The organism is Enterobacter sp. BIDMC93, assembly GCF_001037805.1.
GTDB lineage: Bacteria > Pseudomonadota > Gammaproteobacteria > Enterobacterales > Enterobacteriaceae > Enterobacter > Enterobacter hormaechei_C.
The window spans coordinates 1,988,420-2,103,762 of the sequence record NZ_KQ089962.1; the positions used below are offsets into that span (position 1 = coordinate 1,988,420).

Annotated in this window: 98 protein-coding genes, 1 tRNA gene and 1 riboswitch (2 of these 100 running past the window's edge); of the genes, 51 read left to right on the forward strand and 48 right to left on the reverse strand. The window is 55.7% G+C overall.

Annotated features, from left to right (window positions below):
* Together glpT and glpQ are read left to right on the forward strand one after the other, a co-directional pair.
* Positions 1-592, forward strand: partial view of a glycerol-3-phosphate transporter gene (glpT, locus tag SK58_RS09460; protein WP_003859423.1) — the 3' end only. Its footprint begins 761 nt before the window's first position; 592 of the gene's 1,353 nt are visible here — the last part of the coding sequence; its start codon lies beyond the left edge, outside the window; the stop codon is at positions 590-592.
* An 11-nt stretch (positions 593-603) separates the two neighbouring features.
* The gene (glpQ, locus tag SK58_RS09465) at positions 604-1,665 is read left to right on the forward strand and encodes a glycerophosphodiester phosphodiesterase (protein ID WP_047719282.1); all 1,062 of its coding nucleotides are present in this window, start codon (positions 604-606) and stop codon (positions 1,663-1,665) included.
* Between the two features lie 83 nt (positions 1,666-1,748).
* On the opposite strand, the gene yfaE is transcribed toward glpQ, so the two are convergent.
* From yfaE to ubiG, 4 genes are all read right to left on the reverse strand, one after another.
* Entirely contained in the window at positions 1,749-2,003 is a 255-nt protein-coding gene (gene yfaE / locus SK58_RS09470) for a class I ribonucleotide reductase maintenance protein YfaE (RefSeq protein ID WP_003859419.1), read from the reverse strand.
* Entirely contained in the window at positions 2,003-3,133 is a 1,131-nt protein-coding gene (gene nrdB, locus SK58_RS09475) for a class Ia ribonucleoside-diphosphate reductase subunit beta (RefSeq protein WP_048219745.1), read from the reverse strand. The genes yfaE and nrdB overlap by 1 nt, the downstream gene beginning before the upstream one ends.
* 49 nt (positions 3,134-3,182) lie before the next feature.
* Positions 3,183-5,468 (reverse strand): class 1a ribonucleoside-diphosphate reductase subunit alpha, encoded by a 2,286-nt coding sequence (nrdA, locus tag SK58_RS09480; protein WP_045341046.1) that lies wholly within the window; start codon positions 5,466-5,468, stop codon positions 3,183-3,185.
* Between the two features lie 349 nt (positions 5,469-5,817).
* Entirely contained in the window at positions 5,818-6,546 is a 729-nt protein-coding gene (gene ubiG / locus SK58_RS09485) for a bifunctional 2-polyprenyl-6-hydroxyphenol methylase/3-demethylubiquinol 3-O-methyltransferase UbiG (RefSeq protein ID WP_006811346.1), read from the reverse strand.
* A gap of 146 nt (positions 6,547-6,692) precedes the next feature.
* On the opposite strand from ubiG, the gene gyrA reads away from it, so the two are divergent.
* Positions 6,693-9,329: a DNA topoisomerase (ATP-hydrolyzing) subunit A gene (gene gyrA, locus SK58_RS09490; RefSeq protein WP_017693022.1), complete on the forward strand. Its 2,637-nt coding sequence runs from the start codon at positions 6,693-6,695 to the stop codon at positions 9,327-9,329.
* 135 nt (positions 9,330-9,464) lie between these two features.
* Positions 9,465-12,311, forward strand: coding sequence for a two-component system sensor histidine kinase RcsC (gene rcsC, locus SK58_RS09495; RefSeq protein WP_017693023.1), 2,847 nt, complete (start codon positions 9,465-9,467; stop codon positions 12,309-12,311).
* 84 nt (positions 12,312-12,395) lie between these two features.
* Here the strand turns inward: rcsC and rcsB are convergent, their stop codons facing one another.
* Both rcsB and rcsD read right to left on the reverse strand, forming a co-directional pair.
* Positions 12,396-13,046, reverse strand: coding sequence for a response regulator transcription factor RcsB (gene rcsB, locus SK58_RS09500; protein ID WP_003859405.1), 651 nt, complete (start codon positions 13,044-13,046; stop codon positions 12,396-12,398).
* Between the two features lie 16 nt (positions 13,047-13,062).
* On the reverse strand, positions 13,063-15,735 hold the full coding sequence (rcsD, locus tag SK58_RS09505) for a phosphotransferase RcsD (RefSeq protein ID WP_017383411.1): 2,673 nt from the start codon (positions 15,733-15,735) through the stop codon (positions 13,063-13,065).
* Between the two features lie 744 nt (positions 15,736-16,479).
* On the opposite strand from rcsD, the gene SK58_RS09510 reads away from it, so the two are divergent.
* From SK58_RS09510 to mgtE, 6 genes are all read left to right on the forward strand, one after another.
* Positions 16,480-17,571, forward strand: a complete 1,092-nt coding sequence (locus SK58_RS09510) for a porin OmpC (protein ID WP_017693024.1) — start codon at positions 16,480-16,482, stop codon at positions 17,569-17,571.
* A 114-nt stretch (positions 17,572-17,685) separates the two neighbouring features.
* Positions 17,686-18,741 carry an FAD:protein FMN transferase ApbE gene (gene apbE / locus SK58_RS09515; RefSeq protein WP_048219747.1) on the forward strand — a complete coding sequence of 352 codons (1,056 nt, stop codon included), beginning with the start codon at positions 17,686-17,688 and terminating at the stop codon, positions 18,739-18,741.
* A 72-nt stretch (positions 18,742-18,813) separates the two neighbouring features.
* Positions 18,814-19,872 (forward strand): bifunctional DNA-binding transcriptional regulator/O6-methylguanine-DNA methyltransferase Ada, encoded by a 1,059-nt coding sequence (gene ada, locus SK58_RS09520; protein ID WP_048219749.1) that lies wholly within the window; start codon positions 18,814-18,816, stop codon positions 19,870-19,872.
* The gene (gene alkB, locus SK58_RS09525) at positions 19,872-20,522 is read left to right on the forward strand and encodes a DNA oxidative demethylase AlkB (RefSeq protein ID WP_032104978.1); all 651 of its coding nucleotides are present in this window, start codon (positions 19,872-19,874) and stop codon (positions 20,520-20,522) included. Before ada ends, alkB begins: the two co-directional genes overlap by 1 nt.
* A 76-nt stretch (positions 20,523-20,598) precedes the next feature.
* Positions 20,599-22,242, forward strand: a complete 1,644-nt coding sequence (locus SK58_RS09530) for a multidrug ABC transporter permease/ATP-binding protein (RefSeq protein ID WP_017693026.1) — start codon at positions 20,599-20,601, stop codon at positions 22,240-22,242.
* 140 nt (positions 22,243-22,382) lie between these two features.
* The gene (gene mgtE / locus SK58_RS09535) at positions 22,383-23,819 is read left to right on the forward strand and encodes a magnesium transporter (protein WP_017693027.1); all 1,437 of its coding nucleotides are present in this window, start codon (positions 22,383-22,385) and stop codon (positions 23,817-23,819) included.
* On the opposite strand, the gene SK58_RS09540 is transcribed toward mgtE, so the two are convergent.
* Positions 23,782-25,077, reverse strand: a complete 1,296-nt coding sequence (locus tag SK58_RS09540) for a SulP family inorganic anion transporter (protein WP_026094285.1) — start codon at positions 25,075-25,077, stop codon at positions 23,782-23,784. The genes mgtE and SK58_RS09540 overlap by 38 nt on opposite strands.
* A gap of 187 nt (positions 25,078-25,264) precedes the next feature.
* On the opposite strand from SK58_RS09540, the gene mqo reads away from it, so the two are divergent.
* Complete coding sequence (gene mqo, locus SK58_RS09545) at positions 25,265-26,914, forward strand: malate dehydrogenase (quinone) (protein WP_017383406.1); 1,650 nt, start codon at positions 25,265-25,267, stop codon at positions 26,912-26,914.
* Between the two features lie 134 nt (positions 26,915-27,048).
* On the opposite strand, the gene eco is transcribed toward mqo, so the two are convergent.
* The gene (eco, locus tag SK58_RS09550) at positions 27,049-27,558 is read right to left on the reverse strand and encodes a serine protease inhibitor ecotin (protein WP_032609713.1); all 510 of its coding nucleotides are present in this window, start codon (positions 27,556-27,558) and stop codon (positions 27,049-27,051) included.
* A 202-nt stretch (positions 27,559-27,760) separates the two neighbouring features.
* Between eco and SK58_RS09555 the strand changes: the two genes are divergently transcribed.
* Positions 27,761-28,021 (forward strand): DUF2534 family protein, encoded by a 261-nt coding sequence (locus SK58_RS09555; protein WP_006811332.1) that lies wholly within the window; start codon positions 27,761-27,763, stop codon positions 28,019-28,021.
* Between the two features lie 66 nt (positions 28,022-28,087).
* Here SK58_RS09555 and SK58_RS09560 read toward each other — a convergent pair.
* The 3 genes from SK58_RS09560 to SK58_RS09570 form a co-directional block, all read right to left on the reverse strand.
* Positions 28,088-28,164: transfer RNA gene (locus tag SK58_RS09560), tRNA-Pro, on the reverse strand.
* A 73-nt stretch (positions 28,165-28,237) separates the two neighbouring features.
* On the reverse strand, positions 28,238-29,998 hold the full coding sequence (gene yejM, locus SK58_RS09565; protein WP_047717195.1) for an LPS biosynthesis-modulating metalloenzyme YejM: 1,761 nt from the start codon (positions 29,996-29,998) through the stop codon (positions 28,238-28,240).
* A 19-nt stretch (positions 29,999-30,017) separates the two neighbouring features.
* Positions 30,018-30,245, reverse strand: a complete 228-nt coding sequence (locus tag SK58_RS09570; protein WP_001135586.1) for a YejL family protein — start codon at positions 30,243-30,245, stop codon at positions 30,018-30,020.
* Positions 30,246-30,379: 134 nt separating this feature from the next.
* On the opposite strand from SK58_RS09570, the gene yejK reads away from it, so the two are divergent.
* Entirely contained in the window at positions 30,380-31,387 is a 1,008-nt protein-coding gene (gene yejK / locus SK58_RS09575) for a nucleoid-associated protein YejK (protein WP_017693031.1), read from the forward strand.
* 51 nt (positions 31,388-31,438) lie between these two features.
* On the opposite strand, the gene rplY is transcribed toward yejK, so the two are convergent.
* Together rplY and SK58_RS09585 are read right to left on the reverse strand one after the other, a co-directional pair.
* Positions 31,439-31,723 (reverse strand): 50S ribosomal protein L25, encoded by a 285-nt coding sequence (rplY, locus tag SK58_RS09580; protein ID WP_015572298.1) that lies wholly within the window; start codon positions 31,721-31,723, stop codon positions 31,439-31,441.
* Positions 31,724-31,848: 125 nt separating this feature from the next.
* The gene (locus SK58_RS09585) at positions 31,849-33,609 is read right to left on the reverse strand and encodes a DEAD/DEAH box helicase (RefSeq protein WP_015572299.1); all 1,761 of its coding nucleotides are present in this window, start codon (positions 33,607-33,609) and stop codon (positions 31,849-31,851) included.
* Between the two features lie 151 nt (positions 33,610-33,760).
* On the opposite strand from SK58_RS09585, the gene rsuA reads away from it, so the two are divergent.
* From rsuA to SK58_RS09600, 3 genes are all read left to right on the forward strand, one after another.
* Entirely contained in the window at positions 33,761-34,468 is a 708-nt protein-coding gene (rsuA, locus tag SK58_RS09590; protein WP_017383401.1) for a 16S rRNA pseudouridine(516) synthase RsuA, read from the forward strand.
* A gap of 15 nt (positions 34,469-34,483) precedes the next feature.
* On the forward strand, positions 34,484-35,683 hold the full coding sequence (locus SK58_RS09595; protein ID WP_003859373.1) for a Bcr/CflA family multidrug efflux MFS transporter: 1,200 nt from the start codon (positions 34,484-34,486) through the stop codon (positions 35,681-35,683).
* A gap of 276 nt (positions 35,684-35,959) precedes the next feature.
* Positions 35,960-36,304 carry a YejG family protein gene (locus SK58_RS09600; protein WP_003859372.1) on the forward strand — a complete coding sequence of 115 codons (345 nt, stop codon included), beginning with the start codon at positions 35,960-35,962 and terminating at the stop codon, positions 36,302-36,304.
* A 3-nt stretch (positions 36,305-36,307) separates the two neighbouring features.
* Here the strand turns inward: SK58_RS09600 and yejF are convergent, their stop codons facing one another.
* From yejF to SK58_RS09645, 9 genes are all read right to left on the reverse strand, one after another.
* Positions 36,308-37,897, reverse strand: coding sequence for a microcin C ABC transporter ATP-binding protein YejF (yejF, locus tag SK58_RS09605; RefSeq protein ID WP_048219752.1), 1,590 nt, complete (start codon positions 37,895-37,897; stop codon positions 36,308-36,310).
* Position 37,898: 1 nt separating this feature from the next.
* Positions 37,899-38,924, reverse strand: a complete 1,026-nt coding sequence (locus SK58_RS09610; protein ID WP_015572302.1) for a microcin C ABC transporter permease — start codon at positions 38,922-38,924, stop codon at positions 37,899-37,901.
* A complete protein-coding gene (locus tag SK58_RS09615; RefSeq protein ID WP_017383397.1) occupies positions 38,924-40,018 on the reverse strand; it encodes a microcin C ABC transporter permease YejB in 1,095 nt (364 codons plus the stop codon). The genes SK58_RS09610 and SK58_RS09615 overlap by 1 nt, the downstream gene beginning before the upstream one ends.
* A gap of 9 nt (positions 40,019-40,027) precedes the next feature.
* A complete protein-coding gene (locus SK58_RS09620) occupies positions 40,028-41,833 on the reverse strand; it encodes an extracellular solute-binding protein (protein ID WP_048219755.1) in 1,806 nt (601 codons plus the stop codon).
* A 75-nt stretch (positions 41,834-41,908) separates the two neighbouring features.
* Entirely contained in the window at positions 41,909-43,462 is a 1,554-nt protein-coding gene (locus SK58_RS09625; protein ID WP_048219757.1) for a cyclic di-GMP phosphodiesterase, read from the reverse strand.
* A gap of 127 nt (positions 43,463-43,589) precedes the next feature.
* Positions 43,590-44,159: a bifunctional murein DD-endopeptidase/murein LD-carboxypeptidase gene (mepS, locus tag SK58_RS09630; RefSeq protein WP_003859364.1), complete on the reverse strand. Its 570-nt coding sequence runs from the start codon at positions 44,157-44,159 to the stop codon at positions 43,590-43,592.
* A 415-nt stretch (positions 44,160-44,574) separates the two neighbouring features.
* The gene (locus tag SK58_RS09635; protein ID WP_017693036.1) at positions 44,575-45,288 is read right to left on the reverse strand and encodes a phosphatase PAP2 family protein; all 714 of its coding nucleotides are present in this window, start codon (positions 45,286-45,288) and stop codon (positions 44,575-44,577) included.
* A 33-nt stretch (positions 45,289-45,321) separates the two neighbouring features.
* Positions 45,322-46,308, reverse strand: a complete 987-nt coding sequence (locus SK58_RS09640) for a CobW family GTP-binding protein (protein WP_017383393.1) — start codon at positions 46,306-46,308, stop codon at positions 45,322-45,324.
* A gap of 123 nt (positions 46,309-46,431) precedes the next feature.
* A complete protein-coding gene (locus SK58_RS09645) occupies positions 46,432-47,898 on the reverse strand; it encodes a mannitol dehydrogenase family protein (RefSeq protein WP_048219759.1) in 1,467 nt (488 codons plus the stop codon).
* Positions 47,899-48,103: 205 nt separating this feature from the next.
* Between SK58_RS09645 and uxuA the strand changes: the two genes are divergently transcribed.
* Complete coding sequence (gene uxuA, locus SK58_RS09650) at positions 48,104-49,294, forward strand: mannonate dehydratase (RefSeq protein WP_017383391.1); 1,191 nt, start codon at positions 48,104-48,106, stop codon at positions 49,292-49,294.
* Positions 49,295-49,410: 116 nt separating this feature from the next.
* Here uxuA and yeiP read toward each other — a convergent pair whose 3' ends face one another.
* Complete coding sequence (gene yeiP / locus SK58_RS09655) at positions 49,411-49,983, reverse strand: elongation factor P-like protein YeiP (protein ID WP_003859355.1); 573 nt, start codon at positions 49,981-49,983, stop codon at positions 49,411-49,413.
* Positions 49,984-50,147: 164 nt separating this feature from the next.
* On the opposite strand from yeiP, the gene SK58_RS09660 reads away from it, so the two are divergent.
* Positions 50,148-50,402, forward strand: a complete 255-nt coding sequence (locus SK58_RS09660) for a YkgJ family cysteine cluster protein (RefSeq protein ID WP_003859353.1) — start codon at positions 50,148-50,150, stop codon at positions 50,400-50,402.
* Here the strand turns inward: SK58_RS09660 and setB are convergent.
* Positions 50,399-51,580 carry a sugar efflux transporter SetB gene (gene setB / locus SK58_RS09665; protein ID WP_015572310.1) on the reverse strand — a complete coding sequence of 394 codons (1,182 nt, stop codon included), beginning with the start codon at positions 51,578-51,580 and terminating at the stop codon, positions 50,399-50,401. The two genes, SK58_RS09660 and setB, sit on opposite strands and share 4 nt — an antisense overlap.
* Positions 51,581-51,938: 358 nt before the next feature.
* On the opposite strand from setB, the gene fruB reads away from it, so the two are divergent.
* The 3 genes from fruB to fruA are packed head-to-tail and all read left to right on the forward strand — an operon-like array spanning position 51,939 to position 55,709.
* A complete protein-coding gene (fruB, locus tag SK58_RS09670; protein ID WP_017693041.1) occupies positions 51,939-53,069 on the forward strand; it encodes a fused PTS fructose transporter subunit IIA/HPr protein in 1,131 nt (376 codons plus the stop codon).
* Entirely contained in the window at positions 53,069-54,007 is a 939-nt protein-coding gene (fruK, locus tag SK58_RS09675; RefSeq protein WP_006811313.1) for a 1-phosphofructokinase, read from the forward strand. The genes fruB and fruK overlap by 1 nt, the downstream gene beginning before the upstream one ends.
* A gap of 16 nt (positions 54,008-54,023) precedes the next feature.
* Positions 54,024-55,709 carry a PTS fructose transporter subunit IIBC gene (fruA, locus tag SK58_RS09680; RefSeq protein ID WP_015572312.1) on the forward strand — a complete coding sequence of 562 codons (1,686 nt, stop codon included), beginning with the start codon at positions 54,024-54,026 and terminating at the stop codon, positions 55,707-55,709.
* Positions 55,710-55,783: 74 nt separating this feature from the next.
* Here the strand turns inward: fruA and nfo are convergent, their stop codons facing one another.
* Both nfo and SK58_RS09690 read right to left on the reverse strand, forming a co-directional pair.
* Entirely contained in the window at positions 55,784-56,641 is an 858-nt protein-coding gene (gene nfo, locus SK58_RS09685; RefSeq protein WP_017693043.1) for a deoxyribonuclease IV, read from the reverse strand.
* Between the two features lie 64 nt (positions 56,642-56,705).
* A complete protein-coding gene (locus SK58_RS09690; RefSeq protein ID WP_033487350.1) occupies positions 56,706-57,752 on the reverse strand; it encodes a YeiH family protein in 1,047 nt (348 codons plus the stop codon).
* Between the two features lie 97 nt (positions 57,753-57,849).
* Between SK58_RS09690 and yieE the strand changes: the two genes are divergently transcribed.
* Both yieE and SK58_RS09700 read left to right on the forward strand, forming a co-directional pair.
* Positions 57,850-58,716, forward strand: a complete 867-nt coding sequence (gene yieE / locus SK58_RS09695) for a DNA-binding transcriptional regulator YeiE (RefSeq protein ID WP_017383387.1) — start codon at positions 57,850-57,852, stop codon at positions 58,714-58,716.
* A gap of 180 nt (positions 58,717-58,896) precedes the next feature.
* The gene (locus SK58_RS09700) at positions 58,897-60,366 is read left to right on the forward strand and encodes an amino acid permease (RefSeq protein ID WP_006811308.1); all 1,470 of its coding nucleotides are present in this window, start codon (positions 58,897-58,899) and stop codon (positions 60,364-60,366) included.
* A 54-nt stretch (positions 60,367-60,420) separates the two neighbouring features.
* Here the strand turns inward: SK58_RS09700 and SK58_RS09705 are convergent, their stop codons facing one another.
* Both SK58_RS09705 and fghA read right to left on the reverse strand, forming a co-directional pair.
* Positions 60,421-62,406 (reverse strand): ligand-gated channel protein, encoded by a 1,986-nt coding sequence (locus SK58_RS09705; RefSeq protein WP_047729311.1) that lies wholly within the window; start codon positions 62,404-62,406, stop codon positions 60,421-60,423.
* 267 nt (positions 62,407-62,673) lie between these two features.
* The gene (gene fghA, locus SK58_RS09710; protein ID WP_017383386.1) at positions 62,674-63,501 is read right to left on the reverse strand and encodes an S-formylglutathione hydrolase; all 828 of its coding nucleotides are present in this window, start codon (positions 63,499-63,501) and stop codon (positions 62,674-62,676) included.
* Between the two features lie 137 nt (positions 63,502-63,638).
* Here fghA and SK58_RS09715 point away from each other — a divergent pair, with 137 nt between their 5' ends.
* The 7 genes from SK58_RS09715 to mglC all read left to right on the forward strand — a co-directional run bounded on the left by SK58_RS09715 (position 63,639) and on the right by mglC (position 71,832).
* Positions 63,639-64,787, forward strand: a complete 1,149-nt coding sequence (locus tag SK58_RS09715) for a YbfB/YjiJ family MFS transporter (RefSeq protein ID WP_017383385.1) — start codon at positions 63,639-63,641, stop codon at positions 64,785-64,787.
* A 102-nt stretch (positions 64,788-64,889) separates the two neighbouring features.
* Entirely contained in the window at positions 64,890-65,558 is a 669-nt protein-coding gene (folE, locus tag SK58_RS09720; protein WP_015572317.1) for a GTP cyclohydrolase I FolE, read from the forward strand.
* An 18-nt stretch (positions 65,559-65,576) separates the two neighbouring features.
* Entirely contained in the window at positions 65,577-66,734 is a 1,158-nt protein-coding gene (gene yeiB / locus SK58_RS09725) for a DUF418 domain-containing protein YeiB (protein WP_015572318.1), read from the forward strand.
* 155 nt (positions 66,735-66,889) lie between these two features.
* Entirely contained in the window at positions 66,890-67,912 is a 1,023-nt protein-coding gene (gene galS, locus SK58_RS09730) for an HTH-type transcriptional regulator GalS (RefSeq protein WP_003859324.1), read from the forward strand.
* A gap of 295 nt (positions 67,913-68,207) precedes the next feature.
* The gene (gene mglB / locus SK58_RS09735; RefSeq protein WP_017383382.1) at positions 68,208-69,206 is read left to right on the forward strand and encodes a galactose/glucose ABC transporter substrate-binding protein MglB; all 999 of its coding nucleotides are present in this window, start codon (positions 68,208-68,210) and stop codon (positions 69,204-69,206) included.
* A 79-nt stretch (positions 69,207-69,285) separates the two neighbouring features.
* Positions 69,286-70,806 (forward strand): galactose/methyl galactoside ABC transporter ATP-binding protein MglA, encoded by a 1,521-nt coding sequence (gene mglA, locus SK58_RS09740; protein ID WP_003859320.1) that lies wholly within the window; start codon positions 69,286-69,288, stop codon positions 70,804-70,806.
* A 15-nt stretch (positions 70,807-70,821) separates the two neighbouring features.
* Positions 70,822-71,832 (forward strand): galactose/methyl galactoside ABC transporter permease MglC, encoded by a 1,011-nt coding sequence (mglC, locus tag SK58_RS09745; protein ID WP_003859318.1) that lies wholly within the window; start codon positions 70,822-70,824, stop codon positions 71,830-71,832.
* 127 nt (positions 71,833-71,959) lie between these two features.
* On the opposite strand, the gene sanA is transcribed toward mglC, so the two are convergent.
* The 4 genes from sanA to SK58_RS09765 form a co-directional block, all read right to left on the reverse strand.
* Positions 71,960-72,670 carry an outer membrane permeability protein SanA gene (gene sanA, locus SK58_RS09750; RefSeq protein WP_003859314.1) on the reverse strand — a complete coding sequence of 237 codons (711 nt, stop codon included), beginning with the start codon at positions 72,668-72,670 and terminating at the stop codon, positions 71,960-71,962.
* Between the two features lie 127 nt (positions 72,671-72,797).
* Complete coding sequence (cdd, locus tag SK58_RS09755; protein WP_032103253.1) at positions 72,798-73,682, reverse strand: cytidine deaminase; 885 nt, start codon at positions 73,680-73,682, stop codon at positions 72,798-72,800.
* 128 nt (positions 73,683-73,810) lie between these two features.
* Positions 73,811-74,506: a CidB/LrgB family autolysis modulator gene (locus SK58_RS09760; protein ID WP_032648907.1), complete on the reverse strand. Its 696-nt coding sequence runs from the start codon at positions 74,504-74,506 to the stop codon at positions 73,811-73,813.
* Positions 74,503-74,898, reverse strand: a complete 396-nt coding sequence (locus tag SK58_RS09765; RefSeq protein ID WP_003859308.1) for a CidA/LrgA family protein — start codon at positions 74,896-74,898, stop codon at positions 74,503-74,505. Before SK58_RS09765 ends, SK58_RS09760 begins: the two co-directional genes overlap by 4 nt.
* Before the next feature lie 168 nt (positions 74,899-75,066).
* Here SK58_RS09765 and dusC point away from each other — a divergent pair, with 168 nt between their 5' ends.
* From dusC to SK58_RS09780, 3 genes are all read left to right on the forward strand, one after another.
* The gene (gene dusC, locus SK58_RS09770; RefSeq protein ID WP_003859306.1) at positions 75,067-76,002 is read left to right on the forward strand and encodes a tRNA dihydrouridine(16) synthase DusC; all 936 of its coding nucleotides are present in this window, start codon (positions 75,067-75,069) and stop codon (positions 76,000-76,002) included.
* A 331-nt stretch (positions 76,003-76,333) separates the two neighbouring features.
* Entirely contained in the window at positions 76,334-77,752 is a 1,419-nt protein-coding gene (gene mdtQ / locus SK58_RS09775; protein WP_048219762.1) for a multidrug resistance outer membrane protein MdtQ, read from the forward strand.
* 50 nt (positions 77,753-77,802) lie between these two features.
* Entirely contained in the window at positions 77,803-78,567 is a 765-nt protein-coding gene (locus SK58_RS09780) for an SDR family oxidoreductase (protein WP_063142567.1), read from the forward strand.
* Between the two features lie 77 nt (positions 78,568-78,644).
* On the opposite strand, the gene SK58_RS09785 is transcribed toward SK58_RS09780, so the two are convergent.
* Positions 78,645-79,217, reverse strand: coding sequence for a DedA family protein (locus tag SK58_RS09785; RefSeq protein WP_015572327.1), 573 nt, complete (start codon positions 79,215-79,217; stop codon positions 78,645-78,647).
* 157 nt (positions 79,218-79,374) lie between these two features.
* Between SK58_RS09785 and SK58_RS09790 the strand changes: the two genes are divergently transcribed.
* Positions 79,375-79,962 carry a Yip1 family protein gene (locus tag SK58_RS09790; RefSeq protein ID WP_003859296.1) on the forward strand — a complete coding sequence of 196 codons (588 nt, stop codon included), beginning with the start codon at positions 79,375-79,377 and terminating at the stop codon, positions 79,960-79,962.
* Between the two features lie 167 nt (positions 79,963-80,129).
* Entirely contained in the window at positions 80,130-81,053 is a 924-nt protein-coding gene (pbpG, locus tag SK58_RS09795; protein ID WP_015572329.1) for a D-alanyl-D-alanine endopeptidase, read from the forward strand.
* A gap of 105 nt (positions 81,054-81,158) precedes the next feature.
* Here the strand turns inward: pbpG and SK58_RS09800 are convergent, their stop codons facing one another.
* Together SK58_RS09800 and dld are read right to left on the reverse strand one after the other, a co-directional pair.
* Positions 81,159-81,713 (reverse strand): GNAT family N-acetyltransferase, encoded by a 555-nt coding sequence (locus SK58_RS09800; RefSeq protein ID WP_017693051.1) that lies wholly within the window; start codon positions 81,711-81,713, stop codon positions 81,159-81,161.
* Between the two features lie 102 nt (positions 81,714-81,815).
* A complete protein-coding gene (gene dld / locus SK58_RS09805) occupies positions 81,816-83,573 on the reverse strand; it encodes a D-lactate dehydrogenase (RefSeq protein WP_015572331.1) in 1,758 nt (585 codons plus the stop codon).
* 189 nt (positions 83,574-83,762) lie between these two features.
* Here dld and bglX point away from each other — a divergent pair, with 189 nt between their 5' ends.
* The 5 genes from bglX to SK58_RS09830 all read left to right on the forward strand — a co-directional run bounded on the left by bglX (position 83,763) and on the right by SK58_RS09830 (position 89,948).
* Positions 83,763-86,060 carry a beta-glucosidase BglX gene (bglX, locus tag SK58_RS09810; RefSeq protein ID WP_048219764.1) on the forward strand — a complete coding sequence of 766 codons (2,298 nt, stop codon included), beginning with the start codon at positions 83,763-83,765 and terminating at the stop codon, positions 86,058-86,060.
* Positions 86,061-86,196: 136 nt separating this feature from the next.
* Positions 86,197-87,114, forward strand: a complete 918-nt coding sequence (locus tag SK58_RS09815) for a glycine betaine ABC transporter substrate-binding protein OsmF (RefSeq protein ID WP_015572333.1) — start codon at positions 86,197-86,199, stop codon at positions 87,112-87,114.
* Between the two features lie 12 nt (positions 87,115-87,126).
* Positions 87,127-88,284 (forward strand): ABC transporter permease, encoded by a 1,158-nt coding sequence (locus SK58_RS09820; RefSeq protein ID WP_017383374.1) that lies wholly within the window; start codon positions 87,127-87,129, stop codon positions 88,282-88,284.
* A complete protein-coding gene (locus SK58_RS09825; protein WP_015572334.1) occupies positions 88,277-89,227 on the forward strand; it encodes an ABC transporter ATP-binding protein in 951 nt (316 codons plus the stop codon). The genes SK58_RS09820 and SK58_RS09825 overlap by 8 nt, the downstream gene beginning before the upstream one ends.
* On the forward strand, positions 89,211-89,948 hold the full coding sequence (locus tag SK58_RS09830; RefSeq protein ID WP_017383373.1) for an ABC transporter permease: 738 nt from the start codon (positions 89,211-89,213) through the stop codon (positions 89,946-89,948). Before SK58_RS09825 ends, SK58_RS09830 begins: the two co-directional genes overlap by 17 nt.
* Here the strand turns inward: SK58_RS09830 and SK58_RS22280 are convergent.
* Together SK58_RS22280 and mlrA are read right to left on the reverse strand one after the other, a co-directional pair.
* Complete coding sequence (locus SK58_RS22280) at positions 89,923-90,036, reverse strand: protein YohO (RefSeq protein ID WP_017383372.1); 114 nt, start codon at positions 90,034-90,036, stop codon at positions 89,923-89,925. The two genes, SK58_RS09830 and SK58_RS22280, sit on opposite strands and share 26 nt — an antisense overlap.
* 69 nt (positions 90,037-90,105) lie before the next feature.
* Positions 90,106-90,846: an HTH-type transcriptional regulator MlrA gene (gene mlrA, locus SK58_RS09835; protein ID WP_075262142.1), complete on the reverse strand. Its 741-nt coding sequence runs from the start codon at positions 90,844-90,846 to the stop codon at positions 90,106-90,108.
* A gap of 218 nt (positions 90,847-91,064) precedes the next feature.
* Here mlrA and SK58_RS09840 point away from each other — a divergent pair, with 218 nt between their 5' ends.
* The 3 genes from SK58_RS09840 to SK58_RS09850 are packed head-to-tail and all read left to right on the forward strand — an operon-like array spanning position 91,065 to position 93,980.
* Positions 91,065-92,750: a sensor histidine kinase gene (locus SK58_RS09840; RefSeq protein ID WP_032648895.1), complete on the forward strand. Its 1,686-nt coding sequence runs from the start codon at positions 91,065-91,067 to the stop codon at positions 92,748-92,750.
* Positions 92,744-93,463: a two-component system response regulator BtsR gene (gene btsR, locus SK58_RS09845; RefSeq protein ID WP_015572336.1), complete on the forward strand. Its 720-nt coding sequence runs from the start codon at positions 92,744-92,746 to the stop codon at positions 93,461-93,463. The genes SK58_RS09840 and btsR overlap by 7 nt, the downstream gene beginning before the upstream one ends.
* 46 nt (positions 93,464-93,509) lie before the next feature.
* Positions 93,510-93,980 carry a YehS family protein gene (locus tag SK58_RS09850; protein ID WP_015572337.1) on the forward strand — a complete coding sequence of 157 codons (471 nt, stop codon included), beginning with the start codon at positions 93,510-93,512 and terminating at the stop codon, positions 93,978-93,980.
* A gap of 108 nt (positions 93,981-94,088) precedes the next feature.
* Here the strand turns inward: SK58_RS09850 and metG are convergent, their stop codons facing one another.
* On the reverse strand, positions 94,089-96,122 hold the full coding sequence (metG, locus tag SK58_RS09855; protein WP_015572338.1) for a methionine--tRNA ligase: 2,034 nt from the start codon (positions 96,120-96,122) through the stop codon (positions 94,089-94,091).
* Between the two features lie 137 nt (positions 96,123-96,259).
* Here metG and apbC point away from each other — a divergent pair, with 137 nt between their 5' ends.
* Positions 96,260-97,369, forward strand: a complete 1,110-nt coding sequence (apbC, locus tag SK58_RS09860; RefSeq protein WP_017383367.1) for an iron-sulfur cluster carrier protein ApbC — start codon at positions 96,260-96,262, stop codon at positions 97,367-97,369.
* 89 nt (positions 97,370-97,458) lie between these two features.
* Here apbC and SK58_RS09865 read toward each other — a convergent pair whose 3' ends face one another.
* Positions 97,459-97,938, reverse strand: coding sequence for a GNAT family N-acetyltransferase (locus SK58_RS09865; protein WP_048219769.1), 480 nt, complete (start codon positions 97,936-97,938; stop codon positions 97,459-97,461).
* Complete coding sequence (locus SK58_RS09870) at positions 97,889-98,221, reverse strand: RcnB family protein (protein WP_017383366.1); 333 nt, start codon at positions 98,219-98,221, stop codon at positions 97,889-97,891. Before SK58_RS09870 ends, SK58_RS09865 begins: the two co-directional genes overlap by 50 nt.
* A gap of 482 nt (positions 98,222-98,703) precedes the next feature.
* Here SK58_RS09870 and SK58_RS09875 point away from each other — a divergent pair, with 482 nt between their 5' ends.
* Genes SK58_RS09875 through SK58_RS09885 form a run of 3 tightly spaced genes read left to right on the forward strand, consistent with a single transcriptional unit; the run spans position 98,704 to position 102,490 of the window.
* Positions 98,704-99,843, forward strand: a complete 1,140-nt coding sequence (locus tag SK58_RS09875) for a polysaccharide export protein (protein ID WP_047733545.1) — start codon at positions 98,704-98,706, stop codon at positions 99,841-99,843.
* On the forward strand, positions 99,843-100,292 hold the full coding sequence (locus tag SK58_RS09880) for an arsenate reductase/protein-tyrosine-phosphatase family protein (RefSeq protein WP_048219771.1): 450 nt from the start codon (positions 99,843-99,845) through the stop codon (positions 100,290-100,292). The genes SK58_RS09875 and SK58_RS09880 overlap by 1 nt, the downstream gene beginning before the upstream one ends.
* Positions 100,292-102,490: a polysaccharide biosynthesis tyrosine autokinase gene (locus SK58_RS09885; protein ID WP_048219772.1), complete on the forward strand. Its 2,199-nt coding sequence runs from the start codon at positions 100,292-100,294 to the stop codon at positions 102,488-102,490. Before SK58_RS09880 ends, SK58_RS09885 begins: the two co-directional genes overlap by 1 nt.
* Positions 102,491-102,534: 44 nt before the next feature.
* On the opposite strand, the gene SK58_RS09890 is transcribed toward SK58_RS09885, so the two are convergent.
* From SK58_RS09890 to SK58_RS23245, 4 genes are all read right to left on the reverse strand, one after another.
* The gene (locus SK58_RS09890; RefSeq protein WP_023304100.1) at positions 102,535-104,001 is read right to left on the reverse strand and encodes a pyridoxal phosphate-dependent decarboxylase family protein; all 1,467 of its coding nucleotides are present in this window, start codon (positions 103,999-104,001) and stop codon (positions 102,535-102,537) included.
* Between the two features lie 18 nt (positions 104,002-104,019).
* Complete coding sequence (locus SK58_RS09895; protein ID WP_015572345.1) at positions 104,020-105,396, reverse strand: diaminobutyrate--2-oxoglutarate transaminase; 1,377 nt, start codon at positions 105,394-105,396, stop codon at positions 104,020-104,022.
* A gap of 311 nt (positions 105,397-105,707) precedes the next feature.
* Entirely contained in the window at positions 105,708-106,151 is a 444-nt protein-coding gene (locus tag SK58_RS09900) for a hypothetical protein (protein WP_048219774.1), read from the reverse strand.
* A gap of 185 nt (positions 106,152-106,336) precedes the next feature.
* Complete coding sequence (locus SK58_RS23245; protein ID WP_075262143.1) at positions 106,337-107,455, reverse strand: YadA-like family protein; 1,119 nt, start codon at positions 107,453-107,455, stop codon at positions 106,337-106,339.
* 616 nt (positions 107,456-108,071) lie between these two features.
* A riboswitch (TPP riboswitch) is annotated at positions 108,072-108,168 on the forward strand.
* 35 nt (positions 108,169-108,203) lie between these two features.
* On the opposite strand from SK58_RS23245, the gene thiM reads away from it, so the two are divergent.
* The 3 genes from thiM to SK58_RS09925 are packed head-to-tail and all read left to right on the forward strand — an operon-like array spanning position 108,204 to position 110,560.
* Positions 108,204-108,974 carry a hydroxyethylthiazole kinase gene (thiM, locus tag SK58_RS09915; RefSeq protein WP_017693063.1) on the forward strand — a complete coding sequence of 257 codons (771 nt, stop codon included), beginning with the start codon at positions 108,204-108,206 and terminating at the stop codon, positions 108,972-108,974.
* Complete coding sequence (gene thiD / locus SK58_RS09920; RefSeq protein ID WP_048219776.1) at positions 108,971-109,771, forward strand: bifunctional hydroxymethylpyrimidine kinase/phosphomethylpyrimidine kinase; 801 nt, start codon at positions 108,971-108,973, stop codon at positions 109,769-109,771. The genes thiM and thiD overlap by 4 nt, the downstream gene beginning before the upstream one ends.
* Positions 109,772-109,813: 42 nt before the next feature.
* Positions 109,814-110,560 carry a GntR family transcriptional regulator gene (locus tag SK58_RS09925; protein ID WP_003859242.1) on the forward strand — a complete coding sequence of 249 codons (747 nt, stop codon included), beginning with the start codon at positions 109,814-109,816 and terminating at the stop codon, positions 110,558-110,560.
* Here SK58_RS09925 and SK58_RS09930 read toward each other — a convergent pair.
* From SK58_RS09930 to SK58_RS09940, 3 genes are read right to left on the reverse strand one after another with little or no spacing between them, the layout of a single operon-like run.
* Complete coding sequence (locus SK58_RS09930; protein ID WP_045347825.1) at positions 110,534-111,487, reverse strand: PfkB family carbohydrate kinase; 954 nt, start codon at positions 111,485-111,487, stop codon at positions 110,534-110,536. The genes SK58_RS09925 and SK58_RS09930 overlap by 27 nt on opposite strands.
* The gene (locus tag SK58_RS09935) at positions 111,484-112,488 is read right to left on the reverse strand and encodes an ADP-ribosylglycohydrolase family protein (RefSeq protein ID WP_015572351.1); all 1,005 of its coding nucleotides are present in this window, start codon (positions 112,486-112,488) and stop codon (positions 111,484-111,486) included. Before SK58_RS09935 ends, SK58_RS09930 begins: the two co-directional genes overlap by 4 nt.
* Positions 112,485-113,762 carry a nucleoside permease gene (locus SK58_RS09940; RefSeq protein WP_003859236.1) on the reverse strand — a complete coding sequence of 426 codons (1,278 nt, stop codon included), beginning with the start codon at positions 113,760-113,762 and terminating at the stop codon, positions 112,485-112,487. Before SK58_RS09940 ends, SK58_RS09935 begins: the two co-directional genes overlap by 4 nt.
* Before the next feature lie 248 nt (positions 113,763-114,010).
* Between SK58_RS09940 and fbaB the strand changes: the two genes are divergently transcribed.
* Positions 114,011-115,063, forward strand: coding sequence for a class I fructose-bisphosphate aldolase (gene fbaB, locus SK58_RS09945; protein ID WP_015572352.1), 1,053 nt, complete (start codon positions 114,011-114,013; stop codon positions 115,061-115,063).
* Positions 115,064-115,117: 54 nt separating this feature from the next.
* On the opposite strand, the gene SK58_RS09950 is transcribed toward fbaB, so the two are convergent.
* Positions 115,118-115,343, reverse strand: the final stretch of a protein-coding gene (locus SK58_RS09950; protein WP_023304097.1) for an RbtT/DalT/CsbX family MFS transporter. The gene runs 1,082 nt beyond the window's last position; the window shows 226 of its 1,308 coding nt (coding positions 1,083-1,308); the start codon falls outside the window, past its right edge — the gene reads right to left on this strand; the stop codon is at positions 115,118-115,120.

The window sequence follows — 115,343 nt, forward strand, 5'->3', positions numbered from 1 at the left end:
GCTGTGGTACATCGCGGTGGCAAACGTATTTGTCTACCTGCTGCGCTACGGCATCCTCGACTGGTCGCCAACCTACCTGAAAGAGGTGAAGCACTTCGCGCTGGATAAATCCTCCTGGGCCTATTTCCTGTATGAATACGCGGGCATTCCCGGCACGCTGATCTGCGGCTGGATGTCGGACAAAGTGTTTAAGGGCAACCGTGGGGCGACGGGCGTGTTCTTTATGACGCTGGTCACCATCGCGACGGTCGTTTACTGGCTTAACCCGCCGGGGAATCCGGGTGTGGATATGGCCTGTATGATCGTCATCGGCTTCCTGATTTATGGTCCGGTTATGCTGATTGGTCTGCATGCCCTGGAGCTGGCGCCGAAGAAAGCGGCAGGCACGGCGGCAGGCTTTACCGGTCTGTTTGGCTACCTCGGCGGTTCAGTGGCGGCAAGTGCCATCGTCGGTTACACCGTCGACTTCTTCGGCTGGGACGGCGGCTTTATGGTGATGATTGGCGGCAGCGTGCTGGCTGTTCTGCTGTTGGTTGTTGTGATGATTGGTGAAAAACGTCACCACGCCGAAGTGCTGGCGCGTCGTCAATAAGGAGCATTGCGATGAAATTAACTCAGTTAGCGACAGGTCTGCTGCTGGCGGGCCTGATGACAAGCTCCGCGCTGGCGGCGGATAAGATCGTGATCGCCCACCGTGGCGCCAGCGGTTATCTGCCGGAGCATACGCTGCCGGCAAAAGCGATGGCCTATGCCCAGGGCGCGGATTATCTGGAGCAGGATCTGGTGATGACGAAGGACGACCAGCTGGTCGTTCTGCATGACCACTATCTTGACCGCGTGACGGACGTGGCGGAACGTTTCCCGGATCGCGCCCGTAAAGATGGTCGCTACTACGCCATCGACTTCACGCTGGCGGAGATCCGCTCGCTGAAGTTTACCGAGGGCTTCGAGATTGAAAACGGTAAGAAGGTACAGGTCTATCCGGGACGTTTCCCGATGGGCAAGTCTGACTTCCGTATTCACACCTTCGAAGAGGAGATCGAGTTTGTTCAGGGGCTGAACCACTCGACAGGAAAAAATATCGGTATCTACCCGGAAATCAAAGCGCCGTGGTTCCACCATCAGGAAGGGAAGGACATTGCCGCGAAGACGCTGGAGGTACTGAAAAAGTATGGCTACACCAGCAAGCAGGATAAGGTTTTCCTGCAATGTTTCGACGCCGCGGAACTGAAGCGCATCAAAACCGAGCTGGAGCCGAAAATGGGGATGGATCTCAATCTGGTGCAGCTGATTGCGTATACCGACTGGAATGAAACCCAGGAAAAACAGCCGGACGGGAAGTGGGTGAACTACAGCTACGACTGGATGTTTAAGCCGGGCGCGATGAAGCAGATTGCGCAGTACGCCGACGGCATCGGGCCGGATTACCACATGCTGGTGGCGGAAGGCTCAACGCCGGGTCACGTGAAGCTGACGGCGATGGTGAAAGAGGCGCATGCGAGCAAGATGCAGGTGCATCCGTATACCGTACGCGCAGACCAGCTGCCGGAGTATGCGACGGACGTGAATCAGCTTTACGACGTGCTGTATAACCAGGCGGATGTGGACGGGTTGTTTACGGATTTCCCGGATAAAGCGGTGAGCTTTTTGAAGGATAAACGCTGAAATTGCCGGGTGGCGGCTGCGCCTTACCCGGCCTACGAACTGCGGTTTTGTAGGTCGGGTCAGCGAAGCGCCACCCGACATAATTACATCTCGATCTCAATATCGCCTTTTGCCCGGCAGCAGCAGGGCAAAATCTCCCCTTCACTGATAAAGGCCAGCGGTTCGGTCAGCCAGTCTACCTGGCCTGCGACCAGACGGCAGCGGCAGGAGCCGCAGTAGCCTTCACGACACTGGTACTCTACTTCTACCTGATGCGCTTCAAGCGCCACCAGCAGAGAAGGGTGCTCTTCCTGGCACAACACCTCTGTACCAGAAAGGCTCAGCGTTACGCGGCTCATCAGAGCTGGAAATCGCTCAGGTCGTCGGTGTTGACTTCAGAATCAATCTGACCGACCAGATAAGAACTCACTTCCACTTCCTGCGGCGCAACCTGCACGTTATCGGACACCAGCCAGGTGTTGATCCACGGAATCGGGTTAGAGCGCGTCTGGAATGGCAGATCGAGACCCACAGCCTGCATGCGGATGTTAGTGATGTACTCCACGTACTGGCACAGAATGTCTTTGTTCAGGCCAATCATGGAGCCGTCGCGGAACAGGTAGTCTGCCCACTCTTTCTCCTGCTGGGCGGCCAGCACGAACAGATCGTAGCATTCCTGCTTGCACTCTTCGGCAATCGCAGCCATTTCCGGGTCGTCCGCGCCGCTGCGCAGCAGGTTCAGCATGTGCTGAGTCCCGGTCAGATGCAGGGCTTCGTCACGGGCGATCAGGCGGATGATTTTGGCGTTGCCTTCCATCAGCTTGCGCTCGGCAAAGGCGAAGGAGCAGGCGAAGCTCACGTAGAAGCGGATCGCTTCCAGCGCGTTAACGCTCATCAGGCACAGGTACAGCTGCTTTTTCAGGGCCCGCAGGTTTACGGTAATGGTTTTGCCGTTCACGTTATGCGTGCCTTCGCCCAGCAGATGCCAGTAGCTGGTCATCTCGATCAGCTCGTCGTAGTAGTGCGCAATGCCTTCCGCGCGCTTCTGGATCTGCTCGTTGGTGACAATATCGTCAAACACCACCGCCGGATCGTTCACGATGTTGCGGATGATGTGGGTGTAAGAGCGGGAGTGGATCGTCTCGGAGAACGCCCAGGTTTCTACCCAGGTTTCCAGCTCAGGAATCGAGATCAGCGGCAGCAGCGCCACGTTCGGGCTACGGCCCTGAATGGAGTCCAGCAGCGTCTGGTACTTCAGATTGCTGATGAAGATATGTTTTTCGTGTTCCGGCAGCGACTGGTAATCAATACGGTCGCGGGAGACGTCCACTTCTTCCGGACGCCAGAAGAAGGAGAGTTGCTTTTCAATCAGCTTTTCGAAGATGTCATATTTTTGCTGATCGTAGCGTGCCACGTTGACCGGCTGGCCGAAGAACATCGGCTCTTTGAGCTGGTCGTTTTTCGTCTGTGAAAAGGTGGTATATGCCATGAGTGTGTCCTGTCTTACGAAATAAAGGCGGGGATATCCCCGCCCTTCATTAGATCTTACATGCGCCGCTTTCGCAGCCATCGTCCTGAATTGACGGTACCAGGTCGTCCTGCGCGTCTTCCGCACCATCACGGGTGTTGTGATAGTACAGCGTTTTCACGCCAAATTTATAGGCGGTCAGCAGGTCTTTCAACAGCTGCTGCATCGGCACCTTGCCAGACGGGAAGCGCGTCGGGTCGTAGTTGGTGTTGGCAGAGATCGACTGGTCGATAAACTTCTGCATGATGCCCACCAGCTGCAGGTAGCCGTCGTTGTTTGGCATTTCCCACAGCAGCTCGTAGTTGTTACCCAGCGTTTCGTAATCCGGCACCACCTGACGCAGCACGCCGTCTTTCGACGCTTTGATGCTGACGTGACCGCGCGGTGGCTCAATACCGTTGGTGGCGTTGGAGATCTGCGAAGAGGTCTCGGACGGCATCAGGGCAGAGAGCGTGGAGTTACGCAGGCCGTGCGTCTTGATGGACTCGCGCAGGCCTTCCCAGTCGAGATGCAGCGGCTCGCTGACGATCGCATCCAGGTCTTTCTTGTAGGTGTCGATCGGCAGAATGCCTTTTGCGTAGGTGGTTTCGTTGAACCACGGGCACGCGCCTTGCTCTTTCGCCAGCTCGTTAGAGGCTTTCATCAGATAGTACTGAATCGCTTCGAACGTCTGGTGCGTCAGGTTGTTCGCGCTGCCGTCGGAGTAACGCTTGCCGTTTTTCGCCAGCCAGTAGGCGAAGTTGATCACGCCGATACCCAGGGTACGACGACCCATCGCCCCGCGTTTAGCGGCCGGGATTGGGTAATCCTGGTAGTCCAGCAGGGCATCCAGCGCGCGAACCGCCAGCACGGCCAGTTCTTCCAGCTCGTCCAGGCTCTTAATCGCACCCAGGTTGAACGCGGACAGGGTACACAGCGCAATTTCACCGTTTTCGTCGTTCACGTCTTCCAGCGGTTTGGTCGGCAGGGCGATCTCCAGGCACAGGTTAGACTGGCGCACTGGCGCAACCACCGGATCAAACGGGCTGTGGGTGTTGCAGTGGTCAACGTTCTGAATGTAGATACGGCCAGTAGAGGCACGTTCCTGCATCATCAGGGAGAACAGATCGACCGCTTTCACGCGCTGCTTGCGGATGCTGTCGTCTTTTTCATATTTGGTGTACAGACGCTCGAACTCGTCCTGATCGGCGAAGAACGCGTCGTACAGACCCGGGACGTCGGACGGGCTGAACAGGGTGATGTCTTCCCCTTTCAGCAGACGGGTGTACATCAGCTTGTTGATCTGCACGCCGTAGTCCATGTGACGCACGCGGTTGCCTTCCACGCCGCGGTTGTTTTTCAGAACCAGCAGGCTTTCCACTTCCAGGTGCCACATCGGGTAGAACAGGGTCGCTGCACCACCACGCACGCCGCCCTGAGAGCAGGATTTTACTGCCGTCTGGAAGTGCTTGTAGAACGGAATACAGCCGGTGTGGAACGCTTCACCGCCGCGGATCGGGCTGCCCAGCGCACGGATACGGCCGGCGTTGATGCCGATACCGGCACGCTGGGAGACGTATTTCACGATGGCGCTGGAGGTCGCGTTGATAGAATCCAGGCTGTCACCACACTCGATCAGTACGCAGGAGCTGAACTGACGGGTAGGGGTACGCACGCCAGACATGATTGGCGTAGGCAGAGAAATCTTGAACGTAGAGACCGCATCGTAGAAACGCTTCACGTAGTCCAGACGGGTTTCACGCGGGTAATTAGAGAACAGGCAGGCGGCCACCAGAATATAGAGGAACTGGGCGCTCTCGTAGATTTCGCCCGTCACACGGTTCTGAACCAGGTATTTGCCTTCGAGCTGCTTCACCGCCGCGTAGGAGAAGTTCATGTCGCGCCAGTGATCGATAAACCCGTTCATCTGCTCGAACTCTTCTTCCGTATAGTCTTCCAGCAGATGCGTGTCGTATTTGCCCAGCTCGACCATTTTCACTACGTGATCGTAAAGCTTCGGCGGCTCGAACTGGCCGTAGGCTTTTTTACGCAGGTGGAAAATCGCCAGACGCGCAGCGAGGTACTGATAATCCGGTGCGTCGCGGGAGATCAGATCTGCCGCGGCTTTGATAATGGTTTCGTGGATATCAGACGTTTTGATGCCGTCGTAGAACTGAATGTGAGAACGCAGTTCAACCTGGGAGATAGATACGTTGTTCAGTCCTTCTGCTGCCCAGTCGAGAACTCGATGGATTTTGTCCAGATTGATACGCTCGGTGGTACCGTCGCGCTTTGTCACCAGCAGACTCTGATTCATGTGGGTTTTTACCTGTCCGTGAAATAAAAAAATATCCCCCGCTTATCCACAGAACCGTCTTGTGACTAACTCTGTGGATAAATACTACATATAGGGGTTTTGCGATAAGAAGAACGCTATATGGTGAGTATTCTAGTATCGAATCTTTTCAGCACAAGGGTTGATTTTGACGTTAAATTGAGGTTGTGAAAGGGTAAAAAAGGCTAAGTCCTCGTGCCGTAAGGCCTGGAAGAGATGTCAATAATTAAGAAAAAAAATTCAAAATTTGATCGAGTGCTGATTTCTTCAACGGGAGGTCAGAATTGCGCAACATGATGTCGCGCAATCATTATAAGAATAACGGATGACGTTAGTCGTTTTTGGCGGTTGTGTGCAACATATAGTTAACATCCACACCTGGGGCAAGTTTGAATTTATCCGTCAGCGGATTGTAGTGCAGACCCGTCATGTGCTGCTCCTTAAGCCATGTCTGGTCAACCCAGCCCAGCAGTTCGGCAGGCTTGATGAACTTCTTCACGTCGTGCGTCCCTTTCGGCACCATGCGCAGCACGTATTCCGCGCCTACCACGGCCATCAGCCAGGCTTTGCCGTTGCGGTTGATGGTCGAGAAGAAGACCTGTCCACCCGGTTTCACCAGTTTTGCACAGGCGCTGACCACCGACTGCGGATCGGGAACGTGCTCCAGCATCTCCATGCAGGTCACCACGTCATACTGGTGCGCATGTTTTGCCGCGTGCTCTTCCACGGTTTCCTGGACATATTCTACCTGTACGCCGGACTCCAGCGCATGAAGACGCGCAACCTGTAGAGGTTCGAAGCCCATGTCCAGACCGGTGACCGTGGCTCCTTCACGCGCCATACTTTCCGCCAGGATGCCGCCGCCGCAGCCGACGTCGAGCACTTTCTTACCGAACAGACCGCCGGAACGCTCCGCGATATAGCCCAGACGCAGCGGGTTAATACGATGCAGAGGTTTGAACTCACCTTCGAGATCCCACCAGCGGGACGCCACCGCTTCAAATTTGGCAATCTCTTCGTGGTCAACGTTGTGAGCCACCGGGGATTTTTCGGCATTCATGGGCGCTTTTACTCCTTATTTAGCAAGACAAATGAGTATATCAGGCAATCCCTGTGAATAAAGCGTATAGGTTTACCTGTATCACCGCGGCTGTGTTATAATTTGCGACCTTTGAATCCGGGATACAGTAGAGGGATAGCGGTTAGATGAGCGACCTTGCGAGAGAAATTACACCGGTTAACATCGAGGAAGAGCTGAAAAGCTCCTATCTGGACTATGCGATGTCGGTCATTGTTGGCCGTGCGCTGCCGGACGTCCGCGATGGCCTGAAGCCGGTACACCGTCGCGTACTATACGCCATGAACGTATTGGGCAATGACTGGAATAAAGCCTACAAAAAATCTGCCCGTGTCGTTGGTGACGTAATCGGTAAATACCATCCTCATGGTGATTCCGCGGTGTACGACACCATTGTCCGTATGGCGCAGCCCTTCTCGCTGCGTTACATGCTGGTAGATGGTCAGGGTAACTTTGGTTCTATCGACGGCGACTCCGCCGCGGCAATGCGTTATACGGAAATCCGTCTGGCGAAGATTGCCCATGAGCTGATGGCTGACCTGGAAAAAGAGACGGTTGATTTCGTTGATAACTACGACGGCACGGAAAAAATTCCTGACGTTATGCCAACGAAGATCCCAAACCTGCTGGTGAACGGTTCGTCCGGTATCGCCGTCGGTATGGCAACCAACATTCCACCGCACAATATCACGGAAGTGATCAACGGCTGCCTGGCCTACATTGACGATGAAGACATCAGCATTGAAGGGCTGATGGAACACATCCCGGGCCCGGACTTCCCGACGGCGGCAATCATCAATGGCCGTCGCGGTATTGAAGAAGCGTACCGCACCGGTCGCGGCAAGATTTACATCCGTGCCCGCGCCGAAGTGGAAGCGGACGCTAAAACCGGCCGTGAAACCATTATTGTTCACGAGATCCCGTATCAGGTGAACAAAGCGCGACTGATTGAAAAAATCGCCGAGCTGGTAAAAGAAAAACGCGTTGAAGGCATCAGCGCGCTGCGTGACGAGTCTGATAAAGACGGTATGCGCATCGTGATTGAAATCAAGCGCGACGCGGTGGGTGAAGTTGTGTTGAACAACCTTTACTCCCAGACTCAGCTTCAGGTCTCCTTCGGTATCAACATGGTTGCGCTGCACCATGGCCAGCCGAAGATCATGAACCTGAAAGAGATCCTGAGCGCGTTCGTGCGTCACCGCCGTGAAGTGGTGACCCGTCGTACCATCTTCGAACTGCGCAAAGCGCGCGACCGTGCCCATATCCTTGAAGCACTGGCCGTTGCGCTGGCGAACATCGACCCGATCATCGAGCTGATCCGCCGTGCGCCGACGCCGGCAGAAGCGAAGGCGTCGCTGGTTGCGCGTCCATGGGATCTGGGCAACGTGGCGGCAATGCTGGAACGTGCCGGTGATGACGCTGCGCGTCCTGAGTGGCTGGAACCGGAATTCGGCGTGCGTGACGGTCAGTACTACCTGACTGAACAGCAGGCCCAGGCGATTCTGGATCTGCGTTTGCAGAAACTGACCGGCCTTGAGCATGAAAAACTGCTCGACGAGTACAAAGAGCTGCTGGAGCAGATTGCCGAGCTGCTGCATATCCTGGGTAGCGCAGAGCGCCTGATGGAAGTGATCCGTGAAGAGCTGGAGCTGGTTCGCGATCAGTTCGGCGACGAGCGTCGCACCGAAATCACAGCCAATAGCTCTGATATCAACATTGAAGATCTGATCAACCGCGAAGACGTGGTAGTGACGCTGTCTCACCAGGGCTACGTGAAGTATCAGCCGTTGACCGACTACGAAGCACAGCGTCGTGGCGGTAAAGGCAAATCTGCGGCACGTATTAAAGAAGAAGACTTCATTGACCGTCTGCTGGTGGCCAACACCCACGACACGATCCTCTGCTTCTCCAGCCGGGGCCGTCTGTACTGGATGAAAGTCTATCAGCTGCCGGAAGCGAGCCGTGGCGCGCGGGGTCGTCCTATCGTCAACCTGCTGCCGCTGGAAGCGAACGAACGTATCACCGCTATTCTGCCGGTACGCGAGTACGAAGAGGGCGTGAACGTCTTTATGGCGACCGCGAGCGGTACCGTGAAGAAAACCGCGCTGACCGAGTTCAGCCGTCCACGTTCTGCCGGGATCATCGCGGTGAACCTGAACGAAGGCGATGAGCTGATCGGCGTGGATCTGACCTCCGGTTCTGATGAAGTCATGCTGTTCTCTGCCGCCGGTAAAGTGGTGCGCTTTAAAGAGAACGCCGTGCGCGCAATGGGTCGTACGGCGACCGGCGTGCGTGGTATCAAGCTGGCGGGTGAAGACAGCGTGGTTTCCCTGATCGTTCCTCGTGGCGAAGGCGCAATCCTGACCGTCACCCAGAACGGTTACGGTAAACGTACGGCGGAAAGCGAATACCCGACCAAGTCTCGCGGCACGCAGGGCGTTATCTCCATCAAAGTGACCGAGCGCAACGGTTCCGTTGTTGGCGCGGTGCAGGTGGACGACGCGGACCAGATCATGATGATCACCGATGCCGGTACGCTGGTGCGTACCCGCGTGTCTGAGATCAGCGTGGTGGGTCGTAACACCCAGGGCGTAATCCTCATCCGCACTGCGGAAGATGAAAACGTCGTCGGTCTGCAACGCGTTGCTGAGCCGGTGGATGACGAAGAGCTCGACTCTATCGACGGCAGCGTTGCGGAAGGGGATGATGAAATCGCCCCGGAAGCGGACACCGATGATGAAGTAGCGGATGACGCTGACGAGTAACGTCTCCTGACGCATAAAGGGCCGGTTTCCGGCCCTTTTGTTTTGCGCAAGCAGACAAGTGAACGTTGCGACAAGCCGCGTTTACCGCTACCTTAACCACATTCTTTTTGACCCCGACGGCGGAGCCTCGCCCCTTTGAAATACCTCGTCTCCTTTCGTACCACGTTAAAAGTCTCTCGCTATCTGTTTCGGGCGCTTGCGCTACTGCTATGGTTGCTGGTGGCACTGCTCTCGGTGTTTTACATCGTTAACGCGTTACACCAGAAAGAAGCGGAGATCCGCCAGGAGTTTAACTTAAGCTCGGATCAGGCTCAGCGCTATATCCAGCGCACGTCTGACGTGATGAAAGAGCTTAAGTATATTGCTGAGAATCGACTCACGGCGGAGAACGGCATTCTTGCTATCCGCGGTCGGGATGAAAAAACCGAAGTACCTGATTTCGAACCGCTCTTCCCGGACTCCGATTGTTCCGCCATGAGCAAAGCCTGGCGTGGTTCACTGGAGTCCCTCTCATGGTTTATGCGCTACTGGCGCGATAATTTCTCGGCCGCCTACGATCTGAACCGTGTCTACCTGATTGGCAACGAAAATCTCTGCATGGCGGATTTCGGCCTGCGGGATATGCCCGTCGAACGCGAAGACGCGCTGAAAAGTCTGCATGAGCGTATAGTGAAATACCGCAATGCGCCTCAGGAAGAGCGCGGGAACAACATCTTCTGGATAAGCCAGGGGCCGCGCATGGGCGTCGGCTATTTCTATGCCCTGACTCCGGTTTACCTCGGAAACCGCCTGCAAGCGCTGCTGGGGATTGAACAAACCATCCGTATGGAAAACTTCTTCACGCCGGGCAGTCTGCCGATGGGCGTGACCATTCTGGATGAAAACGGCCATCCGCTCATCTCCCTTACCGGGCCTGAAAACCGCCTGAAGGTGGAACCCAGCTGGATGCAGGAGCGGTCATGGTTTGGCTATACCTCCGGGTTCCGCGAGCTGGTGCTGAAGAAAAGTTTACCGCCATCGTCGCTGAGCATTGTCTACTCGCTGCCGGTGGACAAGGTCCTGGAGCGCATTCGCATCCTGATCCTTAACGCCATTTTGCTGAACATCGCGGTAGGCGTCGCGCTGTTTATGCTGGCGAGAATGTATGAGCGGCGGATCTTTATTCCGGCGGAAGCGGATGCTCAGCGTCTGGAAGAGCATGAGCAGTTTAACCGTAAAATTGTCGCCTCGGCGCCGGTAGGGATCTGCATCCTGCGTACTCAGGACGGGACAAATATCCTCAGTAACGAGCTTGCCCATAACTACCTGAACATGCTCACGCATGAAGACCGCCAGCGGTTAACGCAGATCATCTGCGGTCAGCAGGTTAACTTTGTGGATGTGCTGACCAGCACCCACACCAACCTGCAAATCAGCTTCGTCCATTCTCGCTACCGCAATGAAAACGTGGCCATTTGCGTGCTGGTGGACGTCTCTGCGCGCGTGAAAATGGAAGAGTCATTGCAGGATATGGCGCAGGCGGCGGAGCAGGCCAGTCAGTCGAAATCGATGTTCCTCGCGACCGTCAGCCATGAGCTGCGAACGCCGCTGTACGGCATTATCGGTAACCTCGATCTGCTCCAGACCAAAGAGCTGCCGAAAGGCGTCGACCGGCTGGTGACGGCCATGAACAACTCGTCCAGCCTGCTGCTGAAAATCATCAGCGATATTCTCGATTTCTCTAAAATTGAATCCGAGCAGTTGAAAATAGAGCCGCGCGAGTTCTCCCCGCGCGAAGTGATGAACCATATCTGCGCTAACTACCTGCCGCTGGTGGTGCGTAAACAGCTTGGGCTGTACTGCTTTATCGAGCCGGATGTGCCGCTGACGCTGCATGGCGATCCGATGCGTCTGCAACAGGTCATCTCAAACCTGCTGAGCAACGCCATCAAATTCACCGATATCGGCTGTATTGTGCTGCACGTCTGCCGGGCAGGGGAGTACCTGACCATTCGCGTGCGCGACACGGGGGTTGGCATTCCGGCGAAAGAGGTCGTTCGCCTGTTCGATCCGTTCTTCCAGGTGGGAACCGGCGTCCAGCGTAATTTCCAGGGGACCGGGCTAGGTCTGGCGATTTGCGAGAAGCTTATCAGCATGATGGACGGGGATATCTCCGTCGATACTGAGCCAGGAATGGGCAGCCAGTTCACCATTCGTATTCCGCTCTATTCGGCGCACTATCCGGCGAAAACCACCGTCGACGGGCTGAGCGATAAGCACTGCTGGCTGGCGGTGCACAACGCCTCCTTACATGATTTCCTGACCTCGATGCTGACCAGCAGCGGTGTGCGGGTTTCACGCTACGAAGGCCAGACGCCGGACGCGGATGACATGCTGATCACCGACGTTGAGCCGGAGCAGGCGTGGGCGGGGCGCGGCGTAGTGATGTTCTGCCGCCGTCATATCGGTATTCCGCTTGAGCGTTCGCCTGGGGTATGGGTGCACAGCGTGGCGACACCGCACGAGCTGCTGGGCTTGCTGGCGCGTATTTACAGTGTGCAGCTTGAGGACAGCGACGGCGCCACCGTGCTGGCTTCCCCTGATGAGCTGGCGTCGGTGAACGACGATATGATGATTCTGGTCGTCGACGATCATCCGATTAACCGTCGTCTGCTCGCAGATCAGCTTGGCTCTCTGGGCTATCAGTGTAAAACGGCCAATGATGGCGTGGATGCCCTGAATGTCTTAAGTAAGAACCATATTGATATTGTGCTCAGCGATGTGAACATGCCTAACATGGACGGCTACCGTCTGACGCAGCGTATCCGACAGTTGGGGCTGACGCTGCCGGTGGTAGGGGTGACAGCCAACGCGCTGGCGGAGGAGAAGCAGCGCTGTCTGGAATCGGGAATGGACAGCTGCCTGTCGAAGCCGGTCACGCTGGATGTACTGAAGCAGACGCTGTCCGTGTATGCGGAGCGGGTACGAAAAGCGAGACAATAAAAAAGGCCCGAAAGGGCCTTTTTTATTTCTCCGGCGGCTGTAGGCCGGGTAAGCGCGAGCGCCACCCGGCGTAGACAGCGAAGATCAATCTTTGTCCGTTGCGCTCAGCGTCACGGAAGAGAGATAGTTCAGCAGGGCGATATCGTTATCCACACCCAGCTTCATCATTGCGGATTTTTTCTGGCTACTGATGGTTTTAATACTGCGGTTCAGCTTTTTGGCGATTTCAGTGACCAGGAAACCTTCAGCGAACAGACGCAGAACTTCACTCTCTTTAGGCGAGAGACGCTTGTCGCCATAACCACCCGCGCTGATTTTTTCAAGCAGGCGTGAGACGCTCTCAGGAGTGAATTTCTTCCCTTTCTGTAGCGCCGCCAGCGCTTTTGGCAGATCGGTAGGTGCGCCTTGTTTCAGCACAATCCCTTCAATATCGAGATCCAGAACGGCGCTCAGGATCGCCGGGTTATTGTTCATGGTCAGAACAATGATCGAAATGTCCGGGAAGTGGCGTTTAATGTATTTGATGAGCGTGATCCCATCACCGTACTTATCTCCAGGCATGGAGAGATCGGTAATGAGCACGTGCGCATCAAGTTTAGGCAGATTGTTAATGAGGGCTGTGGAATCTTCAAATTCACCGACTACATTCACCCACTCGATCTGTTCAAGTGATTTGCGAATACCGAACAGTACAATCGGATGGTCATCGGCAATAATTACGTTCATATTGTTCATGTATAAGGCTACCTTGCTACAGCAAGCTCTTGACGTAAGCGTCAATGTCGCTGATGTATTTTTCAATGCCAGAGGCATCTTTCTCACGAATTAGATGTTCCAGCGTTTCACATAACTGCTTGCCGGGAACCAGATTAAGCATGGCAAACACCCCTTTAAGCCGGTGTGCTGTCTGTGCCAGCGCTGCAAAATCCTGCGCAGCGGACTCAGTATACAACCGCTTAACATCATCTGGTACTGTATCAACGAAGAGCGAATAATATCCGCTGGCATGGAGTTCGGCATTTTCATCGCCGCCTAACGGTGACTCCAGGATCTCTTCCTGCGCCAGATTCTCTTCAATCAGTTGTAATACAGCTTCCTGCATTGCATTGCTCATATTAAAGTTGACGCGCAGCTGCCCAGGGCCGATTTTCCGCACGCCTGGCTCATCATCGCTTAAAAGCAAGCCTGAGGCAGTAAGATTAGACGGATTATCAGTTAAAAATAGATCAAATTCTTGACTCGCGAGCCTTTCGTCCGGGGTAATGCAGGACGCCCCCCAGTTTTCCAGCTGACGAACGACGATATTTCGGATCTCACTGGAGGTCACATCCACCATCACCACCACATCGTCCAGCAGACGCTCTTCATCCTCTTCCTGGGGATTCGCCGCCATTTTCACGTGTAAAGAGTAGCGGGTGCCGAGGGATTCGCGGGCCTTAATGTTCAGATGACCGCCCAGCTTACGCGCCAGCTGATCGCAGAGCCAGAAGGTGAGGGCATTCGCCTTACCGTAGTGGTCGCGCTGGGTATCGTTCAGGAACGGGAAGTGCAGGTTATCAATTTCGCTCACTGTGACGCCTTCGCCCGTATCCAGAATGCGGAACGTCAGACGATCGTCGGTGGACTCATCGGTGCTGACTTCAAGGGTGATCTTGCCGATCTGCGTCGTGGTGACGGCATACTGTATCAACATCATCAGGATGCGACGCAGGGCATCGCGATCGCCGTGACGTTCGTCGTTGGCCGGTAAATGGTTGTTGATCAGCAGCTGGAGTCCCTTGCGCTTGATCACCGGCAGGACTTCCGGCACCACCTCATCAATCAGGTCCTGAATGGAGAAGAGCGTAGGGGTGCCCTTCCAGATGTCATTTTCCAGCATGTTCGCAAGCTGGATTTCGTCCACCAGACGAACCAGGGAGTCGGCCTGGCTGCTGAGCTGTCGGCTTTCCGGCGTGCTCAGATCAGCAATCTGCGTGGCGAGTGACTTCAACGGTTGTTTAAAGGCATCGCCAATATTTTGCATAAACGCCGCGCGGCCATGTTGGTTTTTCTCGTACAGCCTTTGCGCCTGCTTGAGCTTTTTATTCACCAGCACTTCGCGATCCTGATCGCGAATGATGAAGATTTGCGTGCGCGAGGCGACCTGACTGCGGAACTGACGGATCTCATACAGTTCATTATTAACGGTGGCCTGAATAACGCCCTGGTGCTGGTCCGCCATGGCCGTAATATTTTGCAGGTTAAGATGCGGCAGAAGGTGATCGGCAATTTTATTGCTCATTACCGTGCGGTTAGCCTCCTGGTCGTGAACGAGCACCCCAAGCGGCAGCACGGAAATAATCTCTTCATTCAGGGCACGAAGAATGCGCAACTCGTTGCTGGTCCCGGCTGATACCGACGTCGAGTCGCTCTGGCGGCCCGACTGGAAACGGAAGGTGCTGTAGCCAAACAGCGCCAGCGCCAGCAGGCCAATATTCAGCAACAGCGGCAGCAGAATGTTTTGCAGAGTATCAAGCATCAGGGTGCCAAAAGGCACCTGCCACACCAGACGCATACCGGTTGAGTTGAGCGATGAGGCAATCTCAATCTTTGAGCCATTAAAGGAGATCGCTACGCTGTCCGCGCCTTCTTTATCCGACGGCGTGCGCATATTTTGGGTGCTGTTGTCTGGCTCCAGACGGAAACTGTCCAGCGGCATATCCGGTGGGATGAGATCGTTAATCGGCAGGTCGAAGGCAACCACGGTCGCCAGATGGCCCGGCTGGTTAAAGGTGGTTCGCAGCGTAAAGTAGTGGCCATTCTGCCAGGCAAGACGGCGTAATGACGAGAAACTTTCTCGCTCGTCCAGCGCGTTGGCCTGTTGCAGCATTTCTGCCCGACGGGAATCCACAATACTGCCAACGGTGGTCTCTTTAAAGCCGGACGAGAGATCCTTAAGCGGCAGGGTCGAGATCAGGATCATGCTGTTGTCCTGACCGTTCAGGTAATACATTGACCACGGTACGGTCTCGGCGCCCCACAGGGTGTCCAGATACGAGGAGATCCGCTGCGTCATCTCAAGCGTTGCGCTGTCGTGCGAGCCGAAAATCAGGGCTTCCGTCTTGCGCTGCGGTTTTTCAAGGTAATACACATCCTGCTTAAGGCGCGTTTCCTGCAACCCTTCGCCTGACGAGGTGGCAGGCGCGGCAGCGATATTGTCGTAGATTTGCCAGGTCGCATAGCGCCACGTATCAATGCGCTTGTGCACCGCATGGGTGATATCGACGATTTGATAGCTTTTATCTTTAAGCCAGGTATTAACGGCGCTCTGAACCATCACCCCCATTGTGACTAACAGCACAACGATCAACAGAAGAAAGAAACGGGTGATGCTGCCCGGTAGAAGGGAGAATTTGCTCGGGGCGGTAGTTTCAGTCTGACTCATCGATGTGTTTAACCCGTAATGGCCGCGCGGTAATGGGATAGGGCAGTATAAAGGGTAATAACTGAATTTCCAGCGTCGTTAACGGTATGACCTTGACTTTTTATCCGGGTAACCGGCTTCAACGTCCCCGGATGAAAGGTGTACAAAACCCCGTGAAATGTATAAATACGCGATCGCACAGGCAGGAAAATAGCACGAATAAACAAGAAATTAATTTCAATAGCATAAAAAAGAATTCAGCGAAAGCCGGATGCTGGATTTAGTTAATAGTCGTTATCATTTCTGAGGGGTAGCACATAAAATGTAGGCTGACGTAAAGAAAGGTAAAAAAAAACCGAATGCGAAGCATCCGGTTCAATTAGGGATAAACAGACATTCAGAACTGAATGACGGTAATAAATAAAGTTAATGATGATAGCGAGAGTTATTTTAGTGGTGTTGAAGGGAATTTTTTTGTCATTCAGTGCTGTACCGTTTTTTAAGCTAATCACTTGTATTAAATAGAATATATTTTTGTTTTGATTATCCGTGCTATATTTTTAAACTATTTATGCTCTGTAAAAGTTCCTTCAAATTTACAAATTGAAACATGTTGATGGTAAAGTGAAACATCTTCAAAGTTTTCGTATCATATTCCTGTTGGATTATTCTGCATTTTTGAGGAGAATGAACTTGCCGACTGGTTAAGAGGGTTGACCAGTAAGCAGTGGTAAATAATAAGGCATATAACAGAGGGTTAATAAAATGAAAGTTAAAGTACTGTCCCTCCTGGTACCAGCTCTGCTGGTGGCAGGCGCAGCAAATGCGGCTGAAATTTATAACAAAGACGGCAACAAATTAGATCTGTACGGTAAAGTGGATGGTCTGCACTATTTCTCTGATGACGACAGTGCAGACGGCGACCAGACCTACATGCGTCTGGGCTTCAAAGGCGAAACTCAGGTTAACGACCAGCTGACCGGTTACGGCCAGTGGGAATACCAGATCCAGGGTAACTCTGGTGAGAACGAAAACAACTCATGGACGCGTGTGGCGTTCGCAGGTCTGAAATTCGCGGATGCGGGTTCATTCGACTACGGTCGTAACTACGGCGTTGTTTACGATGTGACTTCCTGGACCGACGTTCTGCCGGAATTCGGCGGCGATACCTACGGTTCTGACAACTTCATGCAGCAGCGTGGTAACGGCTTCGCGACCTACCGTAACCAGGACTTCTTCGGTCTGGTTGATGGTCTGAACTTCGCGTTGCAGTACCAGGGTAAAAACGGCAGCCCAAGCGGCGAAGGCCAGACCAACAACGGTCGTGAGGCACTGCGTCAGAACGGTGATGGCTACGGTGGCTCTCTGACCTACGATCTGGGCGAAGGCTTCGCACTCGGTACGGCGGTCACCAGCTCTAAACGTACTGATGACCAGAACGCCATGGCCTACGGTAACGGCGATCGCGCAGAGACCTACACCGGTGGTCTGAAATACGACGCGAACAACATCTACCTGGCTGCACAGTATACTCAGACTTACAACGCGACCCGTGCGGGCGACCTGGGCTGGGCTAACAAAGCGCAAAACTTCGAAGTGGTTGCGCAGTATCAGTTCGACTTCGGTCTGCGTCCATCCGTGGCGTACCTGCAATCTAAAGGTAAGGACCTGGAAAACGGCTACGGCGACCAGGATCTGCTGAAATATGTTGATGTTGGCGCGACTTACTACTTCAACAAAAACATGTCCACCTACGTTGATTACAAAATCAACCTGGTTGATGAGAACGACTTCACTCGCGCAGCAGGTATCGGTACTGACGATATCGTCGCGCTGGGTCTGGTTTACCAGTTCTAATTGCTCATACAGCGACAAAGGGGCCATCAGGCCCCTTTTTTCATGCTTTTTTAGGGTCTTACAAATACGCTGTTTTAGTGTACTCTTGCCGCCCTGGCATGAGGATAATAACCAATGGATATGACTTTTTTACGCGCCAGCGTTCTGGCGACTTTTTTACTCCTGACCGCGTGTGACTCTTCCACACAGCCCGCAAAAATCGACGCACCCGCCGCGACGGTGCTGGAAGGGAAAACCATGGGGACCTTCTGGCGCGTCAGCGTGATGGATATTGATAAATCCCGCGGTGAAGAATTACGCGGTAAAATTCAGGCGCAGCTGGATGCCGACGATCAGCTACTCTCTACCTATAAAAATGACTCAGCGCTGATGCGTTTCAATCGCTCCAGCAGCACCTCGCTGTGGCCGGTGAGCGAAGCGATGGCCGATATCGTCACGGAATCCATGCGCGTGGGCTACAAAACCAATGGCGCAATGGATGTGACCGTGGGGCCGCTGGTGAACCTGTGGGGATTTGGCCCCAACAAGCAGCCGGTGACTACACCCGATCAAGCCGCCATCGACGACGCCCGCGCCCGTACAGGGTTACAGCATCTGGCGGTGATCTCCCAGTACGGTCAGCAATACCTGCAAAAAGATATTCCCGACCTGTTTGTCGATCTCTCCACGGTAGGCGAGGGGTATGCTGCGGATCATCTCGCGGCCCTGATGGCGCAGGAAGGCATTCCGCGTTATCTGGTTTCCGTCGGGGGCGCGCTCGTCAGCCGGGGCATGAACGCCAGCGGCAGGCCGTGGCGAGTGGCCATCCAAAAACCAACCGATCAGCAGAACGCGGTGCAGGCGATTGTCGACATCAACGGGCACGGTATAAGCACCTCCGGAAGCTACCGCAACTATTACGAGCTGGATGGCAAACGTATCTCGCACGTGATTGATCCGCAAACCGGACGCCCGATTACCCACAACCTGGTGTCCGTGACGGTGATAGCCCCAACCGCGCTGGAAGCGGATGCCTGGGATACCGGATTGATGGTGCTCGGCACGGAGAAGGCCAAAGAGGTGGTGCGTCAGGAAGGGCTGGCCGTCTATATGATCACCAAAGAGGCTGACGGATTTAAAACCTGGAGTTCGCCGCAGTTCAACAGCTTCCTGGTGAGCGAAAAAAATTAAAAAGCAAGGTTGCGGGTTTTTGTTCGGTGGCGTTCAGGCAAGCTGAGCGTATGCTTGTAAGAGGAGCCGATAATGAAAAACACAACCTATCTTACCGATGAGGATCGCTGGCAGGCCGTACTGGTCCGCGATCCGCGTGCGGATAACCAGTTTGTCTTTGCCGTGCAGACGACCGGCATTTATTGTCGTCCGTCCTGCCGCGCCCGCCACGCGCTGCGTAAAAATGTCTGCTTTTATCCTGATGCTCACCAGGCCGCGCAGGCGGGTTTCCGCCCCTGTAAGCGCTGTAGGCCGGACCAGGTCGACCCTATGGCGCAGAAAAAGGCCAACATTGCGCTGGCCTGTCGACTGCTTGAACAGGATGCCGCGCTGAACCTGGAGGCACTGGCGCAGCAGGTTGCCATGAGTCCGTTCCATTTCCACCGCTTGTTTAAATCCGTCACCGGCATGACGCCGAAAGCATGGCAGCAGGCCGCGCGTGAACAACGCCTGCGCACCCTGCTTGCACAGGGCGGTAAAATCACCGACGCCGTACTGGCCGCTGGCTTTCCGGACGGCAGCAGCTACTACCGTAAAGCCAACGGCGCGCTGGGCATGACGGCAAAACAGTACCGCAACGGAGAGGCTGCGGTCCGCTATGCCATCAGTGACTGCTCGCTGAGCCGCTGTCTGGTGGCGGAAAGCGAGCGCGGGATCTGCGCAATACTGCTGGGTGATGACGACGCCGGGCTGACGGCTGAGCTGCTGTCACTGTTTCCGCTTGCCGTCCGTGAACCGATGGAAGGCGCGTTTGCCGGGCGTGTTCGGCAGGTTATTGCCTCTGTCGACAGCCGCGCGACGCCGCTGACGCTGCCGCTGGATATCCGTGGTACCGCCTTCCAGCAGCAGGTCTGGCAGGCGCTGCGGGATATCCCCTGCGGTGAAACGGCAAGCTATCAGCAGGTGGCGAAGGCCATTGGTAAACCCAATGCCGTACGTGCCGTGGCGGGGGCCTGCGGTGCCAACAAACTGGCGATAGTCATCCCCTGTCACCGCGTGGTGCGTAACGACGGTGCGCTGTCGGGTTATCGCTGGGGAGCAGCGCGTAAGATGCTATTGTTGAAACGTGAGGCGAACAACCCGGAGGGATAATGCTCGATCTTTTTGCTGATGCTGAACCCTGGCACGAGCCGCTCGCGCCGGGGGCGACGATCCTGAGACGATTCGCGCTTTCCCGCGCGGCGGCGCTGTTCGACGGTATTGATGCCGTCAACGCCCGTTCGCCGTTTCGCCATATGGTTACGCCGGGCGGGTATACCATGTCCGTGGCGATGACCAACTGCGGCGAACTGGGATGGGCAACGAATGAGCGGGGCTATGTATATGCCGCGAACGATCCGCTGACGGATCAGCCGTGGCCGCCGATGCCGGAGGCGTTTCAGGCGCTGTGTCATGACGCCGCCGTGGCGGCCGGCTATCCTGATTTTCGACCCGATGCCTGTCTTATCAACCGCTATGCCGTTGGGGCAAAGCTCTCCTTGCATCAGGATAAGGACGAGCCGGACCTGCGCGCGCCGATCGTCTCGGTATCCCTTGGGCTGCCCGCTGTCTTTCAGTTTGGCGGCCTGCGGCGCAACGACCCGCTCAAACGGCTGATGCTGGAGCATGGTGATGTGGTGGTCTGGGGCGGTGAATCACGGCTTTTTTACCACGGTATTCAGCCGCTTAAACCTGGCGATCACCCGGTGGCGGGGGCATTTCGCTACAACCTCACGTTCCGTCAGGCGGCATACAGAGAATAAAAATAAGAATTATTCTTGATGTGTGTGAAAGGCAGTTTACACTGCTGGCTGATTTTTCTTGTCCGGATTGCTCTGCATGCAACTACTTCTTCTTGTCTGGCGGCAGTATCGCTGGCCTTTTATCGCGGTGATGGCGTTAAGCCTTGCCAGCGCGGCGCTGGGGATCGGCCTGATTGCCTTCATTAACGTGCGTTTGATCGAAATGGTCGACACGTCACTCTCCGTCCTGCCGGAATTTCTGGGTTTACTGCTGCTGCTGATGGCAGTCACGCTCGGGTCACAGCTGGCGCTGACCGCCCTCGGCCACCATTTCGTTTTCCGTCTGCGCAGTGAGTTCATCAAACGGATCCTTGATACTCAGGTGGAACGCATCGAGCAGCTGGGAAGTGCCTCTCTGCTGGCGGGGCTGACCAGCGATGTGCGCGCCATTACTATCGCCTTTGTGCGCCTGCCGGAGCTGGTGCAGGGGATCATCCTGACATTTGGCTCGGCAGCCTATCTCGCCTGGCTCTCCAGCAAAATGCTGGCGGTAACGGCGCTGTGGATTGTTATTACCATCTGGGGCGGGTTCCTGCTGGTATCACGCGTCTATAAGCACATGGCAGTGCTGCGCGAAACGGAAGACAAGCTCTATAACGATTATCAGACGGTGCTGGAAGGGCGCAAAGAGCTGACGCTGAACCGCGAGCGTGCCGAGCATATCTTCAACCATCTTTATATCCCGGATGCGCACGAATATCGTCATCACATTATCCGCGCCGATACGTTCCACCTGAGCGCCGTGAACTGGTCCAACATCATGATGCTGGGCGCGATTGGCCTGGTGTTCTGGATGGCGAACAGCCTGGGGTGGGCGGATACCAATGTGGCGGCAACCTACTCCCTGACGCTGCTGTTTTTACGCACGCCGCTGCTGTCGGCCGTTGGCGCACTGCCGACGCTGCTGAGCGCTCAGGTTGCCTTCAACAAGCTGAAGAAATTCGACCTTGCGCCGTTTAAGGCTGAGTTCCCGCGCCCGCAGGCCTTTCCGAACTGGCAAACGCTGGAGCTGCGTAACGTTACCTTCCGCTATCAGGATAACGCCTTCTCCGTAGGGCCGATAAACCTGACCATTCATCGCGGCGAACTGCTGTTCCTTATCGGCGGCAACGGCAGCGGCAAATCCACGCTGGCGATGCTGCTGACGGGCCTCTACCAGCCGCAGGCGGGTGAAATTTTGCTGGATGGTAAAGCCCTGAGCGCGGAGAAACCGGAGGACTACCGCAAGCTCTTCTCGGCGGTATTTACCGACGTCTGGCTGTTTGACCGGCTGCTGGGCCCGGATGGGCAGCAGGCGGATCCGGCGCTGGTGGAGAAGTGGCTTGCGCACCTGCAAATGTCGCACAAGCTGGAGCTACAGGATGGCAAAATCCTGAATCTCAAGCTGTCGAAAGGGCAGAAGAAGCGCGTGGCGCTGCTGCTGGCGCTGGCCGAAGAGCGCGACATCATCCTGCTGGATGAGTGGGCCGCCGATCAGGACCCGCACTTCCGTCGCGAGTTTTATCAGGTCCTGCTGCCGCTGATGCAGGCGATGGGAAAAACCATTTTTGCCATCAGCCATGACGATCACTACTTCATTCACGCCGATCGTCTGCTGGAGATGCGCGACGGCAAGCTGAGCGAGCTGACCGGCGATGAGCGCGATGCGGCCTCACGGGACGCGGTGGCGCGTACGGCCTGATTGCAATTGTGCCGGGTGGCGCCCGGCACACTAATTTTTCATATATGCCGTTTTTTTCTCCATCCCGACCCGCCGTTTATTCTTATTTACATATCCCCGCGCTATGCTTAACGCCAACTCATTTAATGGATTTATGATTGATGTCGGTATTAAAGAAAAACAGCGCCAGGCAGCGTGACCAGGAGCGTGCGCGGCTCATCTGGCTCCTGACGACCGATAAAGCGGTTACGTCAACGTTATTGGGTAAGCTAACCCTGGCTGAGCAATATGATGTCGGCACGCTGGCCGACGATATTGCTGAGGTAGGTGCGCTGGTTGCACATTTACCGCCCCCGGACCTGGCGGACACCCTGGAGGCATTGCCTTCCGAAGAGCGCCACGCCCTGTGGCGGCTGGTGCAGGATCACGAGCGCGGTCAGGTATTGCTTGAAGCCTCGGAAAACGTCTGGGATGACCTTATCGATGAGATGAGCGACCGGGACATCCTTGACGCCCTGCAAACGCTGGATATCGATGAGCAGATTTACCTCGTTCAGCATCTTCCGCGCAACCTGACCGGACGCCTGCTGGCTTCCCTGCCTGCTGAAGAGCGGGCGCGCGTGCGTCAGGTGATGCACTACGAGAAAAACAGCGTCGGCGCGATCATGGAGTTTGGCGTCATCACCGTGCGCCCGGACGTCACCCTGGGTACGGTGCAGCGCTATCTTCGTCGCCTGGGCAGTATGCCGGACAACACCGATAAACTGTTCGTCACCTCGCGGGATAAAACTCTGCTCGGGGAGCTGGAGCTGAAAACGATCCTGCTGAGCAGCACCCAGCAGCGGGTGAGTGAGGTCATGGAAACCGAGCCGATGGTCTTCTCGCCGGAAGACGATGCCGAAAAAGCGGCGCGTACCTTCGAACGTGATGACCTGGTGAGCGCGGCGGTGGTGGATTCGGTGGGCAAGCTGATGGGGCGTCTGACCATCGATGAGATCGTTGACGTGGTCTATGAAGAGACCGATAACGACCTGCGTGCCCTTGGCGGGATCAGTGCCGAAGATGACGTTCATGCCTCCGTCGGCAAGGCCGTCAAAACGCGCTGGGCGTGGCTCGCCATCAATTTATGCACCGCGTTCGTGGCGTCCCGCGTTATTGACGGCTTCGAACATACCATTTCCCAGCTGGTGGCCCTGGCGTCGCTGATGCCGATTGTGGCGGGGATCGGCGGGAACACCGGTAACCAGACTATCACCATGATCGTTCGCGCCCTGGCGCTGGAAAACATTCAGCCGGGTAATTTCTCGTGGCTGATTTTCAGGGAGATGGGCGTCGCGCTTATTAATGGCCTGGTCTGGGGCGGCATCATGGGCGGCATTACCTGGTGGCTGTATGATGATATGGCGCTGGGCGGGGTCATGATGCTGGCGATGGTGCTGAATCTGCTGGTGGCGGCGATGATGGGCGTGATTATCCCGTTGACCATGACCCGGCTGGGGCGCGACCCCGCGGTGGGATCGAGCGTGATGATCACCGCCATTACCGATACCGGCGGTTTCTTTATTTTTCTTGGACTGGCGACGATTTTTCTTCTGTAGCCAGCGCTTTTTGCTTAAGTCGGGCAGGGAGGATGAACATCATCACAATCCCGCCCAGCACGCCAATCGCCAGGTTGCCGGTGAAAACCGTTGCCACAACCGTCACCAGCATCACGACGGTTTCAGCCACCGGCGCGTTTTTCAGCGTTCCGGGCTGAACGCTATGCCAGCTAAAGGTCTTGACGGCCACAATGGCCATAATTCCCGCCAGTACCGCCATCGGAATTTTGGCCATCACCTCGCTGAGCGCCGTAACCAGCACCAGCAGTACGATGCCCGCCGCAAGGGTGGAGATACGGCTTCTGCCTTTCCCCATCTCCACGTTAACGATGGTCTGCCCAATCATCGCGCAGCCCGCAATGCCGCCGTAGAACCCGGCCATAATATTGCCCACGCCCAGTCCGATGCTCTCGCGGCGCTTACTGGAGGGGGTAGCGGTCAGCTCGTCCACCAGTTTTGCCGTCAACAAGGATTCCAGCAGGCCAACGAAAGCGATACTTAGCGCGCACGGCCAGATGATGCTCAGGGTTTCCAGATTGAGCGGCACCAGCAGTTGCGTAAAGCCCGGCAAACCGCCGCCCATGGAACCTGCATCCCCTACCGTCGGCAGGATTTGCCCGCTGGTGACGGTGAACAAAGTCAGCAGCACAATGGCAATCAGCGGGGAGGGCACGCTTTTGATATAGCGTGGCACCCAGAGCACAATCAGCAGCGTCAGCACGAACAGGCCCACAATCAGCGGGCTTCGGCTCCAGAAATGGGGCACCTGGGCAAAGAAAATCAAAATGCCAAGGGCGTTAACAAACCCGGTCATCACCGACTGGGGAATAAAGCGCATCAGCCGCGCCATACCCAGCGCGCCGAACAGGATCTGAATCACGCCTGCCATCATCACTGCGGGCAGAATGTACTGTACGCCGTGTTGATGGACCATCGGCCCAATCACCAGCGCGACGGAACCTGCCGCCGCCGTCACCATGGCCGGACGCCCGCCGAGCAGGGAAAGGGCGAAACAGAGCACCACGGAGGCGATAAGGCTCACTTTCGGATCCACGCCCGCGACCACGGAAAACGAAATCACTTCCGGGATCAGCGCCAGCGCGGTAATCACACCGGCCAGGGTTTCGCGCATCAGACGGTGAGGCGAACGTAAAACAGTGGCGACATGGCCTTCTTGAGGTACAGACGAGTGGGGTAATGACATAACAATTCGCTGGTAGGGGCAGGCTTCCGTGCGCGCGATCACAAAGTGCAGCATGATAGCCAGGAAAATCGTCGGGTGCCAGCCTGTCTGCCAAATCCCTACAAACAATCCATCATTAAATTTCACAATTACAATAATTTCGTAACCTTTAAACAATATTTAAAAGTTGCTACCGTGCCACCGCAGCGTGTTTCACCTGTAATTTCCACGCATCAAGCACTATTCAACTAAGGCATAAATGATGAAAAAAATGACTGCCGTGCTCTTTTCTCTGGCCGTGGGGCTGAACGTCGTCTCGATGGCGGCGAAGGCTGACGCACCAAAAGAGCAGGAAACGGATGTCCTTTTAATTGGTGGCGGCATCATGAGCGCCACGCTGGGAACGTATCTTCAGGAATTAGAGCCGAACTGGTCCATGACCATGGTCGAGCGCCTCGATGGCGTGGCACAGGAAAGCTCTAACGGCTGGAACAACGCCGGGACGGGGCACTCGGCACTCATGGAACTGAACTATACGCCGCAGAAAAAGGACGGTTCCATTAGTATCGAGAAGGCGGTAGAGATCAACGAAGCGTTCCAGATCTCACGTCAGTTCTGGTCTCACCAGGTGAACAGCGGTGTGTTGCACAATCCGCACTCCTTCATCAACACCGTACCGCACATGAGCTTTGTGTGGGGCGATCAAAACGTCAACTTCCTGCGCGCGCGCTACGCTGCCCTGCAACAGAGCACGCTTTTCCGCGGGATGAAATACTCTGAAGATCACGCTCAAATCAAAGAGTGGGCGCCGCTGGTCATGGAAGGCCGCGATCCGAACCAGAAAGTAGCGGCGACCCGCACTGAAATTGGTACTGACGTTAACTACGGTGAAATCACCCGTCAGCTGGTGTCCTCTCTGAAGAAAAAAGAGAACTTTAACCTGCAACTCAGCTCCGAAGTGCGTGGTTTCAAGCGCAACGCGGATAACAGCTGGAGCGTGACCGTTGCCGATCTGAAAAACAACGAAGCCGAGCATGTGATTAAGGCTAAGTTCGTGTTTATCGGTGCGGGCGGCGCGGCGCTGAAACTGTTGCAGGAGTCCGGTATTCCGGAAGCGGACGACTACGCGGGCTTCCCGGTCGGCGGCCAGTTCCTGGTGTCGGAAAACCCGGAAGTGGTTAACCGTCATCTGGCTAAAGTGTACGGTCAGGCCTCTGTGGGCGCACCACCGATGTCCGTTCCGCATATCGACACCCGCATGCTGGACGGTAAGCGCGTAGTGCTGTTCGGGCCGTTTGCCACATTCTCCACCAAATTCCTGAAAAACGGTTCCCTGTGGGATCTGCTGAGCGCGACCACGACGTCAAACGTTAAGCCAATGATGGACGTGGGGCTGGATAACTTCGATCTGGTGAAATACCTGATTAGCCAGGTGATGCTCTCTGATGAAGAACGCTTCGAGGCGCTGAAAGAGTACTATCCGCAGGCGAAGAAAGAAGACTGGCGTCTGTGGCAGGCGGGTCAGCGCGTGCAGATTATCAAACGCGATCCGAAAGAGGGCGGCGTGCTGCGTCTGGGCACCGAAGTGGTAAGCGACAAGGATGGCACCATTGCCGCGCTGCTGGGGGCATCTCCGGGGGCGTCTACCGCTGCGCCAATCATGCTGCACCTGATGGAAAAAGTGTTTAAGGACAAAGTATCCAGTCCGGAATGGCAGGCGAAGCTGAAAACCATTATTCCATCCTACGGTACGAAGCTGAACGGTAACGTTGAAGCCACGGAACAAGAGCTGGAATACACCAGCCGCGTTCTGCAACTGCAATACGTCAAACCGCAGGCTGCTGATGCTGCGCCAAAGGCAGAGCTGAAGCCTCAGGTGGAAAGCAAGCCGGTAGCGGATATCGCGCTGTAAGGTAAACGCAAAACGGTAACATCCGTTACCGTTTTTAGTGTTTTCTCCCTCTCCCGGTGGGAGAGGGTTGGGGTGAGGGCACCAGAACGCACCCTTTCCTGGTCGGGTAAGCGAGAGCGCCACCCGACTTATTATTAACGAACTACCGCTTGTCCTACCGTCTCATCCGCCTTCCATACGCGATATTTCACATCCACGTTTTCCGGCGTGTATACGACGATCGGCAGCTTGCTGTTATAGCGCAGCAGACTGTTATCACCCAGATACGCGGTAATAAATTTCTTCTCTTTCTTGCCGTCCGGGCACGCCATCATGGTGGAGACTGGCGAGGTTACTTTGTCGAAGACATAGTAGTCATAGCCCCAGCCTTCCAGCGTTTTGCTTTCCAGCTGGCCGCCCAGGCGATGCTGGTTGCAATCCACTTCCAGCGTCTGGCCGATTAACAGCTCAACTTTGAAATTTGCTTCATCCTGCTGAGCCGGGAGCTGAATAACCTGGCGCTTCATCCCTTTGTCCGCTTGCGGATACGGAGCAACTTTTTCCAGCGGCTGCTCTTTCTGGGTTTCGCTGGCGAAAGCACTGCTGCTGGCGCACGCAGCGGCGATGAGGGCGATGGCAAATTTAGGTGCGTTTTTCACTGTCATTCCTTTTTGTTAAAACGATCCTGGAAAGACTAACATATAGCACGTGAATAGTTGGCACAATTTACTCATATTTTCATTTTAAATGGAGTAATGCACTGCTTTTATGTTCATTTATTGGTGTTTAATGCTGTGTTGGAGTCGATGCGGCAATCGTGTTATTTTACGCGTTAATTATTGTTATTCATCTGTAAAGGGAGGGGAGATGGTACGGGAAAAACTGAAGACACCTGAAGGCCGCAAGTTCCTGCTGGCGTTACTGGTTGTGTTTATGATTGCTGCTGCATGCGTGGGGCGAGCAACCATTGTCGGTGTGATTGAGCAGTACAACATCCCGCTCTCTGCCTGGACAACCAGCATGTTTGTCCTGCAATCGGCGATGATCTTTGTTTACAGCCTGGTGTTCACCGTCCTGCTGGCGATTCCGCTGGGGATTTTCTTTCTCGGTGGGCGTGAAAAACACTAAGCATTGCGCATGCGGAGACAGGCAATAAAAAACCAGCCATAAGCGGCTGGTTTTTTTGTGTAGTTTTGGTCGGCACGAGAGGATTTGAACCTCCGACCCCCGACACCCCATGACGGTGCGCTACCAGGCTGCGCTACGTGCCGACGCATAAAAGGAATACTACTCGATTCCTTTTTGAATGCAAGGGGCAAGCAACGCTAACTGATTCATAAATAATCAGTTAGCGATAAAGCGCTTCTCGTCTGTCAGCACCTGCAACAGCAAACTGAGCTGCGGCTTCTGGTCTTTCAGCTTCTCACCTTCGAGGTTATACGTCTGGTAATTGCCATTGCTGTTCAGCACCAGGGACAACGTCGGCGTGGTCACCACCAGCGTGTTTCCGCCAGCAGCCGTGACCCAGTTATGACGCCGCGTGGCGCTAAAGAGGTCTTGTCCCTGCGAGTACTCAATTGCCGGTGTGCTGACGTGCAGCAGCCGTTGCATTAACGTGGTCATGACGTCTTTATGGTCGGTGAGCATGTTGATGCGCTGCGCGGGAGTGCCCGGCCAGTGGATCACCAGGGGAACATGCAGGTTCGGACGCGACCACTCCATGCCCTTCGCCTCTTCGCCGAGCGGCACGCCATGCCCCGCCGTGATAATCACGACCGTATTATCCAGCTTGCCCGCGTCGCGCAGGGCGGTCAGCACGCGGCCGATCTGCGCATCGACATCGCCCGCCGCACGGCTATAGCGGCGCGCGAAGCCTTTCTGATTGCTGTCATCAAGCGTTGTGCCGTTAAACGCAACCCAGGAGAACCAGCGGTTATCTTCCTGCGCATAGCGCTTCAGCCAGTCTATCCACTGGTCAGCGGTCCGATCGTCAGACTGGCTCTGCGCGGCGGGCAGTGAGAAATCAGACAGCAGCGCCTGGCGGTACAGCGAGCTGTTGAAACCATCAGAGGCGAACAGCCCCAGCTGGTAGCCCTGCTGATTAAGCCCGGTAATCAATGCCGCCGGAATACGGGCCGACAGCACGCCGTCCATATAGCTCGGTGAAATGCCGTAGAACAGGCCGAAAATACCCGCGTCGGTCGAATTACCGGAGCTCATATGCTGAGTGAATACGATGTTGTTCTCAGCGAATTCAGCCAGCGCTGGCATCTGCTTCTCATAGCGGGAATAGTTCAGGCCATCGACGGTAATCAGCAGCACGTTCTGACCGCGGCCCATGTCGCGATATTTCAGATCGCTCAGGGGATACTGCACGCTGACCGCTTCCGGATTACCCTGTTCGACCAGACGACGCTGATACTCCTGCGCGTCCAGCAGGCCGTGTTTTTCGAGGAAACGACGCGCCGTCATCGGATAGGAGAGCGGCAGGTTCGCGCGCTGCATGGTAATCGGGCGGTAGAAGTTCGCATCTGCCCAGATATACATCAGGTGCGAACCGATAAATGAGGCGAAAAAGAGCGCCGCGACGGGCTTCGCATAATGGCGGCGTCGGGTCAGACTGCGGAGTTTTTGCCAGCTCCACGTGGCGAACAGCATTTCGATCAGCAGGATAATCGGCACGCTGATAAACATCAGCTGCCAGTCGCGCGCGGTCTCGTTCTGATCCGGGTTAATCACCAGCTCCCAGACGACAGGATTCAGGTGCAGGTGGAAGCGGGTAAAGACTTCGCTGTCGATCAGCAACAGCGTCATGCCCGCCGTCGCAAGAATGGCGGACAGGAAGCGCATCAGCCGCTGCGACATGACGATAAACGTCAGTGGGAACAGGATCAGCAGATAGGTGGCGAAGACCAGAAAGCTAAAGTGACCAACAAGACTCATCCACGAGTAGATGCGCCCGGTTAACGTGGTTGGCCAGTCCGCCACAAACAGATAACGGCAGCCGAGCACCATCGCCAACAGAATGTTGAACAGGGCAAACCAGTGCCCCCAGCTGACCATCTGGGAGACTTTTTCACGGTAGCGCTGACGATTCGTCACCATAAACTGTTGTTCGTTTCCCTTAGTGTGCCTGGTCGTCGCTAACGGAGGACTGCAAAGCCTGGGCGAAAGATTTGGCGATCGCCTGACGCTGAGCCGGAGCAACGCTGGTATTGATCAGGTTGGTAACCATATTTCCCAAAACCATCAGGGAGAGATCGGTTGGCGTTTTATGTTTTTCCAGTACGTTGACCAGCTCACTGAGCAATTGTTCAACGTGTTCGTCACTGTAGCGGGAATGTTGTGGCATAAATCAAAATCAGTTTGTTGAGAGAAGGGCGACATATTACCGTAGCAACAGCTTTTTTTCCCCTTTTTTATCTTCTGTTGCACACATGCGTTGGTGGTGGTTGAATACCGCCCGGTCTAAAAGGAGAGTTTATCATGAGTCTGGAAATCAACCAGATTGCCTTGCACCAGCTTATCAAGCGTGATGAGCAAACCCTTGAAGTGGTGCTGCGCGATTCGTTACTGGAACCAACGCCTACCGTTGTCGAGATGATGGCGGAGTTGCATCGCGTCTACAGCGCGAAAAATAAAGCCTATGGCTTGTTCAGCGAAGAGAGCGAACTGGCGGATAGCCTGCGCCTGCAACGTCAGGGCGAAGAGGATTTCCTGGCATTCAGCCGCGCTGCTACTGGCCGTCTGCGTGACGAGCTGGCGAAATATCCCTTCGCCGATGGCGGTATCGTCCTGTTCTGCCACTACCGCTATCTGGCGGTAGAGTATCTGCTGGTCACCGTGCTGAATAACTTAAGCAGTATGCGCGTGAACGAGCAGCTGGATATCAGCTCAACGCACTACCTGGATATCAACCATGCGGATATTGTGGCGCGTATCGATTTAACCGAATGGGAAACCAACCCGGAATCAACGCGCTATCTGACCTTCCTTAAAGGCCGCGTGGGCCGCAAAGTGGCGGATTTCTTTATGGACTTCCTCGGCGCCAGCGAAGGGCTGAATGCCAAAGCGCAGAACAAAGGTCTCCTCCAGGCGGTGGATGACTTTACGGCTGAGGCGCAGCTTGATAAATCTGAGCGTCAGACCGTGCGTCAGCAGGTTTACAGCTACTGCAACGAGCAGCTACAGGCTGGAGAAGAGATTGAGCTGGAGTCGCTGTCCAAAGAGCTGGCAGGTGTCAGCGAAGTCAGCTTCCAGGAATTTACTGCGGAAAAAGGCTATGAGCTGGAAGAGAGCTTCCCGGCGGATCGCAGTACGCTGCGTCAGCTGACGAAATTTGCCGGTAGCGGCGGTGGGTTAACCATTAACTTTGATGCCATGCTGCTCGGGGAACGTATCTTCTGGGACCCGGCCACCGACACGCTGACCATTAAAGGCACACCGCCGAATCTGCGCGACCAGCTTCAGCGTCGCACTTCAGGCGGTAAGTAACAGCCATAAAAAAACCCCGCAAACGCGGGGTTTTTCTCGACAGGTTTGCGATTACGCGCGAACGAAGTCGATGTGAGTCAGTTTTGGCTTGAACGCGTGACGCTGAACAGCCTGAACTTTCACTTTTTCTTCTTTACCGTCAACAACGATGGTCAGAACTTCGCTGTAGAATTCAGCTTTGTTCTGCATGTTCCATACTTTGTCGTGATCCAGTTCAATAGCAACTGGAGCAGCTTCGCCACCGTAAACGATAGCCGGGAACTTGTTTGCGGTACGCAGGCGGCGGCTCGCACCCTTACCCTGCACGTTACGTACTTCTGCTTCGATAGTGAACATTGATTTCTCTCTGTATTTAAAACCCTACTACAGGCGACCCAGCAGCAGGTGAGTGTTCTGCCTCACGGATGTGAAGCGGGCGGCATTTTATACTCAAATGGCTCGCGCATCAACGAAAAGTCCCGTTAACCGCGCAATTCGTTTGCCCGGCGAAAGCGTCCTTCATAGTCAAAGACCTTCTCACGCACCTGCCAGAACTGCCCTTTTTTACGGGCGACAACAAAATCAGGATGGCGCAGTAACGCCTGCTGGCGCACGATATCGGCCACGGTTATCCAGCGCAGCGGCACGCCAGGCGTGCGGGTATGCGGGCGGATAAAGAGCTGCTCGAACGCGGTGCGCTGGGCGGGCGTCTGGACCCGGAACCGCTCGCTGACGTCTGCGCCATCCTCGTCGTAGTAGGTAATTTTTAGCCACTCGCCTTTTTCATCCGCGCCGGGCTGTAAGGCCATGCCGGAACAGCGCAGCACCAGCGCATCTTTCAGCTTCAGCGCCGCTTTCAGCATGTCGTCCGGGTCGACCAGGACCGTGTCGCACTCCCGACAGCGGCGGGCGGCAATGTCGTTTTCGGCATTGCACTGCGGGCAGTTTTTGAAGCGGAAGCGGAAGTCACACTGTTCGCGATGGCCTTCATCGTCTTCAAACCAGCCCTGACAGCGGCGGCCAAAATGTTCGATCAGCGTGCCGTCGGCGGTGGTTTTCCCCCAGAAGGTGTTGGCAAACCCGCAGGCAGGGCAAAAAACCTGAACGGGCACGTTGTCGCTCTTGCCTTTTGGCGTGCCGACTTCCGGCGAATAGAGATCGTGCGGGTTACCGGCGTAATCAAGGATCAGACAGTCGGTTTTGCCCGGCGCCAGACGCAGCCCGCGGCCAACAATCTGCTGATACAGGCTGACGGATTCCGTCGGGCGAAGAATCGCAATCAGGTCGACGTGCGGGGCGTCAAAGCCGGTGGTTAGTACGGAGACATTCACCAGATAGCGGAACCGCTGAGCTTTGAAGTCCTCAATCAGGCTGTCGCGCTCCAGGCCGGGGGTTTCACCGGTAATTAACGCCGCGTCGTCGGCGGGCAGCAGCCCCGTAATTTCGCGCGCGTGTTCGACAGTGGCAGCAAAAATCATCACCCCTTTGCGCGTTTGTGCGAACTCTTCAATCTGGCTGATGATATGCGGCGTGATCCGCTTCTGTTTTTTCAGCTCATGGTTAAGATCTGCCTCGCTGAACAGCCCGTTGCTCTGCGCCTGTAAGCGGCTGAAATCGTACTGCACGACGGGCATATCCAGCCGCTCCGGCGGCGTCAGGTAGCCGTGCTTGATCATGTAGCGCAGCGGAAGCTCATAGATACAGTCGCGGAACAGGGCCTTTTCATCGCCACGCACCATGCCGTGATAATGAAACTGATAAATCCAGCCCTTGCCCAGACGAAACGGCGTGGCGGTGAGGCCAAGCAGACGGAGGTGAGGATTCACCTTTTTCAGATGAGTGAGGATTTGCTGATACTGGCTGTCGTCGTCATCGCTGATGCGGTGACACTCATCGACAATCAGCAGGGAAAACTCGCTGCGAAACAGTTCCAGGTTGCGCGCAACGGATTGTACGCTGCCAAACACCACTTTTCCGTGGCTCTCTTTGCGCTTCAGTCCGGCGGCAAAAATGTCGGCCTCCAGGCCGAGTGCGCAATATTTGGCGTGGTTTTGCGCCACCAGCTCTTTGACGTGCGCCAGCACCAGCACGCGTCCGCGGGCCAGGCGCGCCAGTTCGGCAATCACCAGGCTTTTACCGGCTCCGGTCGGGAGAACGATGGCGGCGGGCTCCCGATGCTTGCGAAACCAGGCGAGGGTGGCATCAACGGCTTCCTGCTGATAGGGGCGTAATGTGAACGTCATGGCTTCTCTATTCAGTTAACTCGCATATAGTATGCCACGAAACTTTTTCCCTTGAGTGGCGCAACCAGACCATTATACTGAACTGTTTCTGACTGCTTCTTTTTCGGACGCGTAGTCCGACTTCCAGCACCATTAAGGCTAAAAAGATTTCATGCGACTTGATAAGTTTATCGCTCAGCAACTCGGCGTAAGCCGCGCTATTGCCGGGCGTGAAATTCGCGCCAGCCGCGTAACCGTGGACGGCGACATTGTGAAAGACAGCGCTTTTAAACTCCAGCCTGAGCACCAGGTGGAGTATGACGGCAACCCGCTGACCCAGCAGAATGGCCCGCGCTACTTCATGCTCAACAAACCGGAAGGTTACGTCTGTTCAACGGACGATCCGGATCACCCGACGGTGCTCTATTTCCTCGACGAACCTGTGGCGCACAAGCTGCATGCGGCAGGGCGACTGGATATCGATACTACCGGCCTGGTGCTGATGACCGATGACGGCCAGTGGTCGCACCGCATCACCTCCCCGCGCCATCACTGTGAGAAAACCTATCGGGTGATGCTTGAGTCTCCGGTCTCGGATGACACGGCAGAGCAATTCGCGAAAGGCGTTCAGCTGCATAATGAAAAGGATCTGACCAAACCGGCGGTGCTGGAAATCCTCACCCCCACGGACGTCCGTCTGACCATCAGTGAAGGCCGCTACCATCAGGTGAAGCGGATGTTTGCCGCCGTGGGCAACCACGTTGTGGGGCTGCATCGTGAACGTATCGGCGCGATTGAACTCGATCCAGACCTGGCCCCAGGGGAATATCGCCCGCTGACGGAAGAAGAGATTGCCAGCGTCGGGCTGCCTTCACGCTAAATTCAGGAGAACCCTGTGACCACCAGGCCACACTCGTCGTTTAAAATTGTATTTATCCTTGGCCTGCTGGCCATGCTGATGCCGCTGTCTATCGATATGTATCTGCCCGCGCTGCCGGTGATTTCCGCGCAGTTTGGCGTACCGGCAGGCAGCGCGCAGATGACGCTCAGCACCTACATTCTTGGTTTTGCCCTCGGTCAGCTCTTTTATGGCCCAATGGCCGACAGCCTGGGGCGTAAACCGGTTATCCTGGGCGGGACATTGATATTTGCCGCGGCGGCGGTGGCCTGCGCGCTGGCGCAGAGTATCGATCAGCTGATTGTGATGCGCTTCTTCCATGGCCTGGCGGCTGCTGCTGCAAGCGTGGTGATTAACGCGCTGATGCGCGACGTCTACCCGAAGGAAGAGTTCTCACGCATGATGTCGTTCGTCATGCTGGTCACGACAATTGCGCCGCTGGTCGCCCCCATGGTGGGCGGGGCGGTCCTGGTGTGGTTCAGCTGGCATGCGATTTTCTGGATCCTGGCGATTGCCGCGCTGCTGGCCTCGGTGATGATCTTCGTCTTTATCGATGAAACGCTGCCGGTCGAGCGACGTCAGAAGTTCCACGTTCGCACCACGCTTGGCAACTTTGCCTCGCTGTTTCGCCATAAGCGTGTGCTGAGCTATATGCTGGCCAGCGGCTTCAGCTTTGCCGGAATGTTTTCGTTCCTGAGCGCGGGGCCGTTTGTGTACATCGAACTGAACCATGTGTCACCCCAGCATTTTGGTTACTACTTCGCGCTGAATATTGTGTTCCTGTTTGTGATGACCATTATCAACAGCCGCTTTGTCCGGCGGGTTGGGGCGCTGAATATGTTCCGCGCCGGGCTGTGGATCCAGTTCGTGATGGCTATCTGGCTGGTATTGAGCGCGTTGCTGGGCGTCGGTTTCTGGGCGCTGGTGGTGGGCGTGGCGGCGTTTGTCGGCTGCGTGTCGATGGTTTCATCCAACGCGATGGCGGTGATCCTCGACGAATTTCCGCATATGGCGGGCACCGCCTCGTCGCTGGCAGGAACGTTCCGTTTCGGAATTGGCGCGATAGTCGGGGCGCTGCTCTCGACGGCGACGTTTAATACCGCCTGGCCGATGCTGTGGGCGATTGCCCTCTGCGCGACCTGCTCCATTCTCTTCTATCTTTACGCCAGCCGGCCGCGAAAGACGGCGCATAAATGACCACTTAAGGCCCGTGACGGGCCTTTTTGTTGACCCATATCAACCAACCCTCCGTTCGTTTACCCTGTGTTTGTTTCTTTTATGTAAAATCTATTTATGTAAAAAGTCACATCATTGTATTTAAAAAGGTTGAGTTAGATCGCAGAAACGGGTACATATAGCGCCGATGCGAGCCTGCAACGCCTATAAAATCCGCTAAACAGTGCAGGTTGGCGATGATGTGTTACTATAAATGTAAATAAATTGTGAAGTAAATTTGCTTCCGGGGATCTGAACGTGAATACATTACAACTCTCCATTGTCCATCGCTTGCCCCAGAGCTATCGCTGGTCGACGGGTTTTGCAGGTTCGAAAGTTGAACCGATTCCGCAAAGCGTTGCCGGGGAGGATAATTGTCTGGTGGCCCTCAAACTGCTCAGCCCGAGCGATGAAAATGCGTGGCCGGTCATGGAACGTCTCAGCCAGGCGCTGACGGACATCGAAGTGGACAGCTCCGTGCTGGAATGCGAAGGTGAGCCGTGCCTGTTTGTTAACAGCCAGGATGAGTTTGCCGCCACCTGTCGTCTGAAAAACTTCGGCGTGGCCATTGCCGAGCCGTTCTCCGGTCAATATCCTTTCTGAGTGCTAGTCAGCGGACAATAGCTGGCGCGTGTAATCCTGCGTCGGCGCGGTGAATACGCGCTGGCACTCTCCCTGCTCAACGACTTCTCCCTGCCGCAATACCACCACCTGATGGCAAAGCGCACGCACCACCTGTAAATCGTGGCTGATAAAGATATAGGCCAGCCGATGCTTTTCCTGTAGCCCCTTCAGCAGCGCCAGAATTTGCGCCTGCACGGTGCGGTCCAGGGAAGAGGTTGGCTCGTCCAGCACGATCAGCTCCGGTTTCAGGATCAGCGCGCGGGCAATCGCTATACGCTGGCGCTGTCCGCCGGAAAACTCAGCCGGATACCGGTGCCGGGTCTCGGGATCTAAACCCACTTCCGCCATCACCCGCATCACGTCGATTTCACGCTGTTGCGCCGTCATGGTCGGCTGGTGGACGCGCAGGCCCTCCTCAATAATCTGTAATACGCTCAGGCGCGGGTTAAGCGAAGAGTTTGGATCCTGAAATACCACCTGCATCCGCGGGCGCACGGGAAGCATCATCCGGCGATTCAGGTTTTGCAGCGGCATGCCGTCAAAAACAATGCTTCCCTGAGAGGCGATCAGGCGCAGCAGCGCCAGGCCGGTGGTGCTTTTGCCTGAACCGGACTCGCCCACAAGCCCAAGCGATTCGCCCGGACGCAGAGCGAAGCTCATCTCTTTCAGAACATGATTGTGATCGACCACGCGACGCAAAATGCCTTTGCGGATCGGGAATGACACCGACAGCCCCTCAACCCTCAGCAACGGCGCGCTGTCAGCGTTAAGCGGAACCGGGTCGCCAGCGGGTTCGCTATCGAGCAGGCGCTGTGTATACGGGTGCTGAGGCGCGCTCAGCAGGGCGGATGCCCGGTTCTGTTCCACGCAGCGGCCGTTTTGCATCACGGCCACCGCGTCAGCGAGCTTTTTCACGATGCTCAGGTTGTGCGTAATAAACAGCAGGCTCATGTTCAGCTCGTCGCGCAGTTCGCGCAGCAGTTGCAGAATTTGTGCCTGTACCGTGACGTCCAGCGCGGTAGTAGGTTCATCGGCAATCAGCAGTTCGGGGCGCGTGAGCAGGGCCATTGCAATCATCACGCGCTGGCGCTCGCCGCCGGAAAGCTGGTGCGGGAAATCGTTCAGCCGTTTCGCCGCATTACGGATACCGGTGCGTTCAAGACAGTCCAGAATTTCACCCCGCGCTGCCTCTTTACGCATTCCCCGATGAAGTGACAGCACTTCATAGAGCTGTTTTTCCAGGGTATGCAGTGGGTTGAGCGACACCATCGGCTCCTGAAAAATCATGGCGATGGTGTTGCCACGAATGCCGCGCAGGGTTTGCTCGTCAGCGTTCAGCAGCGATTGTCCATGGAACAGAATATCCCCCTGCGGATAGCTGACCGGCGGGGAAGGGAGCAGGCGCAGCACCGACAACGCCGAAACGCTCTTACCGGAGCCGGATTCCCCGACCAGCGCCAGCGTCTCTCCGCGCTGGATCTGCAACGATAAATCCGTCACCACCGTGCGTGATTCGCCCTGTTTTGAAAACGCAATCGACAGGTTCTCTATACTCAGAAGAGGCCGGGTCATGTCATACCGCCTTGTTGGGATCGAAGGCATCGCGCACGGCTTCGCCAATAAAAATCAGCAGGGAAAGGAGCACCGCCACGGAGAGGAATGCGGCGATGCCCAGCCAGGGGGCCTGGAGATTGTTTTTGCCCTGCAACAGCAGTTCGCCAAGGGACGGTGAGCCCAGCGGCAAACCGAAACCAAGAAAATCAAGCGACGTCAGGGTGGTAATGGAGCTGCACAAAATAAACGGCAGGAAGGTGAGGGTCGCCACCACCGCATTGGGAAGCATGTGACGGAAGATGATTGCGCCATCGCTCACGCCTAACGCCTGCGCAGCGCGAATATAGTCGTAATTCCGCGTACGCAGAAACTCCGCGCGCACCACGCCGACCAGCGCCATCCAGCCGAACAGGACGGTGATCCCGAGCAGCCACCAGAAGCCAGGCTGTACCACGCTGGACAGCAGGATAATCAGAAACAGCGTCGGCATACCGGACCAGACTTCAATCACGCGCTGTCCCCATAAATCTATTTTACCCCCGTAATAGCCCTGCACGGCGCCCGCCACAACGCCCATTACGCTGCTAAAAAGCGTCAGCAGCAGCCCAAACAGGAGCGAGATGCGGGTGCCATAGAGAATGCGCGCCAGCACATCGCCGCCGTTGGCGTCCGTTCCCAGCCAGTTTTGCGCGGAAGGCGGCGAAGGGAAGGGGGTGGACGTGGCGAAGTTAATACTGTTCGCGCCAAAACGAATCGGCGCCCAGATAGCCCAGCCGTGCTGCGCTATCTGTTCACGTAACCAGGGATCCTGGTACTCGGCTGGCGTCGCAAACGGGCCGCCAAAATCGCTTTCGCTGTAGGTAGTCAGCACCGGCACATACCAGCGGTCTTTGAAATGCACCAGCAGGGGTTTATCGTTGGCAATCAGTTCCGAACACATACTTAAGGCGAACAGGACGGCGAAGATCCACAGCGACCAGTAGCCGCGACGGTTGTGGCGAAAGCGCGCCCAGCGGGCCTGATTGACGGGGCTTAAACGCGACATCAGCGGCCCTCAAAATCGATACGGGGATCGACCAGCGTATAGCTGATATCGCTGATGATGTTCAGCAGCAGGCCGATCAGGGTGAAAATGTAGAGTGTGCCAAACATCACCGGATAATCACGGGAGACGGTGGCCTCATAGCCCAGCAGCCCTAATCCGTTGAGCGAGAACATCACTTCTATCAGCAACGAGCCGGTAAAAAACATACTGATGAACGTGGCGGGGAAACCGGCAATCACCAGCAGCATGGCGTTACGAAAAACGTGCTTCCACATGATCTGCTTTTCACCGACGCCCTTGGCGCGCGCGGTGACGACGTACTGTTTGCGGATCTCATCAAGAAAGGCGTTTTTGGTCAGCATCGTAAGCGCCGCAAAACCGCCGATGACCGTCGCCAGCACCGGAAGCGTGATGTGCCAGAAGTAATCGGTGATTTTCTGATACCACGGCAGGGTGCTGAAATCCGCAGAGACCAGCCCGCGCAGCGGGAAGAGGTCGAAATAACTGCCGCCGGCGAAAAAGACAATCAGCAGCACGGCAAACAGAAACGCCGGGATAGCGTAGCCGATGATAATGAATGTGCTGCTCCAGATATCGAAACGGCTACCGTTGTAGACCGCTTTTCGGATCCCCAGCGGAATGGAGACCAGATAAATAATCAGCGTCCCCCACAGTCCGAGCGTGATGGAAACCGGCAGGCTTTGTTTGATCAGGGTTAACACCGAGGCGCTGCGAAACAGGCTGTCGCCAAAATCGAAACGGACATAATCCCAGAGCATCCTGAAATAACGCTCGTGCAGCGGCTTGTCAAAACCATAGCGATGGGTGATCTCGGCGATCACCTCCGGATCCAGTCCGCGACCGCCCCGGTAGTGGCTTTCGCTGATGTTGCCCACGCCCGTCCGGGCATGGCTGGCCCCCATTCCTTCACCGCCGCCGCCCGGCATGCCGCCAGCGTGACCAAATTCTATAGCCGCAATTGCCTGGTCCACCGGACCGCCGGGGGCGATCTGGACGATAAAAAAGTTAATGGTAATGATGGCCCACAGCGTCGGGATCACTAACAGCAGCCGGCGGAAAAGATAAGCGCCCATCGTCACTCCTTAACGCCGCTCTGCGGGCAGTTTTGCGGCTTTATTCACGTCATACCACCAGGTGTCAAAGCCGAGGGTGTAGACCGGGTGAACGGCAGGCAGGGAGAATTTATCCCAGCGGGCCACGCGATCTTCGCCCATATACCACATCGGCAGCATGTAATAGTTCCAGGTTAAGACCCGATCGAGCGCGCGGCCAAGCGGCAGAAGCTTGTTCTTATCGCCCTGAGCGGCGACAATTTTTGCAATCAGCGCATCTATCACCGGGCTCTTTACGCCCGGGGCGTTGTAGGAGGAGTCGATATACCCCGATGCCCAGGAGATTTGCAGATCTGAACTCGGCCACGGCTGCGCGGCCCACAGGGTCTGCATCATGTCGTAATCGCGACTGCGCTTGCGGTTGGTTAACTGGGCCATATCGACCTGGCGGATATTCATGGTGACGCCAAGCCGGGCAAGGTTCTTCTTGAATGGCAGCACCCACTGATCGTTTGCGCCGGAGGCAATCAGCAGTTCGAAGCTGAGCGGTTTACCGGTTTGCACATTAACCCGTTGCCGATTTTTCAGCACCCAGCCAGCGTCATCCAGCAGGTTGCTGGCTTTCAGCAGGTTGTCCCGGTCGAACCCGTTTCCGTCGGATTTGGGCGGTTCAAATACGCGGGTGAACACCTCCGGCGGGAGTTCCGCTTTCATTGGCGCCAGCAAAACCAGCTCGTCCGCGTGGGGATAATCACGGGCGGCATATTCAGTATTCTGGAAATAGCTGTTCGCCCGGCTGTAGGCTCCGTAAAACAGCGCTTTGTTCATCCATTCGAAATCAAACGCCAGGGTAATGGCTTCACGCACCCGACGATCGGAAAAAACCGGGCGCTGAATATTAAACGCCAGCCAGCGCGTGTCCTGCGCGGATTCGTTTTTGTGTTCGTCTTTAACGATATAGCCTTTCGCGAAATTTTTTCCGATATAGCGGGTCGCCCAATTTTTGGCGCTGTTCTCGACACGTAAATCAAACGCGCCCGCCTTAAATGCCTCGAAGGCCACGTTATCATCCAGGTAGTAGTCGTAGCGGATTGTATCGAAGTTCCAGCGGCCCCGGTTTACCGGCAGCGTGGCTGCCCAGTAATCTTTCACCCGGGAATAGATCACGTACTGGCCCATTCGCCAGTCGGTAATGCGATACGGCCCTCCGGCCAGCGGCGGGGTAGAGAGAGGATCGCTCAGCTTATGATTTTTCCAGAAGGATTCGGGCATGACGGGCAGGGAGAACAGGCTCAGCATATTCTCTTTGTTCGGCTCAGGGAGTTCGATTCGCACGGTCAGCGGGGCGATGGCTTTCACCGTGGTGCCCTTGTACACCAGACGAAACTGCGGCACGCCTTCGGTCATAAATTTATGAAAGGTGAATGCCACGTCACGGGCGCTAACTGGCGTACCGTCGTGAAAACGCGCCCGCGGATTAATCGCGATTTCTGCCCAGCTGAAATCATCGGCGTATCGCACGTTCTCGGCGACCAGGGGATAATAGCTGCCGGGCTCGTCGTCGGAGGTGACGAACAGCGTGTCATAGAGGGATTCGGTACGCGCTGCCGCCACGCCGCGCAGGGCAAAGCGGTTAAAGTTGTCAAACGTTCCCGTGGCGGAAAGCGTCACGTTTCCGCCTTTCGGGGCGGCGGGGTTAACGTAATCGTAGTGGTTAAAGTTAACCACGTACTTCGGCTCGCCAATGACGGCAAAGGCCGTGCTCTCTTTGATGGTCTGCGCCTGGCTCGACAGGCTCACCAGCGCCAATAGCGTCAACACAACGCGCATAATCATAGTGCGGCGGATCCCTTTGTTCACAGGCAGGCTCGGTTGAACAGAATAATAAGGGACAGCGCCGTGATTGTGAAATTATTCCCCGAGCGTGATGTCGGGTTGCCACGTCCTGAACTGCTCCAGCGGCATCGGGCGGCCGATCCAGTAGCCCTGAAGATAGTTCACGCCATGCTCGCGCAGCCACGCCGCCTGCTCCGGCGTTTCAACACCCTCGGCAACGGTTAACATATTCAGGCGTTCTGCCAGCGTCAGCACCGCGTCAAGCACTGGCGAGGTGACGGTTTCAGTCCCGATGGCATTCACGAAGCCACGGTCAATTTTCAGGTAATCCATCGTAAAGCGTTCCAGATAGATCAGCGCGCTGTGGCCGGTGCCAAAATCATCGATGGCAATTTCAAAACCTTCTTCGTGCAGCCATTCGAACAGCTGATTAGCCTCGCGGTGGTTGATCATATCGCGCTCGGTTATTTCCAGCACAATCTGGAAGTGATCGGGTGGAAGAGCGGCGGCAAACGCGCGCATATCCTCTTTAAAGCTTTCCGCATGCAGATGACCGGGCGCGATGTTGATCCCAAACTTGGCCCCAGGCGGGAGCACCGTTTGCAGGACAGGGGCATCGCGGATAATCAGGTCAAAAAGATGCAGCGTCAGCGGGACAATCAGCTTCTGCGCTTCAGCGAAATTAATAAAGGCATCCGGTGGAATTTCTCCCATCACCGGATGCTTCCAGCGCATCAGGACTTCCAGCCCGGTCATTTTGAGCGACTGCGCATCCACGACGGGTTGATAGACCACGTAAAACTGGTCGCGTTTGATGGCCGTTAGGATCTCTTTCCCCGGATTAAGACGGATAGAAAGAATATAGAAATTCAACAGGCCCGCCGCGATACCGCAGACCAGGCCGAAAAACAGGGCGTACAGCACTCCATCGGTCGTCCAGGCTTCCGCATAAACATGGATGGTCAGAGGCACATTTTTCAGCGTGGCGGTACGGACCGGGATATCAGGCAAATCACGCGCAGGGACCAGCGTTCCGGAATGGGTTGATAACGCATAATCGCCAATAATGATGGAAATACCGGCAAACTCATCCTGTCTTGAGGTGTAGAGGAGATAAGGAGTCAGGTTAAGATTAACGGAGGTAAATACACCGCCGTCCTTCACCAGTGGGTTGCGATACCAGATGGCAATCGCGGGCTTGTCCGGCATCATGGGGGTGCCCGGCAGGAGCGCCATATCAACCTGTTTATTGATGTGCAGTTCAGGAATAAGCGCTTCCAGAGGGACATTCATCGGGCCGGTGGCGGAAGAGCAGTAGGCGTTTTTATCCCTTACCAGCAAAAAAGCGCGCACGTTGATGCTAAAAGCCGCCCGGGAGGTCAGGGCGGCACTCACTTCCTCGCAGCTGTTCAGCGTGAGTGGCTGGAGCGTATCAATCGACATTTTGAGCTCATCGAAATAGCTCTCCATGTAGACGCTTAAATCGGTAATAAGGGTATCGAATCTGACGTCTCGCTTGTGGTAACTCCAGTAAAACTGTAATGCTCCCAGGAGCAGGGCAGTGAATAACCCCGTAAGGAAACTGAGAAACAGAATCTTGCGGTTGCTGGAGAAGTAGCGGGTAAACATAGATGTCGTGATTCCTGAAATGCCGCTGGATAGTTATCAGTGTAACGGGCAAAAAAAAACACTGCCGGAGCAGTGCTTTTTTTATCGTATCGCCAGCCAAGGGATAACCAACGATACGACAGCAATATTAACTACGGCTCAGAACGCGGCGAGCTTCGTTGTAGCGCTTCTTCCAGTAAGGTTCGTTCATGCTGGAAATCGTCACACCACTGCTGGTGGAAGCATGGACAAACTGATCGTTACCGATATAGATGCCAACGTGTCGACCGGTTGAACCCGCTCTGAACAGGACTAAATCGCCCGTGCGCAGTTTAGTGCGCGAAATGGATTTACCCATTTCCTGCTGTTCATAAGTAGAACGCGGAAGGTCTAACCCAAACTGCTCACGGAACGTACGCTGTACGAACGCGGAACAATCGATGCCTTTCTTGGTGCTGCCGCCCAGACGGTAACGCACGCCTTTCCAGTCAGCATACTGATCCATAATACGCGACTTAACGTCGAGATTACGTACCATATTTTCAAATTCATCCTGAGAGGCTTGCAGTGAAGAGGAATCTTCCATTCCCACAACACGCGTCTCAGGATGCATATTCTTCGCGGTGTTCGTCGTACTACATGCCGAAAGCAGAACCGCCACTGCAATCGCCGGGATCCCCCGCAAGATATATCTCAAGATTGGTTGAGATTTGACCATTTTGTTTGTTTTCCCTTGAAGTCCTTAACGAAAATATCGTTATAAAAATGCCAACCGTGACGAGACTAATAATCTGTTCACAATGAGACAATTCTTTATGGTGAAAACTGTGGCTCAACGCACAAAATTATTCACCATGATAATAATTATCTCAGTGGGGCAAAACGAGTTCGAGGTTAACCGATTGCACGGGGTATTGCGAGCAAAAAAGTCCGTTTTTTTATAAGAAAATGTGATACACAAAGTTACAGCGCGGAATTGCTCAAAATGCCGCCACTCATATCGGTAATCCCTGCAATTGCTTCATTTTTATCACGAATTGTATGACGGGATGATGACAGCGTTGAATGACGCCGAAAAGAAGTGACGCAGGGATCGAAAACGATCCCTGATGAATGGTGTTAATTTTCGTTATTTATTTGTTTCCAGCTTGTTTAAATTTGCCAGGAAGATAGCGATCAAAAATGCCTATTATGCGATCGCTCAGTGGGGTCATCAGCACCCACGGTAAACCAATTAACACCGCCGTGAGGGAGCCTACGGCGATATCTGTCAGCCAGTGAGCGCCAATCATCACCCGCGGGAATGCAAATACCACCACAATAACCAGGGCGATGGTGAAGGCTTTTTTACCAAAATAGCGCAGCATGAAGCCTGCAAAAATCAGCAGCATCATACCGTGGTCGCCCGGGAAACTGTCCTTCGAGGCATCTTTGGTTGGAATATGAAGCAGCTCGCTGACGCGGTTAATATTCGGGAAAAAGAGCGAAGGACTGGCGCGTTTAACCGGCATCAGATGCTGCGCCAGCTGGTTGATAATCACGGCCGTCAGCAGCATCACCAGGCCGATAATCAGAATACGGCGACGACCCGTTTTGTCTTCCTTCAGCCAGAAGGAGAGCATCAGACAGCCCATTGCCAGCAGCGAACAGCCGTCAAACGCGCGGTTGTTGGTGATCGCCACCAGCCACAGGAAGGCTTCACTCTTCGCCAGCGCCTGGTTAAAGAAGTGGAACAGCCCGGAATCCAGCGGGAACCAGAAACCGTGATCCGCCGGGATATACCAGGAGAAAAAGATCGCCAGGCCGGCAGCGTTGAGCAATAAAATAGCAGGAAGTCGAGTCGTCATAGTCTTCAGCAATGTGTGAAATCAGGGGCAACGTTAGCCGCCCAAACTTAAACGAAGCTTCAACAGGCTTGACTGGAGGGCATTCCAGTCGGTATTAACCGCACTAATTAACTCTATCCGGCTGTCGGGTGGCGCGACGTTCTGGGTTTCAATAAAGAAATCCTCGCCCTGACGGTTAATGCGCACCAGACCATCCGGAGTGCGCATGATCCCTTTTACCCGCTCAACCGGCGCGAGTCTCGCCCATTCCAGTATACCAATGGTGTCGAAAACCGTATCGGCATCGAAGATCCACCCGCAGGCCTGATGCCCCTGGCCGCTGTTCAGGTTGCGACGCCAGCGCTGATGCTCCGGCAGGCTCAGTGCAGCCAGGCCTTGCTTCGCGCCGTGGCTATGCGAATGCTCAGCGCTGGCAGGCAGTTGCGTCTGGTTGAGGCGGGGAAGGTCGAGCAAGGCGCCATCAATGTTGCCCTGGGTCGTCTGCACATACTGACGTCCACCGCCAGCCTGCTGCCACCAGGACTGGAACGCGGCCTGACTCTCAGCCGTCGCGCGATCGGATTTATTCGCCACGATAATATCTGCCGAGGCGAGCTGGTCGCGGAAATTGTCATTATTGATCGCTTTTTCATCCAGCAGCTGGCGGGGGTCGAGCAGGCAAAGCGTCGCACGCAGCTCAAGCCACGGCTCGTATACCGGGGCGGTCAGTAAATCAAGGATTTGCTTAGGATGCCCCAGCCCGGTGGGTTCAATCAGCAGACGGTCCGGCTTGCCCTGACGCAGCAGCGTATTCAGCCCGACCTGCATCGGCAGACCATTCACGCAGCACATACACCCGCCCGGGATCTCTTTCACCATCGCGCCGCTGTCGGCGAGCAACGCGCCGTCGATCCCCACTTCGCCAAATTCGTTGACCAGCACGGCCCACTTTTCCGCCGGGTCTTTATTGGCCAGCAAATGCAGAATGGACGTAGTTTTACCGCTGCCGAGAAAACCGGTGATCAGGTTGGTTTTGGTCACGTGCGCTCCGATAAATAATTGTGATGTAGTAACAACTATCTATCATCCTGACGAAAAAATCGGGCATTGAGAAGAGGGAGGGCGAACGGAGCACAAAACCGTTCGCCTTAAACGCAATAATCGCTAAATTTTTAACGTTTCGATAACGGCCTGGCGCGCGCCGAGCCGGACGAGGCGCTGGTACGCGCTGGTGATTGCCTCGACAAAGACAGGGTTTTGCGGCAGGTCGTCGCCAAAGATTTCATTTAGCGTCAGCAGGGCGCTAACGCGTTCTGCGTCGCTGCTGGTAGCGACAATGGCCTGAAACTTGTCGCTCAGCGGATCGCGTACGTCAATGGCGTTGCCCTGTTCGTCCGTACCGCTGACGTAGCGCATCCAGCCCGCCACCCCCAGCGCCAGTAATGGCCAGGCGGTGTTACGCTCAAGATGCACGCGGATCCCATCCAGCATGCGCTGAGGCAGCTTCTGGCTGCCGTCCATGGCGATTTGCCATGTACGATGCTGTAGGGCCGGGTTGGCGAAGCGGTCAAGCAGGCTGTCAGCATAGGCTGTCAGATCAACGTTGGTGATGCGCAGCGTAGGGGCCTGCTCATTCAGCATCAGCCTGCGGGCCGCCTCGCGGAAACTGTCGTCCTGCATACATTCATTTATGTGCGCGTAGCCGGCAAGGTAGCCCAGATACGCGAGGAAGGTGTGACTGCCGTTCAGCATCCGCAGCTTCATCTGCTCCCAGGGCAGGACATCCTCAACCATCTGTACGCCTGCCACCTCCCACTCCGGACGCCCGGCGACAAAGTTATCTTCCACTACCCACTGAATGAACGGTTCACAGCTGATGGCGCAGGGATCTTCAACGCCAAGTTCCTGGGTGATTTCCGCGAGTGAGACGTCGGTGGCGGCGGGCACGATTCGGTCGACCATGGTACCAGGGAAGCTCACGTGCGCCTCGATCCATGCGGCCAGCTCTGCGGAACGCTTTCCGGCCATGCCGAGAACGGCATTTTTCACCACGTGGCCGTTGTCGGGAATATTGTCGCAGGAGAGCACGGTAAACGCCGGCAGGCCCCGCTCGCGGCGGCGATGAAGCGCTTCAACCAGAATACCCGGCGCGGAATGCGGCTCAGACGGGTGCTCGAGATCGTGCAGGATGCGGCTGTTCCGCATATCCAGTTTTCCCGTCGCCGGATCGATGCAGTAGCCTTTTTCGGTAATGGTGAGGGTGACAATTGCCACCTGCGGTTCGCAGAATTTCTCAATAATGGCTGCCAGCGAGTCGAGTTTGGCGTTCAGGCACTCTTTTACCGCACCGATAATAATGGGCTGATTGCCTTCGGCACCTTTCTCCAGCACGGTAAACAGATGATCCTGCGCCCGGAGTTGGCCCATAAGGACATCGCCGCTAAAGAGGCTAATCTCACAAATTCCCCAGTCGCCTCCTTTGGCATTCAGTACCCGGTTTGTTAACAACGCCTGATGCGCCCGGTGGAACGCGCCAAAACCGAAATGGACGATGCGGGAGCGTAACTGCTCGCGATCGTAGCGGGGCTGCTGGACATGAGCAGGAAGCGCGGTGGAGGCAATAGTCTTCATGTAATACACACCTGATTAACCATTAATTAACAATGCCAGTGTAAAGTTATATGACAACAAATTAAATTGGTAAGCCGTAAATATCCCTGTTATGTGAGTTTGATCAATCAATCCCGCGTGCTGTATTGACCACTTCGATTAAACATGTATGGTAGTCGTCATTGAAGTAATACATATTGGTATAACAACTTGAGAGGGTGGGGCAATGGAACAAACCTGGCGTTGGTACGGGCCGAACGATCCGGTTTCTCTTGATGATGTGCGTCAGGCTGGCGCAACGGGTGTGGTCACGGCGCTGCATCATATTCCGAACGGTCAGGTGTGGCCGGTAGAGGAAATCCAAAAGCGTCAGGCTCAGCTGGCAGAGAAGGGGTTAACCTGGTCTGTTGTGGAAAGTATTCCGGTTCACGAAGATATCAAAACCCACTCCGGTGAGTGTGATACCTGGATTGCGAATTATCAGCAGAGCATTCGTAACCTGGCAGCCTGTGGTATTGATACCGTCTGCTACAACTTTATGCCGATCCTGGACTGGACGCGTACCGACCTGGAATATGAAATGGCCGATGGTTCGAAGGCGCTGCGTTTCGATCAAATCGCTTTTGCGGCTTTCGAACTGCACATTCTGAAGCGTCCGGGGGCGGAAGCAGACTACACCGCAGAAGAGCAGCAGCAGGCGCTGGCGTGGTTCAATGCCGCCGGTGAAGCGGACATTGAGAAGCTGGTTCGCAATATCATCGCGGGCCTGCCCGGTGCGGAAGAGGGTTATACCCTCGATCAGTTCCGCGCGCGCCTGGCGGAATATGGCGATATCGATAAAAACCAGCTGCGTGAAAACATGGCGCACTTCCTGCGCGCTATCGTGCCGGTGGCAGAAGAAGTCGGCGTGCGGCTGGCGGTTCATCCGGACGATCCACCGCGTCCTATTCTTGGCCTGCCGCGTATCGTGTCGACCATTGAAGATATGCAGTGGCTGAAAGAGACGGTGGACAGCATCTACAACGGCTTTACCATGTGTACGGGCTCGTATGGCGTGCGGGCGGATAACGATCTGGTGCGGATGATCGAAACCTTCGGCGATCGCATTCATTTCACCCACCTGCGTGCAACCTGCCGTGAAGAGAACCCGAAAACCTTCCACGAAGCAGCCCATCTTGGCGGCGACGTGAACATGGTTGCGGTGGTGGATGCCATTCTCTCTGAAGAGGTACGTCGTAAGCAGGCGGGGGATGTGCGTCCAATCCCGTTCCGTCCGGATCACGGGCACCAGATGCTGGACGATCTGCGCAAGAAAACGAATCCAGGGTATTCGGCGATTGGCCGTCTGAAAGGGATGGCGGAAGTGCGCGGTATCGAGCTGGCGCTGAAAATGACGAAGTATCCTGAACTTCTTTAAGCCTGATCGCCCGGTGGCGCTACGCTTACCGGGCCTACGAAAAACCGGCTCTGAGGCCGGTTTTTGTATTTTTGTAGGCCGGGTAAGGCGCAGCCGCCACCCGACAAACGCCGCAATCAGTCAGCACGACCCATATAGCGTTTTTCTTCGATATGGATACGGATTTTCTCGCCCGCTGACAGGTACTCTGGCACCTGTACGACCAGACCGGTAGTCAGGGTAGCCGGTTTGTTACGCGCACTTGCAGACGCGCCTTTGATGCCCGGTGCCGTTTCAACAATTTCCAGATCAACGGTCTGCGGCAGCTCCAGCGCCAGCAGCACGCCATCCCAGGTCAGCACCTGCATGTCCGGCATCCCACCTTCAGGAATAAACAGCAGCTCTTCTTCGATCTGATCTTTAGTGAAGATATACGGGGTGTAATCTTCTTTATCCATGAACACGTATTCGTTGCCGTCGATGTAGGAGAAATCAACGTAGCGACGGGTGAGGGTCACGGTATCGACGATATCGTCGCCTTTAAAACGTTCTTCCACTTTCAGGCCGGTGCGGACATCGGAGAAACGCATTTTGTACAGCGTTGCTGCGCCGCGGGCGCTGGGTGCCTGAATGTCGATATCTTTCACAATCAGCAGTTTGCCGTTGTAATTCAGTACCATACCTTTCTTAATTTCGTTCGCTCTTGGCATTGCAGTAATCCTGTTTACGGGAGGTAAAAAATATCGCGCCAAATTACTCGCGCGCGGCCTTTCAGGCAAGCGGAATTCGTGGGTTTTGCTATCAATACATAAAAGGTGTTACTGTGCGCGCAATGCCCGACTGCGCGGGCATCTGCCACCAACAGAGAGCATGTATGGATTGTCGTTCCGACTGTGGCGCGTGCTGTACCGCACCGTCCATCTCAAGCCCCATTCCAGGCATGCCGGAGGGCAAGCCTGCCAATACCCGCTGCGTTCAGCTCTCTGACACTAACCTGTGCATGATCTTTGGCTCGCCCCTGCGCCCGAAGGTGTGCTCCGGGCTCCAGCCAACCGCCGAAATGTGCGGCAGTACGCGCCAGCAGGCCATCACTTATCTGCTTGAGCTGGAAGCGCTCACCGCGCCTTAAACGTCTTTGATTCGCGTCAGGCAGCTCAGCGTCAGGACGCACATCACCAGCGCAATCCAGAACACCGTATGATAGTTCCAGATTTCAGCCACAACGCCCGCCAGTGAGCCTGCAATAATCCAGCCCACGCGGGTGGTATTAGTATAAAGGGTGGTGGCAGAGCCTGCCTGACCCGGCATCAGATCCTGGAAGTAGAGCATGCCGATACCGGCCAGGATACCGATGTAAATGGCGTTCAGCAGCTGTAAAGCAAGAAGCAAGGCTGGCGTATGAACCGTCAGCATACCGACATAAAACAGCAGCCCGGCTACGGCGGCGACGCGCATCAAAAAGCGCTTGCCGAAGCGCTTCGCGTAATAGCCCGCAATCAGCATGGTGGGGATCTCAAGCCCCGCGGCGGTTCCCATCATGATCCCGGCCAGCTTCTCCGGCAGATGCAACTCATCAATAATAAACAGCGGCATATTAATGATATAGAGGCTGTTGGTTCCCCACATTAGCGTACAGATAATGAATAACAGCAGCGCGTCGCGCCGGTTACGTCGCGGAGCTTCCAGCGTACCGGTCGCCACTTTCGGCTCTTTGCGCATGGAGGGCAGAAAGAACCAGACCATTGCGCCGCATACCACGAAGGCCACGGCTGCGCTGAGGTACATCACCGTAAAGCCAAAACCCATCGCCAGCGCGTAGGCGAGCGGGGGGCCAATCACCCAGGCCAGCGACACCTGCGCGCGCAGTATCGAACTGAACATCACCGCTTCTCGCCCGGTGCGGTCGGCATGCTCGCGGGCAAGGGCGAACATCTGTGGGTTGGCGGTCGAGCCGAAACTGCTCAGGAAGACGCCCACGAACAGCAGAATGAAGTAGTTACGGTTCCAGGCAAACAGCAGGCAGGCAAACACCCCGAGCAGGCAGCAAAAAACGATCAGGCTTTTGCGATCGCCTTTGCGGTCTGAACGCCCGGCAAGAAACTGGCTGACGAAAATGCCGATGATGGCGCTCCCGGTGAAGAAGAAGCCAACCATCGCCGGGCGGGCGTGGACTTCGTTGGTCAGAAACAGGCTCAGCGTAGGCGTTTGTAACGCACCGGCAATACCGGTGAGGAAAGCAACGATCAAAAACGCCGTTGACGTCAAATCAAAAGGCTTTGGTGAGGCGGCAGCGGGGGTGTTATGCATGTTCAGTCTTTGCGAGTAACAGAGAGAGGCGGAGTTTACGCCGCCTGTCATTAAATAAACAGAGGGCAAAATCAAGATTGCCACAATAAATCAAAATAGCATTTCAGTTTATCGCCGTTTCGCTGAAGCGTGCTGAACCTGTTTGCTGAACATCAGCAAAAACCTCCCGACTGAAGAAGAAATGTGCTGCACTTCTAAATTCTGCAACAAGAAATGTAACTTTTCTTGCAACCTTTTGTAGAAAAGACAAGACTTCTTGAAACGTTTCAGCGCTATCTTGCCTGTCCTGACGAAGCAGGTTAGCGCCTGGTTTCTCAGTTAAGCTGAAACGATTCAATTTCAGCAGGAGAGGAGAATCATGTTCCAGTTATCTGTTCAGGATATTCACCCGGGCGAACAGGCCGGGAATAAAGAAGAGGCTATTCGCCAGGTCGCCGCTGCGCTCGTACAGGCTGGCAACGTGGCTGACGGCTACGTCAACGGCATGCTGGCGCGTGAACAGCAGACCTCCACCTTCCTCGGTAACGGTATTGCAATTCCGCACGGCACCACGGACACCCGCGATCAGGTGCTGAAAACCGGCGTGCAGGTCTTCCAGTTCCCGCAGGGCGTGCTGTGGGGCGAGGGGCAGGTGGCTTATGTGGCGATTGGCATCGCGGCCAGCGGTGACGAACACCTGGGCCTGCTGCGTCAGCTGACGCACGTGCTGAGCGATGATGCCGTCGCGGAACAGCTTAAATCCGCCACCACTGCTGAAGAGCTGCGTGCCCTGCTGATGGGCGAAAAACAGAGCGAAGCGCTGAAGCTGGATAATGAAACCCTGACGCTGGACGTCGTTGCGTCCGATTTGCTGACGCTCCAGGCGCTGAACGCGGCCCGCCTGAAAGAAGTGGGAGCGGCAGATACCACTTTTGTGACGCGCGCCATCAATGATAAGCCATTAAACCTGGGTCAGGGCATCTGGCTGAACGACAGTGCTGAAGGCAACCTGCGTAGCGCTATCGCGGTCAGCCGTGCTGCGGTTGCCTTTGAGACAGACGGCGAACGCGCCGCGATGCTGGTAACGGTCGCCATGGCGGACGATCAGCCGGTATCCGTGCTGAAGCGTCTGGGCGATCTGCTGCTGAACAATAAAGCTGAAAAACTGCTGAACGCAGACGCGGCGACGGTGCTGGCCCTGCTGACCAGCGACGATGCGCTGACGGATGACCTGCTGAGCGCAGAGTACGTGGTGCGTAACGAACACGGCCTGCATGCCCGTCCGGGCACCATGCTGGTGAATACCATTAAACAATTTGCAAGTGAGATCACCGTGACCAATCTGGACGGTTCGGGTAAACCAGCCAACGGGCGCAGCCTGATGAAAGTTGTCGCGCTGGGCGTGAAGAAAGGCCATCGTCTGCGCTTTACCGCGCAGGGTGCGGATGCTGAACAGGCGCTGAAAGCGATTGGCGACGCCATCGCGGCCGGTCTGGGGGAGGGCGCATAATGAGCAGACGTGTTGCGACCATTACGCTGAACCCGGCTTACGATCTGGTGGGTTTCTGCCCGGAAATTGAGCGTGGCGAAGTCAACCTGGTGCGGACGACCGGCCTGCATGCCGCAGGAAAAGGGATTAACGTGGCGAAGGTGCTGAAAGATCTCGGCATCGACGTCACCGTTGGCGGCTTCCTCGGTAAAGACAACCAGGACGGTTTTCAGCAGTTGTTCAGTGAACTGGGCATCGCTAACCGTTTTCAGGTTGTGCAAGGCCGTACCCGCATCAACGTTAAGCTGACCGAGAAAGACGGTGAAGTGACCGATCTGAACTTCTCCGGCTTCGAAGTGACCCCGGCTGACTGGGAGCGCTTTGTTGCCGATTCCCTGAGCTGGCTGGGCCAGTTTGACATGGTGTGCGTCAGCGGCAGTCTGCCGTCCGGCGTCAGCCCGGAAGCGTTCACCGACTGGATGACGCGCCTGCGCAGCCAGTGCCCGTGCATTATTTTCGACAGCAGCCGCGACGCGCTGGTCGCCGGTCTGAAAGCCTCGCCATGGCTGGTTAAGCCTAACCGCCGCGAACTGGAGATCTGGGCGGGCCGTAAGCTGCCAGAATTAAAGGATGTGATTGACGCTGCCCATGCGCTGCGCGAGCAGGGTATCGCTCACGTGGTGATTTCGCTGGGTGCAGAAGGTGCCCTGTGGGTTAACGCCTCCGGGGAATGGATTGCCAAACCGCCTTCAATGGAGGTGGTCAGCACCGTGGGTGCCGGGGATTCGATGGTTGGCGGCCTGATCTACGGTCTGCTGATGCGCGAATCCAGTGAACATACCTTACGTCTTGCTACCGCCGTTGCGGCCCTGGCCGTGAGCCAGAGCAATGTCGGTATTACCGATCGTACCCAGTTAGCCGCGATGATGGCGCGCGTTGACTTAAAACCTTTTAACTAACAGCAGGAGAGGAATAATGAAAACGCTGCTGATCATTGACTCCGGTCTCGGACAGGCTCGTGCCTATATGGCGAAGACCCTGCTGGGCGCGGCGGCACAAAAAGCGCATCTGGATATCATTGATAACCCGGGTGATGCTGAAATGGCGATTGTTCTGGGCGACAAAATCCCCGCTGACAGCGCCCTGAACGGCAAAAAAGTGTGGCTGGGTGATATTAATCGCGCGGTAGCCCATCCCGAGCTGTTCCTGAGCGAAGCAAAAGGTCATGCGACGGTTTACAGCGCACCTGTTGAGGCGGCGCCGGTTGCCGCCGCTGGGCCGAAACGCATTGTTGCGGTAACGGCCTGCCCGACAGGTGTGGCGCACACCTTTATGGCGGCTGAAGCCATTGAAACCGAAGCGAAAAAACGTGGCTGGTGGGTGAAGGTTGAAACCCGCGGCTCTGTTGGTGCGGGCAATGCCATCACGCCGGAAGAGGTGGCGGAAGCCGATCTGGTGATTGTGGCGGCGGATATCGAAGTGGATCTGGCGAAGTTTGCCGGCAAGCCGATGTACCGTACCTCTACCGGCCTGGCGCTGAAGAAGACCGCGCAGGAGTTTGATAAGGCGCTGGCAGAAGCCAAACCGTATCAGGCAACCGGTGCGGCTAAAACTGCGACCGAAGGGAAAAAAGAGTCTGCGGGCGCGTATCGTCACCTGCTGACCGGCGTGTCCTACATGCTGCCGATGGTGGTGGCGGGCGGCCTGTGTATTGCGCTCTCCTTCGCCTTTGGTATCGAGGCGTTTAAAGAGCCGGGCACACTGGCGGCCGCGTTGATGCAGATTGGCGGCGGCTCCGCGTTTGCGTTGATGGTGCCGGTGCTGGCGGGCTTTATCGCCTTCTCCATTGCTGACCGTCCGGGTCTGACGCCGGGTCTTATCGGCGGTATGCTCGCCGTGAGCACCGGTTCTGGCTTTATCGGCGGTATCATTGCCGGTTTCCTCGCCGGTTATGTGGCGAAGCTGATCAGCTCGAAGCTGAAGCTACCGCAGAGTATGGAGGCGCTGAAACCTATCCTGATCATCCCGCTGATTTCCAGCCTGGTGGTCGGTCTGGCGATGATTTACCTGATTGGTAAGCCGGTCGCGGGCATTCTCGAAGGTCTGACCCACTGGCTGCAAACCATGGGGACGGCGAACGCGGTGCTGCTGGGCGCAATCCTCGGCGGTATGATGTGTACCGACATGGGGGGGCCGGTGAACAAAGCGGCATATGCGTTTGGCGTTGGCCTGCTGAGTACCCAGACCTACGCGCCGATGGCGGCGATCATGGCGGCCGGTATGGTGCCTCCGCTGGCGCTCGGTCTGGCGACGATTATTGCCCGCCGTAAGTTCGATAAAGCGCAGCAGGAAGGCGGTAAAGCGGCGCTGGTGCTGGGCCTGTGCTTCATCACCGAAGGCGCAATCCCGTTTGCGGCACGCGATCCAATGCGTGTTCTGCCGTGCTGTATCGTGGGTGGTGCGGTGACGGGGGCTATCTCCATGGCGGTAGGTGCGAAACTGATGGCGCCGCACGGCGGTCTGTTCGTCCTGCTCATCCCTGGCGCCATCACGCCGGTGCTGGGTTATCTGCTGGCGATTGTTGCCGGTACGCTGGTGGCAGGCCTGTCTTACGCGGTGCTGAAGCGCCCGGAAGCGGAAGTGGTCGCAAAAGCAGCCTAAAAGCGGTGTCGGGTGGCGGCTTCGCCTTACCCGACCTACAAAAAAAGCCGGGTGCGTAAGCAGCCCGGCTTTTTTTATGCCGCCTGTTCAGCGGTTTGCTGCGCCTTCAGCCAGGCAATCTCTTCCGCCCAGATATCCGGGTTAATGGTTTCGAGCACCATCGGAATACCGTCGAAGCGGGCGTCCTGCATGATAAAGCGGAACGCATCATGGCCGATGTTGCCTTCGCCCAGGCTGTGGTGGCGGTCAACGCGGCTGCCGAACGCGCTTTTCGCATCGTTTAAGTGCATACCGCGAAGGTATTTAAAACCGACAATACGCTCGAACTCCTCGAAGGTATTTTTCGTGGCCTCGGTTGTGCGCAGGTCATAGCCGGCGGCAAAGGCGTGACAGGTATCGATGCACACCCCCACGCGGGATTTATCTTCCACGCCGTCGATGATCGCCGCCAGATGCTCAAACTTAAAGCCGAGGTTGCTGCCCTGACCGGCGGTATTCTCAATCACCGCCGTCACGCCCTGGGTTTTATCCAGCGTCATGTTGATGGACTCGGCGATGCGCGCCAGACAGGCGTCTTCGTCAATCTGCATCAGATGGCTGCCGGGATGGAAGTTCAGCAGCGTCAGCCCCAGCTGTTCACAGCGCTGAACCTCATCCAGGAACGCTTCGCGGGATTTTTCCAGCGCCTCGGCAACCGGGTGACCGAGGTTAATGAGGTAGCTGTCGTGGGGAAGGATTTGGCCAGGCCCATAGTGGTATTTCTCACAGGCGGCTTTGAAATCATCAATCACTTCAGCGGTGAGCGCTGCGGCGCGCCACTGGCGCTGGTTTTTGGTGAACAGGGCGAAAGCGGTCGCCTCGATTTCGGCGGCGCGAATGGCGGCATTCGCAAGGCCACCGGCAGCGCTGACGTGCGCTCCAACATATTTCATAAAAAGACTCCTGTTAACCCGAAATGCCTATGATAGCGGGTTAACAGGAGAAGGACGAGATGGTTTATGCCAACAGGCTGTGTACCGCAAGGTTAATCGCACCACCGCCAACGATTAGCCAGATGAACAGCACAAGCGCCATCAGCAGCGGTTTCGCGCCGGCTTTTTTCAGCGCGCTGACGTGTGTGGTGACGCCCAGCGCCGCCATCGCCATCGCCAGCAGGACCGTATCCAGCGTCACCAGCATATCCACCATCGCTTTTGGCAGCAGGTGGAAAGAGTTGAAGACAGCGACCACGATGAACAGGATCGCAAACCACGGAATGGTGATTTTGCTTTTCTCGCTGCCGCCTGCCGGAGCAAGCTGTTTAACCCGCGCCGCGAGGAAAATCAGGAACGGGGCCAGCATCATCACGCGCAGCATTTTGGCGATGACCGCCGCGTTTTCCGCTTCCGGGTTAATGGCGTGACCTGCCGCCACCACCTGCGCCACTTCGTGCATGGTTGAGCCGATATAAATGCCGTAGGTTTCCGGACTAAACCAGTGCGCCACCAGCGGATACATGGCCGGATACAGGAAGATCGCCAGCGTACCGAAGATAACTACCGTCGCGACGGCAACCGTGACTTTACTGGCTTCGGCTTTAACGACGGGTTCTGTTGCCAGTACCGCCGCCGCGCCGCAGATGCTGCTACCCGCACCGATCAGCCAGCTGGTCTGTTTGTCCAGCCCAAAGATCTTCTGGCCGATAAAGCACGCCAGTAAAAAGGTGCTCGAAAGGGTCAGGACGTCAATGGCAATCCCGCTGACACCGACATCCGCAATCTGCGAAAAGGTGAGACGAAAGCCATAAAGGATGATCCCGAGACGTAATAAATGCTGCTTGGCGAAAAGCACGCCGCCGTCGCAGGATTTCCAGATGTGTGGATAAACGGTGTTCCCGACCACCATGCCAAGCAGAATGGCCAGCGTCAGGGCGCTGAACCCTGCGCCGGCAACCGCCGGTATACTCCCGCCCCATAAAGCCACGCCGGTAACCACGGCACTGAGCGCGAGACCCGGCACGAAGTGCCACACTGTACGATGATGTTGTAAGGTGATTTCTGACATAACCTTCTCCTTTGTCTGGCTAAAGGTTACGGCGCTCTGGCTTAAAAATAAAATTGATTATATATTTATAATCAATCTTTATAAGTGGTAAGCAACCATGCACATTACATTGCGTCAGCTGGAAGTTTTTGCCGAGGTGCTGAAAAGCGGCTCGACAACCCAGGCGTCACAAATGCTGGCGCTCTCGCAGTCCGCCGTTAGCGCGGCCTTGACCGATCTTGAAGGGCAACTGGGCGTTCAGCTTTTCGACAGGGTAGGAAAGCGGCTGGTGGTGAACGAACATGGCCGCCTGCTGTACCCGCGTGCCCTGGCCTTGCTGGAGCAGGCAACGGAGATCGAACAGCTGTTCCGCGAGGACAACGGCGCTATTCGCGTCTACGCCAGCAGCACGATCGGTAACTACATCCTGCCGGAAGTGATTGCCCGCTACCGCCGGGATTTTCCGACCCTGCCGCTGGAAATGAGCGTCGGCAACAGCCAGGACGTGATCAACGCGGTGATCGATTTCCGCGTGGACATCGGGCTTATCGAAGGGCCGTGCCACAACGTGGATATTATTGCGGAACCCTGGCTGGAGGATGAGCTGGTGGTGTTTGCCTCCCCGGCCTCTTCTTTACTCCAGGGCGAGGTGACGCTGGAGCGTCTGGCGCAGGCGCAGTGGATCCTGCGAGAGCAGGGCTCCGGCACGCGTGAGATTGTCGATTATCTGCTGCTGTCCCATCTGCCGCAGTTCCAGTTAGGGATGGAGTTAGGTAACTCCGAGGCGATTAAGCATGCGGTGCGTCATGGCCTGGGCATTAGCTGTCTTTCCCGACGGGTGATTGCCGAACAGCTGGAGACCGGCTCTCTGGTTGAGATCCCCGTTCCGCTGCCGAAGCTGGTGCGCACGCTGTGGTGCATCCATCATCGTCAGAAACACCTTTCCAGCTCGCTCCAGCGTTTTCTGCGCTACTGCGCCATTTAACGTTCCCCGGTGGCGCTTCGCTTACCGGGGCTATGTGCGCTTATCACCCCACATTTTTATGCTTTACTTATAATCCTGGCCGAGTCATGAAGCTCTCTTATAACTGAGCATTTCTGCCGGAAGCAACGCAGATCGTCTGCTACAATCGCGCCTCATTTATTGAATGGACAGCATTTTCACATGGTTTCAGAAACTAAAACCACAGAAGCGCCCGCGCTACGTCGCGCACTTAAGGCGCGTCACCTGACGATGATCGCCATTGGCGGCTCCATCGGTACGGGTCTTTTCGTTGCCTCTGGCGCAACAATTTCGGCAGCCGGCCCGGGTGGGGCATTATTCTCTTATATCCTGATTGGCCTGATGGTCTACTTCCTGATGACCAGCCTGGGTGAACTGGCGGCATACATGCCGGTGTCTGGTTCGTTTTCGACCTACGGACAAAAATACGTTGAGGAAGGATTCGGCTTCGCGCTGGGCTGGAACTACTGGTACAACTGGGCGGTGACCATCGCCGTTGACCTCGTCGCCGCACAGCTGGTGATGACCTGGTGGTTCCCGGACACGCCAGGCTGGATCTGGAGCGCCCTGTTCCTGGCGGTCATCTTCCTGCTGAACTACATCTCCGTGCGCGGCTTTGGCGAAGCGGAATACTGGTTCTCTTTGATTAAAGTGGCAACCGTCATCATCTTTATCGTCGTCGGTGTGGCGATGATCGTTGGTATTTTCAAAGGGGCTGAACCGGCGGGCTGGAGTAACTGGACTATAGGCGATGCGCCGTTTGCCGGGGGCTTCTCGGCGATGATTGGCGTGGCGATGATTGTCGGCTTCTCCTTCCAGGGTACCGAGCTGATTGGTATCGCGGCCGGTGAATCCGAAAACCCGGAGAAGAACATTCCGCGCGCGGTGCGTCAGGTGTTCTGGCGTATCCTGCTGTTCTATGTGTTCGCGATCCTGATTATCAGCCTGATTATTCCGTATACCGACCCAAGCCTGCTGCGTAACGATGTGAAAGACATCAGCGTCAGCCCGTTCACGCTGGTCTTCCAGCACGCGGGTCTGCTCTCTGCCGCGGCGGTGATGAACGCGGTGATCCTGACGGCGGTACTGTCTGCGGGTAACTCCGGGATGTACGCCTCCACCCGCATGCTCTACACCCTGGCCTGCGACGGTAAAGCGCCGCGTATTTTCTCGAAACTGTCTCGCGGTGGCGTGCCGCGCAACGCGCTGTATGCGACCACGGTGATTGCGGGTCTCTGTTTCCTGACCTCCATGTTCGGCAATCAGACGGTCTACCTGTGGCTGCTTAACACCTCTGGTATGACGGGCTTCATTGCCTGGCTGGGCATTGCCATCAGCCACTACCGTTTCCGTCGCGGGTACGTCAAGCAGGGGCATGATCTGAATAATCTGCCGTACCGGTCAGGGTTCTTCCCGCTGGGGCCGATCTTCGCCTTCGTTCTGTGCCTGATTATTACCCTGGGTCAGAACTATGAGGCCTTCCTTGCGGACACCATTGACTGGGGCGCCGTCACGGCCACCTATATTGGCATTCCGCTGTTCCTGATCATCTGGTTTGGCTACAAACTGACGAAAGGAACACGCTTCGTTCGCTACAGTGAAATGGATTTCCCGGAACGATTTAAACAATAACCGCACTTCCTCTTTTTTAGCCCGCTCAGTTGAGCGGGCTTTTTTATGGGCAGATCAGAAGCTGTAGGTCATGCCGACGGTGTAGCGACGGCCATCCAGCACGGTGTCATACGTATCGTAATCAATCTGCTTATCGAGCACGTTATACACACCGGCAGTAACCAGCAGGTTTTTGTTGGCGTTGTAGCGCATACCGACATCAACCTGAGTGTAGGACGGCGTACCCTGGGACATTGACGTGCGGCTCAGGTACTCAGACGTTTTACCGCGCAGGTTCAGACGGCTCCAGAATCCGACATCTGGCGTCGCCTGCCAGTCCAGGGTGGTGTTGAACATGTGTTTCGGCATTTTGTTCAGTGGCTTGCCGGAGAACTGGCCGCTCTTCTGCTCAGACTCCGTATAGGTGTAGTTTGCAGTCCAGTTCACATCGCGCGTGATTTTCCACCCGAAGGAGGACTCCACACCGCGCATGTTGGCTTTGTCCACGTTGACGCGATCGCTGACGAAATCATAGCTGTGATCGCCAATCGTACAGGCGGGATCGGCGCTGCTGTTACAGCGGCGAACTTCCGTAATCTTGTCCTTGAAGTCGGTATTAAACAGCGTTACGCCGGCATTCAGGTTATCGTTGTTATCCCAGAGCAGGGCGAGCTCTTCGCTCAGACTCTTCTCTGGTTTCAGATCCGGGTTGCCAACGATGATACCGTCAAGACGGCCGCCACCCGTTACCTGGCCCCAGCTGGCAGACGACTGACGCAGATCCGGCGCACGATAGCCAGCCGAAACCCCGCCTTTTAACGTCCACTGATCGGCCAGGTGCCATACGCCGTAACCGCGCGGCGTCCAGTTAGTACCGTAGTTTTGGTCTTTGTCCATACGCAGGCCGCCGGTCAACGTAAAGCTTTCCGTCATTGCCCATTCATCTTCGGCAAACAGGGCCCAGCTCCAGCGCGTCAGTTTGTTCAGGCCGTCAGCAGCTTCCAGCTGATTACCCTTGTCGCGCAGTTTCTCATAACGATACTGCCCGCCGAGGGTCAACGTATGATCGCCGAGGAAAATCTGGTTCTGGTTGTTGAAGGTGGTGTTATAGGAGCGCATTTTGCGACCTGGATTATTGGTCTCTTCCTGCTGGATATAGCTGGTGGTATTGAAGTCGTCGTAATACCCGCTGTGCGTTAAGGAGTAGGTCGTGTGCTCATAGCGCGAGTCGCTTTTGGTATTTGGCGTACAGGTTGTTCCCCGGCAGGTTTCAGCCGCTTTCGACATCCCCGGGGTGCTGTTTCTGTCCTGAAGCTCGCGAGCAAAGTCGAGGTCGAAATCGTTCTTCTCGTCCGGCGTGAAGTTCAGCGTAATGCCACCGTTACGCATTTTCTGCTCGTTATAGCCGTTCACGATTTTATCTTCTGCGCGGCGTGACAACAGCCCCGTCACTTTTGCGCCCAGCAGTCCGTCGATCAGGGGACCAGAAGCGTAGGCGTTGGTCTGGAAGATATCGCCGGAATCATTGTTTTCCTGGAAGGTCGCATCGCCATGCAACGAACCGGTCCAGGCTTTAGTGTTCGAGACTTTTTTGGTAATGACGTTAATTACGCCACCCATAGCATCGGAGCCGTAAAGCGAGGACATCGGGCCGCGGATGACCTCGATGCGCTCAATGGACTCCAGCGGCGGCAGCCAGCCTTGTTCAATACCCGAGTTGTCGCTGTTGGGGCGGGTGCTTCGCGTACTGACGCGTTTGCCGTTCACCAGGAACAGGGTGTACTGAGAGGACATGCCGCGAATACTGATATCACTGCTGCTCCCGCCGCCAGTGACGACAACGCCCGGGACGTCTCTCAGGGCATCGGTAACATCACGGTAGGCTTTATCTTCAATCTGCTGTTTTGAAATCACAGAGATGGAGGCGGGGGCATTCTGGATTTTTTGTTCAAAACCCGTCGCGGTGACGACAACGGTGTCCTGATCGGCTGCGTGAACGAAGGGGGAACATGTGGCAGCGCCAATGGCGACGGCCAGGAGCTTAATGCGCGGTATTGTCATTTGTACATTCCGTATAAAAATGAATAAAACTCCATCGGGATAACCCTGAGAACTGTATGTTTTTGTCTTGTAAGAACTCTTTGAGATGGAGAAGAGCCTGGAATTGTACAAAAGAATGTAGAATTGTAAACACAAATGATAATTGAAATCATTTGTGTTTGGGTATCGGAGACAGAAATCAGGCTGGATTCAAGCGGATAGAAGTATGTAAAGAGGGGGAGGGGAAGACCCGGTAGGCAGGAGGCACTACCGGGCAAAAGGCGGAACTTATCTGAACAGATGCTCCGCATGGAAGCGGAGATGATCCTCAATAAAGGACGCCATGAAGTAATAGCTGTGGTCGTATCCCGGCTGAATGCGCAGCGTTAGCGGCCAGTCCTTCTGGCGCGCGGCTTCCGCCAGCACCGCAGGCTGTAGCTGTCCGGCGAGGAACTGATCCGCATCGCCCTGATCGATAAGCATTGGGATCGCATTCACCGAATCGCTCGCCAGCATCAACGCGCAGCTGTCCCATTCCTGCCATTTTTCTGCATCTTCACCCAGATAGTGCGTAAAGGCTTTTTGCCCCCACGGCACCTGCGTTGGGTTCACAATCGGCGCAAATGCGGACACGCTGGTGTATTTCCCCGGATTTTTCAGCGCCATTATCAGCGCCCCGTGGCCCCCCATCGAATGTCCGCTTATCGCGCAGCGCTCGCTGACCGCGAACTGAGAGTGCACCAGGGCAGGCAGTTCATCGCGAATGTAGTCATACATGCGGTAATGGCTCGCCCACGGTTGTTCCGTGGCGTTGAGATAGAACCCGGCGCCTTTACCCAAATCGTATCCGGCATCGTCGGCCACGTCATCGCCACGCGGGCTGGTATCTGGCATCACCAGCGCAATGCCCAGTTCGGCGGCAATACGCTGGGCACCCGCTTTGGTGGTGAAGTTTTCGTCGTTGCAGGTCAGGCCTGAAAGCCAGTACAGCACCGGTGGATTGTCCGCAGGGGGCAGGAAAATGCTGAACGTCATAGCACAATTCAGCGTGGTGGAGTCGTGCCGCCAGCGCTGCTGTCGACCTTCAAAACAACGATGCTCTTCGAGCAGTTCCATGCAGGGCTCCTTAAAGGTAAGACGATTCATAAAACGCATAATACAGAGTTTTCATTGACCTGTGAGCAACTTTCACTTTCGCAGGACGGCGAGATGTTGCATCATAAATTTACTTTTCTTTAACAATTGGAGCGATCATGGCGCTGCGTATCGCGCTCAGCGGATTTGTGGTTCTGGTCGTGGCGATGGGGATAGGGCGCTTCGCCTTCACGCCTCAGGTGCCGCTGATGATAGCCGCCGGGCAACTCACGCTTACCAGCGCGGGGCTGGTGGCGGCAATGAACTATCTGGGCTATCTGGTGGGGGCATGGGATGCCATGCGCGCCCATCGCTTCGTTGAAACGCGTCTCTGGCTTGGCATCACCGGTGCGGTGGCGCTAACGCTGCTCTCCGCGGCGGCAGATAATGCCGTTGTTCACGGTCTGCTGCGCTTTGTGATCGGCTGCATGAGCGGCTGGTCGATGGTGCTGATTGCCGCCTGGACCAACGAGCGGCTGGGGCAACTGGGCAAACCGGGACTCAGTGCGGCCGTCTTTGCCGGACCCGGGGCCGGCATCGCCCTGAGCGGCCTGCTGGCGGTCTATATTCAGGCGAAATCCTTGTCCGCCGGGGCGGCATGGCAAATCTACGGCGTACTGGCGCTGGTGCTGATTGTGCTGGTGGCGCGCTACCTGCCGCGGTCCGGGCAGCTCCATCGGCCCGGTACCGCGCCTGAACCGCTGCTGCTGACCGCAGATCTCAAGCGTCTGGTCTGGAGCTACAGCCTGGCAGGGTTCGGCTATATCCTCCCGGCGACCTTTTTATCGCAAATGGCGGCGGTGCGTTTTCCTGGCAGCCTGTTTGCCCAGTTTGTCTGGCCGATATTTGGCGCCGCCTCGGTGGTGGGAATTGCGCTCAGCATTGCCCTGCGGCATACATCAAGCGCTAACCGCAGGCTGGCGATTGTTCTGTGGTTACAGGGGATTGGCGTGCTGGCGGCCTGGCTGCTGCCGGGCATAGGCGGCTTGCTGACGGGTGGGCTGCTGGTGGGCGGCGGGTTCCTCTGCGCCGTGCAGCTCTCTCTTTTGTACGGTCGCGAGCTGGCGCCAGACCACACGCGTTATATGGCGGGACTGCTCACCACCGGGTATGCCATTGGTCAGCTGGTGGGTCCGGTCACGTCGGCACTGTCGACCTGGCTCACGCATCGGCTGGAACCTGCGCTGGGGCTGGCGGGGATCGCGCTGTTCGTTGGCGGAGCGTTAGTCTGGAACCGTCAGGCTGAAAGGCAACAGCAATTGCAATAATTATCGTCGTGAATACTGGATTATGTGCGTCGCCTCACGCACAATGAGCGCACACTTTTGCCACAACGAGGGCAAAAGACGCCACACCTGCAGGAGAAAAGAATGTCATCACTCAGTAAAGAAGCAGCCCTTGTCCATGAAGCGCTGGTTGCGCGCGGTCTTGAAACGCCACTGCGCCCGCCCGTGCAGGAGCTGGACAATGATACCCGCAAGAGTCTGATCGCCGGCCATATGACGGAGATCATGCAACTGCTGAATCTCGATCTGAGCGACGACAGCCTGATGGAGACGCCGCACCGCATCGCGAAGATGTACGTCGACGAAATTTTCTCCGGCCTGGATTACGCGAACTTCCCGAAAATCACCGTCATTGAAAATAAGATGAAGGTCGATGAGATGGTGACGGTACGCGATATCACGCTGACCAGCACCTGCGAGCATCACTTTGTGACCATCGATGGTAAAGCGACGGTGGCCTATATTCCAAAAGATACGGTCATTGGCCTGTCCAAGATCAACCGCATCGTGCAGTTCTTTGCCCAGCGTCCGCAGGTGCAGGAGCGTCTGACGCAGCAGATCCTGACCGCACTGCAAACTCTGTTGGGTACTAACAACGTGGCAGTGTCTATCGACGCGGTGCACTACTGCGTGAAAGCGCGCGGCGTGCGTGATGCAACCAGCGCAACCACCACCACTTCGCTGGGTGGCCTGTTCAAATCGAGCCAGAACACCCGCCAGGAGTTCCTGCGCGCCGTGCGTCACCACAACTAATCAGACAGGGCAGGGACCATGGAGCGAAACGTCACGCTCGATTTTGTTCGCGGCGTCGCCATTCTCGGTATCCTGCTGCTGAATATCAGCGCCTTCGGTCTGCCGAAGGCCGCTTATCTGAATCCTGCGTGGTATGGCGACATCACGCGCAGCGACGCCTGGACGTGGGCAATCCTCGATCTCTTTGCACAGGTTAAATTCCTGACCCTCTTTGCGCTTCTGTTTGGCGCGGGACTTCAGCTTCTCCTCAAACGCGGTACGCGCTGGATCCAGTCGCGTTTAACGCTGCTGGTTATCCTCGGTTTTATTCACGGGCTGCTGTTCTGGGACGGCGATATTCTGCTCGCGTATGGTCTGGTGGGGCTGATTTGCTGGCGGCTGATCCGCGACGCGCCCGGTGTGAAAAGCCTGTTTAATACCGGCGTGATGCTCTATGTCATGGGACTGGCCGTGTTATTGCTGCTTGGCATGATTGCCGATGCTTCCACCAGTCGTTCATGGATCCCGGATGCGGCCAACCTGCAATATGAGCAGTTCTGGAAGCTGAAAGGCGGCATGGAAGCGATAGGCAACCGGGCCGATATGCTCGGCGATAATCTGCTGGCGCTGGGCGCGCAATACGGCTGGCAGCTGGCGGGGATGATGCTGATGGGCGCAGCCCTGATGCGCACCGGCTGGCTGAAAGGGGAATTTAGCCTGCGACACTATCGTCGTACGGGAGCAGGGCTGGTGCTGCTCGGCGTGATCATCAACCTCCCGGCGGTGATGATGCAGTGGCATCTTCAGTGGGATTACCGCTGGTGTGCGTTCCTGTTGCAGGTGCCGCGCGAACTGAGCGCGCCGTTCCAGACTATTGGCTATGCGGCGCTGATCTACGGCTTCTGGCCCCAGCTTTCCCGCCTGTGGATCGTCAGTGCGGTGGCCTGTGTTGGACGGATGGCGTTAAGCAATTACATCCTGCAAACGCTGATATGCACCACGCTTTTCTACCGATTCGGCCTGTTTATGAAATTCGACCGCCTGACGCTGCTGGCGTTTGTTATTCCGGTCTGGATTGTTAACGTGGTGTTTTCGGTTGTCTGGCTGCGTTTTTTCCGCCAGGGCCCGCTGGAATGGGCATGGCGACGGTTAACCGCCCGTGCTTCGGGCGTGTCATTGCGTAATACATCCAGATAACGATCTGGATCACAATCATTAACAAAACGGATGTAAGCGTTTTCATCTGTGTGAGCTTCTTCACGTAGTCTCCTCTCTCTCGCTGCCAGAATAGCCACCTTGCTAAACACAGGGGGTGTCTGTGAGTTGCTGCAATCCTTTAAAGGGTGGTGAATATGATCACCATTCGTGACGTCGCCCGCCAGGCGGGTGTTTCTGTTGCTACTGTCTCCCGCGTGCTGAACAACAGTGCGCTGGTCAGCCCTGAAACGCGTGAAACCGTAATGAAAGCCGTGACCCAGCTGGGGTACCGGCCAAACGCTAATGCCCAGGCGCTGGCGACGCAGGTCAGCGATACCATTGGCGTAGTGGTGATGGACGTGTCGGACGCCTTCTTCGGCGCGCTGGTCAAAGCGGTGGACGTCGTTGCCCAGCAGCACCAGAAATATGTGCTGATTGGCAACAGCTATCACGAGGCTGAAAAAGAGCGTTATGCCATTGAGGTACTGATCCGCCAGCGCTGTAACGCCCTGATTGTGCACTCTAAAGCCCTGAGCGATGAAGAGCTGGCCGGGTTTATGGAGCAGATCCCCGGCATGGTGCTGATCAACCGTATCGTCCCCGGCTACGCGCACCGCTGCGTCGGTCTGGATAACATCAGCGGCGCGATGATGGCGACGCGGATGCTCATCAGCAACGGCCATCAGCGCATTGGTTATCTGGCCTCCAGCCACGGTATTGAAGACGACATGATGCGCCGCGAGGGCTGGCAAAACGCCCTGAAAGAGCAGGGCATTGCGCCGCTGGAAAGCTGGGTAGGTACCGGTTCGCCGGACATGCAGGGCGGTGAAGCGGCAATGGTGGAACTGCTGGGGCGTAATCTTCAGCTGACGGCCGTGTTTGCCTATAACGACAGCATGGCGGCAGGTGCGCTTACCGCGCTGAAAGACAACGGCATTGCGGTGCCACAGCATTTATCGCTGATCGGCTTTGACGATATCCCGATTGCCCGTTACACCGATCCGCAGCTGACAACGGTGCGTTACCCCATTGCGTCGATGGCGAAACTGGCGACAGAGCTGGCGTTACAGGGGGCGGCAGGGCTGTTAGATCCTGACGCAACGCATTGTTTTATGCCGACTTTAGTACGCCGCCATTCGGTCGCTATCCGACAAACTGTGGCTCCGATCACTAACTGATAACATCACGTGATGTAACCGTTTTCAATCTGTGAGTAAATTCACAGTATCTTAACAAGCCGCTGTCTATGATGTCAGCGTTTTAGGGGCTGAAACACAATGTAACGGTGATTATTCACTTTTACCGTTACCAGCATGCCTCAAACAACGAATAAAACGCATTTCTGGAGCGTTACCGAACACGGAAGCTGGACATTTTATAAGTGAACTTCGGCGATCAGTAACGTTTTATTAACTTCTGCCCGCCGACCGTTTTTCACAAGAACTACCCTGCATAAAAAAAACCGGAGATACCATGAATAAGAAGGTGTTGACTCTGTCTGCTGTCATGGCAAGCATGCTTTTTGGCGCAGCAGCACACGCAGCGGATACCCGTATTGGCGTGACTATCTATAAATACGACGACAACTTCATGTCCGTTGTGCGTAAAGCAATTGAAAAAGATGCTAAATCAGCGCCAGACGTGCAGCTGCTGATGAATGACTCCCAGAATGACCAGTCCAAACAGAACGATCAGATTGACGTTCTTCTGGCAAAAGGCGTGAAAGCGCTGGCTATTAACCTGGTTGACCCGGCGGCGGCAGGCACGGTGATCGAGAAAGCGCGCGGCCAGAACGTGCCAATTGTCTTCTTCAACAAAGAACCTTCCCGTAAGGCGCTGGACAGCTACGACAAAGCGTATTACGTGGGTACCGACTCCAAAGAGTCCGGGATTATCCAGGGCGATCTGATTGCGAAACACTGGGCGGCGAACCCGAACTGGGATCTGAACAAAGATGGTCAGATTCAGTTCGTTCTGCTGAAAGGTGAACCGGGCCATCCGGATGCTGAAGCACGTACCACCTACGTTATTAAAGAGCTGAACGACAAGGGCCTGAAAACCCAGCAGCTGGCGTTAGACACCGCAATGTGGGACACCGCTCAGGCGAAAGATAAGATGGACGCGTGGCTCTCTGGTCCGAACGCCAACAAAATTGAAGTGGTCATCGCCAACAACGATGCGATGGCAATGGGTGCCGTTGAAGCCCTGAAAGCCCACAACAAGTCCGCCATTCCTGTGTTCGGTGTGGATGCCCTGCCAGAAGCGCTGGCGCTGGTGAAATCTGGCGCTATGGCCGGTACCGTGCTGAACGATGCCAACAACCAGGCGAAAGCCACCTTCGATCTGGCGAAAAACCTGGCCGACGGTAAAGGCGCCGCTGACGGGACTAACTGGAAAATTGACAACAAAATCGTTCGCGTTCCTTACGTGGGCGTAGACCAGTCCAACCTGGCTGAGTTTATCGGTAAATAAGTTATCTGCATTGTCTTCACTGGGCGCAATTCGTTGCGCCCTTTTATAACGCGATATGCGAGGCCAACAAGGTATAATTATGGTCAGCACAACTACTCAGTCGTCCGGTGAATACTTGTTGGAAATGACCGGTGTCAACAAGTCATTCCCCGGTGTTAAGGCGCTCGATAATGTTAATTTAAAAGTTCGTCCACACTCTATTCATGCGTTAATGGGTGAAAACGGTGCGGGTAAATCAACATTATTAAAATGCCTCTTTGGGATCTATCAAAAAGATTCTGGCAGCATTCTTTTTCAGGGAAAAGAGATCGACTTCCATTCAGCGAAAGAAGCGCTGGAGAACGGTATCTCGATGGTACACCAGGAATTAAACCTGGTTCTGCAACGTTCAGTTATGGATAATATGTGGTTGGGTCGTTATCCAACCAAAGGTGTCTTTGTCGATCAGGATAAAATGTATCGCGACACCAAAGCCATTTTTGATGAGCTGGATATTGATATCGACCCGCGCGCACGCGTCGGGACATTATCCGTTTCCCAGATGCAGATGATCGAAATTGCCAAAGCGTTCTCCTATGATGCGAAAATCGTGATCATGGATGAACCGACATCGTCATTAACGGAAAAAGAGGTTAACCACCTTTTTACCATTATTCGTAAGCTGAAAGATCGCGGCTGCGGCATTGTCTATATCTCACATAAAATGGAAGAGATCTTCCAGCTGTGCGATGAAATCACCATCCTGCGCGACGGCCAGTGGATCGCCACCCAGCCGCTGGAAGGGCTGGATATGGACAAGATCATCGCCATGATGGTTGGCCGTTCTCTGAACCAGCGTTTCCCGGATAAAGAAAACAAGCCAGGCGAAGTGATTCTGGAGGTGCGTAACCTGACCTCGCTGCGTCAGCCGTCTATCCGCGATGTCTCTTTCGATCTGCACAAGGGGGAGATCCTTGGCATCGCAGGGCTGGTGGGCGCTAAGCGCACCGATATCGTGGAAACCCTGTTTGGTATCCGTGAGAAAGCCGAAGGCACCATTACGCTGCACGGTAAGAAGATCAACAACCACAACGCCAACGAAGCCATTAATAATGGCTTTGCGCTGGTGACGGAAGAGCGTCGTTCCACCGGTATTTACGCTTATCTGGATATTAACTTTAACTCGTTAATTTCTAATATTCGCAATTATAAAAATAAAGTCGGGCTGCTGGATAATTCCCGCATGAAGAGCGATACCCAGTGGGTGATTGACTCCATGCGCGTGAAAACGCCGGGCCACCGCACGCAAATTGGCTCACTCTCGGGAGGGAACCAGCAGAAAGTCATTATTGGTCGCTGGCTATTAACCCAGCCTGAAATTCTGATGCTGGATGAACCTACGCGTGGTATCGACGTGGGTGCAAAATTTGAGATTTACCAGCTGATCGCCGAGCTGGCGAAAAAAGATAAAGGGATCATTATTATTTCTTCCGAAATGCCGGAATTGTTAGGGATCACAGACCGTATTCTGGTTATGAGCAATGGTCTCGTTGCCGGTATTGTTGAAACCAAAACGACAACGCAAAACGAAATTTTGCGTCTTGCGTCTTTGCACCTTTAAGATCAGGGGCTCCTCATGAGTGCGTTAAATAAAAAAAGTTTTCTCACTTATCTGAAAGAAGGCGGTATTTACGTTGTTCTTTTAGTCTTGCTGGCGATTATTATTTTCCAGGACCCTACGTTCTTAAGTCTGCTGAACTTGAGTAACATTCTGACCCAGTCTTCCGTACGTATTATTATCGCGCTTGGCGTGGCGGGACTTATCGTTACCCAGGGGACTGACCTTTCGGCAGGGCGCCAGGTGGGTCTGGCGGCGGTCATTGCGGCAACCCTGTTGCAGTCGATGGAAAACGCCAACAAGGTGTTCCCGGAGATGGCGACCATGCCGATTTTCGTGGTGATCCTGATCGTGTGCGCCATCGGCGCGGTAATTGGCCTGATTAACGGCATCATCATTGCTTACCTGAACGTGACGCCATTCATCACCACGCTTGGCACGATGATCATCGTTTATGGTATCAACTCCCTGTACTACGATTTCGTCGGCGCGTCTCCAATCTCTGGCTTCGACAGCGGCTTCTCGACCTTCACGCAGGGGTTTGTTGCGCTGGGCAGCTTCCGTCTCTCCTACATCACCTTCTATGCGCTGATTGCGGTGGCGTTCGTCTGGATCCTGTGGAACAAAACCCGCTTCGGTAAAAACATCTTTGCTATCGGCGGTAACCCTGAAGCGGCGAAAGTGTCCGGGGTCAACGTGGCTCTGAACCTGCTGATGATTTACGCCCTGTCCGGGGTCTTCTACGCCTTCGGCGGGATGCTGGAAGCGGGCCGTATCGGCTCTGCAACCAACAACCTCGGCTTTATGTACGAACTGGATGCGATTGCAGCCTGCGTGGTTGGCGGCGTCTCCTTCAGCGGCGGCGTGGGGACCGTGCTGGGCGTGGTGACCGGTGTGATCATCTTCACCGTTATCAACTACGGCCTGACCTACATCGGCGTGAACCCCTACTGGCAGTACATCATCAAGGGCGCCATCATCATCTTCGCGGTTGCGCTGGATTCACTGAAGTACGCGCGTAAGAAGTAAGATCTTCAGAATGAAAAGGCCCGCTCACGTAGCGGGCCTTTTTTTGCCTGGTGGCGCGACGCTTACCGGGCCTACAAAATCGCGATCGTAGGTCGGGTAAGGCGAAGCCGCCACCCGACAAAAGTTATTACTTCTTCTGAATTTCCAGCAACTGCTCTGGCGTTACCGCCGGATAACCCTGCGCATCTTCCGGCACTTCATGCATCGTTGGGATCGGCACCAGCGGGCCTAAAAAGCGCGGTTCACGTTTGAACAGGTACAGGTCAGCCAGCGCACCAAAACGGGCGCCAAACTCACGTACGCGCACGCTCAGCATATCCTTTGGCGATGGCACCGCATAACACTGCGCCTGAATGCCCATATGCAGGGCGATAAACAGCGCCCGCTCGCAGTGGAAACGCTGGGTAATGATGATGAAATCATTGGTGTCGAACACCTTGCGGGTACGCACGATGGAATCAAGCGTGCGGAATCCGGCGTAGTCGAGCACGATATCGGCCGGGTCGACGCCTGCGGCAATCAGATCTTTGCGCATCGTCACCGGCTCGTTATAGCTTTGCAGCGCGTTATCGCCGCTCAGCAGCAGATAGTTCACCTTGCCGCTGTTATAGGCGTTCAGCGCGCCCTGAATACGATACCGGTAATACTGATTTATGACGCCAGTGCGGTAATACTTGGCGGTGCCAAGCACCACACCAACCTGACGGTAGGGGAGATCCTGTAGGTCATCAAAAATGTAGGGGGCTGTTTTCCAGCTCATCCAGCGGTCGAGGCCCAGCACGATCAACAGCAGTATGCCGACCAGGACAGACAGGCTGTAAAACACGCGCTTTAACATGCAGATGGCTCTTACCGATGATGAAATTTCCCTCAGGCTACTGTACCCGCCTGGTTAGCGCAAGAAACAGCGATTCAACTGAGGGGTTTTTCGTCAGACTGGCGGGCAACTCTGCCCGCCGAACAGATTATGCCAGCAGCACGCGGTCGATGGTTGAACAGCCCAGCGCTTTCAGCGTGGCTGCGGTCGCGTCCCACTGGATCAGCGGCGCATCGGCCTTTTCAGCCAGGATTGCGCGCTGAATATCCGGGTAGTCATACCCGTTCAGGCTAAGCAGGTTCAGGGCACCCTGGAGCGGAGGCAGCGTCGGGTTAAATGCGGCGTTCTCTGCATAGCTGCCGGTGAAGATGCGGCCGTCGCGGCACTGAAGGGCGACGCCGCTTGGAGATTTGCTGTAGGGCGTGTGGCTTTTATTGGCGGCGGCAATGGCCGCTTCGCTCAGCTCATCTCCCGAGAGCGCATAACCGTGGTCCTGCTCGTCCATCAGCAGGGTTTTGATCTCAAGATCTTTCGGGCCGAAAGCATCCGGCAGGTAATCACCCAGCGTATGCGGTGCGCGTCCCGGCAGGTTGATACGCAGTTCAAGACCGCTGTTCAGCTCATTCATAAACTGGCGGCAGTGGCCGCAAGGGGTATAGTTGACGGTGATGGCGCGCAGGGCTTTTTCGCCGCGCAGCCAGGCGTGACTGATGGCGCTCTGCTCCGCGTGGACGGTTTGCTGCATGGTCGCACCAAGAAACTCCATGTTTCCGCCGAAGTACCAGGTTCCGCTCACGCCGCGCGCAATTGCGCCTACGTTGAAATGGGAAAGGTCAGCGCGGGCGCAGGCAGCCGCCAGGGGCAGCAGGGCGAAAGCCAGCGCGTCTTCGTCCAGCCCCGTTGCCTGTTTAAGGGTCGTGACCTGATCTGCCGTCAGCAGGGCGGGGAAATGCGCATCCGCCAGAACCGGAGCCAGGGCTGATTGCAAATTCTCTGCAAGCTGAGAGAAAGCAGCTTGAAAACGTGGATGCATGACGTTGCCTCATCAAGGTTAATGGATCGGTAGTGTACGGAGCCGTACGGCCTTTATATGTGATCCAAATCTCATTATGTGTGCAACTTATGAAATGAAAATGAAATTTGCGCGACGCATCGCAAATTTTAGCCCATGACTGCCAGAATAATCGGGAAGATAAACGGCGCGACCAGGGAAGTGATAATCCCGCAGATCACCAGCGCCAGCGAGCTGAATGCCCCTTCCTGATAATCCAGTTCCGCGCAGCGTGCGGTGCCCAGCGCGTGCGAGGCGGTACCCATCGCCAGACCGCGTGCCGCTTTGGTACGAATTTTCATGATATTGAGCAGCGTATGACCAAACACCGCGCCCAGGATACCGACGAAAATCACGCACACGGCGCTGATGGCCGGAATGCCCCCGATGCTGCCGCCCACGGCCATGGCAATCGGCGTGGTGACGGATTTAGGCAGGATAGAGGCGGCGATCTGCGGCGACGCGCCCATCAATAAGGCCACCGAGGTACCGGTGATCATCGCAACAAGGCTACCCACAAAGCAGATGGTAATGATGGATTTCCAGCGCGCGCGGATCTGATGCAGTTGCTCATATAAAGGAAACGCCAGCGCCACCACGGCAGGCTGCAACAAATCGTTGAGGATCCTGCTCCCGGCGAAGTAACGCTCATAAGGAATGCCGGTGAGCAGCAGAAAAGGAATAATCACCACCATGGCGACCAGCAGCGGATTGAGCAACGGCATTTTGAAACGCACCGCAAGCTTACGCGCAGCAAAGAACACCACCAGGGTTAACGGCAGGGACCACCAGATATTCGCCATCATTTTTTTGTTTTCTCCCCGACGACCTTGCGTTCGCCATGCACAATGTGTGAACTCCAGCTGACGACCAGGAATACCACCAGCGTACTGATGGCGCAGGAGACCACAATCGGGCCGAACTGCGCTTTAAGCACATCGTAATACTGCATCACCCCAACGCCGATAGGCACAAAAAGCAGGGCCATATAGCGAATGAGAACGAAGCACCCCGGATTAACCCATTTCGCGGGCAGCACCTGTAATGCCAGCAGCACAAACAGGATCAGCATGCCGATAATGCTGCCGGGTATCGTAATCGGCAGCAGCGAAGCGATAAAAATGCCGGCGTACAGGCAGGCATAAATGAGGACGAAGGCGCGAAGGTATTGCCAGATAGTATTCAGTGATTTGCTCATGGTGAAAGTCCTTGCTGAGACGTATTCATCATACAATTAAACCTGAAAATGTGCCACGGATCACATCATGAATTTTGGGCATACCAGACATTCCGCAATGGAACGCCGGGCTTTCAACATACATAGAGAGCAGCTACTATAGCGCGTCTTTTTTCACAGGTACTCAGAATGCGTGTTTTACTGGCCCCGATGGAAGGTGTGCTCGACTCTCTCGTGCGCGAGCTGCTTACCGAGGTGAACGATTACGATCTCTGCGTGACGGAGTTTCTGCGCGTGGTCGATATGTTGCTGCCAGAAAAATCATTTTATCGTCTCTGCCCGGAACTGCATCGTCAGAGCCGTACCCCGTCCGGTACGCTGGTGCGTGTCCAGCTGCTCGGCCAGTATCCCGAGTGGCTGGCTGAAAACGCCGCCCGCGCGGTAGCGCTTGGTTCGTACGGCGTCGATCTTAACTGCGGCTGTCCGTCAAAGCTGGTCAACGGCAGCGGCGGGGGGGCGACGCTACTTAAAGATCCGGAGCTGATTTATCGCGGCGCAAAGGCCATGCGTGAGGCGGTGCCATCGCACCTGCCGGTGACGGTCAAAGTGCGTCTGGGATGGGACAGCGGCGATAAGCAGTTTGAAATTGCTGACGCGGTGCAGCAGGCGGGCGCCACCGAGCTGGTGGTGCACGGGCGAACCAAAGAGGATGGTTATAAAGCCGAGCGCATTAACTGGCAGGCGATTGGCGAGATCCGCAAACGGCTTACGATCCCGGTGATTGCCAACGGCGAAATCTGGGATTACGAGAGCGCGCAGGCCTGCCTCAAAGAGACCGGCTGTAATGCCGTGATGATTGGCCGCGGTGCGCTGAACGTGCCGAACCTCAGCCGGGTGGTGAAATATAATGAGCCGCGGATGCCGTGGGCGGATGTGGTGAAACTACTGCAAAAATACACGCGGCTGGAAAAGCAGGGCGATACCGGCTTGTATCACGTCGCGCGCATTAAGCAGTGGCTGAGTTATTTGCGTAAAGAGTACGACGACGCGCTGGGATTATTTCAGGAGATCCGTACCCTACAGACGTCTGCGGATATTGCCCGGGTGATCCAGTCAAAATCCTGAGCGAAGTGTGAAGAGTTTGCCCGGCACGGAGCCGGGCAACAGAATCAGAAAATCATCTTGAATACGCCGGTTACCACCAGCAGCCCTATCAGAAATATAATCAAAATAACCCACAATAATATTTTCATTCGCCTCTCCTGCGTATGTCTGTCGAAGTAAGTGTAGCAGCCAATTCATAATTAGCATGAATACATGAAATTAAATCATTGTCTTGGGGAATAAATTTCCGGATATGAAAATGTATAACAATATGCGGATTGCCACGCGTTACTAAAAAACGGAACGTCAGTAAGCGTAAGTTGCGCCTTTATTTTTTTGAGTTCATGGCGTAATGAAACGTTCTCTTACTTTATCTCTGAGTACTCCTCTTGTTTTTATGCTGGCCGCCTGCGCGCCGGAACATGCCACGGTGTCTCCAGTAAAAACGCAAGCCGCCGCCGCAGCTGTAAATACCCAACTGCGTCATGCCGACTGGCCAAAAAGCGAATGGTGGAAAGACTTTAACGACCCCCAGCTCAACGCGCTGATCGACAAAGCGCTGGCGGATGCGCCGGATATGCAAATTGCCCGTCAGCGTATTACCCTGGCGGAAGCACAGGCGAAAGCCGCTGTCGCTGCTGAGGGTCCACAGCTGGATTTTTCCGCAGATGTTGAACGGCAAAAAATGTCGGCAGAGGGGCTGATGGGGCCATTTGCGCTGACCGACCCGGCGGCGGGGACAACCGGCCCCTGGTACACCAACGGCACCTTTGGTCTGACGGCGGGTTGGGATCTGGATTTATGGGGTAAAAACCGCGCCCAAATTGAGGCCCGCATCGGTCAGGTGAATGCGCAAAAAGCGGAGCTGGAGCAGACCCGCCAGCTGCTCGCCAGCAGCGTCGCGCGGCTGTACTGGGACTGGCAGACCGAGGCCGCGGTGGGTGACGTACTCGCGCAAATCAAACGGGAGCAGGAAAATATCATCGGTGCCGATCGTGAGCTTTATCAGCACGGCATTACCTCCTCGGTGGAAGGCGTTGAAACGGATATCAATGCCAGCAAAACCGATGAACAGCTCGCTGACGTGCACGGCAAAATGAAGGTCATTGAGGCGCGTCTGAATGCGTTGACCCATACCCCTTCAGTCACGCTCGCCCGGCATGCCTTACCTGACGCAGAGGCGTCGTTGCCATCAACGCTCGGTTATGAACTGCTGGCTCGGCGCCCGGATTTGCAGGAGGCGCACTGGTATATCGAAGCATCCATGAGCGAAGTGGATGCCGCCAGAGCCGCGTTCTACCCTGACATCAATTTGATGGCATTCTTGCAGCAGGATGCATTGCACCTGAGTGACCTGTTCCGCTCATCTGCGCAGCAAATGGGCGTAACCGCCGGGCTGACGCTGCCAATTTTTGACAGCGGTCGGTTGAATGCGAACCTGGATATCGCCCAGGCGCAAAACAACCTCTCCGTGGCGAACTACAACAAGGCCGTGGTAGATGCCGTAAACCAGGTTGCCCGGACGGCCAGCGAAGTGGAAACGCTGACCGCCAAAAATCAGCACCAGCAGCAGATCGAAAAAGATGCGGCGCGCGTCGTTGCGCTGGCACAGGCGCGTTTCAGCGCCGGGATCATTGCCGGCTCCCGGGTGAGTGAAGCAAAAATTCCGGCGCTCAAAGAGCGTATTACCGGGTTGATGCTGAAAGGTCAGTACGTGGATGCCACGCTCCAGCTCACCTCCGCGCTCGGTGGCGGATATCATCACGGCTAACATTGCGCATTATCTATACTTACCTCTTTGCAGATTATCAGGAGGTGAGTATGACGCGAGTCGCAATTGTTACCGCATCGGATTCAGGAATTGGCAAAACGACGGCCCTGATGCTGGCCGAACGCGGGTTTGATGTCGGAGTAACCTGGCATTCAGATGAGAAAGGGGCGCTGGCAACCTGCCGTGAAATTGAAGCGCGCGGGCAGCGTGCCGAGGCCATTCATCTCGACTTAAGCAATTTGCCGGAAGGCGCAAAGGCCATTGAAACCCTGATTACGCGTTTCGGGCGGCTGGATGTGCTGGTTAACAATGCCGGGGCGATGAATAAAGCGCCATTTCTGGACCTGTCGTTTGACGACTGGCGGCACATATTCACCGTTGACGTGGACGGCGCGTTTCTCTGCTCGCAAATCGCGGCGCGTCAGATGCTGAAGCAGGGGGAAGGGGGGAGGATCGTGAATATCACCTCGGTGCATGAACATACGCCATTGCCGGACGCCAGCGCCTATACGGCGGCCAAACATGCGCTGGGCGGGTTAACAAAGTCGATGGCGCTGGAGCTGGTTAAACATAAGATTCTGGTGAACGCCGTTGCGCCCGGAGCGATCGCCACGCCGATGAATGATATGGACGACAGCGAAGTGAAAGAAGGCGCAATGCCGGAAATCCCGCTGGCACGGCCAGGGCATACCAAAGAAATTGCCAGCCTGGTGGCGTGGCTGTGTGACAGCGACGCCAGCTACACCACCGGGCAGTCGTTTATCGTCGACGGCGGTTTTATGCTGGCGAATCCGCAGTTTAAGCCTGCGGAATAAGCATTCCCCTCACCCCCAAGGGGAGAGGGTGTATAGCGTTTGGGGAGAGGGGTAGGGTGAGGGGCAGCAGGCCGAACTCACTCTTCATCCCGCCGCTTTTCGCGATGCTTGAGCCACAGCCGTACCACAATCACCACCGCAACAACCAGGATCAACCAGGCCCAGTGTTTAAGATGCTGATCGAGATTATGCAGCCACGGACCTATTACTTCGCCACCCACGTAGCCAAGCGTGGTGAAAATCAGCGCCCAGGCAATCGCCCCGAGAATGTTCAGCGGCAGGAAGATTTTCGGCGGTAAGCGGCTCGCGCCAATCAGTATTGGCCCGATGATGCGAAAGCCGTACATAAAGCGGGTACCAATCACAAACAGCCAGGGACGTCGCTGGATAAGCCGCTGAGCACGGCGAATTTTCTTTTGATGCTTAGCAAAACGTTGCAAAAGCGTTGGGCCAAAGCGCAGCCCCAGAAAGTAGAGCAGCTGATCGCCAATCATACCGCCCAACGCGACGGCGGCGACCACCAGCGAGAATTTCAGCAATCCCTGATGTGCGGCCACCCCGCCCAGCAGCGTGATGGTTTCGCCTTCCGCGACGCTGCCGATCACCAGCGCGGCGTATCCATATTGTTCAATAAGACCGTTGATATCCATTACGTAAACGTCATCTCCCTTACTGTGCCTGCGTTAATCATATACCCCATCCATCAACCGCGCGGCAATCAACGGAAATTTCCCACTGTACATAAAATAATCTAAAGCCTGCATTATACTTAAGCTATCGCTGATGGGCCGACAACAAGGGGGCGTTATGAACCATGTCTGGGGACTTTTCTCCCATCCCGATCGTGAAATGCAGGTGATCCGTAACGAGAACGAAACGGTCGCGCATCACTATACCCACCATGTCCTGCTGATGGCAGCGGTGCCGGTGGTCTGCGCGTTTATTGGTACTACGCAGATAGGCTGGAACTTTGGTGACGGCACCGTGGTTCAGCTTTCCTGGTTTACCGGACTGTACCTGGCCATTCTGTTTTATGGCCTGATGCTGGCCGGGGTGGCGGTGATGGGGCGGGTCATCCACTGGATGGCGCGCAACTATCCGCAGCGCCCGTCGCTGGCACACTGTATGGTCTTCGCCGGATACGTCGCGACCCCGCTGTTTTTAAGCGGTATTGTCGCGCTCTATCCACTGGTCTGGCTGTGCGCGCTGATCGGTACGGTTGCCCTCTTTTACACCGGTTATCTGCTGTATGTAGGGGTGCCAACCTTCCTCAATATCAATAAAGAAGAGGGCCTGAGCTTCTCCAGCTCTACGCTTGCCATCGGCGTGCTGGTCCTGGAGGCGCTACTGGCCCTGACAGTTATTCTTTGGGGTTATGGATACCGTCTCTTTTAAGTTCCCTGCATTGCTGGCGTAAATGCCAGCAATGCAGCATCTGGTTATGATTCTCCGCTGGCGACAAGGCACGGTGACCGCTATGATGCCGAAGCCAGCCTGTGTTTATCCGTTGACACAGGCGGTGTACGTCATAACGTGCGTGAATCATTATCAGAAGTCTCATCATGCTGAAATTTCGAGTGTCACTCCTTAGTCTTGCGCTGCTGCTGGGCGTCTCCGCTACCGCGCCAGCCATCGCCAAAACGACCGCAGTCGCCACCGCTGCTGCGCAACCCCAGATTGCGTCCGGCAGCGCGATGATCGTTGACCTGAATACCAACAAGGTGATCTACGCCAGTCATCCGGATCTGGTGCGCCCGATCGCTTCCATAACCAAAGTCATGACCGCGATGGTGGTGCTTGATGCACGACTGCCGCTGGACGAAAAGCTGAAGGTGGATATCAGCCACACGCCAGAGATGAAAGGGATCTACTCTCGCGTGCGTCTGAACAGTGAAATCAGCCGTAAAAATATGCTGCTGCTGGCGCTGATGTCCTCTGAGAACCGCGCGGCGGCAAGCCTTGCCCACCATTATCCTGGTGGTTACGACGCGTTTATCCGCGCGATGAACGCCAAAGCCAAAGCGCTGGGGATGAAAAATACCCATTTCGTAGAGCCAACCGGTCTGTCGATTCATAACGTCTCGACGGCGCGTGATTTAACCAAGCTGCTGATCGCCAGTAAGCAATACCCGCTGATCGGTCAGCTCAGTACCACGCGTGAGGAGATGGCGACATTCTCGAACCCGGCGTATACGCTGCCGTTCCGCAACACTAACCATCTGGTGTATCGCGATAACTGGAATATTCAGTTAACCAAGACCGGATTCACTAATGCGGCAGGGCACTGCCTGGTGATGCGCACCGTGTTTAACGGTAAGCCAGTGGCGCTGGTGGTGATGGATGCCTTCGGCAAATATACCCACTTTGCGGACGCCAGCCGCCTGCGCACCTGGATTGAAACCGGGAAAGTGCAGCCGGTGCCGGCTTCAGCGCTGGCGTATAAAAAGCAGAAAGCGGAACAGATGGCGACGGCGCAGAACGACTGAGCCGCCTGTCTGTGCCGGGTGGCGGCTTCGCCTTACCCGGCCTACGGCCCTAAAGCGGCCCCGATACGTAGGCCCGGTAAGCGAAGCGCCACCGGGCGAAAGCGCCTACTCCGGCAGCGTCCAGTCACCATCGTTGAGTGGACGCTGCATGATCAACGTATCCCGCCAGTCGCCCTTCTTATACCCCACGCTGCGCAGTTGACCGACAACCTCGAAGCCATGTTTTTTATGCAGCCGTAACGATCCCGCATTATTGTTTCCGTCACCAACCACGGCAATCATCTGCCGCCAGGGTCCTTGTTCACAACGGGCGATCAGTGCCTGGAGTAAGGCCGAGCCAAACCCGCGCCCGGTAGTGCTGGCATCCACATAGATGGATTCCTCAAGGGTGTACCGGTAGGCCTGGCGTGGACGATAAAACGTGGCGTAGCAGTAGCCGACAACAATGCCGCGATACAGCGCAACCAGCCACGGTAAACCGCTGTCGGTCACGCTCTTCATCCGCTGAAGCATCTCATCGACGGTGGGAGGAACTTCCTCGAAGGACGCACGGCCATGAAGCACATGCCAGGCGTATATCGCCGAGATGGCATGCGCATCGTCAGGAAGGGCGTCGCGCACCTCGATTTCAGTTTCGGGGAAAATTTCTACAGCCGACATGTTCTGCCCGCTCCTTGTTTGGAAAGCCAGAGAAACGTTTCTCTGGCAACAGGCAGATACTCTAGTACGTTTGAGGAGGGCTTAACAATCTCTTAAATTTGGCTATAAGAGTTCATCAGAGGCTTGCGTATTGTGTTCCTCTGTTTCGGCACTCTCTTTCCAGTATTTCTTCCGCGTTGTCTTACCAATGCCCGGGTTCATACTGTTTGTAGGGTCATTTTTGCGATAAAACTGTTTAAGCGTCTCCGGCGCTTTGTACAGGTGTCCTACGTTGTGCTCGGCAGGATATTGCGCGCCACGCTCGTGCAGCAGCGCCAGCATCTGTTCTTTCAGCGCGTGTGCATCAACCCCTTTTTTGACGATGTAATCCTGATGGAAGACATAGCACATAAAGTGGCCGTAATAGAGCTTATGCACCAGCTTGCTGTCGATCTCCGGCGGCAGATGTTCAAACCACTCGGTATCGTTGCGACGCAGGGCGATATCCAGTGCCAGAATATCCTCCACCTCTTCGGAATGCACCGCCTGATAACGGATGGCAGCACCCGCCGCGGCGAAGCGGTGCAGGAAGGCTTTGCTGCCTTCTTCCGGCGTACAGGCAAAGAAATCCCCGTCGGCGGTTTTGAAGAATTCGGTGAGCCAGCTCTGCGCTTCGGCAATTCCGTCCCCGGCCATTTTCAGCAGCAGATGGTGCTCATACTTGTCGCGCCAGGTCTTCATCCGCTCCGGTAAATGCGCCGGGAAGACGTTACCCAGCTTCTGCATAAAGCGGTCGGTGAAGTGCGGTTTGAACAACGATACTTTCTCCAGCATCGCGTCGGTGCGGCCCTTCATAGTGAAGAAGAACGGCATTTTGTCGGTGCCGAGCTTGTCGATCATCAGGAAGGTATCTTTGCCGTAGCGCTCTGCGATGTCGTAAATGTCCCGGTGCATATACTCGCCTGCCACCGGCAGGTGAGTGAACTCGGCCAGAATATGACGACGGATCTCCGTCAGCACCTCCGGCTGATTGGTGCCGATGTAAAACACCTGCTGCTTTTTCTCTGCCGGGAAGGTATCGAGGCGCACCGCAAAAACGGCCAGCTTGCCCGCGCAGCCGGAGGATTCAAACAGGCGATCCGGATCGGCGTTATAGCGCGCCGGCGTATCGGCATTGATATCGCGCACGCGGGTGATGTAATCGTGGTCATGCGCGTGACGGCCATCGTGCTGAACGTCTTCGTCCTTTACGCGGTCATCGTCGAGTTTGCTGAGGATCTGCTCTGGCGTTACGCCCAGATCGATCCCCAGATGGTTAACCAGCGTCAGCTTGCCGTTTTCATCGATACGGGCGAACAGCGACATTTCCGTGTAAGCCGGGCCGCGCTGCACCAGCGAGCCGCCGGAGTTATTGCAGATCCCGCCGATCACCGAGGCGCCAATGCACGATGAGCCGATCACCGAGTGCGGTTCGCGTCCCAGCGGCTTAAGCGCTTTTTCCAGCGAGTAAAGCGTGGTGCCGGGGAAGGCGAGCACCTGTTCGCCCTTGTCCAGCAGGTGCAGTTTGTCGAGGCGCAGGGTGCTGATAATCACGATGTCACGATCGTAATCGTTGCCGTTCGGCGTGGAGCCTTCGGTCAGGCCGGTATTCGCAGCCTGCATTAAAATAATCTTGTCTGCCGCAACGCAGGCGCTGAGCACGCGCCACAGTTCGAGCAACGTACCGGGGAAGACTACCGCCAGCGCGTCGCCCTGGCCGGAGCGAAAGCCCTTCCGATAGCGGGCGGTTTTGGCCGGGTCGGTAAGCAGGTGAGAGTGACCAACCAGGCGAGACAGTTCGTTAATAAATGTAGTGTTATCGTCAGTTCGAACAGAAGACATCTTCCACTCCTTGTGGTGGGGCAAATTTCTCGCTGTAAAGCATAGCGCGATTAGCCGTTGAGCGGTCGGGTATTCATGAGAAAAATCAGAGAATAACCCTGCAAGGTTTTCAGGCTTTATGGCACACTGCGCTTTTCGCACGGTCTGGCCGGGTGCTTCCCGCGGTTATTGATGAGAGAGAATAACAACATGAAATGGCTATGTTCTGTAGGTGTCGCCGTCAGCCTGGCGCTGCAACCTGCGCTGGCAGAGGATTTGTTTGGTAATCACCCGCTCACGCCCGAAGCCCGCGACGCCTTTGTCACGGATTTACTCAAAAAGATGACGGTCGATGAGAAAATCGGCCAGCTGCGCCTGATCAGCGTCGGTCCGGATAACCCGAAAGAAGCCATTCGCGAGATGATCAAAGACGGGCAGGTAGGGGCCATTTTTAACACCGTTACCCGCCAGGATATCCGCAAGATGCAGGATCAGGTGATGGAGCTGAGCCGCCTGAAAATTCCACTGTTCTTCGCTTATGACGTGGTGCACGGCCAGCGTACCGTCTTCCCGATTAGCCTCGGCTTAGCCTCCTCTTTTAATCTTGATGCGGTGAAAACCGTCGGGCGCGTTTCGGCATATGAAGCCGCAGACGACGGCCTGAATATGACCTGGGCGCCGATGGTTGACGTCTCACGCGATCCGCGCTGGGGCCGCGCTTCGGAGGGCTTCGGTGAAGACACGTATTTAACCGCCACGATGGGCAAAACCATGGTGGAAGCGATGCAGGGCAAAAGCCCGGCAGATCGTTACTCGGTGATGACCAGCGTCAAGCACTTCGCCGCCTATGGCGCGGTGGAGGGCGGTAAAGAGTACAACACCGTCGACATGAGCCCACAGCGCCTGTTCAACGACTACATGCCGCCATACAAGGCAGGGCTGGACGCGGGCAGCGGGGCGGTGATGGTAGCGCTGAACTCTCTCAACGGCACGCCTGCCACCTCCGATTCGTGGCTGCTGAAAGACGTGTTGCGCGACCAGTGGGGCTTTAAGGGCATTACCGTCTCTGACCACGGCGCGATTAAAGAGCTGATTAAACACGGCACGGCGTCCGATCCGGAAGACGCGGTACGCGTGGCGCTCAAGTCCGGCATCAACATGAGCATGAGCGACGAGTACTACAGCAAATACCTGCCGGGGCTGGTGAAGAGCGGCAAAGTGACGATGGCAGAGCTGGACGACGCCGCTCGCCACGTGCTGAACGTGAAATATGACATGGGGCTGTTTAACGATCCTTACAGCCATCTGGGGCCGAAGGATTCAGACCCGGCGGACACTAACGCCGAAAGCCGTCTGCACCGTAAAGAAGCCCGGGAAGTAGCGCGCGAAAGCCTGGTGCTGCTGAAAAACCGTCTCGACACGCTGCCGCTGAAAAAATCCGGCACCATTGCCGTGGTTGGTCCGCTGGCCGACAGCAAGCGCGACGTCATGGGCAGCTGGTCCGCCGCAGGCGTGGCGGATCAGTCCGTCACCGTGCTGACCGGCATTAAAAATGCCGTCGGTGAAAACGCGAAAGTGGTGTACGCCAAAGGCGCAAACGTCACCGACGATAAAGACATCGTCACCTTCCTCAATCAGTACGAGGAAGCGGTGAAGGTGGATCCGCGCACGCCAAAAGAGATGATCGACGAAGCGGTTAACGCCGCGAAGCAGTCTGATGTTGTTGTCGCGGTCGTGGGTGAAGCGCAGGGGATGGCGCACGAAGCCTCCAGCCGTACCGATATCACCCTTCCGCAAAGCCAGCGCGATCTGATCGCCGCCCTGAAGGCCACCGGCAAACCGCTGGTGCTGGTGCTGATGAACGGCCGTCCGCTGGCGCTGGTGAAAGAAGACCAGCAGGCTGATGCCATTCTGGAAACCTGGTTCGCCGGTACCGAAGGCGGTAACGCCATTGCCGACGTACTGTTTGGCGATTACAACCCGTCCGGCAAGCTGCCGATGTCCTTCCCGCGCTCCGTCGGGCAGATCCCGGTTTACTACAGCCACCTGAACACCGGTCGTCCGTATAACGCCGACAAGCCGAACAAGTACACGTCTCGTTATTTCGATGAGGCGAACGGCCCGCTGTATCCGTTTGGCTATGGCCTGAGCTACACCACCTTCAAGGTGTCTGACGTGAAAATGTCGGCGCCGACCCTGAAGCATGACGGCAAAGTGACCGCCAGCGTGGAGGTGACCAACAGCGGCAAACGCGAAGGCGCGACGGTGATCCAGATGTACATTCAGGATGTCACGGCCTCCATGAGCCGTCCGGTGAAACAGCTGCGCGGCTTCGAGAAGGTCAACCTGAAACCGGGCGAAACCAGAACGGTCAGCTTCCCGATTGACGTGAATGCGCTGAAGTTCTGGAATCAGCAGATGAAATACGATGCCGAGCCTGGCAAATTCAACGTCTTCATTGGCGTGGATTCCGCCCGCGTGAACAAAGCCGAATTCGAGCTGCAATAATCTTACCTTCCTCCCCATCCCCCGCCTGGCGGGGGATGCCTCTCATCTTGTACGAAAAACGGTTAAATTCGCTGTTTTAAGCTACGCTTTTGTCTCAAGCCTATGAAAAAGGCCACAAAATAATGAGGAAAGCAGAATGACGATTATTAAGGGGATAACAGGATCGGCGGTGCTTCTGGCGGCGCTAAGCCTGCCGCTACAGGCCGCAGAGCCGGTTAAGGTGGGTTCCAAAATTGATACCGAGGGCGCGTTGCTCGGCAATATCATTTTGCAGGTACTCGAAAGCCACGGCGTGAAAACGGTCAATAAAGTACAGCTTGGCACCACACCTGTCGTACGCGGTGCCATCACGTCCGGCGAGCTGGATATCTACCCGGAATACACCGGCAACGGGGCATTCTTCTTCAAGGATGAAAACGATCCGGCCTGGAAAAATGCCAAAGCCGGGTACGAAAAAGTCAAAAAGCTGGACGCGGAAAAAAATAAGCTGGTCTGGCTTACGCCGGCACCGGCCAACAACACCTGGACCATCGCGGTGCGTAAAGATATTGCCGAGAAAGGCAAGCTCACCTCGCTTGACGATCTCAGCCGCTACCTGAAAGAGAAGGGCGAGTTTAAGCTCGCGGCCTCGGCAGAGTTTATCGAGCGCGCTGATGCCCTGCCAGCGTTTGAAAAAGCCTATGATTTCAAGCTCGATCAGTCTCAGCTGCTCTCGCTGGCGGGCGGCGACACGGCGGTGACCATTAAGGCGGCGGCGCAGCAAACCTCCGGCGTCAACGCGGCGATGGCCTACGGCACCGACGGCCCGGTCGCGGCGCTTGGTCTGCAAACCCTGACCGACCCGAAAGGCGTTCAGCCCATTTACGCCCCAACCCCGGTCGTGCGCGAGGCGGTGCTGAAAGCCTACCCGGATATTGCGGAATGGCTCAAACCGGTGTTTGAAAAACTGGATGCGAAAACGCTGCAACAGCTGAATGCCAGCATTGCCGTTGAGGGGCTGGATGCCAAAAAGGTGGCTGCCGACTTCCTGAAACAACAAGGGCTTGTGAAGTAACGGGACAAGGCTGTGCCAATAAAATGTCATAACCGCGTCCTGCTGCTGTTGGCCTGTGTGGCCATTGCGGCGGTCGCGTTACCCTTTGTAAATGTCGCGCCAAACCGTCTGGTGTCGGGCGAACCGCGCGCGCTCTGGCAGATCTGGTCATTTACGCCGCTACTGCTGGGCGCGGCGCTGGCGAGTACTGTAGCCTTAGCCTTCTGGCCAGGGCGAGCCGCCCTTTGGCTGACGCTTCTGCTCAGCGAAGCACTGTTTATCGTGCTGTTCTGGAGCGCGGGACAGGCGGCAACGCAGATGGCCTCGGTTGAAAGCCCGCTGGCGCGCACGTCGATTGGCAGCGGGCTGTGGCTGTGGCTGGCACTTTGTCTGCTGGTCTGTAGCGATGCCATTCGCCGTCTCACGCCGCTACCCGTCTGGCGCTGGCTGCTGAACGCGCAATTCTGGGTCATCCCTCTGCTGATCCTCTTCAGCGGCGATCTGAATCAACTCTCGCTGTTAAAAGAGTACGCCAACCGCCAGGAGGTGTTTGACAACGCGCTGGCGCAACATCTGACGATCCTGTTCGGGACGCTGATCCCGGCGCTGCTGCTGGGCGTGCCGCTGGGCATCGGGTGCTACCGGCATCCCAGCCGCCAGGGTGCCGTCTTTACCGTGCTCAACGTTATTCAGACCATCCCCTCCGTTGCCCTGTTTGGCCTGCTGATTGCCCCCCTGGCCGGTCTGGTGAAATCCTTCCCTGCGTTGGCGGCGGCAGGCATTGCCGGAACCGGGCTGACGCCTGCCCTTATCGCCCTTGTGCTGTATGCGCTGCTGCCGCTGGTGCGCGGCGTGGTGGCGGGGTTAAGCCAGGTTCCGCCTGACGTGCTGGAAAGCGCCCATGCGATGGGGATGAGTGCGCGCCAGTGTTTCTGGAAAATACAGCTGCCGCTTGCGCTTCCGCTGCTGGTTCGCAGCCTGCGGGTGGTGACGGTGCAAACCGTGGGGATGGCGGTGATTGCCGCGCTGATCGGGGCGGGCGGCTTTGGGGCACTGGTGTTCCAGGGGCTGCTGAGCAGCGCGCTGGATCTGGTGCTGCTGGGTGTTGTGCCCACGATTGCGCTGGCGGTCGTACTGGATGCATTGTTTGCCCTGTGGCTCGCGCTGCTCAGGAGAAGAGCCAATGATTGAATTTCATGATGTGAGTAAAACCTTTGCGGGCCGTCCGGCGGCAAGCCACCTCAATCTGCATTTTGCCGAGGGGGCGTTCTCGGTATTGATCGGGACGTCGGGGTCGGGAAAATCGACGACGCTGAAGATGATCAACCGGCTGGTGGAACATGACAGCGGGACGATTCGCTTTGCCGGAGAGGAGATCCGCAGCCTGCCGGTGCTGGAACTGCGGCGGCGTATGGGCTACGCCATTCAGTCCATCGGCCTGTTTCCCCACTGGACGGTGGCCCAGAACATTGCCACCGTGCTACAGCTGGAAAAATGGTCCCGGGGGAAGATCAATGAGCGTGTCGACGAGCTGATGGCGCTGCTGGGCCTGGACGCGTCGCTTCGCGACCGCTATCCGCACCAGCTTTCCGGCGGACAGCAGCAGCGGGTCGGGGTGGCGCGCGCGCTGGCCGCTAACCCGCAGGTGCTGCTGATGGATGAGCCCTTCGGCGCGCTGGATCCGGTCACCCGCGGCGCACTTCAGGCGGAGATGAGTCGCATCCACCGTATTCTAGGGCGCACCATCGTGCTGGTGACGCATGATATCGACGAAGCGCTGCGGCTGGCCGATCGTCTGATACTGATGGATCACGGCGAAGTCGTCCAGCAGGGTACGCCGCTTGAGCTGTTAACCTCGCCGGCGAATGATTTTGTGCGTGAATTTTTTGGCCGCAGCGAGCTGGGCGTCAGGCTGCTCTCGCTGCGCACCGTTAGGGACTACCTGCGTCCGCAGGATGCGCAAATCGGTGGTGAACCGCTGCACGATGGGATGAGCCTGCGCGATGCCCTGTCGGCGTTTGTCGCCCGGCAGTGCGAGGTATTACCCGTTGCGGACGGGCAGGGGACGCCATGCGGGACGATCCATTTTCGCGATCTGCTGGCGGGGGAGGTGACGCGTGAAGTGGGTCCGTGATCCGTTACTCTGGCTGACAGGGCTGTTTATCGCCTTACTCTACCTGATGCCGCACAGCGCGGCGCTGTTTAATGCGCTTATTCCCGGGCTGCCGCGCCCGGTGTACCAGCAGGAGAGCTTTGTTAATCTCACCCTGGCGCACTTCTGGCTGGTGGCGGTGTCAAGCGTGATTGCCATCGTGCTGGGCACAGGCGCCGGGATTGCGGTGACGAGACCTGCGGGCAGGGAGTTTCGTCCGCTGGTGGAGACCATCGCCGCAACGGGGCAGACCTTCCCGCCGGTGGCCGTGCTGGCGATTGCCGTGCCGGCGATTGGTTTTGGGCAGGAGCCTGCCATCATTGCGCTGATTTTGTACGGCGTGTTGCCCATTCTGCAAGGGACGCTGGCGGGGATTGCGGCGGTGCCTGCATCGGTGCTGAGCGTAGCGGAAGGGATGGGGATGAGCGCCTGGCAGCGGCTGGTGAAGGTCGAACTGCCGCTGGCCGCACCGGTGATTATCGCCGGCGTGCGAACGTCCGTGATTATCAACATTGGTACGGCAACCATCGCCTCGACGGTCGGAGCCAATACGCTGGGAACGCCGATCATTATCGGGTTAAGCGGATTTAATACGGCTTACATTATTCAGGGGGCGGTTCTGGTTGCGCTGGCGGCGATTGTCGTGGATCGCCTGTTTGAACGCCTGGCCGGATACCTCAGCCAACACCGCCGCGAACAATAAATGAATAACCTGCAAGCATAACGCCACCGATACCGCTGATGGCCATCAGTGCAAAGAGGGTAATTACGGCCAGTTTCGTTGCCTTCATCATGTGCTCCTGTTGTTAACGGAACAATTATACGGTGAAGCGCAGCTGTTAATGAACCATTAAATGCCGTTACGACGCATTTGGCCCCAGCGAGTAAACGGGATAACCATGTTCGCGCCATTCCGTCAGGAGCTGCTGCTGGGAAGCGGAGGGGACTTCGCCGCACCAGACCAGCAGCGTCTGTCCCTCAAACAGTTCCGGCCTGAGCTGGGCCAGGGAGTGGGCAAGCACGTCAACGCGCCAGCCCTGCTGGGTGGCAATCCAGGCTTCGAGCCACAGCCGGGTGGTATCGTGTACGTTCCAGCCAATCACCAGCGCATCTTTGCTGTTTTTATTCCGCGCTGAGGCAAGACAGACGGAAATATAGTTAATCAGCACGCCATCAAGCATGCTGAGCAGTGCCTGTAAGGTGGTTTGCTGACACTGAAGCCGACGCCGTAGGGGAATAAAAAGATGGGTGATCAGGGTTTGCGCCGGGTAGTCTCGACCCTGTTCTTTGATCCAGCCGCGCAGACGCTGCAAATTGCCACTCTGCAACAGCCTCAGCAGCGTTTCCTGCTGCTCGCGCCAGAGAAGCTGCGTATCTGGATCATCATGGCTCAGAAGCGATTTTACCTTGCCGACCTGTACGCCATTGTCGATCCAGCTTTTGATCTCGCGGATCCGGTCAATATCCGCATCGTTAAACAGGCGGTGCCCGCCGTCCGTTCTTTGCGGCTTAAGCAATCCATACCGTCGCTGCCACGCCCGTAGCGTAACGGGATTGATATCACACAGGAGTGCCACTTCACCTATTGTGTAAAGCGCCATTTTCGCCCCCAGGCTTGCGCGTCCCCAGCTTAACTGTAGACCCACTTTGCGGAACCAGGAAGATTTGATTCTTTTTTGTACAAATTATACGAAAGACAGGTTATCTCCGGCAAAAGGTGTGATGGCGGACACGATTTATCGCTTTTTTGGCACGTTTCAAAGAAAGTTAACCGCTATCAGTGTATGTTACGCGTTTTTAGAATGTGCGGTTTGTGAGTATGTACGAGTTTAATCTGGTGCTGCTGTTGCTTCAGCAGATGTGCGTGTTCCTTGTCATCGCCTGGTTGATGAGCAAAACGCGCCTGTTTATCCCGCTGATGCAGGTCACCGTCCGTCTGCCGCACAAATTCCTCTGCTACGTCGTATTTTCCATATTCTGCATTATGGGGACCTGGTTTGGTCTCCATATCGAAGATTCCATCGCCAATACGCGCGCCATCGGCGCGGTAATGGGCGGGCTGCTCGGAGGCCCGGTTGTCGGCGGTCTGGTGGGGTTAACCGGCGGCCTGCACCGCTATTCGATGGGCGGTATGACGGCGCTGAGCTGCATGATCTCCACCATCGTCGAAGGGTTGCTCGGTGGTCTCGTCCACAGCTATATGATTAAGCGCGGTCGCCCGGATAAAGTGTTCAGTCCCTTTACCGCAGGGGCGATTACCTTCGTGGCGGAAATGGCGCAGATGGCGATCATCCTGCTGATCGCGCGCCCGTTTGACGATGCGTTACATCTGGTCAGCAGCATTGCCGCACCGATGATGGTCACCAATACCGTAGGTGCGGCGCTGTTTATGCGCATTCTGCTCGACAAACGCGCCATGTTCGAAAAATACACCTCGGCATTTTCTGCCACCGCCTTAAAAGTTGCGGCGTCGACGGAAGGGATCCTGCGGCAGGGATTCAACGAGGAGAACAGTATGAAGGTGGCGCAGGTGCTGTATAAAGAGCTGGATATCGGAGCCGTGGCGATTACCGATCGCGAGAAGCTGCTGGCGTTTACCGGTACCGGCGACGACCACCATCTGCCGGGCAAACCGATCTCCTCGGCCTATACCCTGCGCGCTATTGAAACGGGTGAAGTGGTGTATGCCGACGGAAATGAAGTGCCGTACCGCTGTTCCCTGCATCCGCAGTGCAAACTCGGCTCTACGCTGGTCATTCCCCTGCGGGGCGAAAACCAGCGCGTCATGGGCACTATTAAGCTTTACGAAGCCAAAAACCGCCTGTTCAGCTCCATCAACCGCACGCTGGGGGAGGGGATCGCCCAGCTGCTTTCGGCGCAAATCCTGGCGGGGCAGTATGAACGGCAAAAAGCGCTGCTGACGCAGTCAGAAATTAAGCTCCTGCACGCTCAGGTGAACCCGCATTTCCTGTTTAACGCGCTCAACACGCTGAAGGCGGTGATCCGCCGCGACAGCGATCAGGCCGCGCAGCTGGTGCAATTTCTCTCGACCTTTTTCCGCAAAAATCTGAAGCGACCCTCGGAGATCGTCACCCTCGCGGACGAGATTGAGCATGTAAACGCCTATCTGCAAATTGAAAAAGCGCGCTTCCAGTCACGTTTACAGGTGTCGTTATCCGTCCCGGACGATCTGGCGTATCAGCATCTTCCGGCCTTTACCCTGCAACCGATTGTAGAAAATGCCATTAAGCATGGGACGTCGCAGCTGCTGGGAAGTGGAGAGATTATGATTTCCGCTTCCCGTTTTAACCGCCATCTGGTGCTGGATATTGAAGACAACGCGGGGCTGTATGAAGCTTCCGCGTCAGGCGGTCTGGGCATGAGCCTGGTGGATAAACGCCTGCGCGCGCATTTTGGTGACGACTGCGGTATCACCGTCGCCTGTGAGCCAGACCGCTATACCCGAATTACCTTACGATTGCCGCTGGAGGAGAACGCATGTTAAGAGTGCTGATTGTCGATGATGAGCCGTTAGCACGGGAAAACCTGCGTGTTCTGTTGCAGGAGCAGAGTGATATCGAGGTTGTGGGGGAATGTGCCAATGCGATTGAAGGCATCGGTGCGGTGCATAAACTGCGCCCGGACGTGCTGTTCCTCGATATTCAGATGCCGCGCATCAGCGGGCTGGAGATGGTCGGCATGCTCGACCCGGAGCACCGTCCCTATATCGTCTTTCTGACGGCCTTTGATGAGTACGCGGTAAAGGCGTTTGAAGAGCACGCATTTGATTATCTGCTGAAGCCGATTGAAGAGAAACGGCTTGAAAAGACCCTGACCCGCCTGCATCAGGAGCGTACCGTGCAGGACGTGACGCTGCTGCCGGAGCATCAGCAGCCCCTGAAGTTTATACCCTGTACCGGGCACAGCCGGATTTACCTCCTGCAAATGGACGACGTTGCCTTTGTCAGCAGCCGTCTGAGCGGGGTATACGTCACCAGCGCTGAAGGTAACGAAGGCTTTACCGAGCTGACCCTGCGCACGCTGGAGAGCCGCACGCCGCTAATCCGCTGCCATCGTCAGTATCTGGTGAACATGGCGCACCTGAAAGAGATCCGTCTGGAAGATAACGGCCAGGCCGAGCTGGTGTTACGTGCCGGGCAAACCGTTCCCGTCAGTCGTCGCTACCTGAAAAGTTTGAAAGAGGCGATAGGGCTGTAAAACTGGTACACTGCGCGCCATTGCATCATCGACATTCGAAGGCTCTATGCTAAGTAACGATATTCTTCGTAGCCTGCGCTACACCCTGAAAGCGAACAATAATGACATGGTGCGCATTCTTGCGCTCTCCGACATGGAATCCACGTCCGCCGGGTTCGACACCTGGATGACTAAAGAAGATGAAGAGGGTTTTGTTCGCTGCCCGGACATTATTCTGTCGGGCTTTCTGAATGGCCTGATCTACGACAAGCGCGGCAAAGATGAATCTGCGCCTGAGCTGGCGCTGGAGCGTCGGGTGAATAACAACACGGTGCTGAAAAAGCTGCGTATTGCTTTCTCCCTGAAAACTGACGACATTCTGGCGATCATGACCGAGCAGAAATTTCGCGTGTCGATGCCGGAAATCACCGCCATGATGCGCGCGCCGGATCATAAGAATTACCGCGAGTGTGGGGATCAGTTTCTGCGTTATTTCCTGCGTGGGTTGACGCAGCGGGTGCATAACCAGAAGGGGTGATTTTAGCCGGATGGCGGCTTCGCCTGACCCGGCCTACAAAACCCGTAGGCCCGTGCAAGCGTAGCGCCGCCGGGCAAAAAAAAGCCGGATTCTCATCCGGCTTTTTTATTACTTCACCTGCTGACCCGGCTTCGCGCCTTCGTCAGGGCTTAACAGGAAGATATCTTTCCCGCCCGGGCCTGCGGCCATCACCATCCCCTCAGAGATGCCGAAGCGCATTTTGCGCGGCGCCAGGTTTGCCACCATCACGGTCTGACGACCAATCAGCACCTGCGGATCGGGATACGCGGAACGAATGCCGGAGAAGACGTTACGCTTCTCGCCGCCCAGATCCAGGGTCAGACGCAGCAGTTTGTCAGAACCTTCCACGAACTCCGCGTTTTCGATCAGCGCCACGCGCAGGTCGACTTTGGCGAAATCATCAAAGGTGATGGTCTCCTGAATCGGATCGTCCGCCAGCGGGCCGGTCACCGGTGCGGCGGCCGCTTTCACCTCTTCTTTGGATGCTTCCACCAGCGCGTCAACCTGCTTCATCTCGATGCGGTTATACAGCGCCTTGAAGGTGTTCACCTTGTGGCCGAGCAGCGGCTGCTGGATGGCATCCCAGGTCAGTTCGGTGTTCAGGAATGCTTCCGCGCGGGCTGCCAGCTGCGGCAGAACCGGCTTGAGCCAGGTCATCAGCACGCGGAACATGTTCAGACCCATGGTGCAGATCGCCTGCAAGTCGGCGTCGCGGCCTTCCTGTTTCGCCACCACCCACGGCGCCTGCTCGTCGACATAGCGGTTGGCCACGTCTGCCAGCGCCATGATTTCGCGAATGGCTTTACCGAATTCACGGCTTTCCCAGGCTTCGCCAACCGCAGCGGCGGCGTCGGTGAAGGTTTTATACAGCTCAGGATCGGCCAGTTCCGCAGAGAGCACGCCGTCAAAGCGTTTGGCGATAAAACCTGCGTTACGGGACGCCAGGTTCACCACCTTGTTGACGATGTCCGCGTTCACGCGCTGCACGAAATCTTCCAGATTCAGGTCGATATCGTCGATGCGGGAAGAGAGCTTCGCGGTGTAGTAGTAGCGCAGGCTGTCCGCGTCGAAGTGGTTCAGCCAGGTGCTGGCCTTAATAAACGTCCCGCGAGATTTAGACATCTTCGCGCCGTTCACCGTTACGTAGCCATGTACGAACAGGTTGGTCGGCTTGCGGAAGTTGCTGCCTTCCAGCATTGCTGGCCAGAACAGGCTGTGGAAGTAAACGATGTCTTTACCGATGAAGTGATACAGCTCGGCATCGGAATCTTTCTTCCAGTATTCGTCGAAGCTGACGGTGTCGCCGCGCTTGTCACACAGATTCTTGAACGACCCCATGTAGCCAATCGGCGCATCCAGCCAGACGTAAAAATATTTTCCCGGCGCGTTCGGGATTTCGAAGCCAAAGTAGGGCGCATCGCGGGAGATATCCCACTGTTGCAGACCGGATTCGAACCACTCCTGCATTTTGTTCGCGACCTGCTCCTGCAATGCACCGCTGCGGGTCCACGCCTTCAGCATTTCGCTGAACGACGGCAGGTCGAAGAAGAAGTGCTCGGAGTCACGCATCACCGGCGTCGCGCCGGAAACCACGGATTTCGGTTCGATAAGCTCGGTCGGGCTGTAGGTCGCGCCGCACACTTCGCAGTTATCGCCGTACTGATCCGGGGATTTACATTTCGGACAGGTGCCTTTGACGAAACGGTCCGGCAGGAACATGCCTTTTTCCGGATCGTACAGCTGAGAGATGGTGCGGTTTTTAATGAAACCGTTCTCTTTCAGACGGGTGTAGATCAGCTCTGACAGCTCGCGGTTTTCGTCGCTGTGCGTGGAGTGATAGTTGTCATAGCTGATGTCAAAGCCAGCAAAATCGGTCTGATGCTCCTGACTCATTTCGGCGATCATCTGTTCCGGGGAAATGCCCAGCTGCTGCGCTTTCAGCATGATCGGCGTGCCGTGGGCATCGTCCGCACAGATGAAGTTCACCTCGTGGCCGCGCATTCGCTGGTAACGGACCCAGACATCAGCCTGGATATGCTCCAGCATGTGGCCGAGGTGGATTGAGCCGTTGGCGTACGGCAGGGCGCACGTTACCAGAATTTTTTTCGCGACTTGAGTCATAGTAGGCATTACTTCTTTTAACTGTGAAAAGGGTTTTCGATATTACCAAAAGGGGCATTATTAAGTAAGCACAAACCGCGGCCTTTCAGGTAAACTTGTTTGTCTAAGGTCTTATTCACAAGAACAAAGGAGTCGGGATGAGTTCTCAATCCCAGGCCAAATCACCGGAAGCCTTACGAGCAATGGTCGCCGGGACGCTGGCTAATTTTCAGCATCCAACCCTGAAGCACAATCTCACGACGCTGAAAGCGCTTCATCACGTCGCATGGCTGGACGATACGCTGCACATTGAGCTACAGATGCCGTTCGTCTGGACCAGCGCCTTTGATGCTCTGAAAGAGCAAACCAGCTCTGAGCTGCTGCGCATTACCGGCGCAAAAGCAATTGACTGGAAGCTAAGCCACAGCATCGCCACGCTCAAGCGCGTGAAAAATCAGCCGGGCGTTAACGGCGTGAAGAACATCATCGCCGTCAGCTCGGGCAAGGGCGGGGTGGGTAAATCGTCGACCGCCGTGAACCTGGCGCTTGCGCTGGCGGCTGAAGGGGCGAAAGTCGGCATTCTGGATGCGGATATCTACGGCCCGTCCATTCCAAACATGCTGGGGGCGGAAAACCAGCGTCCAACTTCGCCGGACGGCACCCATATGGCGCCAATCGTGGCGCACGGTCTGGCGACCAACTCCATTGGTTACCTGGTCACGGACGATAACGCAATGGTCTGGCGTGGCCCGATGGCCAGCAAGGCGCTGCTGCAAATGTTGCAGGAGACAATGTGGCCTGACCTCGATTATCTGGTACTGGACATGCCGCCGGGCACAGGTGATATCCAGCTGACGCTGGCGCAGAACATCCCGGTCACCGGCGCCGTCGTGGTCACCACGCCGCAGGATATCGCGCTGATCGACGCCAAAAAAGGTATCGTCATGTTCGAGAAGGTAGAGGTGCCGGTACTGGGTATCGTCGAGAACATGAGCATGCATATTTGCAGCAACTGCGGGCACCATGAGCCTATCTTTGGTACCGGTGGCGCCGAAAAGCTGGCGGCGCAATACCACACGCAACTGCTGGGGCAACTGCCGCTGCATATCACACTGCGTGAAGATCTGGATAGCGGTAAGCCAACGGTGGTCAGCCGTCCGGATAGCGAATTCACGGAAATCTATCGTCAGCTGGCGGGGCGCGTTGCGGCGCAGCTTTACTGGCAGGGCGAAGTCATTCCGGGTGAAATCGCCTTCCGCGCGGTGTAACGCCTCTGCGCGTTAGTGCCGGGTGGCGGCTTCGCCTTACCCGGCCTACCTCGATTTTGTAGGTCAGGTAAGCGTAGCGCCACCTGACTTTACCCAAGCCGATAGTGCATCAAATAATACTCTCCGTCCGGAGAATCTCCCGTCGCCTCAATGTGCCAGCCGTGGCGCTGGTAAAACGCAACCGCCCGCTCATTCTTCACCAGACACTTGAGTGAACCCGTGCTGGTAAACGTCTTCTGCACGTGTTCAAGCAACACATGTCCGACGCCCATGCTCTGATAGTTCGGATCGACAAACAGGTTGTGCAGAAAATTATCGTTCGTCGAGACTGAGGCAAAGCCAAGTCGGTGCCCATCCTGCTCCGCCACCCAAATCCCTTCGTCCAGGGTTGCCGCGTCAAAATCTTCAAGCTGCCACGCAGAACTGTCCATCCACGGCCAGGCTTCACGTCGGGCGTGAAGGAAGAGCGTGCGCAGGAAAGGGCGATCGCTCTCCTGCCACGGACGGATTAGGATCGTATCAGCGGTGATAGAAAATATCTCCGTTATAGGCTTTGTAGATTTTGCCATCGGCATCGCCAATCAGAACATAATTCTCACCCATGTAGGTCCAGTGTGTGCCGGCATCGGGCGCGGGAAGGTTACGCAGCTGGTACTGTTTGATGGTGTACTCAGGCGTCTGATACTGCGCGGGCGCGGTGTCGCCGATTTTAAACTTCGTAAAATCGGCAATAAACTCTTGCTCTTCATAGGCCTTGATGCCGGAAGGCGCTGTCGATGTTTGCGGTGCAGCGTGCGCGGCCCCCGCCAGTGACAGTAATACACCCAGAAGCAACAATTTACGCTTAGCCATTTTTTCTCCAGTCATATCGTTACTGATACTTTTTGTGTGCAGATCCGCTAACGGATGGCAGACAGTTCATTTTAAGTATCCTCACAGGGTGAGTTTGCAAAAAATGTAACAAAAGTGCACGGTTTTGTGTAGTCGCAACCGTCATTAATTATTACTTCGACGAATAAATATGAGCTTATATAGATAACATAATTATTGGTTTATTAATTAATTCTGAAAAAACATTTTCAAGGCAAATTTACTAAGATTCAGGCATGCATTCAACAAATAGAACATTTAAGATTGCCTGAAACCCTCTTTCCGAATGCCTGATTAAGACAATGCAGGGCTGTAAAGTCTGCCCAAAGGAATGTCGTGTGGTTTTATAAATACTCTTTGTGTTTCTGTTAATTCATTGAATAACAGCAACTTGTGCTTGAGTGAAATGTTACTGTTTTATCCTGTATACGATAATCACTACTATAAAAGATATTATGTAATAAATGAAAAACACAACAGTTGTATCGATATTATTTTTAATTATTACCCCCTTATCTGGCTGCGTATTTTACCCTGGCCAGCATCTCGATCTCGCTGGAAAAAAGATAATTGCCGCAGAAGATGCAAATGATCGTCTTGAGAAACGGATTGATGTTTATCCTCTTACGCCTTCGTTAATTGAAAAATTGCGGCCATCGGTTTTGAAATCTCAGGCAAATCCTAATCTGGATGAACAGGTCAAAAACTGGGAATACCGTATCGGCGTTGGGGATATTCTGACCGTCACCGTCTGGGATCACCCTGAACTGACAACCCCGGCAGGGCAGTATCGTAGCGCCAGTGACACCGGTAACTGGGTCAATGCCGACGGCACACTTTTCTATCCCTATGTCGGTAAATTGCCGGTGGCTGGCAAAACGGTCGCACGGGTACGCGAGGAGATCACGGCCCGGCTGAACAATGTTATTGAAAGCCCGCAGGTGGATGTCAGCGTCGCCTCTTTTCGCTCACAAAAAGCCTATGTGACGGGCGAGGTGGTGAAGTCAGGGCAGCAGGCTATTACCAATATCCCGTTAACGGTCATGGATGCCGTAAACGCCGCTGGGGGGCTCTCTGCCGACGCGGACTGGCGCAATGTCGTGCTGACGCATAATGGGAAGGACACGCGCCTCTCGCTATATGCGCTGATGCAGCATGGCGATCTCACGCAAAATAAGCTGCTCTATCCCGGCGATATTCTGTTTGTCCCCCGTAACGATGCGCTGAAAGTGTTCGTCATGGGCGAGGTCGTTAAACAGAGCACGCTGAAAATGGATCGCAGCGGCATGACCCTGGCGGAAGCGCTGGGCAATGCCGGTGGGCTGAACCAGAATATGGCCGATGCCACCGGAATTTTTGTCATTCGTTCGCTGCCGAAAAGCGAGCGTTCAGAAAAAATTGCCAACCTCTACCAGCTCAATGCTCAGGACGCATCAGCCATGGTGTTAGGCACCGAGTTTCAGCTTGAGCCCTATGACATTGTCTATGTCACCACTGCACCACTGTCCCGCTGGAATCGTGTGATATCACAGCTTGTTCCGACCATCAGCGGGATGCATGACCTTACCGAAACGGTTCGTTACATCAGATCGTGGCCGCAATAATGTTCAAATCAATACTCGTGGTTTGCACCGGAAATGTCTGCCGTTCTCCGATTGGGGAGCGGCTTTTGCGCCAGCACCTGCCCGACAGATATATCGCCTCGGCGGGCATATTCGGGCTTGAAGGGTGCCCGGCGGATGACAGCGCCCAGGACGTAGCCTGGCGGCATGGGATTTCCCTCGATGGTCATGTGGCGCGCAGGCTGACACGCAATTTGATGCAGGGATCCGATCTTATCCTGGTTATGGAGCCGGAACATCTTCGCTTCATTGCGGCCATGGCGCCGGAGATTCGAGGAAAGTCGCTGCTTTTTGGGCAATGGCTGGAGCCGCAGGAGATCCCCGATCCCTACCGTAAAAGCCGGGAAGCGTTTGAATATGTGTTTGGGCTATTGGGTAAAGCCAGTCAGGAATGGGCACGTCGTTTAGATCAGAAAGGAATGAAGCATTAATGTCGTCTTACACAACAGACAATTATGGTGCAGCGGCACCCCAACAACATGAAGTCGATCTCGTTCGTTTGCTCGTCGAGATGATCGACCACCGCACGATGATTCTGTGCGTGACGTTCCTGTTCATCATGTGCGCCGGTCTCTATGCCTGGATTGCGCCACCTGTTTATCAGGCGGATGCCATGGTGCAAATTGAAAACAAACACGATAACAACCTGCTCAAAGGTTTGAGCCAGCTGGGCACCGATGTGTCGCCGGATGTTGCCCCTGAAATTTTACTGCTGAAATCCCGCATGATCCTCGGCGAGACCGTTGACAAATTAGCTCTGACACAGCAGGCAAAGCAGCGCGTTTTGCCTGTGGTGGGGCGTCTCTGGCAGCGTCTGCAAGGGCGTGAGCAGGGCAAAATCACGTTAGGCGAACTCCAGATCCCGCAGGTGGAAGGCAAAGCGCAAGAGCTCACGCTGACCGTACAGGAAGCGGGAAAATATCACCTGACGGGCGAAAACATTGAGGCCGACGGCCAGGTTGGGAAAACGCTGGTTACGCAAGGGATCGTTCTGCTGGTGACGTCGATTGAGGCTGAGCCAGGCACACAATTTTCGCTTAAGTCGTTGACGCGGCTTGAGACGATCAACGCGCTTAAGAAGCGTCTCACGGTTGCGGAATCGGAGAAACAGAGCGGTATCGTTACCTTAACCCTGACGGGCGAAGACCCTGACAGCATCGCCCGGGTGCTGAATGCAATTGCTGAAAATTATCTCCAGCAAAATATCGCGCGCCAGGAGGCTCAGGATTCTCGTAGTCTGGATTTTTTACAGGCGCAGTTGCCGAAAATCAGCGCGGACCTTGATCAGGCAGAAGCGCGGCTGAATGCCTACCGGGCGCAGCGAGACTCGGTGGACCTGTCTCTGGAGGCAAAATCTGTCCTGGATCAGGTTGTTAACGTTGAGAATCAGCTAAATGAGCTGACGTTCCGGGAGGCAGAGATCTCCCAGCTCTTTAAAAAAAGTCACCCTACCTATCGTGCATTGCATGAAAAGAGACAGACCCTTGAGCGGGAACGGGAGCGTCTCAATAACCGTGTGTCAGCTATGCCCTCCACGCAGCAGGAGATTTTACGCCTGAGCCGCGATGTTGAGTCGGGTCGCACGATTTATTTACAGCTATTGACGCGCCAGCAGGAGCTGAATATTTCCCGCTCCAGCGCTGTCGGGAACGTAAGGATCATTGATGAGGCTGTTACGCTGCCGGACCCGATAAAGCCGCGTAAAGCGTTAATCATCGTTCTTGGCGCGCTGTTCGGGCTAATGCTCTCAATGGGGACCGTGCTGGTACGTCAGGCGTTCAAACGTGGGATCACGCTTTCCGAACAGCTGGAAGCGCAGGGGATGCCGGTTCTGGCTACGTTGCCACGTTCACAGTGGCTGTGGAGTAAAACGCAGTTGCGCAGAAAAAATCCGTTTTCTCGTCGCTGGAAACACAAAACCTCGGATGTGCCTTTCCTGCCCGTCGATCGCCCTGCTGATATGTTTGTTGAAGCGGTGCGCGGGCTGCGGACCAGTCTGCATTTCACCATGATGGAGGCTGAGAACCGCATTGTGATGATTTCTGGCCCCACGCAGGACTGCGGAAAAACGCTGGTGGCGACGAATCTGGCGGCCATCGCCGGGCAGAGCGGTCAGCGGGTGCTGTTTATTGATGCGGATATGCGCCAGGGCTATGTTCATAATATTTTTGGTCTGGAGAACCGCCACGGATTGTCCTGCCTGCTCGAAGGGAAACGCGACTTAGCGGAGGTCATTCAGCATGCTGAAAAAGGGGGAATTGACGTCATCACCTGCGGCCCGGAACCCCTGCGCCCGTTAGAATTGCTGTTAAGCGAACGATTCCTTTCCGTCATGTCCTGGGTTAACGAGCAATATGACATTGTCATCATTGATACTCCGCCGGTCCTGGCCGTCACCGATGCCGCGCTGGTCGCCAGAGCAGCCGGAACAACGCTAATGGTTGCCCGTTTCGATAAAACCAGCGTGAAAGAGATGGAGAATACCGTTAAACGGTTACAGCACGTTGGCGTGAAGGTCAGCGGCACAATCCTCAACGATATTGTTAAATCCGCAGCGCTGTATTACAGCTCGGGGTACAGCCAGTATGAATACGGCTATGCTTCGAGGAAAAAAGGGGAAAGGCGTTAGCGCGGGAAAAACAATCCCTCTCCCGGGTGGGAGAGGGATAAGCATTACTTCGCCATCACTTCCTGCGCGGTACGCTCAACCAGAGACAGCAGGATTTTTACGTCCTCCAGCGTCACGGTTGGGTTCAGCAGGGTCAGCTTCAGGCAGGTGATACCGTTATGCTCGGTCACACCGACGTTTGCACGGCCAGACTCCAGCAGCGCATCGCCAATTTTCTGGTTCAGCAGGGCAATACCGGCGTCATCCATCTGCGCCTGCGGACGGAATCGGAACAGCACGCTTGCCAGCTGGGGTTGCATCACCAGTTCCAGAGCAGACTGCTCTTTCACGTAAGCCGCAACCTGCTGTGCCAGCGTCACGCCGTGATCGATGATTGCCGCGTATTGCTCCTGACCCAGCGCTTCCAGGCTCATCCACAGTTTCAGCGCGTCGAAACGGCGCGTGGTTTGCAGAGATTTGGAGACCAGGTTAGGTACACCCGCTTCTTCATCGAACTCAGAGTTCAGATAGGCCGCCTGATAGCGCATCAGTTCATAGTGACGCGCTTCTTTCAGCAGGAACGCACCGCAGCTGATGGTCTGGAAGAACTGCTTGTGGAAGTCCAGGGTGACGGAATCCACCAGCTCGATACCGTCCAGGTAGTGACGATACTGCTCAGACATCAGCAGCGCGCCGCCCCAGGCCGCATCAACGTGCACCCAGATATTCTGTTTCGCAGCCAGCTCAGCAATAGCACGCAGCGGATCGATAGCACCCGCATCGGTCGTACCGGCCGTGGCCACAATCGCCAGGATCTGCTCGCCGTTCGCGTTGCACTGTTCGATTTTCGCCGCCAGATCGGTGAGATCCATGCGGGAGAATTCGTCAGTTTTCACCTGCACCACGGACTGGTAGCCCAGACCCATCAGCGCCATGTTTTTCTGCACGGAGAAGTGGGCATTTTCCGAACACAGCACGCGGATCTTACGCAGATCGCCTGTCAGACCGTCCTGCTGAACCGAGTGGCCCTGACGCGCAAAGAACGCGTCACGCGCCAGCATCAGCCCCATCAGGTTACTCTGGGTGCCGCCGCTGGTGAAGACGCCTGCGTCGCCAGCCTGATAACCCACGCGGGTACGCAGCCATTCGATCAGTTTGATCTCAATGATGGTTGCGGACGGGCTTTGATCCCAGGAGTCCATACTCTGGTTAGTGGCGTTGATCAGCACTTCCGCCGCCTGGCTAACCACCAGGCTTGGGCAGTGCAGGTGCGCCACACACTGCGGGTGATGAACGGACAAACTGTCTTTCAGGAAGAACTCCACGGCGCGTTCGATCGCCGCTTCGTTGCCCAGCCCTTTCGGGTTGAAATCCAGCTTAATACGGTCGCGCAGCTCCGCGACCGTTTTGCCCTGGTACATCTCAGGCTGTTTCAGCCACTGCATCACAGCCTGAGTGCTTTGTTCAATCGCCTGCTGGTAAGCTTCAATGCTCTGCGCAGAGGAGAACAAAATTGGGTTTGAATCAGACATCGTATTCAACAACTCCGGTTACGCCGGGCTAACGCCCGCAGCAAGCAGTGCCTGCTCGAATTTATCCAGGAAGACTTTCAGCTCGTCATCGCTGATCAGCAGAGAAGGCAGCAGACGCAGAACGATACCGTTACGGCCGCCACGCTCCAGAATCAGGCCGGCTTCGAAGCATTTCTTCTGGATCAGGGCAGACAGCTCGCCATCGCCCGGGAAGCAACCCATGTGATCGGCGGCTTCATGTGGCTTAACGATTTCAATACCGATCATCATGCCCAGACCGCGAACGTGGCCGATCACCGGATAGCGTTTCGCCATCTCTTTCAGCTGGCCTTTCAGCCATTCGCCCTGTGCAGCTACTTTGCCCGCGATGTTCTGGTCTTTCAGGATCTTCAGCGTGGTCAGACCGGTTGCCATCGCCAGCTGGTTGCCGCGGAAAGTACCGGTATGGTGACCTGGCGCCCATGCATCGAACTGCTTTTTGATACCGAGCACGGCCAGCGGCAGACCGCCACCGACTGCTTTAGACATCACGATGATGTCTGGCTCAATGCCAGCGTGTTCGAAGGCAAAGAATTTACCGGTACGGGCAAAGCCAGCCTGGACTTCGTCGAGGATCAGCAGGATACCGTGTTCCTGAGTGACTTTACGGATGCGCTGCAACCACTCAACAGGCGCCGGGTTCACGCCACCTTCACCCTGAACGGCTTCGAGGATCACCGCGGCAGGTTTACGCACGCCGCTTTCGACGTCGTTAATCAGATTTTCGAAGTAGTAGGTCAGCGCCTTCACGCCCGCTTCACCACCGATACCCAGTGGGCAACGGTACTCGTGTGGGTAAGGCATGAACTGGACTTCTGGCATCATACCGTCAACCGCTTCTTTCGGAGACAGGTTGCCGGTGACGGACAGTGCGCCGTGGGTCATACCGTGGTAACCACCAGAGAAACTGATGATACCGCTACGACCGGTCACTTTTTTCGCCAGCTTCAGCGCCGCTTCAACGGCATCAGCCCCGGACGGGCCAGTGAATTGCAGGCAGTACTCTTTGCCCTGACCAGGCAACAGAGAGAGCAGGTATTCTGAAAACGCGTCTTTCAACGGCGTGGTCAGATCCAGGGTATGTAACGGCAAGCCGCTGGTAATGACATTTTGGATGCTTTTCAGCACATCAGGATGATTGTGTCCAAGCGCGAGGGTGCCTGCGCCTGCTAAACAGTCAAGGTATTCTTTATTATCTGCATCGGTGATCCACACGCCTTCTGCTTTTGTAATCGCTAAAGGCAATTTGCGCGGATAACTCCTGACGTTAGATTCAAATTCGGCCTGACGGGCCAGATAGGTTTCGTTGCTTTTGTGGGCATCTACGGTGTCAATACGGACTTTATCCGTCATCATATCACTCCTACAACCGCCGCTTCGTTATGAGCAACGATTGAATAAAAAGTTAAAAAACAGATGGGGCCTGAAAAAAACGCCGCCAATATAGAGCCTTTTGTCACCGGGCTCAATGGTTAATTTGCTTACTGTTTTGTGACACAGGGCACAGGGCAGGGAAGAACGCCGTTTGTATGGGGGAGATTGCACTTTATGCTAAATAAAAACAGCAGCTTACGTATGATTTATCCGCATTGTAAAATCAGACAAAAGAGTGTGACAAATCGTGCGATTGTCAGGTGAAAAGGAGGCAGTGAGCCTCCTTACGCTGTTTATTTCTGGCTAACGCGTAAAATACCGTGTTCGCGTCCCTTCGTTTTATTCCACGACGCGTCCGTAATACCGTTTTCATCCAGGCTTAGCGATATCACAAAACCATTACCACGGATCTCATAGAAATTCGCATTCAGGCGTTTAACGCTGGCTTTCTTGCCGTTAACGGTAGCGCTAAAAAAGCCGTTAGAAAGCGTGGCGTTAACCGTATCCGACGAGAACGAGGCTTCACGCAGGGGATCGTGAACGGATGTCGTTGGTTCGTGTTGTGCCGCATTTTCCGCTCTGGTTTTGCTGATATCGCAAGAGCCATCGCCAGCGCTAATTTGCGTGCATCCCGAACGCTCTAATTGAGCGCGATAATGGGCGTTTATGGCGTGCGCAGGCGAGACACAACCTGCAAGCACCGCAGTACCTATAACGAACATCATTACTTTTTTCATTTTACCGCCTTAAAAACGACACAAATACCAGGAGACATACATCACGCCGATCCAGATCCCGACCGAAATCAGCATCAGATAAAGGGCTACCGAAATAAAAATATATTTAGACATCTTTTTGTATTAACAAAATGCCCATCCACTAAAATGAGGCATTCTATTTTTCCCGATGATTATTTTACGCGTTAAAAGCCCATTCCAATCCCAACCGAAGCGCCCATATTATTCGCGGTATCATCTGAGAAGCTCACTTTCGCGATGACATGGGAATTAAAGTTAACGGACGCACCGACAGCAAGCGCGCTCTCGCCGTTGTAAGTCGCGCCGCCAGCAGAGAACATGACGCGCTGATTGGTTTGCACTTGTGGCAAACCCGCCATCGCCATCGCCCCTGAAATACCGGCATTGGCCTGCTTCTTATTATTGTCCACTTCATCACGCAGAGATTTAAATTGCTGGCTGGTGGTAGTATTCATTGCCTGTAATGTCTGCCTGGTGGCTTGCAGATCCTGCGTGGCGGCAGTAACAGCCAGGCTATTTTTAGCGACCTTCGCCTGGGTAGCCGTATCCAGCTGTCGTTGTGTCACGGTGGTTGTCACACCATCTTTACCGTTATGACCGTCTACACCGTCGCGACCGTTTCTTCCCGCAATGCCTTGTGCGCCAGTATCACCCTTATCACCCTTATCACCCTTATCACCCTTATCACCTTTCATGCCTGTCGCGCCAGCATCGCCTTTTTCACCCTTCGCGCCGGTTGCACCGATATCCCCTTTTTCACCCTTTGCGCCAGTCGCGCCGGTATCCCCTTTATCGCCCTTTGCGCCAGTCGCACCGGTCTCCCCTTTATCACCTTTCGCTCCATCTGTACCGTTGATGGGTTTAGGTGCATTTTCTAGAGCAGTAAGGCGGCTATCCTGAATATTATCGACGTGTTGAAGGTTGATAATGGCTGCGCCGTTAGTCGCCACACCCTGTAGGGCCGTCTCACTTTTCAGACTGGCGGTATCGGCAAGCGCGCCGGCAAGCAACGCTTTCTGATGTGCGTCGTTAGCCATTTTATCCACGACTAACACGCCTAATTTTGTGGACTGAAGGTCGTCATTAACCTGCGTTAAGCGGTTATCCGTTGCGATATCGCGGTTAATGCTATCAGCGTTGTTTTGTGCAATCTGATCCTGATGGTCATTTACAATATTAGTGATTTGCTGATCGTCCCAAACCGTATTCGCGGCTTCAGCCTGGCTCATTGTACCCGCTAAGACAACGCCCATTACAAAAATAGCAATAAAGGTTTTATTCATAGATTTCATTTGAAAAGCTCACATCATTAATTGTCGAAAAATACTGAAGCTGAATCGCTTTGTTTTGTGGATTTAAAAAACGGGTGAACGTTGTCTAAATCTTATTTAGTAACGCGAGTAAACTATCAATTAAACGCAAACCAATGATGTTGATCTAAGTCATAAATATTATGAATAGTTCCGACGGCGTAAAAGTCATTTTGCGGTTGTTATTAATGTAAACATTAAGGTGAAAATGAGGTGGTAAATGAGAGAGTTAAATTAAGTGTTTGACAGAGATAAAATTCTGCAAAATAAATGTTTACATTAATATGTGGGTTTATTTCATACGAAAGAAGGTGGGCTGTCTTATAAAAGCACTCCCGGTGCGTCATTATGGATAAAAATAATATTTCTCAGCACAGTGAGTAAATAATATTTTTCATGTGTTCTTAACAAATCTGGCGGGATAATTAACTGAACAATAATGTATACATATAGAGGGTAGTTAATATCTTGTCGTTTTTTGTTCGTTACAGGGGATTAACGGACAGCCCAAAACCCCTTGCACCCGGGTTACCCCCCGGTTACACTACATGACTACGAATTGCTATTTCGTAAGTAGCTGTTTTATAAGTAATTTGACTCGGGGTGCCCTTCTTTGTGAAGGCTGAGAAATACCCGTATTACCTGATCTGGATAATGCCAGCGTAGGGAAGTCAGATGCCTACCCGGTCATCGCTTCTTCACGCACGGCAGGAGCGAAATCATGCAGCCTGACCTGCTAGACTCACACGTTTTACATCAATTCCGAACCCGTTCCCCGCTCACGCACTGTATGACCAACGATGTCGTGCAGACCTTCACCGCCAACGTTTTGCTCGCGCTGGGTGCTTCCCCGGCAATGGTGATCGAAGCCGAGGAAGCGGAACAGTTTGCCGCGCTTGCCGATGCTCTGCTCATCAACGTGGGTACACTCACCGCGCCGCGCGCCCAGTCGATGCGTCGGGCCATTGAGAGCGCGGTAGCCGCGGGTACGCCCTGGGTTCTGGATCCGGTTGCGGTTGGCGCGCTGGCGTACCGCACCCGATTTTGCCAGCAAATATTGTCCCTTAAACCTGCGGCCATTCGTGGAAACGCCTCCGAAATCCTCGCCCTTGCCGGAATGAGTGCGGGCGGGCGCGGGGTTGATTCCACCGATACGGCGGCGAGCGCGTTGACCGCTGCGCAGACGCTCGCCCGCCAGACCCACGCCGTTGTGGTCGTCACAGGAGAAGTGGATCACATCACTGATGGTCAGCGAACCCGTACGGTCGCGGGCGGCGACCCGCTGATGACCCGCGTGGTGGGAACAGGCTGTGCGCTCTCGGCGGTCGTCGCCGCCTGCTGTTCGCTGCCTGGCGACAGGCTTGATAATGCGACGGCAGCCTGCGGCTTTATGAAGCGCGCAGGGTCAGCTGCACTGACTCACAGCCGGGGCCCCGGCAGCTTTGCCCCGGCGTTTCTGGATGCGCTTTACGCGCTGGAGGAGCTGGTATGACACGCATTAATGCCTTGACTATTGCGGGAACCGATCCCAGCGGCGGAGCGGGGATCCAGGCAGACCTGAAAACCTTCTCTGCGCTCGGCGCTTACGGATGCTCGGTTATCACCGCGCTGGTGGCGCAAAACACGCGCGGTGTACAGTCGGTATATCGTATTGAGCCGGATTTTGTCGCCGCACAGCTGGATTCGGTATTCAGCGATGTACGCATCGACACCACCAAAATCGGCATGCTTGCAGAGGCGGACATTGTTGAAGCGGTCGCTGAACGTCTCAAACGTTATCAGATAAAAAACGTGGTGCTCGATACCGTGATGCTGGCCAAAAGCGGCGATCCGTTGCTCTCCGCCTCTGCCGTCGACACCCTGCGTAAAAAGCTGCTGCCGCAGGTGGCGCTGATCACGCCAAACCTCCCTGAAGCCGCCGCGCTGCTGGGTGCGTCACACGCGCAAAACGAACGTGAGATGAAAGAGCAGGGCAATGCGCTGCTGGCGATGGGATGCAGCGCGGTGCTGATGAAAGGCGGTCATCTTGATGATGCAGAAAGCCCGGACTGGCTCTTCACCCGCGATGGCGCGCAACGTTTCACCGCCCCGCGGGTACAGACCAAAAACACCCACGGCACGGGATGTACGCTCTCGGCGGCGCTGGCGGCGCTGCGTCCCCGAAACGCGAACTGGCCGGATACGGTGCAGGAGGCGAAGATCTGGCTCTCGTGCGCGCTGGCAAAAGCCGATTCTCTGGAAGTGGGTCACGGTATTGGGCCGGTTCACCATTTTCATGCATGGTGGTAAGCCGTATACTGGCATAAAACCTTATGCCAGAGAAAAACAGAGATGGAACAAGCGCATACCCGGTTAATTGCTCAACTCAAGGAACGAATTGCCGCACCGGACAACACGCCGTTGTACCTGAAATTTGCCGAAACGGTTAAAAACGCGGTACGCAGCGGCGTGCTCGCGCACGGTAATATTTTGCCGGGCGAGCGCGATCTGAGCCAGCTGGCCGGTGTGTCGCGCATTACGGTGCGTAAAGCGATGCAGGCGCTGGAAGAGGCCGGCGTCGTCACCCGCGCGCGTGGATACGGTACGCAAATCAACAATATCTTTGAATATTCGCTAAAAGAGGCGCGCGGGTTTTCTCAGCAGGTGGTGCTGCGGGGCAAAACGCCCAACACGCTGTGGGTTAATAAACGCGTCGTGAAGTGCCCGGAAGAGATCGCCCGCCACCTTTCCCTTGCGCCGGACAGCGATGTATTTCTGCTTAAGCGCATCCGCTACGTGGATGACGATGCGGTATCAATAGAGGAGTCCTGGGTACCGGTAGGGTTAATCCCCAATCCGGACGACATCGGCGTCTCGCTTTACGATTACTTCCGCAGCCAGAATATCTTTCCGCAGCGCACCCGTTCCCGCGTCAGCGCCCGGATGCCGGACAGCGAGTTTCAGGCGCATATCAAGATGGACGATAAGATACCGGTGCTGGTGATCAAGCAAGTCGCGCTCGATCAACAGCACCGGCCAATTGAGTACAGCATCAGCTACTGCCGCAGCGACCTATACGTCTTTGTGTGCGAGGAGTAGGACCTCGCGCGTGGGGGCGCAGTCGCCACCGCGATGGCTGACTACCCAGGCGGCTACGGCATTGCCAAGCTGCACCGCCTCTGGCAGTGACCATCCCGCGGCCAGCCCGGCAAGGGTACCTCCCGCATGGCTGTCACCCGCGCCGATGGTATCGACCACGGTAGCAGGAAACGCCGGAACGTGTCCGGAAGCGTCACCGTCGTACCAGACTGCCCCGTCTTTATCATGGCGTACGATCAGCGCAGCGCCAAACCTCTGCTGCCACCGTGTGCCGAGCTCTTCCACGTTTACGCCAAGCCATTCGGCGGCAAGTTCCGCCTCCTGACGATTGAGCGAGACGATTGGTTTGCAGGCCATGATCCGCGCCATCAGCGGGTCGGGAATATCCGCGATGCGCGGACCGAAATCGATAAAGAGCGTCGCATCCTGAAGACTTTCCAGCCAGGCCGTCAGCAGCTCACCGCTGGGGGACGCCAGCTGGTAGCCGGACAAAGAGATCAGGCTCCCTGCCGGCACGCTTAACCCGTCCAGCCAGCGCTGCTGCCACTGGTTCTCCACGCCGCTAAACGACATAAAGGTCCGTTCACCGTCAGGCTCCACCAGCGCCAGGCACCAGCCGTTATCGCCCGTTTCCGCTTCCACGGCGCTGTGAAGATCCTGCTTCGCCATGGCGTTACGGATAATATCGGCCCACACGCCGTGGCCGACGGGAAGGGCGTTTTGCGCAGCAATGCCGAGCCGCTTCAGGGCGATGGCGATATTCAGCGCGCAGCCGCCAATATTCACTCCCTGTTGCTTCAGCTCGATATCACACCCGCGCCAGGGCAGGGCGTAGGCGTCGGCAATCACGTCGATAACCGCCGCGCCGAGTACCGTTACGGGGCGCGTGGCGTGAAGGGTTTCGAGACGGCGGGCAAAAGCACTCATACGCCCTCCCTTTGCTCCCGGAAGTGCAGCAGTTTTTCGCAGTAGTGGCCGAAATCGAGCCGGTTTACGGCATCAAGTTCGTTTTTGAGTGCCGGATCAATGGCCTGTACACCGTGCAGCGCGCCGCAGATGGCCGTTGCCATCGCGCCGATAGTGTCAGTATCACCGCCCAGGTTGGCGCATAACACCGCGCAGCGGTTCGGATCGGTACCCGCGAGTTCGACCATCGCAATCGCCGCCGGAACGGACTCAAGGGTGCTCGTGCCCGCGCCAATAAGCTGATAGATCTGCTCGCTGGCGGACTCGGTACCGTTGGCTTCGCGCACGGTTTTCAGGGCCAGCTCAATACGAGCGGAAAGCGATGCGCTGAAGGTGGTCGTGTTCGCCTCCTGCGCCGCACGGGCAATACCCGGCAGGGCATCGGCGATGTGATGCCAGCGTTCGCCGTCGATAGCGCGTGAAACCGCCCAGGCGATCACCACCGCACCGGCGATGGCGAGATCCGATTTATGGGTCGGGCTGGAGGCTAACGCAACCTGTTCCACGAAGTGCGCCAGACGCGTGGCTGGCAGGAGGCATCCCAGCGGGGAGGCGCGCATCGCCGCCCCGTTGGTGACGCCGTTGTTTTCCAGCTGGCTCACCGGCTTGCCGTCACGGATGGCGTTCAGGGCAATTTTGGAGGTCGGGCCGAGCACATTCTTATTGAACGCGTCAAAATCCAGCGCCCAGTCCAGAATATGCTTACCGATAACGTCAGGGTTAATTTCCCCGTCGCATTCGATAATCGCGTCGGCCAGGCACAGCGCCATCGACGTATCATCCGTAAATTCGGCCTGCTTAAAGTAACAGGCGGCATTATTCTCAGCCGGGCCGGGTAAGAAACGGTCGATCCAGCCGAAGTGCGCTTTCACCCGCTTGCGCGGCCACAGCTCCGACGGCATCCCCATCGCATCCCCTAACGCCTGCCCGTAAAGAGCACCGAGAATACGGTCTTGTTTCATTTAACTTCCCCTCGTGTCAGCGCGGTATCGCCATCAACCACCTCAATTGCGGTGATCTCTTTATCCGATTCGCGGAAAAACAGCATAAACAGCACGGCAATCACCACAATCATGATTGCACCAAACGTCCACATTCCGGCCCAGTTGAAGGTCAGCCCATTCACCGGCTCTTTATATGCGAACATTTTTTCCATCATCACGCCGCCGAGACGGTAACCCAGCAGGCTACCAAAGCCCTGACAGCACAGCGTGATCAAGCCCTGCGCCGCGTTGCGCATGTGCACGGGCGCTTTTTTATCCACGTAGATGTACGCGGTGACGTAATAGAAGTCATAGCTTACGCCGTGCAGCAGAATGCCGAGGAACAGCAGGGCGTAGGTGAAGTATTGCTCGGCGCCGCCGTAAACAAAGAAACCGTAGCGAATGGCGGCGGTGATCAGGCCCAGCAGCAAGACCTTCTTAATACCAAAGCGTTTGGTAAAGAATGGCAGAGCGAGCATGAAGAAGATTTCAGAGAACTGGCCGAGGGTCATCCAGCCGGTGGCGTTTTTCATCCCCACTTCGGTGAGATAGCCGTTGGCAAAGATATAGTAGAAGGCCAGCGGCATGGCGAACAGGAACGAGCAGAAGAAGAACACCAGGAAGTTTTTATCGCGCAGCAGGATCAGCGCATCCAGCCCCAGCATCACTTTGAAATCCAGCTTGCCGGTACTCTTCGGCGGGGTATTCGGCAGGAACAGCGCGAAGACGCCAAGCAGAAGGGAGCTGGCAGCGGTCATCAGCAGCGGGATATTGGTGTCAGAGATGTCGCTATAGCCCATCATCTGCGGCAGGAAGCCGCACGCCAGGCCGGAGGCAATCCAGCCGATGGTGCCCATCACGCGAATGCGCGGGAAATCAGCCTCCACGTCATCGACGTTCGCGAAGGCGATACTGTTGGTCAGCGCGATGGTCGGCATATAGGTCAGGGAGTAGGCCAGCAGCAGCGGGAAGAAGGTGCTGAACTGGGTTTGCTGTGCTGCGAAATACATCAGAATCGCGCCAGCGAACATCAGCACGGCCAGCACTTTCTGGGCGGCGAAGAAACGGTCCGTCAGCGAGCCGACAAGGATGGGAGAGAGGATCGCGGCAATCGCGGTACAGGCGTACGACCAGCCAATTTCCCCGGCGGTAAACCCGCTCTTACTCAGCCACAGCCACAGCGGCACAAACCATGCGCCCCAGATAAACCATTCAACGAACATCATGAATGACAGTTGGACTTTCGTTTTCATTTTTTAATCCTGCATGTCAGAGGTACGCATGTAACATACCATGTGATAATACCTTTTAAATACCTTTAAGGCGATTGTTTGATCAGTGTAACAAAAATGTTGTACACGAAACGAGCCAGCAGATTGTGCTTAAAAAAGTTGCAAATGGTGGAAAATAGGTTAAGTCGGTACCAGGCTTAGTCTGCCTGCAAAAACGTGGGCTTGGATCACACGCTCCGACATCATGTCGGACTTACGGGAGCATCACTATGACTGATATTGCGCAACTGCTTGGCAAAGACGCCGACAGCCTTTTACAGCATCGTTGTATGACCATTCCAGCCGACCAGCTTTATCTGCCTGGCCATGATTACGTAGACCGCGTCATGGTCGACAACAACCGTCCGCCTGCCGTACTGCGAAACATGCAGACGCTTTACAATACCGGTCGTCTGGGCGGGACCGGCTATCTCTCCATTCTGCCCGTTGATCAGGGCGTAGAGCACTCGGCGGGAGCGTCGTTTGCTGCTAACCCGCTCTACTTTGACCCGAAAAACATTGTCGAGCTGGCGATTGAAGCGGGCTGTAACTGTGTGGCATCGACGTATGGCGTGCTGGCCTCCGTTTCCCGCCGCTATGCTCACCGCATTCCATTCCTCGTCAAGCTGAATCACAACGAAACCCTGAGCTACCCAACCGAATACGACCAGACACTGTACGCCAGCGTCGAACAGGCCTTCAACATGGGTGCGGTAGCGGTCGGGGCGACTATCTATTTTGGCTCTGAGCAGTCGCGTCGGCAGATAGAAGAGATCTCTGCCGCGTTTGAGCGCGCGCACGAGCTGGGGATGGTGACCGTATTGTGGGCCTATCTGCGTAACAACGCGTTTAAGAAAGACGGCGTGGATTACCACGTATCAGCGGATCTGACCGGTCAGGCAAATCACCTGGCGGCAACCATCGGCGCGGACATCGTGAAACAGAAAATGGCCGAGAATAACGGCGGGTATAAAGCGGTGAACTTTGGCTATACCGACGACCGCGTCTACAGCAAGCTGACCAGCGACAACCCTATCGATCTGGTGCGCTACCAGCTGGCTAACTGCTACATGGGCCGCGCCGGGCTGATTAACTCCGGCGGTGCAGCAGGTGGTGAAACCGATCTGACCGACGCGGTGCGCACGGCGGTGATTAACAAACGCGCCGGCGGAATGGGGCTGATCCTGGGCCGCAAAGCGTTTAAAAAATCCATGGCCGACGGCGTGAAGCTGATTAATGCGGTTCAGGATGTCTATCTGGACAATAAAGTGACGATTGCCTAATCGCACGCATCTTCCTGCCGGGATAAGCGTGACCCGGCAGGAAAGTTCTCTCGCTTACTCCTTCAGCGTTTCAGGATGAGGAGTATTCAGCAGACCCGCCATCCCTCTCTTGCTGCTATTTGCTTTTTCTAAGCCCGGCTGCGTGACGCGGATAAAGGCACACAGAACAAAAGCCAGCAGATAAAGCACCGTATAGGCGATGACCACGCCGAGCGTGCTGAACCAGGGCAGCAGCACCACGGCAATCGCCGGCGCAAGGAAGTTAGACAGACCGGCTGAC

Excerpts from the sequence above, each read along its gene's own strand:
- glpQ (WP_047719282.1), top strand. The coding sequence starts at position 604 with ATGAAATTAACTCAGTTAGCGACAGGTCTGCTGCTGGCGGGCCTGATG.
- yfaE (WP_003859419.1), bottom strand. The coding sequence starts at position 2,003 with ATGAGCCGCGTAACGCTGAGCCTTTCTGGTACAGAGGTGTTGTGCCAG.
- nrdB (WP_048219745.1), bottom strand. The coding sequence starts at position 3,133 with ATGGCATATACCACCTTTTCACAGACGAAAAACGACCAGCTCAAAGAG.
- nrdA (WP_045341046.1), bottom strand. The coding sequence starts at position 5,468 with ATGAATCAGAGTCTGCTGGTGACAAAGCGCGACGGTACCACCGAGCGT.
- ubiG (WP_006811346.1), bottom strand. The coding sequence starts at position 6,546 with ATGAATGCCGAAAAATCCCCGGTGGCTCACAACGTTGACCACGAAGAG.
- gyrA (WP_017693022.1), top strand. The coding sequence starts at position 6,693 with ATGAGCGACCTTGCGAGAGAAATTACACCGGTTAACATCGAGGAAGAG.
- rcsB (WP_003859405.1), bottom strand. The coding sequence starts at position 13,046 with ATGAACAATATGAACGTAATTATTGCCGATGACCATCCGATTGTACTG.
- rcsD (WP_017383411.1), bottom strand. The coding sequence starts at position 15,735 with ATGAGTCAGACTGAAACTACCGCCCCGAGCAAATTCTCCCTTCTACCG.
- SK58_RS09510 (WP_017693024.1), top strand. The coding sequence starts at position 16,480 with ATGAAAGTTAAAGTACTGTCCCTCCTGGTACCAGCTCTGCTGGTGGCA.
- apbE (WP_048219747.1), top strand. The coding sequence starts at position 17,686 with ATGGATATGACTTTTTTACGCGCCAGCGTTCTGGCGACTTTTTTACTC.
- ada (WP_048219749.1), top strand. The coding sequence starts at position 18,814 with ATGAAAAACACAACCTATCTTACCGATGAGGATCGCTGGCAGGCCGTA.
- alkB (WP_032104978.1), top strand. The coding sequence starts at position 19,872 with ATGCTCGATCTTTTTGCTGATGCTGAACCCTGGCACGAGCCGCTCGCG.
- SK58_RS09530 (WP_017693026.1), top strand. The coding sequence starts at position 20,599 with ATGCAACTACTTCTTCTTGTCTGGCGGCAGTATCGCTGGCCTTTTATC.
- mgtE (WP_017693027.1), top strand. The coding sequence starts at position 22,383 with ATGTCGGTATTAAAGAAAAACAGCGCCAGGCAGCGTGACCAGGAGCGT.
- SK58_RS09540 (WP_026094285.1), bottom strand. The coding sequence starts at position 25,077 with ATGCTGCACTTTGTGATCGCGCGCACGGAAGCCTGCCCCTACCAGCGA.
- mqo (WP_017383406.1), top strand. The coding sequence starts at position 25,265 with ATGAAAAAAATGACTGCCGTGCTCTTTTCTCTGGCCGTGGGGCTGAAC.
- eco (WP_032609713.1), bottom strand. The coding sequence starts at position 27,558 with ATGACAGTGAAAAACGCACCTAAATTTGCCATCGCCCTCATCGCCGCT.
- SK58_RS09555 (WP_006811332.1), top strand. The coding sequence starts at position 27,761 with ATGGTACGGGAAAAACTGAAGACACCTGAAGGCCGCAAGTTCCTGCTG.
- yejM (WP_047717195.1), bottom strand. The coding sequence starts at position 29,998 with ATGGTGACGAATCGTCAGCGCTACCGTGAAAAAGTCTCCCAGATGGTC.
- SK58_RS09570 (WP_001135586.1), bottom strand. The coding sequence starts at position 30,245 with ATGCCACAACATTCCCGCTACAGTGACGAACACGTTGAACAATTGCTC.
- yejK (WP_017693031.1), top strand. The coding sequence starts at position 30,380 with ATGAGTCTGGAAATCAACCAGATTGCCTTGCACCAGCTTATCAAGCGT.
- rplY (WP_015572298.1), bottom strand. The coding sequence starts at position 31,723 with ATGTTCACTATCGAAGCAGAAGTACGTAACGTGCAGGGTAAGGGTGCG.
- SK58_RS09585 (WP_015572299.1), bottom strand. The coding sequence starts at position 33,609 with ATGACGTTCACATTACGCCCCTATCAGCAGGAAGCCGTTGATGCCACC.
- rsuA (WP_017383401.1), top strand. The coding sequence starts at position 33,761 with ATGCGACTTGATAAGTTTATCGCTCAGCAACTCGGCGTAAGCCGCGCT.
- yejF (WP_048219752.1), bottom strand. The coding sequence starts at position 37,897 with ATGACCCGGCCTCTTCTGAGTATAGAGAACCTGTCGATTGCGTTTTCA.
- SK58_RS09610 (WP_015572302.1), bottom strand. The coding sequence starts at position 38,924 with ATGTCGCGTTTAAGCCCCGTCAATCAGGCCCGCTGGGCGCGCTTTCGC.
- SK58_RS09615 (WP_017383397.1), bottom strand. The coding sequence starts at position 40,018 with ATGGGCGCTTATCTTTTCCGCCGGCTGCTGTTAGTGATCCCGACGCTG.
- SK58_RS09620 (WP_048219755.1), bottom strand. The coding sequence starts at position 41,833 with ATGATTATGCGCGTTGTGTTGACGCTATTGGCGCTGGTGAGCCTGTCG.
- SK58_RS09625 (WP_048219757.1), bottom strand. The coding sequence starts at position 43,462 with ATGTTTACCCGCTACTTCTCCAGCAACCGCAAGATTCTGTTTCTCAGT.
- mepS (WP_003859364.1), bottom strand. The coding sequence starts at position 44,159 with ATGGTCAAATCTCAACCAATCTTGAGATATATCTTGCGGGGGATCCCG.
- SK58_RS09635 (WP_017693036.1), bottom strand. The coding sequence starts at position 45,288 with ATGACGACTCGACTTCCTGCTATTTTATTGCTCAACGCTGCCGGCCTG.
- SK58_RS09645 (WP_048219759.1), bottom strand. The coding sequence starts at position 47,898 with ATGAAGACTATTGCCTCCACCGCGCTTCCTGCTCATGTCCAGCAGCCC.
- uxuA (WP_017383391.1), top strand. The coding sequence starts at position 48,104 with ATGGAACAAACCTGGCGTTGGTACGGGCCGAACGATCCGGTTTCTCTT.
- yeiP (WP_003859355.1), bottom strand. The coding sequence starts at position 49,983 with ATGCCAAGAGCGAACGAAATTAAGAAAGGTATGGTACTGAATTACAAC.
- SK58_RS09660 (WP_003859353.1), top strand. The coding sequence starts at position 50,148 with ATGGATTGTCGTTCCGACTGTGGCGCGTGCTGTACCGCACCGTCCATC.
- setB (WP_015572310.1), bottom strand. The coding sequence starts at position 51,580 with ATGCATAACACCCCCGCTGCCGCCTCACCAAAGCCTTTTGATTTGACG.
- fruB (WP_017693041.1), top strand. The coding sequence starts at position 51,939 with ATGTTCCAGTTATCTGTTCAGGATATTCACCCGGGCGAACAGGCCGGG.
- fruK (WP_006811313.1), top strand. The coding sequence starts at position 53,069 with ATGAGCAGACGTGTTGCGACCATTACGCTGAACCCGGCTTACGATCTG.
- fruA (WP_015572312.1), top strand. The coding sequence starts at position 54,024 with ATGAAAACGCTGCTGATCATTGACTCCGGTCTCGGACAGGCTCGTGCC.
- nfo (WP_017693043.1), bottom strand. The coding sequence starts at position 56,641 with ATGAAATATGTTGGAGCGCACGTCAGCGCTGCCGGTGGCCTTGCGAAT.
- SK58_RS09690 (WP_033487350.1), bottom strand. The coding sequence starts at position 57,752 with ATGTCAGAAATCACCTTACAACATCATCGTACAGTGTGGCACTTCGTG.
- yieE (WP_017383387.1), top strand. The coding sequence starts at position 57,850 with ATGCACATTACATTGCGTCAGCTGGAAGTTTTTGCCGAGGTGCTGAAA.
- SK58_RS09700 (WP_006811308.1), top strand. The coding sequence starts at position 58,897 with ATGGTTTCAGAAACTAAAACCACAGAAGCGCCCGCGCTACGTCGCGCA.
- SK58_RS09705 (WP_047729311.1), bottom strand. The coding sequence starts at position 62,406 with ATGACAATACCGCGCATTAAGCTCCTGGCCGTCGCCATTGGCGCTGCC.
- fghA (WP_017383386.1), bottom strand. The coding sequence starts at position 63,501 with ATGGAACTGCTCGAAGAGCATCGTTGTTTTGAAGGTCGACAGCAGCGC.
- SK58_RS09715 (WP_017383385.1), top strand. The coding sequence starts at position 63,639 with ATGGCGCTGCGTATCGCGCTCAGCGGATTTGTGGTTCTGGTCGTGGCG.
- folE (WP_015572317.1), top strand. The coding sequence starts at position 64,890 with ATGTCATCACTCAGTAAAGAAGCAGCCCTTGTCCATGAAGCGCTGGTT.
- yeiB (WP_015572318.1), top strand. The coding sequence starts at position 65,577 with ATGGAGCGAAACGTCACGCTCGATTTTGTTCGCGGCGTCGCCATTCTC.
- galS (WP_003859324.1), top strand. The coding sequence starts at position 66,890 with ATGATCACCATTCGTGACGTCGCCCGCCAGGCGGGTGTTTCTGTTGCT.
- mglB (WP_017383382.1), top strand. The coding sequence starts at position 68,208 with ATGAATAAGAAGGTGTTGACTCTGTCTGCTGTCATGGCAAGCATGCTT.
- mglA (WP_003859320.1), top strand. The coding sequence starts at position 69,286 with ATGGTCAGCACAACTACTCAGTCGTCCGGTGAATACTTGTTGGAAATG.
- mglC (WP_003859318.1), top strand. The coding sequence starts at position 70,822 with ATGAGTGCGTTAAATAAAAAAAGTTTTCTCACTTATCTGAAAGAAGGC.
- sanA (WP_003859314.1), bottom strand. The coding sequence starts at position 72,670 with ATGTTAAAGCGCGTGTTTTACAGCCTGTCTGTCCTGGTCGGCATACTG.
- cdd (WP_032103253.1), bottom strand. The coding sequence starts at position 73,682 with ATGCATCCACGTTTTCAAGCTGCTTTCTCTCAGCTTGCAGAGAATTTG.
- SK58_RS09760 (WP_032648907.1), bottom strand. The coding sequence starts at position 74,506 with ATGATGGCGAATATCTGGTGGTCCCTGCCGTTAACCCTGGTGGTGTTC.
- SK58_RS09765 (WP_003859308.1), bottom strand. The coding sequence starts at position 74,898 with ATGAGCAAATCACTGAATACTATCTGGCAATACCTTCGCGCCTTCGTC.
- dusC (WP_003859306.1), top strand. The coding sequence starts at position 75,067 with ATGCGTGTTTTACTGGCCCCGATGGAAGGTGTGCTCGACTCTCTCGTG.
- mdtQ (WP_048219762.1), top strand. The coding sequence starts at position 76,334 with ATGAAACGTTCTCTTACTTTATCTCTGAGTACTCCTCTTGTTTTTATG.
- SK58_RS09780 (WP_063142567.1), top strand. The coding sequence starts at position 77,803 with ATGACGCGAGTCGCAATTGTTACCGCATCGGATTCAGGAATTGGCAAA.
- SK58_RS09785 (WP_015572327.1), bottom strand. The coding sequence starts at position 79,217 with ATGGATATCAACGGTCTTATTGAACAATATGGATACGCCGCGCTGGTG.
- SK58_RS09790 (WP_003859296.1), top strand. The coding sequence starts at position 79,375 with ATGAACCATGTCTGGGGACTTTTCTCCCATCCCGATCGTGAAATGCAG.
- pbpG (WP_015572329.1), top strand. The coding sequence starts at position 80,130 with ATGCTGAAATTTCGAGTGTCACTCCTTAGTCTTGCGCTGCTGCTGGGC.
- SK58_RS09800 (WP_017693051.1), bottom strand. The coding sequence starts at position 81,713 with ATGTCGGCTGTAGAAATTTTCCCCGAAACTGAAATCGAGGTGCGCGAC.
- dld (WP_015572331.1), bottom strand. The coding sequence starts at position 83,573 with ATGTCTTCTGTTCGAACTGACGATAACACTACATTTATTAACGAACTG.
- bglX (WP_048219764.1), top strand. The coding sequence starts at position 83,763 with ATGAAATGGCTATGTTCTGTAGGTGTCGCCGTCAGCCTGGCGCTGCAA.
- SK58_RS09815 (WP_015572333.1), top strand. The coding sequence starts at position 86,197 with ATGACGATTATTAAGGGGATAACAGGATCGGCGGTGCTTCTGGCGGCG.
- SK58_RS09825 (WP_015572334.1), top strand. The coding sequence starts at position 88,277 with ATGATTGAATTTCATGATGTGAGTAAAACCTTTGCGGGCCGTCCGGCG.
- SK58_RS22280 (WP_017383372.1), bottom strand. The coding sequence starts at position 90,036 with ATGAAGGCAACGAAACTGGCCGTAATTACCCTCTTTGCACTGATGGCC.
- mlrA (WP_075262142.1), bottom strand. The coding sequence starts at position 90,846 with ATGGCGCTTTACACAATAGGTGAAGTGGCACTCCTGTGTGATATCAAT.
- SK58_RS09840 (WP_032648895.1), top strand. The coding sequence starts at position 91,065 with ATGTACGAGTTTAATCTGGTGCTGCTGTTGCTTCAGCAGATGTGCGTG.
- btsR (WP_015572336.1), top strand. The coding sequence starts at position 92,744 with ATGTTAAGAGTGCTGATTGTCGATGATGAGCCGTTAGCACGGGAAAAC.
- SK58_RS09850 (WP_015572337.1), top strand. The coding sequence starts at position 93,510 with ATGCTAAGTAACGATATTCTTCGTAGCCTGCGCTACACCCTGAAAGCG.
- metG (WP_015572338.1), bottom strand. The coding sequence starts at position 96,122 with ATGACTCAAGTCGCGAAAAAAATTCTGGTAACGTGCGCCCTGCCGTAC.
- apbC (WP_017383367.1), top strand. The coding sequence starts at position 96,260 with ATGAGTTCTCAATCCCAGGCCAAATCACCGGAAGCCTTACGAGCAATG.
- SK58_RS09865 (WP_048219769.1), bottom strand. The coding sequence starts at position 97,938 with ATGGCAAAATCTACAAAGCCTATAACGGAGATATTTTCTATCACCGCT.
- SK58_RS09870 (WP_017383366.1), bottom strand. The coding sequence starts at position 98,221 with ATGGCTAAGCGTAAATTGTTGCTTCTGGGTGTATTACTGTCACTGGCG.
- SK58_RS09875 (WP_047733545.1), top strand. The coding sequence starts at position 98,704 with ATGAAAAACACAACAGTTGTATCGATATTATTTTTAATTATTACCCCC.
- SK58_RS09880 (WP_048219771.1), top strand. The coding sequence starts at position 99,843 with ATGTTCAAATCAATACTCGTGGTTTGCACCGGAAATGTCTGCCGTTCT.
- SK58_RS09885 (WP_048219772.1), top strand. The coding sequence starts at position 100,292 with ATGTCGTCTTACACAACAGACAATTATGGTGCAGCGGCACCCCAACAA.
- SK58_RS09890 (WP_023304100.1), bottom strand. The coding sequence starts at position 104,001 with ATGTCTGATTCAAACCCAATTTTGTTCTCCTCTGCGCAGAGCATTGAA.
- SK58_RS09895 (WP_015572345.1), bottom strand. The coding sequence starts at position 105,396 with ATGATGACGGATAAAGTCCGTATTGACACCGTAGATGCCCACAAAAGC.
- SK58_RS09900 (WP_048219774.1), bottom strand. The coding sequence starts at position 106,151 with ATGAAAAAAGTAATGATGTTCGTTATAGGTACTGCGGTGCTTGCAGGT.
- SK58_RS23245 (WP_075262143.1), bottom strand. The coding sequence starts at position 107,455 with ATGAATAAAACCTTTATTGCTATTTTTGTAATGGGCGTTGTCTTAGCG.
- thiM (WP_017693063.1), top strand. The coding sequence starts at position 108,204 with ATGCAGCCTGACCTGCTAGACTCACACGTTTTACATCAATTCCGAACC.
- thiD (WP_048219776.1), top strand. The coding sequence starts at position 108,971 with ATGACACGCATTAATGCCTTGACTATTGCGGGAACCGATCCCAGCGGC.
- SK58_RS09925 (WP_003859242.1), top strand. The coding sequence starts at position 109,814 with ATGGAACAAGCGCATACCCGGTTAATTGCTCAACTCAAGGAACGAATT.
- SK58_RS09930 (WP_045347825.1), bottom strand. The coding sequence starts at position 111,487 with ATGAGTGCTTTTGCCCGCCGTCTCGAAACCCTTCACGCCACGCGCCCC.
- SK58_RS09935 (WP_015572351.1), bottom strand. The coding sequence starts at position 112,488 with ATGAAACAAGACCGTATTCTCGGTGCTCTTTACGGGCAGGCGTTAGGG.
- SK58_RS09940 (WP_003859236.1), bottom strand. The coding sequence starts at position 113,762 with ATGAAAACGAAAGTCCAACTGTCATTCATGATGTTCGTTGAATGGTTT.
- fbaB (WP_015572352.1), top strand. The coding sequence starts at position 114,011 with ATGACTGATATTGCGCAACTGCTTGGCAAAGACGCCGACAGCCTTTTA.